109 protein-coding genes (2 of these 109 only partly in view) are annotated in these 115343 nt (G+C 63.8%); 60 read left to right on the top strand and 49 right to left on the bottom strand.

What is annotated here, in order from left to right; all coding sequences use genetic code 11:
- From AB0I57_RS06795 to AB0I57_RS06825, 7 genes are all read left to right on the top strand, one after another.
- Positions 1-966: the 3' portion of an LCP family protein gene (locus tag AB0I57_RS06795; protein WP_358333235.1), read on the top strand. It extends 477 nt beyond the left edge of the window; 966 of the gene's 1443 nt are visible here — the last part of the coding sequence; its start codon lies beyond the left edge, outside the window; its stop codon occupies positions 964-966.
- A gap of 150 nt (positions 967-1116) precedes the next feature.
- Positions 1117-2463 carry a pitrilysin family protein gene (locus tag AB0I57_RS06800; RefSeq protein WP_358331609.1) on the top strand — a complete coding sequence of 449 codons (1347 nt, stop codon included), beginning with the start codon at positions 1117-1119 and terminating at the stop codon, positions 2461-2463.
- A 34-nt stretch (positions 2464-2497) separates the two neighbouring features.
- Complete coding sequence (locus AB0I57_RS06805; RefSeq protein ID WP_358331612.1) at positions 2498-3604, top strand: alcohol dehydrogenase catalytic domain-containing protein; 1107 nt, start codon at positions 2498-2500, stop codon at positions 3602-3604.
- 112 nt (positions 3605-3716) lie between these two features.
- Positions 3717-4463 carry a 4-hydroxy-tetrahydrodipicolinate reductase gene (gene dapB / locus AB0I57_RS06810; RefSeq protein WP_358333237.1) on the top strand — a complete coding sequence of 249 codons (747 nt, stop codon included), beginning with the start codon at positions 3717-3719 and terminating at the stop codon, positions 4461-4463.
- On the top strand, positions 4460-4939 hold the full coding sequence (locus tag AB0I57_RS06815) for a hypothetical protein (RefSeq protein WP_358331615.1): 480 nt from the start codon (positions 4460-4462) through the stop codon (positions 4937-4939). Before dapB ends, AB0I57_RS06815 begins: the two co-directional genes overlap by 4 nt.
- A gap of 47 nt (positions 4940-4986) precedes the next feature.
- A complete protein-coding gene (locus tag AB0I57_RS06820) occupies positions 4987-5445 on the top strand; it encodes a flavodoxin (RefSeq protein WP_358331618.1) in 459 nt (152 codons plus the stop codon).
- A gap of 67 nt (positions 5446-5512) precedes the next feature.
- Positions 5513-6736 (top strand): crosslink repair DNA glycosylase YcaQ family protein, encoded by a 1224-nt coding sequence (locus tag AB0I57_RS06825; protein WP_358331621.1) that lies wholly within the window; start codon positions 5513-5515, stop codon positions 6734-6736.
- A 36-nt stretch (positions 6737-6772) separates the two neighbouring features.
- Here AB0I57_RS06825 and AB0I57_RS06830 read toward each other — a convergent pair whose 3' ends face one another.
- Positions 6773-7207: an SRPBCC family protein gene (locus AB0I57_RS06830; protein WP_358331624.1), complete on the bottom strand. Its 435-nt coding sequence runs from the start codon at positions 7205-7207 to the stop codon at positions 6773-6775.
- Positions 7208-7309: 102 nt separating this feature from the next.
- Positions 7310-7786, bottom strand: a complete 477-nt coding sequence (locus AB0I57_RS06835; protein ID WP_358331627.1) for a toxin-antitoxin system HicB family antitoxin — start codon at positions 7784-7786, stop codon at positions 7310-7312.
- A 189-nt stretch (positions 7787-7975) separates the two neighbouring features.
- Here AB0I57_RS06835 and thyX point away from each other — a divergent pair, with 189 nt between their 5' ends.
- From thyX to AB0I57_RS06865, 6 genes are all read left to right on the top strand, one after another.
- A complete protein-coding gene (thyX, locus tag AB0I57_RS06840) occupies positions 7976-8728 on the top strand; it encodes an FAD-dependent thymidylate synthase (RefSeq protein ID WP_358331630.1) in 753 nt (250 codons plus the stop codon).
- A 43-nt stretch (positions 8729-8771) separates the two neighbouring features.
- Positions 8772-9680 (top strand): 4-hydroxy-tetrahydrodipicolinate synthase, encoded by a 909-nt coding sequence (dapA, locus tag AB0I57_RS06845; protein ID WP_358331633.1) that lies wholly within the window; start codon positions 8772-8774, stop codon positions 9678-9680.
- Entirely contained in the window at positions 9677-11698 is a 2022-nt protein-coding gene (locus tag AB0I57_RS06850; protein WP_358331636.1) for a ribonuclease J, read from the top strand. The genes dapA and AB0I57_RS06850 overlap by 4 nt, the downstream gene beginning before the upstream one ends.
- Before the next feature lie 30 nt (positions 11699-11728).
- Entirely contained in the window at positions 11729-12352 is a 624-nt protein-coding gene (locus AB0I57_RS06855) for a TIGR03085 family metal-binding protein (protein ID WP_358331639.1), read from the top strand.
- 80 nt (positions 12353-12432) lie between these two features.
- The gene (locus AB0I57_RS06860; protein ID WP_358331642.1) at positions 12433-15042 is read left to right on the top strand and encodes a DNA translocase FtsK; all 2610 of its coding nucleotides are present in this window, start codon (positions 12433-12435) and stop codon (positions 15040-15042) included.
- A gap of 211 nt (positions 15043-15253) precedes the next feature.
- A complete protein-coding gene (locus AB0I57_RS06865; RefSeq protein WP_358331645.1) occupies positions 15254-16237 on the top strand; it encodes a TerC family protein in 984 nt (327 codons plus the stop codon).
- 45 nt (positions 16238-16282) lie between these two features.
- Here the strand turns inward: AB0I57_RS06865 and AB0I57_RS06870 are convergent, their stop codons facing one another.
- Together AB0I57_RS06870 and AB0I57_RS06875 are read right to left on the bottom strand one after the other, a co-directional pair.
- Positions 16283-16567, bottom strand: coding sequence for a YciI family protein (locus AB0I57_RS06870; protein WP_358331648.1), 285 nt, complete (start codon positions 16565-16567; stop codon positions 16283-16285).
- 43 nt (positions 16568-16610) lie between these two features.
- Positions 16611-17135: an amino-acid N-acetyltransferase gene (locus AB0I57_RS06875; RefSeq protein WP_358331651.1), complete on the bottom strand. Its 525-nt coding sequence runs from the start codon at positions 17133-17135 to the stop codon at positions 16611-16613.
- 117 nt (positions 17136-17252) lie between these two features.
- Between AB0I57_RS06875 and pgsA the strand changes: the two genes are divergently transcribed.
- From pgsA to AB0I57_RS06900, 5 genes are all read left to right on the top strand, one after another.
- Positions 17253-17915 (top strand): CDP-diacylglycerol--glycerol-3-phosphate 3-phosphatidyltransferase, encoded by a 663-nt coding sequence (pgsA, locus tag AB0I57_RS06880; protein WP_358331654.1) that lies wholly within the window; start codon positions 17253-17255, stop codon positions 17913-17915.
- Positions 17912-18412 carry a nicotinamide-nucleotide amidohydrolase family protein gene (locus tag AB0I57_RS06885; protein WP_358331657.1) on the top strand — a complete coding sequence of 167 codons (501 nt, stop codon included), beginning with the start codon at positions 17912-17914 and terminating at the stop codon, positions 18410-18412. The genes pgsA and AB0I57_RS06885 overlap by 4 nt, the downstream gene beginning before the upstream one ends.
- A 72-nt stretch (positions 18413-18484) precedes the next feature.
- Positions 18485-18859, top strand: a complete 375-nt coding sequence (locus AB0I57_RS06890) for a helix-turn-helix transcriptional regulator (RefSeq protein ID WP_358331660.1) — start codon at positions 18485-18487, stop codon at positions 18857-18859.
- 155 nt (positions 18860-19014) lie between these two features.
- Entirely contained in the window at positions 19015-19845 is an 831-nt protein-coding gene (locus AB0I57_RS06895) for a PspA/IM30 family protein (protein ID WP_358331663.1), read from the top strand.
- Between the two features lie 213 nt (positions 19846-20058).
- Positions 20059-20691 carry a hypothetical protein gene (locus AB0I57_RS06900; RefSeq protein ID WP_358331666.1) on the top strand — a complete coding sequence of 211 codons (633 nt, stop codon included), beginning with the start codon at positions 20059-20061 and terminating at the stop codon, positions 20689-20691.
- Between the two features lie 2 nt (positions 20692-20693).
- On the opposite strand, the gene AB0I57_RS06905 is transcribed toward AB0I57_RS06900, so the two are convergent.
- The 3 genes from AB0I57_RS06905 to AB0I57_RS06915 are packed head-to-tail and all read right to left on the bottom strand — an operon-like array spanning position 20694 to position 22589.
- Entirely contained in the window at positions 20694-21299 is a 606-nt protein-coding gene (locus tag AB0I57_RS06905) for an energy-coupling factor transporter transmembrane protein EcfT (RefSeq protein ID WP_358331669.1), read from the bottom strand.
- A complete protein-coding gene (locus tag AB0I57_RS06910; protein ID WP_358331672.1) occupies positions 21296-21976 on the bottom strand; it encodes an ABC transporter ATP-binding protein in 681 nt (226 codons plus the stop codon). Before AB0I57_RS06910 ends, AB0I57_RS06905 begins: the two co-directional genes overlap by 4 nt.
- Before the next feature lie 13 nt (positions 21977-21989).
- The gene (locus tag AB0I57_RS06915) at positions 21990-22589 is read right to left on the bottom strand and encodes a biotin transporter BioY (protein ID WP_358331675.1); all 600 of its coding nucleotides are present in this window, start codon (positions 22587-22589) and stop codon (positions 21990-21992) included.
- 243 nt (positions 22590-22832) lie between these two features.
- Here AB0I57_RS06915 and AB0I57_RS06920 point away from each other — a divergent pair, with 243 nt between their 5' ends.
- The 8 genes from AB0I57_RS06920 to AB0I57_RS06955 all read left to right on the top strand — a co-directional run bounded on the left by AB0I57_RS06920 (position 22833) and on the right by AB0I57_RS06955 (position 29521).
- On the top strand, positions 22833-23009 hold the full coding sequence (locus tag AB0I57_RS06920; protein ID WP_358331678.1) for a hypothetical protein: 177 nt from the start codon (positions 22833-22835) through the stop codon (positions 23007-23009).
- 352 nt (positions 23010-23361) lie between these two features.
- Positions 23362-23985 carry a helix-turn-helix domain-containing protein gene (locus AB0I57_RS06925; protein WP_358331681.1) on the top strand — a complete coding sequence of 208 codons (624 nt, stop codon included), beginning with the start codon at positions 23362-23364 and terminating at the stop codon, positions 23983-23985.
- On the top strand, positions 23982-25526 hold the full coding sequence (locus tag AB0I57_RS06930; protein ID WP_358331684.1) for a glycerol-3-phosphate dehydrogenase/oxidase: 1545 nt from the start codon (positions 23982-23984) through the stop codon (positions 25524-25526). Before AB0I57_RS06925 ends, AB0I57_RS06930 begins: the two co-directional genes overlap by 4 nt.
- Before the next feature lie 26 nt (positions 25527-25552).
- Positions 25553-26701, top strand: coding sequence for a nucleotide disphospho-sugar-binding domain-containing protein (locus tag AB0I57_RS06935; protein ID WP_358331687.1), 1149 nt, complete (start codon positions 25553-25555; stop codon positions 26699-26701).
- A 33-nt stretch (positions 26702-26734) separates the two neighbouring features.
- Positions 26735-26929 (top strand): DUF3046 domain-containing protein, encoded by a 195-nt coding sequence (locus AB0I57_RS06940; protein WP_358331690.1) that lies wholly within the window; start codon positions 26735-26737, stop codon positions 26927-26929.
- Positions 26930-27089: 160 nt separating this feature from the next.
- Complete coding sequence (recA, locus tag AB0I57_RS06945; RefSeq protein ID WP_358331693.1) at positions 27090-28133, top strand: recombinase RecA; 1044 nt, start codon at positions 27090-27092, stop codon at positions 28131-28133.
- A 9-nt stretch (positions 28134-28142) separates the two neighbouring features.
- Positions 28143-28676 (top strand): recombination regulator RecX, encoded by a 534-nt coding sequence (gene recX / locus AB0I57_RS06950; protein WP_358331696.1) that lies wholly within the window; start codon positions 28143-28145, stop codon positions 28674-28676.
- Positions 28677-28696: 20 nt separating this feature from the next.
- Positions 28697-29521, top strand: a complete 825-nt coding sequence (locus tag AB0I57_RS06955; RefSeq protein ID WP_358331699.1) for a hypothetical protein — start codon at positions 28697-28699, stop codon at positions 29519-29521.
- A gap of 203 nt (positions 29522-29724) precedes the next feature.
- Here the strand turns inward: AB0I57_RS06955 and AB0I57_RS06960 are convergent, their stop codons facing one another.
- The 5 genes from AB0I57_RS06960 to AB0I57_RS06980 form a co-directional block, all read right to left on the bottom strand.
- Positions 29725-30621 (bottom strand): amino acid ABC transporter permease, encoded by an 897-nt coding sequence (locus AB0I57_RS06960; RefSeq protein ID WP_358331702.1) that lies wholly within the window; start codon positions 30619-30621, stop codon positions 29725-29727.
- Positions 30618-31298, bottom strand: coding sequence for an amino acid ABC transporter permease (locus AB0I57_RS06965; protein WP_358331705.1), 681 nt, complete (start codon positions 31296-31298; stop codon positions 30618-30620). Before AB0I57_RS06965 ends, AB0I57_RS06960 begins: the two co-directional genes overlap by 4 nt.
- Before the next feature lie 90 nt (positions 31299-31388).
- Positions 31389-32222: a glutamate ABC transporter substrate-binding protein gene (locus AB0I57_RS06970; RefSeq protein WP_358331708.1), complete on the bottom strand. Its 834-nt coding sequence runs from the start codon at positions 32220-32222 to the stop codon at positions 31389-31391.
- A 103-nt stretch (positions 32223-32325) separates the two neighbouring features.
- Complete coding sequence (locus tag AB0I57_RS06975) at positions 32326-33054, bottom strand: amino acid ABC transporter ATP-binding protein (protein ID WP_358333240.1); 729 nt, start codon at positions 33052-33054, stop codon at positions 32326-32328.
- A 670-nt stretch (positions 33055-33724) separates the two neighbouring features.
- On the bottom strand, positions 33725-34561 hold the full coding sequence (locus AB0I57_RS06980; protein WP_358331710.1) for a glutamate ABC transporter substrate-binding protein: 837 nt from the start codon (positions 34559-34561) through the stop codon (positions 33725-33727).
- Between the two features lie 390 nt (positions 34562-34951).
- Here AB0I57_RS06980 and miaB point away from each other — a divergent pair, with 390 nt between their 5' ends.
- Positions 34952-36487, top strand: coding sequence for a tRNA (N6-isopentenyl adenosine(37)-C2)-methylthiotransferase MiaB (miaB, locus tag AB0I57_RS06985; protein WP_358333243.1), 1536 nt, complete (start codon positions 34952-34954; stop codon positions 36485-36487).
- Complete coding sequence (locus AB0I57_RS06990; protein ID WP_358331713.1) at positions 36484-37089, top strand: hypothetical protein; 606 nt, start codon at positions 36484-36486, stop codon at positions 37087-37089. Before miaB ends, AB0I57_RS06990 begins: the two co-directional genes overlap by 4 nt.
- Positions 37090-37117: 28 nt before the next feature.
- Here the strand turns inward: AB0I57_RS06990 and AB0I57_RS06995 are convergent, their stop codons facing one another.
- Positions 37118-38497, bottom strand: coding sequence for a DUF349 domain-containing protein (locus AB0I57_RS06995; protein ID WP_358331716.1), 1380 nt, complete (start codon positions 38495-38497; stop codon positions 37118-37120).
- A gap of 207 nt (positions 38498-38704) precedes the next feature.
- Between AB0I57_RS06995 and AB0I57_RS07000 the strand changes: the two genes are divergently transcribed.
- The 5 genes from AB0I57_RS07000 (at position 38705) to AB0I57_RS07020 (ending at position 43915) form a co-directional block, all read left to right on the top strand.
- A complete protein-coding gene (locus AB0I57_RS07000; protein ID WP_358331719.1) occupies positions 38705-39421 on the top strand; it encodes a class III extradiol dioxygenase subunit B-like domain-containing protein in 717 nt (238 codons plus the stop codon).
- Positions 39418-40347, top strand: coding sequence for a tRNA (adenosine(37)-N6)-dimethylallyltransferase MiaA (gene miaA / locus AB0I57_RS07005; protein ID WP_358331722.1), 930 nt, complete (start codon positions 39418-39420; stop codon positions 40345-40347). Before AB0I57_RS07000 ends, miaA begins: the two co-directional genes overlap by 4 nt.
- Before the next feature lie 69 nt (positions 40348-40416).
- Positions 40417-41286 (top strand): diaminopimelate epimerase, encoded by an 870-nt coding sequence (gene dapF / locus AB0I57_RS07010; protein WP_358331725.1) that lies wholly within the window; start codon positions 40417-40419, stop codon positions 41284-41286.
- A gap of 57 nt (positions 41287-41343) precedes the next feature.
- On the top strand, positions 41344-42798 hold the full coding sequence (hflX, locus tag AB0I57_RS07015; RefSeq protein WP_358331728.1) for a GTPase HflX: 1455 nt from the start codon (positions 41344-41346) through the stop codon (positions 42796-42798).
- Entirely contained in the window at positions 42791-43915 is a 1125-nt protein-coding gene (locus AB0I57_RS07020; protein ID WP_358331730.1) for a hypothetical protein, read from the top strand. The genes hflX and AB0I57_RS07020 overlap by 8 nt, the downstream gene beginning before the upstream one ends.
- Here the strand turns inward: AB0I57_RS07020 and AB0I57_RS07025 are convergent.
- From AB0I57_RS07025 to AB0I57_RS07035, 3 genes are all read right to left on the bottom strand, one after another.
- Complete coding sequence (locus tag AB0I57_RS07025; RefSeq protein ID WP_358331733.1) at positions 43901-44566, bottom strand: cyclase family protein; 666 nt, start codon at positions 44564-44566, stop codon at positions 43901-43903. The two genes, AB0I57_RS07020 and AB0I57_RS07025, sit on opposite strands and share 15 nt — an antisense overlap.
- Positions 44567-44798: 232 nt before the next feature.
- Positions 44799-45056, bottom strand: coding sequence for an HPr family phosphocarrier protein (locus AB0I57_RS07030; RefSeq protein WP_358331736.1), 258 nt, complete (start codon positions 45054-45056; stop codon positions 44799-44801).
- A 211-nt stretch (positions 45057-45267) separates the two neighbouring features.
- Positions 45268-46035, bottom strand: coding sequence for a DeoR/GlpR family DNA-binding transcription regulator (locus AB0I57_RS07035; RefSeq protein ID WP_358333246.1), 768 nt, complete (start codon positions 46033-46035; stop codon positions 45268-45270).
- Between the two features lie 195 nt (positions 46036-46230).
- Between AB0I57_RS07035 and ptsP the strand changes: the two genes are divergently transcribed.
- Positions 46231-47898, top strand: a complete 1668-nt coding sequence (gene ptsP, locus AB0I57_RS07040; protein ID WP_358331739.1) for a phosphoenolpyruvate--protein phosphotransferase — start codon at positions 46231-46233, stop codon at positions 47896-47898.
- Positions 47899-47943: 45 nt separating this feature from the next.
- Here ptsP and AB0I57_RS07045 read toward each other — a convergent pair whose 3' ends face one another.
- Entirely contained in the window at positions 47944-49230 is a 1287-nt protein-coding gene (locus AB0I57_RS07045; protein WP_358333249.1) for a solute carrier family 23 protein, read from the bottom strand.
- Positions 49231-49492: 262 nt separating this feature from the next.
- Here AB0I57_RS07045 and AB0I57_RS07050 point away from each other — a divergent pair, with 262 nt between their 5' ends.
- Positions 49493-50635 (top strand): acyl-CoA dehydrogenase family protein, encoded by a 1143-nt coding sequence (locus AB0I57_RS07050; protein ID WP_358331742.1) that lies wholly within the window; start codon positions 49493-49495, stop codon positions 50633-50635.
- An 87-nt stretch (positions 50636-50722) separates the two neighbouring features.
- Here AB0I57_RS07050 and lexA read toward each other — a convergent pair whose 3' ends face one another.
- Positions 50723-51454 carry a transcriptional repressor LexA gene (gene lexA, locus AB0I57_RS07055; RefSeq protein WP_358331745.1) on the bottom strand — a complete coding sequence of 244 codons (732 nt, stop codon included), beginning with the start codon at positions 51452-51454 and terminating at the stop codon, positions 50723-50725.
- Between the two features lie 246 nt (positions 51455-51700).
- Here lexA and AB0I57_RS07060 point away from each other — a divergent pair, with 246 nt between their 5' ends.
- On the top strand, positions 51701-52210 hold the full coding sequence (locus AB0I57_RS07060) for a LysM peptidoglycan-binding domain-containing protein (RefSeq protein ID WP_358331748.1): 510 nt from the start codon (positions 51701-51703) through the stop codon (positions 52208-52210).
- Between the two features lie 175 nt (positions 52211-52385).
- On the top strand, positions 52386-52850 hold the full coding sequence (nrdR, locus tag AB0I57_RS07065; RefSeq protein ID WP_358333252.1) for a transcriptional regulator NrdR: 465 nt from the start codon (positions 52386-52388) through the stop codon (positions 52848-52850).
- Between the two features lie 45 nt (positions 52851-52895).
- On the opposite strand, the gene hrpA is transcribed toward nrdR, so the two are convergent.
- Positions 52896-56783: an ATP-dependent RNA helicase HrpA gene (gene hrpA, locus AB0I57_RS07070; RefSeq protein ID WP_358331751.1), complete on the bottom strand. Its 3888-nt coding sequence runs from the start codon at positions 56781-56783 to the stop codon at positions 52896-52898.
- A gap of 145 nt (positions 56784-56928) precedes the next feature.
- Here hrpA and AB0I57_RS07075 point away from each other — a divergent pair, with 145 nt between their 5' ends.
- Together AB0I57_RS07075 and AB0I57_RS07080 are read left to right on the top strand one after the other, a co-directional pair.
- Entirely contained in the window at positions 56929-58290 is a 1362-nt protein-coding gene (locus tag AB0I57_RS07075; protein WP_358331754.1) for an MFS transporter, read from the top strand.
- An 84-nt stretch (positions 58291-58374) separates the two neighbouring features.
- On the top strand, positions 58375-59601 hold the full coding sequence (locus AB0I57_RS07080; protein WP_358331757.1) for an aminotransferase class III-fold pyridoxal phosphate-dependent enzyme: 1227 nt from the start codon (positions 58375-58377) through the stop codon (positions 59599-59601).
- On the opposite strand, the gene AB0I57_RS07085 is transcribed toward AB0I57_RS07080, so the two are convergent.
- Entirely contained in the window at positions 59565-59867 is a 303-nt protein-coding gene (locus tag AB0I57_RS07085; protein ID WP_358331760.1) for a hypothetical protein, read from the bottom strand. The genes AB0I57_RS07080 and AB0I57_RS07085 overlap by 37 nt on opposite strands.
- A 17-nt stretch (positions 59868-59884) precedes the next feature.
- Between AB0I57_RS07085 and AB0I57_RS07090 the strand changes: the two genes are divergently transcribed.
- A complete protein-coding gene (locus AB0I57_RS07090) occupies positions 59885-60616 on the top strand; it encodes a hypothetical protein (protein ID WP_358331762.1) in 732 nt (243 codons plus the stop codon).
- Here AB0I57_RS07090 and AB0I57_RS07095 read toward each other — a convergent pair.
- The 3 genes from AB0I57_RS07095 to AB0I57_RS07105 all read right to left on the bottom strand — a co-directional run bounded on the left by AB0I57_RS07095 (position 60602) and on the right by AB0I57_RS07105 (position 62502).
- Positions 60602-61282 carry a PhzF family phenazine biosynthesis protein gene (locus tag AB0I57_RS07095; RefSeq protein WP_358331765.1) on the bottom strand — a complete coding sequence of 227 codons (681 nt, stop codon included), beginning with the start codon at positions 61280-61282 and terminating at the stop codon, positions 60602-60604. The genes AB0I57_RS07090 and AB0I57_RS07095 overlap by 15 nt on opposite strands.
- Before the next feature lie 89 nt (positions 61283-61371).
- The gene (locus AB0I57_RS07100; protein ID WP_358331768.1) at positions 61372-61911 is read right to left on the bottom strand and encodes a carboxymuconolactone decarboxylase family protein; all 540 of its coding nucleotides are present in this window, start codon (positions 61909-61911) and stop codon (positions 61372-61374) included.
- Between the two features lie 3 nt (positions 61912-61914).
- Positions 61915-62502 (bottom strand): peroxiredoxin, encoded by a 588-nt coding sequence (locus tag AB0I57_RS07105; protein WP_358331771.1) that lies wholly within the window; start codon positions 62500-62502, stop codon positions 61915-61917.
- 201 nt (positions 62503-62703) lie between these two features.
- On the opposite strand from AB0I57_RS07105, the gene AB0I57_RS07110 reads away from it, so the two are divergent.
- Positions 62704-63636 (top strand): LysR substrate-binding domain-containing protein, encoded by a 933-nt coding sequence (locus tag AB0I57_RS07110; RefSeq protein WP_358331774.1) that lies wholly within the window; start codon positions 62704-62706, stop codon positions 63634-63636.
- A 20-nt stretch (positions 63637-63656) separates the two neighbouring features.
- Here AB0I57_RS07110 and AB0I57_RS07115 read toward each other — a convergent pair whose 3' ends face one another.
- Positions 63657-64412 (bottom strand): LysR substrate-binding domain-containing protein, encoded by a 756-nt coding sequence (locus AB0I57_RS07115; protein ID WP_358331777.1) that lies wholly within the window; start codon positions 64410-64412, stop codon positions 63657-63659.
- A 65-nt stretch (positions 64413-64477) separates the two neighbouring features.
- On the opposite strand from AB0I57_RS07115, the gene AB0I57_RS07120 reads away from it, so the two are divergent.
- Entirely contained in the window at positions 64478-64909 is a 432-nt protein-coding gene (locus AB0I57_RS07120; protein WP_358331780.1) for a DUF5997 family protein, read from the top strand.
- A 30-nt stretch (positions 64910-64939) separates the two neighbouring features.
- Here AB0I57_RS07120 and AB0I57_RS07125 read toward each other — a convergent pair whose 3' ends face one another.
- From AB0I57_RS07125 to AB0I57_RS07145, 5 genes are all read right to left on the bottom strand, one after another.
- Positions 64940-65854, bottom strand: a complete 915-nt coding sequence (locus tag AB0I57_RS07125) for a diacylglycerol kinase (protein ID WP_358331783.1) — start codon at positions 65852-65854, stop codon at positions 64940-64942.
- Complete coding sequence (locus AB0I57_RS07130; RefSeq protein ID WP_358333255.1) at positions 65851-67431, bottom strand: FAD-binding oxidoreductase; 1581 nt, start codon at positions 67429-67431, stop codon at positions 65851-65853. Before AB0I57_RS07130 ends, AB0I57_RS07125 begins: the two co-directional genes overlap by 4 nt.
- Positions 67432-67701: 270 nt before the next feature.
- A complete protein-coding gene (locus tag AB0I57_RS07135; protein ID WP_358331786.1) occupies positions 67702-70221 on the bottom strand; it encodes a DUF3516 domain-containing protein in 2520 nt (839 codons plus the stop codon).
- 60 nt (positions 70222-70281) lie between these two features.
- Positions 70282-71319 carry an alpha/beta hydrolase gene (locus tag AB0I57_RS07140; RefSeq protein ID WP_358331789.1) on the bottom strand — a complete coding sequence of 346 codons (1038 nt, stop codon included), beginning with the start codon at positions 71317-71319 and terminating at the stop codon, positions 70282-70284.
- A 156-nt stretch (positions 71320-71475) separates the two neighbouring features.
- Positions 71476-72432, bottom strand: a complete 957-nt coding sequence (locus AB0I57_RS07145) for a PAC2 family protein (RefSeq protein ID WP_358331792.1) — start codon at positions 72430-72432, stop codon at positions 71476-71478.
- Between the two features lie 333 nt (positions 72433-72765).
- Here AB0I57_RS07145 and AB0I57_RS07150 point away from each other — a divergent pair, with 333 nt between their 5' ends.
- Both AB0I57_RS07150 and AB0I57_RS07155 read left to right on the top strand, forming a co-directional pair.
- Complete coding sequence (locus AB0I57_RS07150; protein ID WP_358333259.1) at positions 72766-73443, top strand: DUF5642 family protein; 678 nt, start codon at positions 72766-72768, stop codon at positions 73441-73443.
- 149 nt (positions 73444-73592) lie between these two features.
- Positions 73593-74747, top strand: a complete 1155-nt coding sequence (locus tag AB0I57_RS07155; protein ID WP_358331794.1) for a DUF4192 domain-containing protein — start codon at positions 73593-73595, stop codon at positions 74745-74747.
- A gap of 3 nt (positions 74748-74750) precedes the next feature.
- Here the strand turns inward: AB0I57_RS07155 and galE are convergent, their stop codons facing one another.
- Both galE and AB0I57_RS07165 read right to left on the bottom strand, forming a co-directional pair.
- On the bottom strand, positions 74751-75743 hold the full coding sequence (gene galE / locus AB0I57_RS07160) for a UDP-glucose 4-epimerase GalE (RefSeq protein ID WP_358331797.1): 993 nt from the start codon (positions 75741-75743) through the stop codon (positions 74751-74753).
- Between the two features lie 3 nt (positions 75744-75746).
- Entirely contained in the window at positions 75747-76439 is a 693-nt protein-coding gene (locus AB0I57_RS07165; protein ID WP_358331800.1) for an iron dependent repressor, metal binding and dimerization domain protein, read from the bottom strand.
- Positions 76440-76573: 134 nt separating this feature from the next.
- On the opposite strand from AB0I57_RS07165, the gene AB0I57_RS07170 reads away from it, so the two are divergent.
- Entirely contained in the window at positions 76574-77845 is a 1272-nt protein-coding gene (locus tag AB0I57_RS07170) for an acetoin utilization protein AcuC (RefSeq protein ID WP_358331803.1), read from the top strand.
- Positions 77846-77864: 19 nt separating this feature from the next.
- A complete protein-coding gene (locus tag AB0I57_RS07175) occupies positions 77865-80564 on the top strand; it encodes a GNAT family N-acetyltransferase (protein ID WP_358333262.1) in 2700 nt (899 codons plus the stop codon).
- Positions 80565-80705: 141 nt separating this feature from the next.
- Here the strand turns inward: AB0I57_RS07175 and AB0I57_RS07180 are convergent, their stop codons facing one another.
- From AB0I57_RS07180 to AB0I57_RS07190, 3 genes are all read right to left on the bottom strand, one after another.
- Entirely contained in the window at positions 80706-81677 is a 972-nt protein-coding gene (locus AB0I57_RS07180) for a sigma-70 family RNA polymerase sigma factor (protein ID WP_358331806.1), read from the bottom strand.
- Between the two features lie 265 nt (positions 81678-81942).
- Positions 81943-83430, bottom strand: coding sequence for a methyltransferase (locus tag AB0I57_RS07185; protein WP_358331809.1), 1488 nt, complete (start codon positions 83428-83430; stop codon positions 81943-81945).
- 31 nt (positions 83431-83461) lie between these two features.
- Positions 83462-83812 carry a DUF3099 domain-containing protein gene (locus AB0I57_RS07190; protein WP_358331812.1) on the bottom strand — a complete coding sequence of 117 codons (351 nt, stop codon included), beginning with the start codon at positions 83810-83812 and terminating at the stop codon, positions 83462-83464.
- Between the two features lie 59 nt (positions 83813-83871).
- On the opposite strand from AB0I57_RS07190, the gene AB0I57_RS07195 reads away from it, so the two are divergent.
- Entirely contained in the window at positions 83872-84108 is a 237-nt protein-coding gene (locus AB0I57_RS07195; RefSeq protein WP_358331815.1) for a DUF3039 domain-containing protein, read from the top strand.
- On the opposite strand, the gene AB0I57_RS07200 is transcribed toward AB0I57_RS07195, so the two are convergent.
- Positions 84081-85256 carry a YihY/virulence factor BrkB family protein gene (locus AB0I57_RS07200; RefSeq protein WP_358331818.1) on the bottom strand — a complete coding sequence of 392 codons (1176 nt, stop codon included), beginning with the start codon at positions 85254-85256 and terminating at the stop codon, positions 84081-84083. The genes AB0I57_RS07195 and AB0I57_RS07200 overlap by 28 nt on opposite strands.
- A gap of 231 nt (positions 85257-85487) precedes the next feature.
- On the opposite strand from AB0I57_RS07200, the gene AB0I57_RS07205 reads away from it, so the two are divergent.
- A complete protein-coding gene (locus AB0I57_RS07205; protein WP_358333265.1) occupies positions 85488-87266 on the top strand; it encodes a DEAD/DEAH box helicase in 1779 nt (592 codons plus the stop codon).
- 115 nt (positions 87267-87381) lie between these two features.
- On the opposite strand, the gene AB0I57_RS07210 is transcribed toward AB0I57_RS07205, so the two are convergent.
- Positions 87382-87576, bottom strand: coding sequence for a hypothetical protein (locus tag AB0I57_RS07210; protein ID WP_358331821.1), 195 nt, complete (start codon positions 87574-87576; stop codon positions 87382-87384).
- Positions 87577-87915: 339 nt separating this feature from the next.
- Between AB0I57_RS07210 and AB0I57_RS07215 the strand changes: the two genes are divergently transcribed.
- Both AB0I57_RS07215 and AB0I57_RS07220 read left to right on the top strand, forming a co-directional pair.
- A complete protein-coding gene (locus AB0I57_RS07215; protein WP_358331824.1) occupies positions 87916-88398 on the top strand; it encodes a cation:proton antiporter regulatory subunit in 483 nt (160 codons plus the stop codon).
- Positions 88399-88405: 7 nt separating this feature from the next.
- The gene (locus AB0I57_RS07220; RefSeq protein ID WP_358331827.1) at positions 88406-89578 is read left to right on the top strand and encodes a cation:proton antiporter; all 1173 of its coding nucleotides are present in this window, start codon (positions 88406-88408) and stop codon (positions 89576-89578) included.
- Positions 89579-89713: 135 nt separating this feature from the next.
- Here AB0I57_RS07220 and AB0I57_RS07225 read toward each other — a convergent pair whose 3' ends face one another.
- Positions 89714-91090 (bottom strand): RNA polymerase sigma factor, encoded by a 1377-nt coding sequence (locus AB0I57_RS07225; protein WP_358331830.1) that lies wholly within the window; start codon positions 91088-91090, stop codon positions 89714-89716.
- A 121-nt stretch (positions 91091-91211) separates the two neighbouring features.
- Positions 91212-91964, bottom strand: coding sequence for a polyphosphate--glucose phosphotransferase (gene ppgK, locus AB0I57_RS07230; RefSeq protein ID WP_358331833.1), 753 nt, complete (start codon positions 91962-91964; stop codon positions 91212-91214).
- A 211-nt stretch (positions 91965-92175) separates the two neighbouring features.
- On the opposite strand from ppgK, the gene AB0I57_RS07235 reads away from it, so the two are divergent.
- Entirely contained in the window at positions 92176-93018 is an 843-nt protein-coding gene (locus tag AB0I57_RS07235) for an inositol monophosphatase family protein (RefSeq protein ID WP_358333268.1), read from the top strand.
- A 7-nt stretch (positions 93019-93025) separates the two neighbouring features.
- Here AB0I57_RS07235 and cei read toward each other — a convergent pair whose 3' ends face one another.
- Positions 93026-93715 (bottom strand): envelope integrity protein Cei, encoded by a 690-nt coding sequence (gene cei, locus AB0I57_RS07240; RefSeq protein ID WP_358331836.1) that lies wholly within the window; start codon positions 93713-93715, stop codon positions 93026-93028.
- Between the two features lie 467 nt (positions 93716-94182).
- On the opposite strand from cei, the gene AB0I57_RS07245 reads away from it, so the two are divergent.
- Positions 94183-94485 carry a DUF4193 domain-containing protein gene (locus AB0I57_RS07245; RefSeq protein ID WP_358331839.1) on the top strand — a complete coding sequence of 101 codons (303 nt, stop codon included), beginning with the start codon at positions 94183-94185 and terminating at the stop codon, positions 94483-94485.
- Between the two features lie 68 nt (positions 94486-94553).
- Here AB0I57_RS07245 and AB0I57_RS07250 read toward each other — a convergent pair whose 3' ends face one another.
- Positions 94554-95060: a DUF3093 domain-containing protein gene (locus tag AB0I57_RS07250; protein ID WP_358331842.1), complete on the bottom strand. Its 507-nt coding sequence runs from the start codon at positions 95058-95060 to the stop codon at positions 94554-94556.
- A gap of 35 nt (positions 95061-95095) precedes the next feature.
- Between AB0I57_RS07250 and dut the strand changes: the two genes are divergently transcribed.
- Positions 95096-95617, top strand: a complete 522-nt coding sequence (gene dut / locus AB0I57_RS07255) for a dUTP diphosphatase (RefSeq protein WP_358331845.1) — start codon at positions 95096-95098, stop codon at positions 95615-95617.
- A 2-nt stretch (positions 95618-95619) separates the two neighbouring features.
- Entirely contained in the window at positions 95620-96489 is an 870-nt protein-coding gene (locus AB0I57_RS07260) for a DUF3710 domain-containing protein (protein WP_358331848.1), read from the top strand.
- Positions 96490-96513: 24 nt separating this feature from the next.
- Here the strand turns inward: AB0I57_RS07260 and AB0I57_RS07265 are convergent, their stop codons facing one another.
- Positions 96514-97218 (bottom strand): alpha/beta hydrolase, encoded by a 705-nt coding sequence (locus AB0I57_RS07265; RefSeq protein ID WP_358331851.1) that lies wholly within the window; start codon positions 97216-97218, stop codon positions 96514-96516.
- A gap of 135 nt (positions 97219-97353) precedes the next feature.
- On the opposite strand from AB0I57_RS07265, the gene AB0I57_RS07270 reads away from it, so the two are divergent.
- Positions 97354-97731, top strand: a complete 378-nt coding sequence (locus AB0I57_RS07270) for an OB-fold nucleic acid binding domain-containing protein (RefSeq protein ID WP_358331853.1) — start codon at positions 97354-97356, stop codon at positions 97729-97731.
- A 30-nt stretch (positions 97732-97761) separates the two neighbouring features.
- Positions 97762-98442 carry a DUF3159 domain-containing protein gene (locus AB0I57_RS07275; RefSeq protein ID WP_358331856.1) on the top strand — a complete coding sequence of 227 codons (681 nt, stop codon included), beginning with the start codon at positions 97762-97764 and terminating at the stop codon, positions 98440-98442.
- A 99-nt stretch (positions 98443-98541) separates the two neighbouring features.
- On the opposite strand, the gene AB0I57_RS07280 is transcribed toward AB0I57_RS07275, so the two are convergent.
- Both AB0I57_RS07280 and AB0I57_RS07285 read right to left on the bottom strand, forming a co-directional pair.
- On the bottom strand, positions 98542-99201 hold the full coding sequence (locus tag AB0I57_RS07280) for a TrkA family potassium uptake protein (protein ID WP_358331859.1): 660 nt from the start codon (positions 99199-99201) through the stop codon (positions 98542-98544).
- Between the two features lie 46 nt (positions 99202-99247).
- The gene (locus AB0I57_RS07285) at positions 99248-99913 is read right to left on the bottom strand and encodes a TrkA family potassium uptake protein (RefSeq protein WP_358331861.1); all 666 of its coding nucleotides are present in this window, start codon (positions 99911-99913) and stop codon (positions 99248-99250) included.
- Positions 99914-100088: 175 nt separating this feature from the next.
- On the opposite strand from AB0I57_RS07285, the gene AB0I57_RS07290 reads away from it, so the two are divergent.
- The 3 genes from AB0I57_RS07290 to AB0I57_RS07300 are packed head-to-tail and all read left to right on the top strand — an operon-like array spanning position 100089 to position 103929.
- Entirely contained in the window at positions 100089-102098 is a 2010-nt protein-coding gene (locus AB0I57_RS07290; RefSeq protein WP_358331864.1) for an APC family permease, read from the top strand.
- Positions 102095-103390, top strand: coding sequence for a class I SAM-dependent RNA methyltransferase (locus tag AB0I57_RS07295; RefSeq protein WP_358331867.1), 1296 nt, complete (start codon positions 102095-102097; stop codon positions 103388-103390). The genes AB0I57_RS07290 and AB0I57_RS07295 overlap by 4 nt, the downstream gene beginning before the upstream one ends.
- A gap of 56 nt (positions 103391-103446) precedes the next feature.
- On the top strand, positions 103447-103929 hold the full coding sequence (locus AB0I57_RS07300) for a MarR family winged helix-turn-helix transcriptional regulator (RefSeq protein WP_358333271.1): 483 nt from the start codon (positions 103447-103449) through the stop codon (positions 103927-103929).
- A gap of 64 nt (positions 103930-103993) precedes the next feature.
- On the opposite strand, the gene AB0I57_RS07305 is transcribed toward AB0I57_RS07300, so the two are convergent.
- From AB0I57_RS07305 to glsA, 3 genes are all read right to left on the bottom strand, one after another.
- Positions 103994-104842 carry an ABC transporter permease gene (locus AB0I57_RS07305; protein ID WP_358331870.1) on the bottom strand — a complete coding sequence of 283 codons (849 nt, stop codon included), beginning with the start codon at positions 104840-104842 and terminating at the stop codon, positions 103994-103996.
- On the bottom strand, positions 104839-105801 hold the full coding sequence (locus tag AB0I57_RS07310; protein ID WP_358333273.1) for an ATP-binding cassette domain-containing protein: 963 nt from the start codon (positions 105799-105801) through the stop codon (positions 104839-104841). The genes AB0I57_RS07305 and AB0I57_RS07310 overlap by 4 nt, the downstream gene beginning before the upstream one ends.
- A gap of 90 nt (positions 105802-105891) precedes the next feature.
- A complete protein-coding gene (gene glsA / locus AB0I57_RS07315) occupies positions 105892-107712 on the bottom strand; it encodes a glutaminase A (protein ID WP_358331873.1) in 1821 nt (606 codons plus the stop codon).
- Between the two features lie 227 nt (positions 107713-107939).
- Between glsA and dxs the strand changes: the two genes are divergently transcribed.
- A complete protein-coding gene (gene dxs, locus AB0I57_RS07320) occupies positions 107940-109913 on the top strand; it encodes a 1-deoxy-D-xylulose-5-phosphate synthase (RefSeq protein ID WP_358333276.1) in 1974 nt (657 codons plus the stop codon).
- Positions 109914-109964: 51 nt separating this feature from the next.
- Here dxs and AB0I57_RS07325 read toward each other — a convergent pair whose 3' ends face one another.
- The 3 genes from AB0I57_RS07325 to AB0I57_RS07335 form a co-directional block, all read right to left on the bottom strand.
- Complete coding sequence (locus tag AB0I57_RS07325; RefSeq protein WP_358331876.1) at positions 109965-111368, bottom strand: sugar porter family MFS transporter; 1404 nt, start codon at positions 111366-111368, stop codon at positions 109965-109967.
- A 667-nt stretch (positions 111369-112035) separates the two neighbouring features.
- Positions 112036-114147 carry a 3-hydroxyacyl-CoA dehydrogenase NAD-binding domain-containing protein gene (locus AB0I57_RS07330; RefSeq protein WP_358331879.1) on the bottom strand — a complete coding sequence of 704 codons (2112 nt, stop codon included), beginning with the start codon at positions 114145-114147 and terminating at the stop codon, positions 112036-112038.
- Positions 114148-115343 carry the 3' portion of a thiolase family protein gene (locus tag AB0I57_RS07335; protein ID WP_358331882.1) on the bottom strand. The gene runs 13 nt beyond the window's last position, so only the last 1196 of its 1209 coding nucleotides appear in the window; the start codon falls outside the window, past its right edge; its stop codon occupies positions 114148-114150.

Consider the following 115343-nt stretch of genomic DNA (forward strand, 5'->3'; position numbering starts at 1 on the left):
GAAGCGGGCCGCGCGTCGACCATCGCAACCGTTCGGAACCTTGTCGGCGTTCCGATCGACCGGTTCGCCGAGATCAATATGGCCGGATTCTACGACCTCACCACGGTGCTCGGTGGAGTGGACGTGTGCCTCAACCACGCGGTCAGTGACAACTATTCGGGAGCGAACTTCCCTGCGGGGAACCAGAGGCTGGACGCGGCGCAAGCGTTGGCATTCGTTCGGCAACGTCACGGGCTCGAGAACGGCGACCTCGACCGCACACGCCGCCAGCAGGCATTTCTGGTATCGGTGGCGCACCAGTTGGAACAGTCGGGGACATTCACCAATATCGGCAAGCTCCGAGCCTTCGTCGAGGCGGCACAGAGCAACGTTGTGTTCTCCTCGGGGTGGAATCTCGTCGACTTCGCTCAGGAGGTGGGCAAGATCGCTGATGATGTCGAGTTCCAGACCCTGCCCGTAGTGCGATACGACGTGATCGACGGACAGGACGTGAACATCGTCGACCCCACCGAGATCAGGTCGATAGTGCGCGCCGCTTTCGGCGAAGAGCCGACAAGCCGGACAGCTGCCACGAACCCGTCGAGCACGGTAGACGTCTTCAATGCCGGTACCTCAGACGGTTCCGCCGGCAGGGTGTCGTCCGCTCTGGGAAGCCTCGGATACGCCCCCGGGGAAGTCGGAAATGACGAGGACGGACCTAGCGTGCTTTCCTCGATCTCCTATGGACCCGGCGCCGAAGCCGACGCTGATGCCATCGCAGAGCTGCTGGATCTGTCAGTGACTCCTGATGCAGACGTCTCGTCGGGCCACATTCGGATCGTTCTCGGTTCCGACTTCGTCATGCCAGAGTCCTTCCAGCCGTCCTGGACCGCCCAGAACCCCACATCGATATACCAAGCCGATGACTCCACTCCACCGGATCAGGGCAGCGTTTTCAGCGGAAACGGTGTGCCCTGCGTCGACTGACCGATGACGTTGCCGCTGATGGCGGTCGCAGCGGAGGCAAGGTCGACGCATGAGCGCACCGTAGAGGCTGACGAGTAGTGTTCGACTATCGCGTGTAGAGTTTCTGCGTTCGAAGACGACCAGCTTCCGAGGACTGCTGAACCACTACACATGGCCAAGACCGATCGCAATCGCGCTGCATTGCTCACCCATGCACCCAACGTGGCCGAACCGCACAGCGGTGTCCGGCGCACTGTCCTTCCCAGTGGGCTCCGGGTCGTCACCGAACACGTCCCCGGCGTTCGATCCGCGTCCGTGGGAGTCTGGGTAGGTGTCGGATCTCGCGACGAACAACCCACGGTGGCGGGCGCCGCGCACTTTCTCGAACACTTGCTGTTCAAGGCGACACCGTCGCGCACGGCCCTCGACATCGCGCAGGTTATGGACAGTGTCGGTGGTGAACTCAACGCATTCACATCCAAGGAGCACACCTGCTTCTACGCACATGTGCTCGACGAAGACTTGGCGCTTGCCGTGGACCTGGTCAGTGACGTGGTCCTGCGCGGACGTTGCCGGTCGTCCGACGTCGACGTAGAGCGTCAGGTAGTTCTGGAAGAGATCGCGATGCGCGACGACGATCCGGAAGACCTCCTCGGCGATGCCTTCCTGACTGCGCTCTACGGAGACCATCCGGTAGGCCGACCGGTGATCGGCAGCGCCGAGTCCATCGAATCCATGACGCGAACCCAGCTCCATTCCTTCCATATGCGCCGCTACACCCCGCCGCGCATGGTGGTGGCTGTTGCGGGCAACGTGGAGCACGAACCGACGGTCGAGTTGGTGAAACGGGCGTTCGCCGGGCACAGCGAGTCCGTATCCGAACCCGCGCGGCGCCGCGCCGGAGCCTTACGCCTTCGAACCGAGCCGACCCTCAACCTGACCAACAGGGACAGCGAGCAGGTCCACCTGTCACTCGGCGTGCGTGCGTTCGGCCGTCACGAAAAGCACCGCTGGGCCTTGTCGGTGCTCAACGCCGCGGTCGGGGGTGGACTCAGTTCCAGGCTCTTCCAGGAAGTTCGAGAGATCCGTGGTTTGGCGTACTCGGTGTACTCGAGCGTCGACACGTTCTCCGACACCGGTGCATTCTCCATCTACGCAGGGTGCCAGCCGGAGAACCTCGGCGAGGTAGCGACAGTGATCCGCGAGGTGCTGTCCAATATCGCCTCCGAGGGCATCTCCGAGGCGGAGTGCACCCGCGCCAAGGGGTCGCTGCGTGGCGGTCTGGTTCTGGGACTGGAGGATTCGGGCTCCCGGATGCATCGCATCGGTCGGAGTGAACTGAACTATGGAAATCATCGAAGCATCGGCGAAACCTTGGCCAAGATCGACGCGGTGACCACGGACGAGGTTCGCGACGTCGCAAGGGTGCTGCTGAAGCGGCCGTTCGGTGCCGCCGTGGTCGGGCCGTATCGCCGCAAGCGAGATCTGCCTGCCTCGGTGCGGGGCATCGTTCGCTGACAGGGTTCGCTCAACGTTGGGGGGAAAGTCCGAAATGAAGATTCGTGGGGCGGTACTCGAGGAGATCGGTAGATCGCGCCCCTTCGCCGAGTCGACACCCATTTCGATTTCAGAACTCGAGCTGGACGAACCTCGCTCGGGTGAAATCCTTGTTCGAATCGAGGCGGCGGGACTGTGCCACTCGGACCTGTCCGTTGTCGATGGCAACCGGGTCCGGCCTGTCCCGATGCTGCTCGGACACGAGGCGGCAGGGCGGATCGCGGCACTCGGCCCCGGTGTCGACGACGTCGTGGTCGGGCAGCGAGTGGTCATGACGTTTCTTCCACGCTGCGGAAGGTGTGAAGGTTGTGCCACCGGCGGCAGGATGCCGTGCGTGCCCGGCAGCAAAGCCAACAACGACGGCACCCTTCTCTACGGCGGATCGCGACTGCGGCGCGCCGGAGATGTCGTGCATCACCATCTAGGAGTGTCCGGATTCGCGACGCACGCCGTCGTCGACAGGCGATCCGTTGTCCCCGTCGGCGACGATGTTCCACCCGATGTGGCCGCGGTATTCGGATGCGCGGTTCTCACCGGCGGCGGCGCGGTGCTGAACGAGGGAGATCCCAGTCCGGGTCAGGCAGTCATGGTCATCGGTCTCGGTGGCGTGGGAATGGCGGCGATCCTTACCGCGGTCTCACACGGGGCAGGGGCGGTGATCGGCGTCGACGCAGTCCCGGAGAAACTCGAGATTGCACGAGAACTCGGGGCGACATCGGTCTTCACACCTGCCCAACTCGAACGGTCCGGACTGCGGGCGCCCATCGTGATCGAGGCCGCAGGAAACGCCCGAGCGTTCGAATCCGCGGTGCGTGCCACCGCTCCAGGGGGCAAGACGATCACCGTGGGATTGCCGTCGCCGGAAGTGCGTTCGTCGATCTCGCCGTTGGCGCTGGTGGCGGAGGCTCGGACAATCATCGGTAGCTACCTCGGGTCTGCGGTTCCGTCGCGGGACATCCCGATCTATGAAGGGCTTTGGCGCTCCGGAAGGCTTCCGGTGGAGAAACTGATCTCCTCTCGCATTGCTCTCGACGACGTGAACCGGGGAATGGACGAACTCGCCGATGGCAGGGCGATCCGTCAGATCATTTCCTTCGACTGATACGGGCGTGGCCGATGTCTCGCCGGGTGGCCCGTGAGGTGCACATGGCAATTGCGTAGGCTTTCGGACGAATGGTTGTGACTGGACGGAGCGTGGCGAAGTGAGCGCAGGTGTGCCCATCAGGGTCGGGGTCCTCGGGGCCAAGGGGAAGGTCGGCCGTGCGATCTGTGAGGCAGTGCAGCAGGCGCCCGATCTCGAACTCGTGGCCGAGGTCGATCACGGCGACCGTTTGGAAGCGTTTGTCGAGAGTGGCACGCAGGTAGTGGTCGACTTCACCCACCCCGACGTGGTGATGGACAACCTGAAGTTCCTCGTCTCCAACAACATTCACGCGGTGGTGGGAACGACGGGATTCGACGATGCTCGGCTCGACACCGTGCGGACCTGGCTGTCGGATCGACCTGGCGTCGGCGTGCTGATCGCCCCGAACTTCGCAATCGGTGCGGTTCTCTCGATGCGGTTCGCGGAGGCGGCCGCACGGTTCTTCGACTCCGTCGAGGTCATCGAACTGCATCACCCCAACAAGGCCGATGCACCGTCCGGCACGGCGTACCGGACCGCGGCGCTCATCTCGGAGGCTCGGCGCAAGGCAGGTGTCGGTGAAAGTCCCGATGCCACAACCACCGAACTGGACGGTGCGCGCGGCGCAGACGTGGACGGGGTGCGCGTGCACTCGGTGCGACTGGCCGGACTCGTCGCCCATCAGGAGATAATTCTGGGCACCCAGGGGGAGACGCTGACCATCCGCCACGATTCCATGGACCGCAACTCGTTCGCTCCCGGCGTCTTGCTCGGTGTGCGGGAGATCCGCTCCCGCCCGGGCCTCACCGTAGGTATCGACCCCCTCCTCGACCTGTGAAGGAAGGGGCGGCCAAGACCGTCGTCACGATCGGACTGCTGGTCGCGGCCCTGGCGTTCTACTTCGTCCTCCTCGGTCAGCGCGGGATAGAACTGATCCGGGACGGCGGCGGTGCCGCCATCGGTCTGGGTATCGGCGTCTTGATCCTTCCGGTCCTGGGTGTATGGATCGTCTACGCCACACTACGTGCCGGATTCCAGCATCAGTACCTTTCCCGCCGTATCGCGGAAGAGTCACTGGAATTGGACGTCACCGATCTGCCGAGGCGCCCGTCCGGCCGCCTGGACCGCGCCGCCGCCGATGCGCTGTTCCAACAGGTGAAGTCCGAATACGAGGCGGACCCGGACAACTGGCGACGCTGGTACCGGCTTGCGCGCGCCTACGACTACGCCGGCGACCGTGGGCGCGCACGGGAGACGATGCGCAGAGCCGTCGAACTCGAGCGCGCTGAACGCGAAGGTACCGCCGGGAGCTGAACACGAAGGCGGCGCCGGAAGTCGAATGCGGTCGTACGCTGACCACTGTGAAGTCACTACTTGTCGTCCACCACACTCCGTCGCCCACGACCCGTGAGTGCCTGGAGGCGGTGTGCAAGGGTGCGCGGGACCCCGACATCGAAGGCGTCGAGCTGCGGTCGATGCCCGCTCTCGGCGCCACAGTGCCCGATGTGTTGCAAGCCGATGGGTTCCTCTTCGGGACCTCAGCGAACTTCGGGTACATGTCTGGGGCGCTCAAGCACTTCTTCGACACTGTCTACTACCCGTGCCTCGATGCCGTAGTGGGACGGCCCTACGGATTGTGGGTGCATGGAAACAATGACACCGCGGGAGCTGTGAAATCGGTGCAGAGGATCGCCTCCGGGCTCGGCCTTGTGCAGGCGGCCGGAGCCGTGGAACTGATCGGATCGGTTGGCACGGACGCAAGGGAGCGGTGCTACGACCTCGGCGCCACGGTAGCGGTCACGCTCGCCGACGACTCGTGACGTCCGAGATTTCGTGCGTCGAGGACTGCTGCCGCACGGTGTCGGTGCCAGATGGCAGGCTGCGGGCATGCGTGAGATGACCGCCGCCGCGGCCAGGAGATCGGCGCTCTGGGCCCAGGGCTTCGCCGAAACGAAACCGGCCGTGGCACCGACCCGAAGACATATCCGGTCTGTTCTCAATCGGGTACGGCTGTTCCAGATCGACTCGGTCTCGGTGGCGGTGCGCGCCCACTACGTCCCACTGTTCAGCCGTCTGGGTGATTACGACCGTGGGTTGGTCGACTCGGCGGCGTGGTCGCACACCACCCGCTCGCCGCGCCTACTGACCGAGTACTGGGCGCACGAGGCCGCATTCATCCCGATCGAGGACTGGCCACTGATGCGTTGGCGCATGGAGCAATACCAGCGCGGGCGGCATGCGGGCGAGGCCCGAGCGCTCGACCGCAATCCGACTCTCGCCGCAGACGTGCTGGACGTGATCGGGGCGGTGGGCGCTTGCAGCGCCGGCGACGTGGAGAAGCATCTCGAGATCGACCGGCCATCACGCAAGGGCTCGTGGTGGGATCGCAGTGACACCAAGTTGGTGTGCGAGCAGTTGTTCGCTTCTGGCGCACTCGCAGTGGGCAGGAGGGTGGGGTTTACCCGCCACTATGACCTCACTGAGCGGGTCCTGCCGGAACCGGTTCGAGCCGAGAAGCTTCCGGAAGAGGACGCGATCCGGGGGCTCGTGCAGCGGTCCGCACAGGCTCTGGGCGTGGCCACCGAGTCGGACCTGCGCGACTATTACCGTCTGTCCAAGACACAGACGTGCACGGCAATAGAGGATCTCGTCGAGGACGGGGTACTCGAACGGGTGCGGGTCCGTGGCTGGGATTCACCGGCACTCGTTCACCGCGACGTTCGCGTTCCTCGGAAGGTTGACGGGGCCGCGTTGCTGTGCCCATTCGATCCGCTGGTTTTCTGCCGCCCCAGAACGGAGCGGATCTTCGGCTTCCGCTACCGCCTGGAGATCTACACACCTGCACACAAACGTGTTCACGGGTACTACGTCTTTCCGTTCCTGCTGAACGGCGAATTGGTGGCGAGGGTCGATCTCGCGGCGAACCGGTCGTCGGGAGTGCTCGAAGTGCGGTCTGCTTTCGTAGAACCTGATCAGCGTCCGGAGCGAGTGGTGGACGCTCTGATCCCCGAACTACGAAGGATGGCAACGTGGTTGGGGCTGGAGGAGGTCAAGGTGGACGACAGAGGTGACCTCAGTGCCCTCCTCGCGGCCGAAGCGACACGACCGTAAGGAGCATGGTCGGGCGGCCGCGGGGAGGGTGGAGGATCAGAGGCTTTCGACGAACTTCGTCAGGCCTTTGCTGGCGGTCTCGAGTGCGGTCTTCTGCGCCTTCTTCACGAGGAACCCGGGCAGCGGGATCTTCGGATCGATCGTCAACTCGAACGTCACCTTCGTGCCTGCGTCCGAACCAACGAGGACGTAAGAGCCGTCCTGCGCGTTCTGCTGACCGCTTTCGACGAGGTGCCATGACACGGTGTTGTCGCCCTCGAAGTCGTACTCGACCACCTGCTCGTCGTTGATGCCGAGAATCGACACCTTCATCCGGACGCGGTGGGGACGCCCGTCGTCGTGCGTGCTCTCGATCGTGACCGACTGGTGGGGCGAGGACCACTCGGGCAGGCGATCCACAGCAGCGATCGCGGCCATTACCGTGGCCGGGTCTGCCTTGATTTCGAATTCTTTGATGCCGGAAACGGCCATATTCCTCACTCCTTCAAGCCAGTGGCGACTCTCACCGTGTGGCTGATGCGACGCAATTACATCATCGTTGCGTTGTGCGTGCGGAGTGAGTTGGTTGTGTGGTCAGTAACTATCTCTGTCGGTGCGGCGAATCTGGTCTTCGAGAGCGCCCTTGACTGCCTGCGAGACCCAGGAATTGAGCGACACGCCGTTCTGGGACGCTGCTTCCTCTGCCCTCGACTTGATCCGATCCATCAACCGCAGCGTGACGCGGCTGATGTCACCGGTGGCGTCATCGATGGCGGCACCGAGGTCGTCGGCTGTCTCGCTCTGTTCGCCGTCGGGTTTGGGCTCGGCCGGGGCGCGACGCACCTCGACTGCGACTTCGGTGCCGTCCAATCGCACACTGACAGTGCGATTGCCGAGTTCGGCCGACACTTCACCCGCGAACTCAGTGAGTGCGGAGAGCACGAGCAGGCGAGTTGCGGGCTCGACGGCCTCTGCGAGAGCCGCGGCCGTGGCCCTGGTCTGTTCGTCGCCGAGCGCGGCTGCTGAGTTCAGAGAGTCTCGCAGCTGGGAAACGTAGTTGTCGAGATCCATGATGTCAGTGTGACGTCATTGGTGACGTCAGTCAAGGAAACCAGGCAATTGCCGTACGTGATATCGGGTCCAAGGGTCCCACCGGTCTCTTTGGGCGAGTCGTGGCGCGCCGTGGCTACGGTGAGTGCTCCGACTAGGGTCGATCAGCACGGAGCTTCAACAGGCGAGTCGGGCAGGAGGGGCAGAGCAGTGCCGCAGACCGTTGCGCTCAGGGTGCGACTCGTCGCAAAGACTGAGTTCTTGCCACCGGCCGACATCCCGTGGGAGACCGACGCCGATGGCGGTGAAGCGCTTGCGGAGTTCGCGGGCCGGGCGTGCTACCAGAGTTGGTCCAAGCCCAACCCGCGCACCGCCACCAACGCCGGCTATCTGCGACACCTGCTCGAGGTCGGTCATGAATCGGTCCTCGAACACGGCAGCGTCAGTTTCTACATCACCGGCATTTCGAGGTCGTGCACTCATGAATTGATCCGCCACCGGCACTTCTCCTACTCGCAACTTTCGCAGCGTTTCGTGCGGGAGAACGACTCGAATGTGGTAGTCCCGCCTGCAATCGCCGGCGACCCGGAACTAGAGCGACTCTTCGCCGAGGCGACCGACGCGAGCCGGACTGCCTACACCGAGCTGCTCGAGGCTCTCGAATCGAAACTGGCGGACGAATCCAGCGTGCCCTTGCGTAACAAGCAGGCCAGGCAGGCCGCGAGGTCGGTTCTGCCCAACGCAACCGAGACCCGAGTGGTGGTGACGGGTAACTACCGATCATGGCGGCACTTCATCTCGATGCGTGCCACCGAGCACGCCGACGTGGAGATCCGCCGGGTAGCGGTCGAGTGTCTGAGACAGTTGCAGGTGTGTGCCCCGAATATCTTCGGCGACTTCGAGATTGTGGTTTCGCGCGACGGAACGGAAGTGGCGCGGAGTACGTTTTCGGGGGACGCGTGACTGGCCTGCGAAAGTCCCTGACTCACCGGGTAGCCTTCTGACCATGACCTATGGTGATGCCGCTTCTCCCGTCGACCGCCCGTTCGGCACCGTGTCCACAGCGATGGTGACGCCGTTCACCGCGGACGGAAAGCTGGACGTCGACGCGGGTGTCCGCCTGGCGGCTCATCTCGTCGACAACGGGTGCGACGCCCTCGTCCTAGCCGGTACGACCGGTGAGTCGCCGACAACTACCGAAAACGAGAAGCTCGAGTTGCTCAGGGAGGTCATCGATGCGGTGGGTGCCCGGGCAAAGGTCATCGCCGGCGCGGGCAGCAACGACACCGCACACAGCGTTGCGCTCGCCCGTGACGCCGCCAGGGCGGGTGCGCACGGTCTCCTCGTTGTCACTCCCTACTATTCACGGCCGCCACAAGCGGGCTTGTACGCCCATTTCACCGCCGTCGCCGATGCCACCGATCTTCCGGTCATGCTCTACGACATCCCACCACGCTCCGTGGTTCCCATCGAGACGGAAACGATGCGGCTCCTCGCGGAGCATCCACGTATCGTCGCGGTCAAGGACGCCAAGGGCGACCTCAATGCCGGCGCCGAATTGATCGGCACCACCAACCTCGAGTTCTATTCGGGTGACGATCCGCTCAACCTTCCGTGGCTCTCGGTCGGCGCTGTCGGATTCGTCAGTGTCATAGGACATCTCGTGCCTTCGCGACTGCGTGAGTTGCACACCGCATTCGAAGCCGGTGACTTGGCACGCGCGCGGGCCATCAATCTCAGCCTGATTCCAGTGATCCGATCCGTGGCCCGCCTCGGTGGTGTCAGCGCGTCGAAAGCCGGTCTGCGGTTGATCGGCCTCGACGTGGGGGAGCCCAGGCTCCCACAGGTGGCGCCCACACGCGACCAGATCGATCTACTCGCCGCCGATCTCCATGCCGCAGGGGTGCTCGCATGACCCGTCCTCCTCGTCGCCGCAGCGCGCGCCGTCAAGCCGGTCCTCCCTCTCCCGTTACGCCCCCATCCTCCGCCGGCGATCAGACGCCCGAAACGGCACCAGAACCCGTTTCGGCGGCGACTGGGCAGCCCAAGTCTGTTCCGATCGTGGCAGACAAGCCGACGGCTCCGAGGTCGGCGGAGGCCAAGTCTGCGCCGGTCAAGGCCGCGTCTGCCAAGGCAGGCGCCACCAACAAGTCGCCTTCACGATCCGGTAGGCGAGGTGGTGGCAGCAAGCGTCAGGGTTCCCGGGTGGCCGCAGCCGATCCGACGGCACGCCTCGGTCTGCCACCGAAGGCGCCGTTCAAGGGCCTTCGGGTGGTGGCCCTCGGCGGGATCGGCGAGATCGGCCGAAACATGACCGTATTCGAGCACCAGGGAAAGCTACTCATCATCGATTGCGGTGTGCTGTTCCCGGAGGATCAGCAACCTGGTGTCGACCTGATCCTCCCTGACTTCCGGCACATCGAGGACCGGATGGCCGACGTCGAGGCCGTCATCCTCACACACGGTCACGAGGACCACATAGGCGCCGTTCCATTCCTGCTGCGCTTGCGACCGGATCTTCCCGTGGTGGGTTCGCGTTTCACGCTCGCGCTCGTTGCGGCCAAATGCCGTGAACACCGCCAGCGACCCAACCTCGTCGAGGTGGTCGAAGGGCACCGTACCGAGCACGGGCCGTTCGAGTGTGAGTACTTCGCCGTCAACCACTCGATCCCGGACGCAATCGCGGTCGCGATTCGCACCGATGCCGGAGTTGCATTGCACACCGGTGACATCAAACTCGACCAACTTCCGCTGGACGGAAGACTCACTGACCTGGGCGGGTTCTCGCGTCTCGGCGACGAGGGGGTCGATCTGTTTCTCGTGGACTCCACCAACGCCGAGGTGCCGGGATTCGTCACGCCCGAACGCGAGATCGGCGGCGTGCTCGACAATGTCATAGGCAAGGCCAGGCAACGCGTGATCGTGGCGTCCTTCGCCAGCCACGTGCACCGCATTCAACAGGTTGTCGATGTCGCGCACCGTTACAACCGCCGTGTCGCTTTCGTCGGACGCTCGATGGTCCGCAACATGCAGATCGCGCAGGACCTCGGATACCTGAGCGTGCCCGATGGCCTGGTCGTCGACATCGACACCGCGGCCAACCTGCCGGACGATCGACTGGTCCTGATCTCCACCGGCTCGCAGGGCGAGCCCCTCTCGGCCCTGTCGAGGATGGCGCGCGGCGAGCATCGGCAGATCAACATCCGCGCCGGCGATCTCGTCGTCCTGGCGTCTTCACTTATTCCGGGCAACGAGAACTCCGTGTTCGCCGTCGTCAACGGACTGGCCAAACGAGGCGCTACCGTCGTCACGCAGCAGAGCGCGAAGGTGCACGTATCCGGTCACGCTTCTGCGGGCGAACTGTTGTATCTGTACAACGCCGTTCGGCCCACGAATGCGATGCCAGTGCATGGCGAATGGCGCCACCTGCGGGCCAACGCCGCTCTCGCCCGGGCTACCGGAGTGCCCGAGGACCGGATCGTTCTCGCAGAGGACGGTGTCGTGGTCGACATGGTCGACGGTCTCGCCGAGATCGTCGGGCAGGTGTCCGTCGGGCACGTCTATGTCGACGGACTGTCCGTCGGTGACGTGGGCGACTCCACGCTGTCGGACCGGCTGGTCCTCGGCGAGGGTGGATTCATCGCCATCTACGTGGTCATCGACGATCACACGGGTCGCGCGGTCAGCACCCCCGAGGTGTCGGGACGAGGATTCTCGGATGATCCGACCGCACTGAAAGATGCGGCGCAGCTGGTCGAGGCGGAACTGTCGCAGCTGGCTGCCGAAGGCGTCAACGACACCCATCGGATAGCTCAGGCGATACGGCGCATCGTTGGCAGATGGGTGGCGGAGAAGTACCGGAGAAGGCCGATGATCGTGCCCAACGTCATCGCGGTGCCGACGTCCGAGAGCGAGTCGCTCTCGGGCCGATAGATTCGCTCTCGGGCAGGTAGATTCGTGCGAGTGACCTTCGCCAGAGATGAACGCTTCGCCCTTGTCGATTCCATGGCCGAATACGGTCCGGATGCCCCAACCCTGTGCGGGCAGTGGACTAATCGCGATCTCGCTGCCCACCTGATCGTGCGTGAGCGACGTCTCGATGCGTCCCCCGGTCTGTTCGTGGGCGCATTGGCCGGGTACCTGGAGCGCATCAGGAAAGAGACCGCGACGCGCCCGTGGAGTCGTCTACTGGACGAGGTCAGGTCCGGTCCACCAGCGTGGTCGCCGATGCACTGGGTGGACAACCAGGTGAACATGGGTGAGATGTTCGTCCACCACGAGGACGTACGGCGCGCCCATGAGGGGTGGAAGCCGCGAGTGCTCACAAGTGAGCGCCAGGATGCGCTGTGGGGTCTGGCACGCAAGGTCGGCAGGCTGAGCTACCGCCGCTCTCCGGTGTCCGTGGTGCTGGAGCGGCCGTCTGGTGAGCAGGTGACAGTCCGCAAGGTCGGCGACCGCCGGGTGATCTTGCGGGGCGAGCCCGCAGAGCTGGCACTGCACGCCTTCGGCCGGAACCAGGTGCTGGTCGAGACTGATGGTTCGGCCGCCGATGTCGAAGCCGTGATGTCTCTCGAACGTGGCTTTTGACGCCCGGCCGGACCAGGTCTCACCTTGTTAAAGGTGTTGCGGATGGTCCGGAAGATGCCGTAGCGACTAATCTGAGGGTCATGGCAGGAAAGGCGAGCGCCCGCGGTACGAGCACGACGAGGATGGGCGCGCGAGGGGGGTCGACGTCCTCCAAGCCGAAATCACGCACAACTCGCACGGTCAGCACCCCGCGAAAGTCCCCGTCACCCCGCCGCGGCCCTTCCAAGAGCGCCCGGAGGCAAGTGGCGAAGAAGCCCTCCAGGTCTGGTCCCCTCAAGTCATTGGGGCGGGGGATCGGTGCTGGTTGGTCGCTGATGGCCAGGGGTGTCGGTGCGACCACGCGGACGGTCGGCAAGGCTTCCGAGATCGAGCACGGACACAGGCGCGACGGTATTGCGCTCGGACTCATCGCGATCAGCGTCGTCATTGCGGGCAGGATCTGGTTCTCCGCGGGCGGACCTGTCGGCGCGTGGATCAAGACCGGAGTGACCACCGTTTTCGGTGGGGCGTCAGGTGTGCTTCCCCTCATCGGCGTTGGCGTCGCCGTGATTCTGATGCGAACCGAGCCGAAACCGGAGATCCGGCCGAGGATCGTCCTCGGCTCTCTACTCGTGGGGCTGCCTGCGCTCGGGCTCTGGCACATCGCTTCCGGCGCACCGACCGATGCGGAAGGCCGCGCAGGCGGCGCAGGGTTTGTAGGTTACGTGGCCGGCGGCCCGCTGACCGATGGTCTGACCGTATGGCTTGCCGTGCCGCTGTTGCTGATGGCCGGACTGTTCGGCGTCCTGCTGCTGACCGGTACGACGATCCGCGAGGTGCCGGGCAAGCTCCAGTCGTACTTCGGGACGTCGTTCGGCCGCGAGTACTACGCCGACTACGGCGGAGATCACGGCGCCGGCGAAGGCGACCCCACACTGTTCGATGCGGACGGCCACCCGGTCTCCGACTACTCGACCGCCGTACGGGGAGCGCCCGCCCACAATTACCCCACCGACGAATTCGAGGTCAGTGCCACTGCGAAGACCGAGGTGCTCGGGCTGTGGGATGTCGAGCCTCCCGCTGATCCCGCCACCGCGCCGGCACCGGCCAAGAAGCGGCGGCGCGCGAAGGCTGCACCCGATGCCGCACGCAAGAAGGAAGCGGACCCCGAAACGTCGTCCGACGTGGAGAAGTTCGTCACGGATCGGGTCGTCGAGGGTGACTACATCCTGCCGCCCGCCTCGCTGCTCATCGAGGGCGATCCCCCGAAGAAGCGCAGTTCCGCAAACGACGCGATGATCGAGGCGATCACCGAGGTTCTCGATCAGTTCAAGATCGACGCGGCGGTCACCGGATTTACCCGTGGGCCTACCGTCACCCGCTATGAGGTCGAGCTCGGCCCGGGCGTGAAGGTCGAGAAGATCACCGCACTCGCCCGCAACATCGCCTACGCCGTTGCGACCGACAACGTGCGCCTTCTCGCGCCGATCCCGGGCAAGTCGGCAGTCGGCATCGAGGTGCCGAACTCCGACCGTGAGATGGTCCGCCTCGCAGATGTGCTCACTGCGCCGTCCACACGCAAGGACCACCACCCGCTGGTCATCGGTCTCGGAAAGGGCATCGAGGGCGACTTCGTCAGCGCGAACCTGTCGAAGATGCCGCACCTTCTCGTAGCCGGTTCCACCGGTTCCGGTAAGTCGAGCTTCGTCAACTCCATGCTCGTGTCGCTGCTCTCCCGCGCGACTCCGGACGAGGTGCGGATGATTCTGATCGACCCGAAGATGGTGGAGTTGACTCCGTACGAGGGTATTCCGCACCTCATCACGCCCATCATCACGCAGCCGAAGAAGGCTGCTGCCGCCCTGGCCTGGCTGGTGGAGGAGATGGAGCAGCGTTACCAGGACATGCAGGTCAACCGGGTGCGCCACATCGACGACTTCAACGCGCGAGTGCGTTCCGGTGAGATCACGGCACCGCTCGGCAGTGAACGCGTGTACCGGCCCTACCCGTATATTCTCGCCATCGTCGACGAGCTAGCGGACCTCATGATGACCGCGCCTCGCGACGTCGAGGACGCGATCGTGCGGATCACCCAGAAGGCGCGTGCCGCCGGCATCCACCTGGTGCTCGCCACGCAGAGGCCGTCGGTGGACGTGGTGACCGGACTGATCAAGACCAACGTGCCGTCGAGGCTTGCGTTCGCCACGTCCTCGCTCACCGACTCGCGGGTCATTCTGGATCAGCCTGGCGCGGAGAAGCTGATCGGCAAGGGTGACGGACTGTTCCTTCCGATGGGTGCGGGTAAACCCACCCGCATGCAGGGCGCGTTCATCACCGATGAGGAAATCGCGGCGGTCGTCGATTTCACCAAGAATCAGGCCGAGCCGGAGTACACCGAAGGTGTGACCGCGGCCAAGGTCGGCGAGAAGAAGGATGTCGATCCCGACATCGGAGACGACATGGACGTGCTGCTGCAGGCGGTGGAACTCGTCGTCTCCAGTCAGTTCGGTTCGACATCGATGTTGCAACGCAAGCTGCGGGTGGGCTTCGCAAAGGCGGGCCGCCTGATGGACTTGATGGAAACCAGGGGAGTAGTGGGACCGAGCGAGGGATCGAAGGCGCGTGAGGTGCTCGTCAAGCCCGATGAACTCGACGGACTGCTGTGGTCGATTCGCGGCGGCGATCCGAACGAGGCGGAGTCCGAGTACTAGTTGGCCGCGGCGCGGGCACCCGGAATGTGTAAATGACGCTCGTTGTGGTTCAATGGTGAACAAATTGGAGGGGAGTATCCCCACCTCGTGACAGCATCGTCAACACGATCGGCACCGTTGCCGCTCCGGCGCTGTCAGTCGATCGGGTTGCGGTTCCGATGCGGCGGGAGAGACCTCCGGTACCGACAAGGTCCGCCGGAGGTTCCTTTTCATGCATGTGTCGCCACTCGTCTGGGTCATCACCTGCGGGGTGATTCTCGGACTGTTCGTGTTCGATTTCTTCGCGCACGTTCGCACGCCACACGCCCCCTCGTTCCGCGAATCGGCCTTTTGGTCGACGGTATACATCACGATCGCGATTCTGTTCGGCCTGATTGTGTTCTGGCTCTGGGGAAGTACGTACGGCGGGGAGTATTTCGCCGGCTACGTCACGGAGAAGGCCCTGTCGATCGACAACCTGTTCGTTTTCGTCATCATCATGGCGACGTTTTCCGTCCCCCGCGAATATCAGCAGAAGGTTCTACTGATCGGCATCGTCATGGCACTGGTGATGCGGGGAATCTTCATCGCTCTCGGTGCTGCCGCGATCAACGCCTACAGCTGGGTGTTCTACCTTTTCGGCGCCTTTCTCGTCTACACCGCATACACGCTGATACGGAATCACGGACATCAGAAGGAGGCGGAGGAGAAACGCGACACCAGGATCCTCACCATCGCGAAGAAGATCCTCCCGACCACCGACACCTACGACGGCGACAAGCTCGTCACGCGCATTGACGGCAAGCGTGTCGTGACACCGTTGTTCCTGGCGCTCATCGTCATCGGATTCACCGACCTTCTGTTCGCGCTCGACTCGATTCCAGCGATTTACGGGCTCACCCAGGAGCCGTACCTTGTCTTCACAGCCAACGCATTCGCATTGATGGGTTTGCGGCAGCTGTACTTCCTGATCGGAGGTTTGCTGGATCGCTTGGTCTACCTGTCGTACGGGCTGTCGGTCGTACTCGCGTTCATCGGCGTCAAGCTCGTCCTGCACGCCTTGCACGAGAACACGCTGGGCTTCGTGAACGGTGGCCAGCCCGTTGCCGTGCCGGAGATTTCGACGGCTGTATCCCTCACCGTCATCATCGGGGTACTTGCGGTCACGACCGTCGCCAGCGTCTTGAAAACGCGGAACAGTACGCTCGCGCGGTAGGTTTCGGCATGTCCGCTCGAGGATGGGGTGTGCTGACGGGGTGTATCAGGAGCTGAACTCGCCGATCACCGGAATCCACTCGACGATCCGCTTGGCTGCGATCAGATCGTTGCGGGCGAACGGGTCGTCGCTGAACAGCAGCTCCACGGTCTTCGCGTCGGCTGCGTCGACGATGAGGAACGCTCCGCTGCCGTCGGCGAACGGGCCGGACGACAAGACGGTCTTCCGTTCGGCCAACTCACCGAGCCACGCCCGATGGGCGGCGCGGTGCTCGTCGCGTCCGGCAGTCGTATCGGCCGAATACGAGTATTCCACTACGAAAAGGGGCATGATCTCGCTCTCTGATGAAGGTGTTCTTCGACACTAGAAGAGGTCAGAGGGTGAGAAGCATCCGGGTGTTGCCGAGCGTATTCGGTTTGACATAGCTCAGGTCGAGGAACTCGGCGACGCCGGTGTCGTACGAGCGACACATCTCGGCATACACTTCCGCCGTCACTGGGGTGCCGTCGATTTCGACGAATCCGTGCTTGCCGAAGAAGTCGACCTCGAAAGTCAGGACGAACAGGCGCTCCAGGTCGAGTTGCCTTGCGACCTCGATCAGCTTTTCGACCAGATGGTGGCCCACGCCCTGGCCCTTGACAGTGGGGTCGACCGCGATCGTGCGCACTTCGCCGAGATCCGCCCACAGCACATGCATTGCACCACAACCGATCAGGTTGCCGGCGCGCTCGGCCACCCAGAACTCCTGGATGGATTCGTAGAGGGTGACGAGGTTCTTCTCGAGCAGGATCTTTCCGGCGTAGATGTCTATCAAACGCTTGATCTCGGGGACGTCGGAGGTTCGTGCTCGGCGCACGCTCAACTGATCGTCGGCACGATTCGGCGTCCGAGAGGTCATGTCGTGCACATTAGCCAACGGCGTTACCGATATTCTTGGGCACGTGCCGGTACGAACAACGAATCCACAAAAATCCCCGTCGTTACAAGGGGTGCAGTTCGATGCCGGAGTGCGCCGATGAGTACGCAACGAGAGGATTCGAGCGCCGCTGACGTGGTAGCGACACCTGATCAGGTCGCTGAGCACGTAGGCGAGGCAACCGTACCGCTTCTGAACATCGCGAACATTCTCACGATCCTTCGGATCTTGCTGGTCCCGGTCTTCGTGGCGGTGCTGTTCGTCGGGGACGGTCATTCGACGACTTGGCGACTGGTAGCCGCCGGCGTGTTCGCGGTCGCGGCCATTACCGATCGGATCGACGGGCAACTTGCCCGCAAATACGGCCTGGTCACCAATTTCGGCAAGCTCGCCGATCCCATCGCGGACAAGGCATTGATCGGTGCGGCGCTGGTCGGTCTGTCGATCCTCGGGGATCTGCCGTGGTGGGTAACTGCGGTGATCGCCGCACGCGAGTTGGGCATCACACTGCTTCGGTTCGCAGTCTTACGACATGCGGTGATCCCCGCTGGTCGCGGCGGGAAGCTCAAGACGCTCGTGCAGTCGGCGGCTATCTTCTTCTTTTTGCTGCCGCTGCCGGCCGGGTTCGAGACCGTGGGCTGGATTCTGATGGGTGCCGCAGTACTGCTGACTGTGGGGACCGGGCTGGATTACGTGGTGCAGGCGGTACGCCTGTGGGCCGGGGTGCACAAGGTCGAGGCAAACGCGAGTAGGGCGGCGTGACCGACCCCCTGGTGGACGGCACGCGGGTCGGCGAACTGGTTTCCGTGCTCACAGAGCATGGGAAGACCGTTGCCACTGCGGAATCGCTGACTGCGGGAATGCTTGCCGCGACCATTGCCGGGGTCGCGGGCGCCAGCGCTGTGCTCCGCGGCGGTCTGGTGGTCTATGCCACCGATCTCAAGTCGACCCTCGGTGGTGTCGACCGCGCACGGTTGGCCGAGGACGGCCCTGTGGCCGCATCGACAGCGCGCGCACTCGCCGAGGGCGCCAGGGAACGGTGCGGTGCCGACTGGGGTGTCGGGCTGACCGGTGTCGCGGGTCCGGATGCACAGGGTGGGCAGCAGGTGGGAACGGTGTTCGTGGGCCTTGCCGGGGCTTCTGGAACCTCGGTTAAGGAGCTGAGACTCGACGGCGACAGGTGGACGATTCGCAAGTCCGCGGTTTCCGTTGCCGTGTCGGAACTCCTCGGACGTGTGAAGGAAACATCCGGGGGCTAAGGTCGGGAACCAATCGGTCCTGTTCGTGCGTTGAGATAGGGCGAGACAGGTGACGGATGAAGGAGGAGCGAGATGGCGCTTCTATTGCGTGAGGCAATAGGTGACAGTCTTCGGCGCACGCGCGTTTCACAGAGCCGGACCCTGCGTGAGGTCAGCAACAGTGCTCGTGTGAGCCTCGGGTATCTGTCCGAGGTCGAGCGAGGGCGCAAGGAGGCCTCGAGCGAACTCCTGGCGGCGATTTGCCAGGCATTGGAGGTTCCGCTTTCCGCTGTTCTGGTCGATGTCAGTGAGTCCTTGACCGACAAGACTTCAGCCAAGCGCAGCGACACCGAGCGGGCCGTGCCGACAGAGGCTCCAGCCTCGAGCACGCGGGGTTCGGCGAGCATTGCCCGAGACACGAGGGTGGTCATCCCCGCGCCGTCGGCTCAGGCGCTTGCCGCGGCGTAGCACCACACGCGCTGAACCGATAGATTTCTTGTTAACTGCCGATCGCTTCTCTCGGCGGCCAGACAGTCGGGGGCCATGGCCCCGTGCCGGTGCGTGACGGTCGCGCACCGAGCCGCGCACCGCGCGGCGCAACAGATGGAGGCAGGATCACACCAATGGCTAATCCTTTCGTCAAGGGATGGAAGTACCTGATGGCGCTTTTCAATTCCAAGATCGATGAGAAGGCTGACCCGAAGGTTCAGATTCAGCAGGCGATCGAGGATGCGCAGCGTCAGCACCAAGCCCTGTCTCAGCAGGCCGCGTCTGTCATCGGTAACCAGCGCCAGCTCGAGATGAAGCTCAGCCGCCAACTCGACGAGGTGGAGAAGCTCAACGCCAACGCACGACAGGCCGTCAACCTGGCTGATCAGGCGCAGGCTGCGGGCGACACGGACAAGGCCATCCAGTACACCAACGCTGCCGAGGCATTTGCGGCGCAGCTCGTCACGGCCGAGCAGGGCGTGGAGGACCTCAAGGTACTGCACGACCAGTCACTGCAGGCCGCCGCGCAGGCGAAGAAGGCGGTCGAGCAGAATGCAATGGCCCTGCAGTCGAAGGTTGCCGAGCGCACCAAGCTGCTCAGCCAACTCGAGCAGGCCAAGATGCAAGAACGCGTCAGCGAGTCCCTCCGCACGATGGACAGCACGCTGTCCGCGCCTGGCAACACACCTAGTCTCGACGCCGTACGCGACAAGATCGAGCGCCGTTACGCTGACGCCCTCGGCTCCGCCGAACTCGCGCAGAACTCGATGTCGGGTCGCATGATGGAGGTTCAGCAGGCAAGCATCCAGATGGCAGGCCACAGCCGGCTCGAACAGATCCGCGCTTCGATGAAGGGGGAGGCGTTGCCGTCCGGCGGCGCTACTGATTCACCGGCAACGCCGGCGAAGCCCTCCATCGACAAGCAGTCGCCCGCTGCGGACCAGACCGGCACTTCGGGTCAGTAGCAGAACAGCAGTCGCATGGGTTTCAGCCGAGGTGGCCGACCCGGACGTCCAGTCCGGTCGGCCACTTTCGTGTCTGGCCTGTCAGGAATTCAGCAAATGCTCCGCGAGGCGGGGAATTCTGTCGCGGAAGCAGCTTGGCGGTGGCGTGATCCTCGGGAACGTCTTCTGCGGAAGAAGAGACGGGCACGGCGCCGCGCCACGCAGTATGGCATCTTGTCGGGGTCCTCGGCCGTCGGTGCCACGGGCCTGGCCTTGATGTCCGCGCCGGAATGGTCGATTTTCGTGGCAGGAGGGGTTGCGGTGCTGTTCGCGGCTCCCGCCCTGACGGCCGTTCGCAGTTGGCGCAGACTCGGCGGCGTCACGTTGCCGCTCAGCCTTCCTGCCCGTCGTGTGCTGCCTGATCCGGACTCGGCCGCCAGGGAGCCGATGGAACGACTCATGCGTAGTGAGCGTGCTCTCTACGGCATTCTCGGCGTGCTTTCTCGCGCGGGGACGGTTGGTGCCGAGGACATCGAGAATACGGATTCGACAGCGCGCTCTGCGGCGCAGGCACTCGAGGCTGTGGCCATCGACATCGCATCCATGGAGGATGCCACTCGCGGTGCCAGGCAGGCTGCTCCGGCACTCCATCGCGCTATTGCGTCCGCAGCCGGACAACTCGACGACGGTGTCGCGCAGTTCGAGAAGTTCGTGGCCGCAGCAGCTGAAGTTGCTGGACCAGGAGCGACGAGCGGCGCCGGTGGGCTTTCCCACGTTCGTGACGAATTGCTGTCGGCCACGGAGAAACTTTCCGGTCTGGCCGCGGCACTGGAGGAGATCGACGACATCGTCCGGCGGTACCGCTGAGGTCAGTCGTCGACGCCGCGGGCGGCGAGTGCTTCACCCATTGAATCGGCTGTCATCAGCGTGCTGACGATCACCGGTACCGCGAGCGCGCGAAGTGAGAATCCCAATCCCCGCGATTTTCGGGCGTCCTCGACGCGTTGGACGATGCCGGACATCAGGGGAATGCATCGGATCGTCATGGCCAGCACCAGCGCGACTCGGTCGGGGTCCACGCCGATCCGGCGCAGTGGCCGCATGGCCGCGGTGATCGCGTCGAGCATGTCGGTCACCCGAGTCGTCAGACTCAGCAGGGCTGCAGCAGCTATCGACAACAAGAGCACCCCGCACACGACGGTGGCCTGCACCCACCCGCTGAACACGACTTGAAATGTTCCGATGACGATCAGCACCCAGACCACAGGGCGTAGTTGCGCCGCAGCCGCGCGTATCGGAATTCGCGCGATCGCGTAAGTGCCCGCCACCAACAGTGCGGCGGGCACGAGTTGCCAAGGCTCGCGGACCAGAACGGTCACACCGACGATGCCCGCGACGAGGGCTACAACCTTGGGACCGGCGGGAAGTCGGTGCACGACCGTGTCGCCGGGGTGGTACAGCCCGAGGGTGCTCATCGAACCAATTTCCGGTAGAAGTCGATCGACATACTCGGCACGCCGTCGGCCAGGACCCTGCCGTTGTCTACCACGAGAACCCGGTCGAACGAGTCGAGCAATTCGAGTTGGTGGGTCACCATGATCACTTGCTGTGGGAGTCGTTCGAACCTTTCCGCCACTGCACGGGTATTTCGCAGGTCGAGCAGTGTGGTCGGTTCGTCGGCCACCAAGACCTCGGGTTCGGTGACCATAACCGCGGCAAGGGCGAGTAGTTGCTTCTGCCCGCCCGATAGAAGGTGGGTTGGGTGGTCGGCATGGTCGGCGAGACCGAACTGTTCGAGAACCCGCGCTACACGGCTTGCACGGCCGGCTTTGTCCAGTGAGGTCCTGCGCAGCGAGAATCCGATGTCCTCGGCCACTGTGGGCATAACGATCTGATGGTTGGGGTCGGTGAAGACGAAGCCCACTTTCTTGCGAACTTGTCGGCCGCGCCGGGCCGTGTCGAGGTCGTCGACAGTGACGGTGCCTGTCGATGGCACGACGAGCCCGTTGATCATGCGGGCGAGCGTCGACTTGCCCCCGCCGTTCGGTCCTATGATGCCGATCCGATGCTCGCTGAGGGTCAATTCGACATCCTCGAGGACCGTTCGTTCGCCATAGGCGTGCCGGACGCCGCGGAACCGGATATCGCTCATTGCCACTGACCGCCTACCGGTGTCGGACGCCGGCCTTGCCGAAGTCCGGAGTGGGGTCACTCGGCAATCCCGGATAGGCCCGATGCACTCGAGCGGCAACGAGTGCCGTGAGGACCGCCTTGACGATATCGCCGGGAAGGAACGTCGCGTTGGCCGCGACAGCCTGCCACAGAGTCAGGTTTGCGCGCATCGTCATGCCCGCCAACCCGAACGCGTACAAGACGATGATTCCACCGAGGATGTTGATCATGATCCCCTGAGCGATTCGGTATCGGGGAAGGAGCCGGATCGTCAGCCAGCCGATGATGGCGGCTGCGGGTATCCACCCGATGAGAAATCCTGCGGTGGGCCCGGCCAGTGACGTGAACGTGGTACGCCCGCCTGCGAGCACTGGAAGTACGAGCCCCAGTGCTATCACGGTCAGTACCGCGAGCACTCCCTTTCGCGGGCCGAGTAGTGCACCGGCGAGCATCACGCCCAACGTCTGCAGGGTGATCGGGACGCCGGAGCTACCGATGTTGATTGTGCCGGGCAAGCCCAGAGCCACGATCAACGCCGCGAATACCGCGACGTGGGCAAGGCCGCGCGCGGAAAGTGGGGATGTCGGCGACACTGTCGGCGCGCTCCTCTTCCTGCTGGACTCAACCCGCCGAGTTTACGTCAGGGCGCCGGCGCCAACTTCGCGCGCTCGCCAACGTGAATCCGATGGCGTGGGGGAGAACCCTGATCTTTTCCTGATTTTTGCCATGGCTTCGTGCTTTGTGCGAGCTGGCGTGCAAGGCTGGTGTTACCCGACAGCTGGAGCCGACGACGTGTCAGGCGAGGATCTGATCGGGGAGATGCTGAGGAGGCAGTCGTGCTTTGGAAGATTCTGCTGGCGGTCGCGGTCATCTGGTTCGCGATTGCCGTGGTTGGTGCACTGACCAAGGCGCTGTTCTCGATTCTCCTGGTCGGCGCCGTGGTGTTCGGTCTGTACCTACTGTTCAAGGCGATGACCGGATCCGGCGACAAGTCGAGCATCATGCGCCGCTGACGGCCATCCGAGACCCGAGCCCTACGCTCGGGATCCAGTAGCCCCGGTTCACCACTATTTTGCCGCTGGCGAACATCGCGCTGCTGTCCAAACTCGGACCGAGACGGAACGACAGAATTTAGCGAATTTTCCCCCTCGGAATCCGCGACCGCAAGTGGGGGATGGTCGGACGACATCTGTAGTTGCGCCACCTTGCGGAGGCCTCACCTGTGTATGTCCCGTGTGTATGTCCCGAGAACCCGGCTCGGCTCACCCATCGAGAATGACCGAAAGGTGGGTTGAAGGGGTCAGGTGTGATTCCGAGATCCGTACGGTGTCGCGGGGGACGGCATGCGTTACGGTATTACACACAATGTCTATTCGTAATCCTGTGTCACGCGAAGGTGGTCCGAAGAGCGTCGAAGACGCCATTCTCGATGCGGCACGTTCGTGCGTCCTCGATTTCGGGCTTCGTAGAACGACACTGGCCGAGGTTGCTCGTCGCGCGGGCGTCAGCCGACCGACCGTGTACCGGCGCTGGGCAGACACGAGGGCGGTGGTCACCGACCTCATGACGCGCGAAATCGCCGCCGCGATCCCTGCATTCTCTTCGGATGAATCGCTTCACCGTCAGTTGGTGGATGCCGTGGTCCAGGTGTCCGCCAAGATGCGCGAGCACTCGCTCTTCCTGAAGATCCTGCATTCGGATCAGGAGCTGTTCACCCCGTACATCCTCGAGCGACTCGGCACCAGCCAGAAGGCGATCATCGACCACCTCGCTCTGGCTGTGTCGGCAGGTCAGGAGCAGGGATCGATACGGTCCGGCGACAGTCGACACATCGCCGTCATGGTAATGCTCATCGCACAGTCTGCGGTCCAATCTGCGGCGATGGTGGCGGAGGAACTTCCGAGCCGGTCGCTTTCGCAGCAAGTACGCAATGCCATCGGGGCCTACCTGGCACCCGAAAAACACACATCAATTCGAGGAGACCGGTGAACAGCTCGAACAATCCATCCGTCAAGAGTTCGTCGGCGCTCAACGCCGCCCGCAGGGCGCGCGAACTCGACGAGTTGTCCAACGGTGAGACAGTCGATCTGCTTGTGATCGGTGGGGGAATCACCGGCGTCGGTGTCGCACTGGATGCGGCGTCACGCGGGTTGACCGTCGTACTCGCCGAGAAGAGGGACCTTGCCTTCGGAACCAGCCGGTGGAGTTCCAAACTGGCTCACGGCGGCTTGCGCTACCTGGCATCGGGCAACGTCGGCATCGCCCGGGAGAGCGCAGTTGAACGCGGAATCCTGATGACCCGGACGGCCCCGCATCTCGTCCGTGCGCTGCCACAGCTCGTGCCGGTCCTCGAGTCCACCAGTCTTTTCAGCAAATCCCTCGTCCGTGCGGGTTTCCTAGCCGGTGATTTCCTGCGTGCGAGCGCGCGCACGCCGTCTTCGGTCTTGCCGAGGTCTCGAACCGTCCGGGCCGACCGGGTGGTCGAACTTGCGCCTGCAGTCCGGCGGGACGGTCTGCGTGGTGGATTGGTGGCATTCGACGGTCAACTGATCGATGATTCGCGGCTGGTGGTCGCCATCGCTCGTACCGCCGCACTGCACGGTGCGAAGATTCTCACCCGCACCGGTGCCTACGACGTCACTGGGACGTCGGCGACGCTGCGCGACGAATTGACAGGCTCGGAGATGCAGATCAAAGCGCGGGCGGTGGTCAACGCAGCGGGCGTGTGGTCGGGTGAGGTCGATCCCGAGATCGCGCTCCGGCCGAGTCGTGGCACTCACCTGGTACTTCCTGCCGAGAGACTCGGTAACCCCACGGCAGCTCTTACGGTCCCCATCCCGGGTGAGACCAATCGTTTCGTTTTTGCGTTGCCCGCGCAGTTGGGCCGTGTGTATTTGGGTCTCACCGACGAGGCGGCACCAGGCCCGGTGCCGGACGTTCCGGTCGCCTCGGACGAGGAGATCGACTTTCTTCTCGCCACGGTCAACACCGCACTCGAGGTTCCGCTCGAGCGCTCGGACATCCTGGGAACGTTCGCCGGGTTGCGCCCGTTGCTCGATACCGGCGACGGTTCCACCGCGGACCTGTCGCGTAACCACGCGATTCTGCGTTCCGGAACCGGCCTCGTCAGCGTGGTCGGTGGCAAGTTGACCACCTACCGCAAAATGGCCGAGGACGCCGTCGACGCCGCGATCGAGGGGTCAGGCATGATCGCAGGACCGTGCCGGACGCGGACACTCCCGCTGGTTGGCGCCGGGACTCCCGAGGCGCTGCGGAAGGTCTCTGCACCACCGACGCTGGTGGCGCGCTACGGCACGGAGGCGGCGCTGGTCGCGGCCGCTGCCCCGGATCTTCTGTCGCCGATCGTCGAGGGACTGGATGTGAGCCGCGCCGAGCTCGAATTCGCAGTGACACACGAAGGTGCGCTCGACGTCGACGACGTGCTCGACCGGCGCACGAGGATCGGACTCGTCCCCACCGATCGCGAGCGCGTCTCGAGCATTGCCGCGTCAGCGTTCGAGATGGGGTGACACCGACTGTGTGACACCCTTTGGTCGTGCGAGTCGCCGTTGTCGCCGGGCCCGATCCCGGACATGCCTTTCCCGCCCTTGCGCTGTGTCTCGCGTTCAACGAGGCCGGAGATGATCCGGTCCTGTTCACAGGGACGCGGTGGGTTCAGGCTGCCCGGGCGGCCGGGATTCCCGCCGAGTTGTTGAGGGGTCTCGCACCCCGTCCGACGGACGACGATCTCGATGCAGGTGCGCGTATTCACGCGCGGGCTGCGCACATTTCCACCGAGTTGTTGCCGGACCTCCGTGCAATCGGACCTGACCTCGTAGTCTCCGACATTCTCACCGCTGGTGGAGGGATGGCTGCTGAACGGCTCGGGATTCCGTGGGTCGAGCTGTCGCCCCACCCGCTGTACGCCGCGTCGAAGGGGTTGCCGCCCATTGGAAGTGGATTGGCTCCCGGGAAAGGTGTGCGTGGCCGACTCCGGGACACTCTGATGCGAGCTGCGACGGCACGGTCGATCCGGAGGGGTGAGCGGCAACGCTCGGATGCGCGCGTCGGTGTCGGATTGCCGGCGAAGGACCCCGGACCGATGCGCCGGTTGATCGCGACTCTTCCGGCGCTCGAGGTGCCGAGGCCTGACTGGCCTGCGGAGGCGTACGTGGTCGGGCCCTTGCTGTGGGAGCCGACGAATGAGGTCCTGTCGCCCCCGGACGGTATCGATCCGTTGGTCATGGTTGCACCCTCGACGGCGTTTACAGGTGCAGAGGGGATGCTGGAGACTGCATTGTCTGGACTGGATGGGGCGGGCGTTCGGGTGATCGCCTCAGTCCTCGATGGCGCGCCGACAGCTGTTCCGCCATGGGCGCGAGCAGGTCTCGGCCGCCAGGACGTGATGCTGCGCGAAGCCTCCGTAGTCGTGTGCGGGGGTGGCCACGGGATGCTGGCCAAGGCGTTGCTGGCGGGCGTTCCCGCCGTGGTGATTCCAGGTGGCGGCGACCAGTGGGAACTTGCGAATCGGGCAGCACGTCAGGGGAGCGCCGTGGTGGTGCGTCCCCCGAGCGCTCAGGCGCTCCGAACGGCGGTCGAACAGGTTCTTGCCAGTGGTGCCTACGCCGAGTCCGCGCAGCGTGCTGCGCGGAGCATGGAGAACGTTGCGGATCCGGTGGAGGTGTGCCGAGGCGTGCTGCGGTGAGAGCACCGCATGCGGTTCGGCTAGCGTGGGTGTGTGCGATTGACCGAATTTCATCAACTCGTCCGCCAAGAGTTCGGGCAGATGCGCGGTGATGCGCTCCTCGTCGACCACGTGCTGATCAGCCTTGGCGGAAAGACCGCGGCCGAAGCGATCGAGGAAGGCCAGGAGCCCCGTCAGGTCTGGCGAGAACTCTGCGTCGAGTTCGACGTGCCGGTTCAGCGAAGGTGATACGCAGCGCAGGGAGAAATCCGGCGTGTCGAACGGTCCGATCCGACTATCGAACACATGTTCCCCTATGCTGGGGGTATTCGGTGGTCACGGTTCTTGTCGGTACTCGGATCTAACCTGACTGCAGGATCGCTGATGAGACTCGAGAATGGGGACGACGATGGCACCACAGGCACATGATCGTGACAAGGCGCTCGACCTTGCGCTGGCGCAGATCGACAAGAGCTTCGGCAAGGGCTCGGTGATGCGCTTGGGCGAAGGTGTGCGCCAGCCCATCGCCATTATCCCGACCGGCTCCATCGCACTGGACGTAGCACTCGGCATAGGAGGGCTGCCCCGCGGACGTATCGTCGAGATCTACGGCCCGGAATCGTCGGGTAAGACCACAGTGGCATTGCACGCGGTCGCCAACGCTCAGGCGAATGGCGGTATCGCGGCCTTCATCGATGCCGAACACGCTCTCGATCCCGACTACGCTCAGAAACTCGGTGTCGATACCGATGCCCTGCTGGTGTCGCAGCCTGACACAGGTGAGCAGGCACTCGAAATCGCCGACATGCTGATCCGCTCTGGTGCTCTCGACATCCTCGTGGTGGACTCGGTTGCCGCTCTCGTCCCGCGCGCCGAGATCGAAGGTGAGATGGGCGACAGCCACGTAGGGCTGCAGGCGCGGCTGATGAGTCAGGCGCTGCGCAAGATGACCAGTGCTCTCAGCAACTCCGGCACCACTGCGATCTTCATCAACCAGCTGCGCGAGAAGATCGGCGTCATGTTCGGTTCTCCCGAAACCACCACGGGTGGTAAAGCGCTGAAGTTCTACTCATCTGTGCGCCTTGATGTTCGGCGCATCGAGACCTTGAAGGACGGCACTGACGCGGTGGGTAACCGTACGCGTGTCAAGGTGGTCAAGAACAAGGTTGCCCCGCCGTTCAAGCAGGCGGAGTTCGACATCCTTTACGGGCAGGGAATCAGCAAGGAAGCCTCGCTCATCGACATGGGGGTCGAGCACGGGTTCATTCGTAAGTCCGGTTCCTGGTACACCTACGAAGGCGACCAGTTGGGGCAGGGCAAGGAGAACGCCCGCAAGTTCCTGTTGGACAACACCGACATCCGGAACGAGATCGAGAAGAAGATCAAGGAAAAGCTTGGAATCGGTGCAGACGTGACCGTTGGCACCGATGACGCAGCATCGGCCGAATTCTAAGGTGCAGCCGTGCATCCCGTGGGGGGCGGTGGAACGGAGACGCAAGCCAAGGACGTGTGTCTGCGCTTGCTGACCGATCGCGCCAGAACCAGAGCGGAACTGGCCGCGTGTTTGATCCGGAAGGGTTTCTCGGTAGACGTCACCGAGCGTGTTCTCGATCGTCTGACCGACGTCGGGCTGGTCAACGATGCGGACTTCGCCCTGCAGTGGGTACATTCGCGGCACACGCACTCCGGCAAGGGGAAACGTGCGCTTGCAATGGAATTGCGCCGCAAGGGTATCGGTGAAGAAGATGCCACAGTCGCGCTCGCCCAGATCGACGTCGACGATGAGCGGCAACGTGCCTCGGAATTGGTTGCGAAGAAGCTGCGCACAATGTCGGTGGACGACCGCGATCGGGCAGTGCGCAGACTGGTTTCGATGTTGGCGCGCCGCGGGTTTTCTCAGGGCCTGTCCTTCGAGGTCGTAAAGGAACAACTCGACCGCATCGGTGCGGGGATCGACGAACTGGCGGAGGCCGACAACATGTTCGACGAAATGTGACAGCAGTTTGGGGAACGTGAATGTACGAGGTCAAGGCCACCGACAGCGCCGCGGGCGGCAAGTTGGCGTGCGAGATCTATCCGGATGTGTTCGTCATCCAGGGCGGCGGCGTGATTTCGACGTATGCGGGTCAAGCCAATGGTGTGTGTCCCTGTGACCCCCTGCCGCCGGACGTCGATGCCTCCTTCGAGATCAGCGACTCGCAACTCGACGATGCTGTCGAATGGGCCACCTCGATCCATGAGCCCGAGTCAAGCAGATACGCGCCACGCCCTGATCCCTCTGCTACCAAACGAAATTACTCGAGACTGAAGGCCTCCTACGATCTGGGGCTGATCGTGGAGGCGGCACGCTGCTACCTCGACGCGGCGATCGCGCATCCTCGGGACACTGTTGGCAAGAATTGGGGCATTGCCTGCCTGCCCTCCTGGGAAGGTACTCGGGTGCTCCCCAGCCACGGGTATCTGGTGTTCATCGATCTCGGTTCCGGTTGGGGTATGGACATGTCGGCGATCATGGAAGGCGATGTCGTCCGCGGGTACACCATGACCGTAGAAGTCGATCGCCGCACGCTGGAGGAGGAATCGGGGCAGTCATTGCCCGAACTGGAGCGTCGATTCGCAGACGATGTGACCTTCACACATCCCACCCATTCCGTTTTCGAGGGCCGCGCAGTCAGTCTGTCCACCGAGGCGTCCGCGTCGAACGTGGCGTTCCCGGCCGGCCTTCGCTGGCAGCGAGCAGCAGCCGTTCTCGCCGATCGCCTACTGCTGGACGAAGGAAATCGCTCGCAAAGGGAATTGCACAATCAGTGGCTGGCCGAGGACGTCCTTCGCGCGAACTGATCGCCAATTCCACGCTGAGCAGTCCCGAAAGCGTTCACGCGGCGATGCCGGAATAGTACGCGAGCAGTGTCACTCGAAGGGCTAGGGAATCGATCGGTACCCTGGCCCGATACTTGATCGCGCCGAGCTGCCAGCCCGGGCGGTACGCGTGGCGCACCGCCCGGACTCCGAGTCGCGGGCACGTCGATTGCCCGTTCAGGGCACTACGGCTTGTCGGTGATGTCCATGCCCGGCACCGACACTTCGGAAAGATCAGGAACGTTCTTTGCCGCTGCTCCGGTCCGTTTGCCTGCCCTCAGCCGCTTCTCGACCCGAGTCGCCACCACGGTCAGTGTCGAGTTGATGATGATCATGATGATCGCCACGACGATGAGGGACGGAAGGTAGTTGCCGTAGTAGGCGCCGATCTGCTGTCCGGAGCGCACCACCTCTACGTACCCGATGAGGTAGCCGAGAGCGGAGTCCTTCAGCGCGACCACCATCTGCGAGATGATCGCGGGAAGCATGGCCGTGACTGCCTGTGGCAACAAGATGGTTGCCATGATCTGGCCCTTGCGCATGCCCAGCGCCATCGCGGCCTCGCTCTGCCCCTTGGGGAGCGAGTTGATGCCCGACCGTACGATCTCCGCGATCACCGCGCCGTTGTACAGCGTGAGACTGACGATGACCGCTGCGAGCGCGAGGTACGCCGATTGGAAGACGTTGTAGGCCGCGAACAGCTGGTAGGAGAAGATCATGAGGATCAGCACCGGGATGGCGCGGAACAGTTCGACGATAAATCCGGCGATCCACCGTATCGGCCGGTGATCCGACAATCGTCCGATGCCGAGGATCGCGCCGAGGATCAGTGCAAGCAGAATCGACACGGCGGCGGCGATGAGGGTGCCGCGGATACCGGGAAGGAGATAGGTGGTCCACGACGTCGATTCGACGAACGGACTCCATTTCTCCGACGTCAACTGACCCTTGTCGTCGAGTGCCGTGTACACGAGGTAGCCGGCGCCCACCATCAGAGCGGCGACGGCGACGGAGACCACGTTGTAGATGCGCTTGGCTCTGGGTCCAGGCGCGTCGTAGAGGACGGTGGCTGGTTTGCTCATCGTGCAACCTCGAATCGCTTGCTCAGGTACCCGAACAGAAGCCCCAGTGGCAGGGTCAGGATTACGAACCCGAGCGCGAAGATTCCACCGATGACGAAGATGGCGGCCTCGTTCTCGATCATTTCCTTCATCAGCAGGGAGGCCTCCGCGACTCCGATCACGGAGGCGATCGTCGTGTTCTTGGTCAGGGCGATCAGAACACTACCGAGTGGTGCGGTGACGGCGCGGAAGGCCTGCGGGAGCACGATCAGGCGCAGATTCTGGGAGAAAGTCAGTCCCAGTGACCGGCCCGCCTCTGCCTGACCGAAATGCACGGTGTTGATCCCGGAACGGAGCGACTCGCACACGAACGCAGCCGTATAGACGCTCAGGCCGAGTACTGCGAGCCGAAAATTGTTCTGCGCGAAGAAGGTCGGTGACTCCTCTGGGGCGAGCTTGACGCCCATCGTCTGGAAGAGGCCGAACGAGGCGAAGATGATGATCAGCGTCAGCGGTGTGTTGCGGAAGATGGTCACATACGCTGCTCCGACGCCACGTGCAATAGGGATCGGCGACACTCTCATGGCGGCCAGAACGGTACCCAGAATCAGGGCGCCGATGGCCGAGAACACGGTGAGCTGCACCGTCGTCCAGAACGCGGCGATCAACTGATCGCCGTACTTGCTCAGTAGGTGCACTTACCATCTCCCAGGTCGCTGGTTGTTCGTCTCGAACCAGGCCGGGCGGCACCCTTGTGGGGAACCGTCCGGCCCGGATACGTGAGTTTCTCAGTACCGATCAACGGTCGGCGGCGGTGGGACCGGGTATCCCGACGCGCCGACGGTGTCGTTGAACGCGCGCTCCCATGAGCCGTCCGCGATCATCTCGTCGATGGCGTCGTTGATCTTCGCACGCGACTCGTCGTCGCCCTTGGCTAGGCCGATTCCGTAAGGCTCCTCAGTGAAGGGTTCGCCGACAATCTTCAGTTCGCCCGGGTAACGCGCGGCGTATCCGGCGAGGATGATGTCGTCGGTTGTCACGGCGTCGACGGCGCCGTTGCGCAGCGCCTCGACACATGCCGAGTACGTGTCGAATTCCTGCAGTTGGACGTCCCGGGCGTACCGATCCTTGACAGTCTGCGCAGGCGTGGAGCCGGAAACCGAGCACAGCTTCTTGGCGTCGCTGAGTGACTCGGGGCCCGTGATGTCCGTGTTGTTGGCCTGCACCAGGAGTGACTGCCCGGCCAGGAAGTACGGCCCGGCGAAGTCGACCCTCTGCTTTCGCGCATCGGTGATCGAGTAGGTCGCGACGATGTAGTCGACCTCACCGTTTGTGATCAGCGTCTCGCGCTGAGGCGACGGGGCCTCCTTGAACGAAATGTTCTGAGGTTCGACGCCGAGCTTGTCGGCCACATACTTGGCGACCTCGACGTCGAAGCCGGTGAAGGACCCACCGGGGTTGCGCAACCCGAGGCCGGGCTGGTCGTACTTGATGCCAACGGTGAGTTTGCCGTCGGATGCGCTCTCCACAGCACTCTTGGGGCCACTTCCGCCGCAAGCAGATGCGACGACAGCGAGCGCCACGACACCGATTCCCACACGAATCGAGCGATGGATCTGCATTCTGCTCCCTTCGGTTGAAATGCCGGTCTGCAGTGTCTGGTACGGGGAAACGAAGAGCACTCCGTATGTCGACTTGCCCAGGCTGTGGATGATGCTCAGACGATCAATGACTGAGAATCTTGCCGAGGAAGTCCTTGGCCCGGTCGGATGTCGGGGCAGTGAAGAAGGTGTTGGGATCGGTATCCTCGACGACCTGGCCATCGGCCATGAAAAGTACCCGGTGGCCCGCCTTACGGGCGAAGCCCATCTCATGAGTGACCACGAGCATGGTCATGCCCTCCTTGGCGAGCGAGGTCATGACATCGAGGACCTCGTTGACCATCTCCGGATCGAGTGCGGAGGTGGGCTCGTCGAACAACATGACCTTGGGGTTCATCGCGAGGGCACGTGCGATCGCGACTCGCTGCTGCTGCCCACCCGACAACTGCGCTGGGTACTTGTCCGCCTGGTTCCCGATACCGACGCGTTCGAGCAGTTCGAGAGCCCTCGTCTTCGCGTCCGCGCTGCTCTGCTTCCGTACCTTGACGGGTGCGAGCATCACGTTCTCGAGGATCGTCTTGTGTGCGAAAAGGTTGAACGACTGAAAAACCATCCCCACATCGGCTCGCAGGGCGGCAAGGGCCCTGCCCTCCGAAGGCAACACCTTTCCGTCGACCGCGATCGTCCCGGAATCGATGGGCTCGAGGCGGTTGATCGTTCGGCACAGTGTCGACTTGCCCGACCCGGACGGTCCGAGCACGATCACAACCTGTCCGCGAGGAACCTCGAGGTCGACGTCTTGGAGCACGTGAAGGGCACCGAAGTGCTTGTTCACCGACTTCATCGAAATCATCGAGGGCGCTTCGCCGGCGGGTGGAGTCGGCGTCGCATAAGCGGCTTGCGTCATAGCTAATGATCCTATGTCTTGAGGGCGCGGACATACTACGTGGTCTGCGAAACGTTTCCGATACGTGAGAAGCTGGTATTCGGCTTCGGTCATGTCGCCCGCGGCGAGGTGACTTCGTGCGGATCGCACAAATGCACGCTCGGATCTCGGAGAGCGATTCCAAGAGAGCGTGCGCATTTTCCATCACCTCGAGGTCGGCTGTGGTGTTTTCCTCACAAGTTGCTGGTGGTTCGTTCGAGCGGTGCCGTCGGTGCCGGTGTCGCGCGGCCGTGCCGGCCTCCGGAGTGCTGTTGCTACCCGTGCTACTCGACGGTCCTCACGCCAAACCCGCACAGCGCCCAGGGGCGGTGCTACACCGAGCCCCGTGTGAGCGTGTCTGACCACCATTTGGCCTCCGGCCATCGTTCGTGCGTGAACATACAGTCTGGAGTCGTGGTGTGACCTCGGACATACTCACGATTCACAGACATTCAGGTCGTCGGCTGTACATCTGTATGACGAGGTGAGATCCGGTGATCTCGGTCGATCAACACGCCGCGACCCCGTCACAGTCCCAAGGACCCGAGCCGGACGGCACCCCGTGAAGGGAACCGTCCGGCCCGGACGGGTGAGATGCTCAGTACCGATCGACGGTCGGCGGCGTCGGGATCTGGTATCCCGATGCGCCGACGGTGTCGTTGAACGCGCGCTCCCATGAGCCGTCCGCGATCATCTCGTCGATGGCGTCGTTGATCTTGGCCCGAGCCTCCGCGTCGCCCTTGGCCACGCCGATTCCGTACCGCTCCTCAGTGAAGGGCTCGCCGACAACCTTCAGTTCGCCCGGGTACTGCGCGGCGTATCCGGCGAGGATGATGTCGTCGGTTGTCACGGCGTCGACGGCGCCGTTCCGCAGCGCCTCGACACACGCCGAGTACGTGTCGAATTCCTGGAGTTGGACGTCCTGGGCGTACTTCTCCTTGACTGTCTGCGCGGGCGTGGAGCCGGAAACCGAGCACAGCTTCTTACCGCCGCTGAGCGACTCGGGGCCCGTGATGTCCGTGTTGCCGGCCTCCACCAGGAGCGACTGCCCGGCGATGAAGTACGGCCCGGCGAAGTCGACCGACTCCTTGCGTGTATCCGTGATCGAGTAGGTCGCGGCGACGAAGTCGACCTCGCCGTTCTCGATCAGAGTCTCGCGCTGAGCTGACGGGGACTCCTTGAACGTGATGTTCTGAGGTTCGACGCCCAGTTTGTCAGCCACATACTTGGCGACCTCGACGTCGAAGCCGGTGAAGGATCCATCGGGGTTGCGCAACCCGAGTCCGGGCTGGTCGTACTTGATGCCGACGGTAAGCGTGCCCTCCGACGCGCTCTGCAAAGCGCTCGTCTGCTCACCACCACCGCCGCATGCGGATGCGACGACGGCGATCGCCGCGACGCCGATCCCCAAACGAATCGAGCGATTGATCTTCATGCAGATCCTCCAATTGAAATAACAGGTGTGGAGTGTCTAACACAGTTGCCGCTCGATTACATGGTGATGCCTTCAATTTCACATGGCGATGCCCTGACGATCGGCGGCTGAAAATCTATCGTAGGTAATGCCTTTGTCTCCCGGACACGTGGACCTATGTCCTCTCGGAGGTGTGGACATACCCGATCAGGACAGCGCCAGGATGATGACGGCTTGCCCGCCGGGGACTTCGAGATCCGTTTCATGAGCAGCTAGTGCACCGAAGTGTTGTTCGCCGGGTTCATCGATATCATCGAGGGTGCACCGCCCCTGGAGGATCGGTGTCCGGTTCCTGTCAGGTCGCCCGCAAAGAGGCGATTTGGTACGAGCCGTACCCTGGCACAGGTGGACATGATCGACCAGAAACCCATTCCGCACAGCGGCCGGGACGCCCAGCGAAGCTACGAAGTGCGCACGTTCGGCTGCCAAATGAACGTGCACGACTCCGAGCGGCTGTCGGGGCTGCTCGAAGATGCCGGCTACACGAAAGCCGCGTCGGGACAGGTGCCCGACCTTGTGGTCTTCAACACGTGCGCGGTGCGGGAGAATGCCGACAACAGGCTCTACGGAAACCTGAGTCACCTCGCGCCGGCCAAGGAGCGTAATCCCGACATGCAGATCGCGGTCGGGGGTTGTCTGGCACAGAAGGATCGCGACGTCGTAGTAGAGAAGGCGCCGTGGGTCGACGTGGTGTTCGGTACCCACAACATCGGTTCACTGCCCGCGCTGCTCGATCGAGCACGTCACAACCAGCGGGCCGAGGTCGAAATCCTCGACGCGCTCGAGGCGTTTCCGTCGACCTTGCCCGCCAAGCGTGAGTCCGCGTACGCCGGCTGGGTGTCCATTTCCGTGGGATGCAACAACACGTGCACGTTCTGCATCGTGCCCTCGCTGCGAGGCAAGGAAATCGACCGGCGCCCCGGTGACGTCCTGGCGGAGGTGCAGGCACTGGTGAACGAAGGTGTTCTCGAAGTCACGCTCCTCGGGCAGAACGTGAATTCCTACGGAGTGTCCTTTGCCGACCCAGAGCAACCCCGCGACCGGGGTGCGTTCGCTGCACTCCTTCGCGCATGCGGGGACATCGAAGGGCTCGAGCGCGTTCGGTTCACGTCACCGCACCCGGCCGAGTTCACCGACGACGTCATCGAGGCAATGGCCGATACGCCCAACGTGTGTCCACAGCTGCATATGCCCCTTCAGTCCGGTTCCGACCGTGTGCTGAAAGCGATGCGCCGCTCGTACCGGAAGTCGCGGTTTCTCGGAATCATCGACAAGGTGCGCAACGCGATGCCGCATGCGGCGATCACCACAGACATCATCGTTGGTTTTCCAGGTGAGACCGAGGAAGACTTCCAGGACACGCTCGATGTCGTGCGCCAGGCACGCTTCACCAGTGCATTCACCTTCCAGTACTCGAAACGCCCCGGCACCCCGGCTGCGGAGATGGAAGACCAGGTCCCGAAGGCCGTCGTCCAAGAACGGTACGACCGTCTCGTTGCGCTGCAGGAGGAGATCACGCTCGAGGAAAACCAGAAGTTCGTCGGTGCGGAGGTGGAACTACTCGTTACCGCGGGGGAGGGTCGCAAGAACGCCGAGACCGCTCGCATGAGCGGCCGCGCGCGTGACGGCAGGCTCGTCCACTTCAGGCCTGAAGGCAACCTCGACGGAAACGTCCGGCCGGGCGATGTCGTCACCGTCGTCGTCAGCGGAGCCGCCCCACACCACCTGGTCGCCGATACTCCCGTCTCGAGACATCGACGCACCCGCGCGGGTGACTCTTTCGAGAAGGGCATCACCCCGAAGACCCCTCCGATCGGCGTGGGTCTCGGACTGCCGCAGATCGGCGTTCCGGCTCAACTACCCGCTCAGATGGGATGCAACGCATGACCTCCTCGCACAACCCCGGTGGTACCGACGACAAGAAGCCGCGTGATGAGAGCGACCCGATCGATAGCTACCGCAAGGACTTCGACGCCGCAGAGAAGAAGGTGGCCGGCGAGATCGACCCTGGTGCGCGGGCATTGGTTGTCGCGGTCGCGGTCGTGATTCTGCTGGGCTCGATGACGCTGCCGCACTCCGGTATTGCCAACGGGTGGGAGGTGCTGGTGAACAGCTCCGAGGCTCGCACCGAGGCGATCGCGCTTCCGTCACGGTTGTTCGTGGGATTCGCAGTGGTGTTCGGTGTCGTCGCATCGATGCTGGCCCTGATCACCCGCCGCTGGGTATTGGCCTGGACTGCTCTCGCGGGCACGGGTGTGTCCATCGTGCTCGGGATGCTCGCCATCTGGTCGCGGCAGACGCCGCCGCCGGGTGTTGTGGCCTCCGGGCCCGGAATCGGACTGATAATCGGTTGGCTCACCGTCATCGTGCTCACGTTCCACTGGCTGAAGGTGGTCTGGAGCCGAACGGCGCTGCAGTTGGCCGCAGAGGAAGAACGCCGCGCCGCTGCCGCTGAAGCGGAGCGGCGCGGCGACTGGAACGTCGGCTGACGCCGGGCCTCGTCGAGGCCGCGAGCCTCTAAGGGCCGCTGACGGCGCCCTCCGCGGCCTCGGCCCATTCGCGCCACTGCTTGGCCTGCGCGAGGGCGCTCTCGGCATCCTTCGTCTTGCCTGCCGCGGTGGCTTTGGCGGCCTGCTCTTCGAACTGCGTGACGCGCTCCCGGAACTGCGCGGCGCGGGCCAAAGCCTCCGGGTCGGTGCGACGCCATTGCTCGTCGGCCGCGTCGTGAACCTGCTTCTCGATGGCCCTGAGCCTGCCTTCGAGGTCGTGTACCCGATCGCGGGGAACCTTGCCGATGGCGTCCCACTTGTCCTGGAGATCGCGCAGGGCAGCTCTCGCGGTGCCGATGTCCTTGGACGGATCGATGCTCTCGGCACTCTTCAGCAGCGCCTCCTTGGCGACGGCGTTCTCCTCGAACTCGGCGTCGCGCTCGGATGACGCCGCGTTGCGGGCTGTGAAGAACAAGTCCTGGGCGGCCTTGAACCGCTTCCACAGGGCGTCGTCGGCTTCACGCGGAGCACGCCCGGCGGCCTTCCACTCGGCGAGGAGGTCGCGAAATGCTCCGGAGGTAGGACCCCAGTCGGTGGAGTCGGACAGCGCCTCGGCCCTTTCGACGAGATCCTCCTTTCTGAGCTTGGCAGCCGCACGCTCGCGATCGAGTTCGGCGAAATGCGCCCCACGGCGGCGATTGAACGCCTCCCGAGCCTTGGAATAGCGCTTCCACAGAGCGTCGTCGACCTTGCGGTCGATTCCGCGAATCGTCTTCCACTCCTCCAGGATCTCCCGCAGCCGGTCGCCGGCGGCTTTCCACTGCGTCGACTCGGCGCCGATCTGTTCAGCCTCGGCGGCCAGTTCCTCTTTGCGTTCGGTCTGCGCCTTTCGCGACAGTTCTCTTTCGCGCCTGGCATGAGCGGCCGCCTCGTCCGATTCGGCGATGATGACGTCGAGGCGCGCTGCAAGTGAGTCGATATCGCCGATCACCGCCGCAGTCGGAAGGGATTCGGCGATCGCGATCGCCGCTGCCTTCGTCTTCTTCGCGTCTCCGGCGCCCGAAGTCAGCCGCGCCTCGAGAAGAGCTACCTCGGTGGCGAGGTCATCGAAGCGCCGGCCGAAGTGCGCCAGCCCCTCCGCCGCGTCGCCGGCCTGCCAGGAGCCGATCTGCCGTTCTCCGTCCGCAGTCTTGACCCAGGCCGTGCCGTCGTCGTCGACGCGACCGAACTTGCTGGGGTCGCTCTCGGCGGGGGTAGGAGGAGCGGAGAGTGCGTGCGTCGGGGTCGGGTGGGGCTTGGGAACACTGGGCTTTGCGGGTCCACCCGGTTTCGGGGCGCTCGGCTTTGGCGTGTCGTGCTGCTGAGCTGCAGGCTCCACGTTGGGCTGCGCATCGCTGCTGTCGGTCATCGGTACCTCATCTCTGCCGCGCGTCACGGCTGCCTGAACGCAATAACTGGCTCCATACGACCCGGGGGCCGGGTGCTGGTTTCCATTCAACCCAATACGGGCTCTATGAGCTATTGAATCAGGTAGGACCGTCGACGCCGCTGCCCATCAGCCGCGACACTCGGTTCGGATGCCGATCGCATGAGCATGGTCGACTAGCGTGGATATGTGCTAAATGCCGCAATCCTCGTGCCGTCGCCACCCCTTCTGGTTCCTGAACTGGCCGGATTGCAGACTGCGGCCACGGCGCCACTGAGGGATGCGATCGAGTCGGCTGCGAAGGCGCTGTACGCGCTCACGACCGACTGGGTGGCGATAGGTGCGGCATCTTCCTCGATCGGCGTCGAGCCCGGCGCGCAGGGCACCTACATCGGGTACGGCGCCAATGTGCGGGTTGCGCTGTGCCCCGAACCGGTCGGCGAGCCCGACCCGGAACTGCCACTCGCCGCGCTCACGGCTGGATGGATCCGGGAGACGTGCGCGCCCGCCGCCGTTGTCGACGCGCGGATACTGGCATCCGATCTGTCCGTCGAGCAGTGCGTGCTGTATGGGGCGGAGCTACGCTCCTTCCTCGACCGTGACAGAGAACCCCGGGGCCTGATCATCGTCGGGGACGGGGCCAACACGCTCGATGCGAAGGCACCCGGAGCATTCGATCCGCGTGCGAAAGGTGCGCAGGCGAGGATCGACTCAGCTCTCGACACAGGCGACCGCGACGCTCTACTGGCTTTGGAACCCGCCGAGTGCGCGTCACTCGGTATCGGAGGACGCGTTCCATGGCAGGTGCTGGCCGGAGTGTTCGCCAGGCCTCCGAGTTCCTGCCGGACGCTCTACAGCGCGGCGCCGTTCGGTGTGGGCTACCACGTGGGAGAGTGGCGACCGTGACGGAGCATGTGCCGATCGCGGTAGTCGGTCCGACCGGTACCGGAAAATCAGATCTCGCACTGGATCTGGCCGAGCGGCTCGGTGGTGAGATCGTCAACATCGACGCGATGCAGTTGTACCGGGGAATGGACATCGGTACCGCCAAACTCGCACCCGACGAATGGCGAGGAATACCGCATCATCAACTCGACGTGCTCGACGTAACCGAGACGGCCACCGTCGCGAACTACCAGAAGGCGGCGGCTCGCGACGTCGAGGCGATCTTGGGTCGCGGTGCTGCGCCGATCATCGTCGGAGGATCCATGATGTATGTCCAGGCGCTGCTCGACGAGTGGAGTTTTCCCGCCACCGACGCGGCGATACGGGCGCGATGGGAGGAGGTTCTGGCGGAACGGGGAGTCGCGGCAGTGCACGAAGAACTGAGCCGTGTGGACCCCGAGGCCGCAGCATCGATCCTGCCGACCGACGGCAGGCGCTTGGTCCGAGCGCTGGAGGTCGTGGAGATCACCGGTAGGCCGTTTGCGGCGTCTGCGCCGCGTATCGGCAAGCCGCGATGGGGCACACGCATCGTCGGCGTCGACCGCGATACCGCCGAACTCGACGAGAGGATCAATCGCCGCACTCGACTGATGTTCGAGCGAGGTCTCGTCGACGAGGTGCGGGGGTTGATCGAGGTGGGTTTGCGCGAAGGTGTGACGGCTCCTCGCGCGATCGGTTACGCCCAGGTCCTCGCTTGGGTCGATGGCGAATACGATCTCGGCGAAGCGCAGGAGCGTACCTTCATCGGCACCCGCCGGTACGTGCGCAGGCAGCGATCGTGGTTCCGGCGGGATGCGCGCATCCGTTGGGTGGACGGTGGCGCCGCGGACCTCGTTGACATCGTGGATCGTGCCCTCGCCGACGTCGGGGTGTCGGGACACTCGTGAACCGTGGCGCGCCTCCGCCGTTCAGCGCGGTTGGCAATGCGTCCGTAACCGTTGGATAGAGTGGTGCGCATGGACTTCAGCAAGGGACACGGAACCGAGAACGACTTCGTGGTCCTCCCTGATCTCGATGTCCGTATCGAACTGTCTGCTCCACGGGTCAGCGCGTTGTGTGATCGCCGACGAGGCATCGGAGCCGACGGAATCCTGCGCGTGGCCAAGGCCGGCGCGTTGGCGACCGCAGGTGTCCTGGCTGCGCTGCCAGAAGGTGTGTCCGACGACGACTGGTTCATGGACTACCGCAACGCCGACGGTTCGGTTGCCGAGATGTGCGGCAACGGTGTCCGCGTCTTCGCGCACTACCTTCGGTCAGCAGGACTCGAAGCGCGTGAGGAGTTCGTGGTCGGCTCGCGCGCGGGCGGCAAACCCGTGACCGTGCATTCCGCCGACGGTGCCAGCGGCGACGTCACAGTGGACATGGGCGCTGTCCGGGAGTTGGGTACCAGTACCGCGACCATAGACGGCAAGGTGTTCAGCGGCATCGGAATCGATGTCGGCAACCCGCATCTGGCCTGCGTGGATCCGCATCTCACAGCAGCTTCACTTGCGGCCCTCGATCTGACGGCCTCCCCGGGGTTCGATCCGGGCTTCTTCCCTCACGGCGTCAACGTGGAGATCCTCACCCGGATGGATTCCGGCGCCGTGCACATGCGTGTGCACGAGCGTGGGGTCGGTGAGACGCGATCGTGTGGCACCGGCACGGTTGCCGCGGCAACCGCCGCCCTGCGTTTCGACGGGTCCGATTCCGGCCAGGTCGATGTTCATGTTCCAGGTGGTCAGGTCACTGTGACGCTATCCGGTGGACGGGCGGCTCTACGCGGTCCGTCCACTCTTGTGGCGTCGGGGGACCTCGACGACGGCTGGTGGAACAGCCTGGGTTGATCGCTCGCGCGAAATGCGTGTGCATACCGCGGGCAATCCGTGGAATCATGAAGGTGTATGACGAAAACACATGGCAAAGAAGAATCGCCGATCTTCGACTCCGCTGAGTTGATCTACGACGACGATCGTCCTTCGGTCGGCGACATGCAACTCGAGGACCGCAGTGCACTGCGCCGCGTCGCCGGGCTGTCCACCGAACTCACCGACATCACCGAGGTCGAGTACAGGCAGTTGCGCCTCGAACGCGTGGTGTTGGTAGGTGTATGGACGCAGGGGACTGTGGCGCAAGCCGAATCCAGCATGATCGAGCTCGCCGCGCTTGCCGAGACTGCCGGGTCCGAAGTTCTCGAGGGCCTGGTGCAGCGGCGTGACAAGCCGGACGCGGCCACCTACATCGGTTCGGGTAAGGCCGAGGAACTCCGCGAGGTAGTCCTCTCCACCGGCGCTGACACCGTGATCTGCGATGGTGAACTGACACCCGCTCAGTTGACTGCCCTGGAGAAGGTCGTCCGGGTCAAGGTCATCGATCGGACTGCGCTGATTCTCGACATCTTCGCCCAGCACGCCACGTCCAGGGAGGGCAAGGCGCAGGTTGCGCTGGCGCAGATGGAGTACATGCTGCCGCGACTGCGTGGCTGGGGTGAGTCGATGTCCAGGCAGGCGGGCGGTCGTGCAGGAAGCAATGGAGGCGTGGGTCTGCGCGGTCCCGGTGAGACCAAGATCGAGACGGATCGGCGCCGCATTCGGGAGCGGATGGCGAAACTACGCCGCGAAATCAAGGGGATGAAGGTCGCCCGCCTTACCAAGCGTTCCCGTCGACTCCGCAGCAAAGCACCGTCCATCGCGATTGTCGGATACACGAACGCCGGCAAATCGAGCCTGCTCAACGCATTGACCGGATCCGGCGTCCTGGTGCAGAACGCTCTTTTCGCCACCCTCGATCCGACTACCCGCCGGGCGGCTTTGGACGACGGCCGCGAGTACACCCTCACCGACACCGTCGGCTTCGTGCGGCATCTGCCCACGCAACTCGTCGAGGCCTTCCGGTCGACGCTCGAAGAGGTCACGGACGCGGACCTGCTCCTGCACGTCGTCGATGGTTCCGATCCGTTGCCCACAGATCAGATCAAAGCCGTACACGAGGTGATCACCGACGTGATCAGGGAGAACGACGCCTCTGCGCCGCCAGAGCTCATCGTGGTGAACAAGATCGATGCGGCCGACGCGGTCACATTGACTCAGTTGCGCGGACTGCTGCCCGGCGCGTCGTTTGTGTCCGCTCGGACAGGGCAAGGTATCGCGCAGTTGCGACAAGACATCTCCGAAGTCCTGGTCCGGCCGGAGATCGAGATCAGTGTCCTGCTCCCGTATACGCGGGGGGACCTGATGGCCAGGATTCACTCGGACGGGCAGATCCTCGACTCCTCCCACGAGGAGGACGGCACACGCGTTCACGCGCGGGTACCCGAGGCGTTGGCGTCGGCGCTCGTTGAGTACGGCAGCAGTGCCTGACTGTTCGCGGTGGTCCACCGCAGTCGCAGTTGCCGTGCTCGCGGGCTCGGCACTACTCGCGCCTGCCACCGTCGGGTCTGCGCAGACGGTCCTGCCGGACCGGAACCTCGTCGACGCGTCGGAATTCGTTCCGGTTTGCACCCCCGATGACTCCGTTGTCGGACCACCGGAAGAGGCATCCTTGGACGAATTGTCCGGTTTCGTCTCGACCGGAGGTCTGCTCTATGCGATCGGGGACAGCGGTTCCGATCGCGCTGTTGCGGTCATGGATGCGAACTGCACAGTACAGCGCTGGCTTCCCATACCCGTCGATCCGTACGACGTCGAGGATATGGCGGTCGGTCCGGATGGTCGCCTGTGGTTGGCGGATGTCGGGGACAACGGGCGTAGACGCGACACTGTGGCTCTGATCTCGATGGATCGGGACACCGGCGTCGGCGAGTTGCATCGACTTTCATACCCGGACGGTCCACACGACGCTGAAACGATTTTGATCCAGCGTGACGGCACCCCATTGGTCGTCACGAAGGAATTGTTCGGGGCAGGCGGTGTGTACCGGCCTGTCGGTGACGCGGGAGTGGGCGGACTCGCCACGCCGGGTCCTACCCCGCTCGAGAAGGCCGGGGAGCTGGGCGCCCCGAAATCGGCCGGTGTCGACGCCGACGGGAGAGGGGTCACCGCTCCAGCGCTGAACTCGACGATGTTCACCGGTGGCGCGGTGTCCGCCGATGGCACCGTGGCAGCCGTGCGCAACTACTCCGACGTGTTCCTTTTCTCCGCCCCGGATGGTGATCTGCTCGCAGCCCTCACATCCGGTCCTGCGGTGCGGGCGCGGGTGCCTTACCAGCCTCAGGGGGAGGCGGTCGCGTTCAACGAGAATGGCGATCTGCTGATCGGATCCGAGGCTCGCGGAGGGCCCCTCCCGCCGGTCCAGATGCTGCCCGGTGCGGTGTCGCTGGTACACGATCAGGTTCGCGCCAAGACCGTTGCGGATGAAAGGCAGACGACGTCTCCCGGGGTGCTGTGGGGAATCGGGGTCGGCGCCGTTGCCGTGATCGCATTGGCGACAGCCCTCGGCTATCTCGTCCGCCGCCGTGCCCGTTCAACAATCCTCTAGGGCGACGGCACGAACGGGGGCACCGTCGAGTCCTGCCAATCGAATCGGGAATGCCGAGAACAGAGGGTTCGGTGTCGACAATGCACCGAGGTTCGTCAGGTTCTCGAAGATCACACCGCCGGCACCGAGGAAGACTTCGTGGAAGGGGAGGTCTGCGACCTTTGTCTCGGCGCCGAAGCTCGAGGAGTCCGGACTCGGTAGATCGACACCGACCGACCGAATCTGTTGGGAGACAAGGTAGGCGGCAATCCTGGCCTCCAGGAAGGGGTGATCGAAATACATGGGTGTGTTGAAGTGCTCGGACCACCCGGTCGCAAAGATCACGATCTCTCCCGGTTCGAGGTGTTCGAGTTGCGGGCTGACTTGATCGAACTCGATGCACTGCTGCCTTCTCGCGTCCCTCACCCGGATGATGCGCGATCTACCGTGGAAGTAGGTCAATTCGACGTCGTCGATCGTGGCAGAACTCTCGATTCTGTGCGACGGCGCGTCCACGTGAGTACCGCTGTGAGTTCCCATGTGCAAAGCGGATACCCGGAACCCATCGACCGGCACCGTCGCGACGGTCTCGAAGGAAACGGTTGGATCTCCTGGAAAGACAGACATTCCGGGCGCCAGAGGTTGACTCAGGTCGATGATGCGAACAGGCATGGTAGTTGTTCCTGTCAGTGCGGACGATACGCCGAGCTCCGTGGAACTTCGGTGGCATCCCGGTGGTAACCAGAGACACTCACCCGATCATTGTGCACAGAAATCCGAGTGCTTCGTGTTGCGATCCGAGCCGTGGTATTCGATACCAAGCCGGTTGGACCGCTTGTGCCGCACAGTATTCGGCATTGCGTCGATTCGCCGGCCTGCGTGATGAGTTGACGACCGGTGCGGGTCAGGCGTCGAGATCGGTCGAAACCAGTTGTGCCACCTTTTCGACGGTTTCCGCGTCTTCGCTGGTGACCGTGACATCGGTTCCCTTGGTGGCGCCCAGCGTCATGATGAGCAGGGCGGATCCGGCGTCCACCGGTTCGCCGTCGGGCACGGCGAGCGTGACGGGCACTCCGGCGGTGGTGACTGCTTCGGCGATGACTGCGGCGGGGCGGGCGTGGAGGCCGATGGCCGAACCGACTGCAACTGTGATGCTAGGCATGTACTCCTCCTTACCAGGGTTGGGGTAATCGGTCGAGCGGGTGGGACGGTTTGTCATGAAGGCCGGGACCGGAATTCCGCCAGAGTGGTTCTGGCTGTGGCAGAACGGGGCCACTCCAGCGTTGACGACGTAGGACAGCCGCAGCTCTCCTCCGGGTCGGTTCTGCTTGCGGTCTGAACTGAATTCCCCCGGATTCAGCCATTGGGAACCGTTAAGCGATTACCACTTCGACACCTTGATCGTGGAGACTCGTCCGATCTGTCGAATTGATCTCTTCGTCGGTCACAAGGATGTCGACGCTGTGGATAGGCGCAAAGCTCAGCAAGTGCTCCCGACCCACCTTCGACGAGTCGGCTACGACGACCACGAAGTTGGCGCAGCGAACCATTGCGCGCTTGACAGCCGCCTCGTCCGTGTCCGGCGTGGACAATCCGTGTTCGACGCTGAGCGCATTGGTGCCGATGAAGGCCACGTCGACGCGGAGGACATTGAGAACCCGTAGGGCCTCTTCTCCCACCGTGGCCTGAGTAACTCGGCGGACACGGCCACCGAGCATGTGGAGGGTAACCGAGTTGATCGCCGTGAGGCACGCTGCGATAGGGACGGAGTTGGTGATCACCGTGAGGTCGAGATCGCAAGGAAGTTCGGGAATGATGCGCCCTGTGGTAGTCCCCGAGTCGAACAGGACACTGCCTCCGGCGGGTGGGAGGTAGGAGGCCGCTCGCTTGGCGATCCGGTCTTTGTGCTCGGCCCGGGTGTGGTCACGCTCTGCCCACCCCGGTTCTGTGACGGTCAGTAAGTTTGCAGGCACGGCGCCGCCGTGTACCCGGCGGATGTGACCGAGACGCTCGAGCAGAGCGAGATCGCGACGCACGGTCTCGGTGGTAACGCCGAAAGTGACAGACAGGTCCGCTACCGACATGCGTCCGCGTTGGGAGATCAGTGTGGCGACTGCTTGCCGGCGTTCTTCCGGATACACCCTGTTCCCGTCCCGCCTCATCACAGTGGCCTTACTGGTATGACCACTATACGAGCATTTGGGTGATGTCACCGCTGAGGCTCGCCCACCACTAAATGTTTGTGGCATGTTGTTTTACGTCTGGCTGTGTTGATATGTCAAGAGCGCAGAGTAATCTCCGTCACGTGGGCGAAAGTGCGCCTTTCAGGAGGTCCGATGACCGAAGATCGTGAAGTCGTGCGTGGTACGCCGGTAGTTCCGGGTATCGCGTACGCGCCGGTGATCTGGCCTGCACCGAGACCCGAGGTAGCGTCCGGAATGCCCCGGATCGACGGGTCGTTGCGGGACGGTGAGAAGGTTCGCTTCGAAGAGGCCGCCAATGTGGTTTCGCAGCGACTGCATGACCGTGCGTCGGCGGTCTCCGATGACGCAGCTGGTGTGTTGCGCGCCAATGCCGCGATGGCGGTGGACCGTGGCTGGATGGGCGCGGTGCATGAACTGATTACCGGTGGTGCACCGGCGGAAGAAGGGGTGGTCGAGGCCACCGAGCAGTTCGTGACTCTGTTCACCAAGATGGGTGGGCTGATGGCCGAGCGCGTGACCGACCTTCGCGATGTTCGGGATCGAATCGTCTCCGAACTCTTGGGCCTTCCGGAACCTGGAATCCCGACGCCCGTGACTCCATCGATCCTCTGCGCCCGGGACCTGGCGCCTGCTGACACCGCGGGTCTCGATCCCGAAATGATCGTCGGTCTCGTCACGGCTCTCGGTGGGCCGACCAGTCATACCGCCATCATTGCGCGACAGTTGGGGATCCCTTGCGTCGTCGCGGTGCCCGGCCTCGAGACCGTGGCTTCAGGTGCGACCGTACTGCTCAACGGTGAGGCGGGCGAACTGATTGTGGAACCAGACCCCGACGAGGCTCGGTCGGCGGTGGAGCGAGGCCGTACCGAGCGGATGCGAATCCAGGCGTGGAAGGGTCCAGGTCGCACGAGCGACGGGGCGGCGGTACCCATCTTGGCCAACGTCCAGGACGGCGTCGGTGCGCGCTCGGCTGGAGCGACAGCTGCTGAAGGTGTCGGATTGTTCCGTACCGAATTATGCTTCCTGGACCGTGATTCCGAGCCCGGTGTCGACGAGCAGGCCGACATCTACAGTGAGGTGCTCGAGGCCTTTGCTGGGCGAAAGGTCGTGATCCGGACACTCGATGCGGGTTCGGACAAGCCTCTGCCCTTCGCTTACCACGCCGACGAGGCAAACCCAGCACTCGGTGTTCGTGGCATCCGTATTGCGGCAGACAACCCCGGCATCCTCAGCAGGCAGCTCGATGCGATTGCTGTCGCGGGTAATCGGGCGCAGGCACGTCCGTGGGTGATGGCCCCGATGATCGCGACCCCCGCTGAGGCGGAGTCATTCGGAAGACAGGTGCGTGCCCGTGGGCTTGTGCCCGGAGTGATGGTTGAGGTTCCTTCTGCCGCACTGCTCGCGGACCGCATTCTCGAGCACGTGGACTTTCTGTCCATCGGTACCAACGACCTCGCGCAATACACGATGGCCGCTGACAGGATGTCGTCCGATTTGGCGTCACTGACCGACCCCTGGCAGCCAGCCGTTCTGACGCTCGTCGCCCGGACGGCAGAGGCGGGAATCGCCGCAGAAAAACCTGTCGGTGTGTGCGGTGAGGCGGCAGCCGACCCACTGCTTGCCTGCGTACTGATCGGACTCGGTGTCACGTCGTTGTCCTGTGCAGCTGCCTCGGTTTCCGCGGTCGGAGCGAAGATCGGAACAGTCTCGCTCGACGAATGTCGCCGAGCCGCACGGGATGTGCTCGCAGCCAGTGATTCGGCGCAGGCGCGGGACGCGGCCTTGCGTTCGCTGGGATAATTTGCAGGCGTCGATCAGTCGGGACCAAGTGCCCGTTCAGTCCTGTTATCGGGCGTTGCCGAGCTTAGCGAGGGAGCGCATGACTGGGTAGCCGACAAGGATGCCCACAGACCCCCACGCAATACCACCGAGTTCCACCGAGCCGATCATCAGAGTCAGGTTCCCGATGCCCGCAACGAGCGCCACCGCGACGACCGTCAAGTTCACCGGATCGGTGAAGTCGACCTTCGCATCGATCCAGATTCGCACACCCAGGACACCGATCAGTCCATACAGCACAAGAGTTGCGCCGCCGATAACGCCACTCGGTACGGTGAACACGAGGGCACCGAATTTCGGCGAGAATGCCAGGACCACCGCAGTCGCAGCGGCAACCCAATAGGCGGCAGTGGAATAGACGCGCGTTGCAGCCATCACTCCGATGTTCTCGGCGTACGTGGTGGTGCCGGAACCGCCACCGAACCCTGCGAGTGTGGTCGCCAGCCCGTCTGCGGCCAGCGCGTCGCCAGTGACGTCGTCGAGCGAACGCCCCGTCATCGCCGCCACCGCCTTGACATGGCCGACGTTCTCTGCGATCAGGACGATGACGACGGGCAGGGTAAGGGCGATCACCGACCATTCGAACGTCGGCCCCCGCAGCTCGGGGATCCCGAACCAGGCTGCTTCCCGCAGCGCGTCCACTCGCTCCTCGGGTAGTCCGCCGATCAGGGCAGCGAACACCCAGCCGACGACCACCCCGACCAGGATGCCCAGACGTCCCAGCAGTCCCGGCCCGACGACCGTCGCGAGCAGTATGGACAGGAGTGTCACACCCGCTATCAGCGGCTGCGATTGAAACGAATCCACAGCCACGGGAGCGAGGTTGAGACCGATCAGCGCAACTACAGCACCTGTGACCACTGGCGGCATGCAGGCGTCTATGACCCGCGAGCCGGCAAGCTTCACCACCAAACCCACCAACAGCAACAGCACGCCGGCCGCGACCACGCCACCGAGTTGAGCTGCCGCACCCGATCCCTGCGAAGCCGTGAGCGGCGCGATGAACGCGAACGACGACCCGAGATAGCTGGGGATTCGGCCGCGGGTGATCAGCAAGAACAGCGCGGTGCCGATGCCAGAGAACAGCAGTGTGGTAGTGACCGGGAACCCGGTGATGGTCGGTACGAGCAGTGTCGCGCCGAACATCGCAACGACGTGCTGCATGCCGATTCCGATGGTGCGCGGCCAGCTCAGACGCTCTCCGGGAGAAACGACCTCGCCCTCGGTGATCGAGCGGCCGTCTCCGTGCAGCGCCCACCCGAAAGTTTTCGTGGGGGTGACCTGGTCACCCATTCCGTCCGTGCTCTGCAAATCAACTTCTGCGCGGGAACCGCCGGTTTCTCTCGTCACAGTTCGCCAATAGTAAGGGGAAAGTCAAGAAATCGATGCATCATCGCCGGGCACGTCACATTCGGACCGGACCGAGCACGTCATATTCGGACCGGGCACCTCATAGGTCATGAATCCCGATCGCCTTGGTCATTCACTGGGAAACTGCTCGACTCTACTGTCGTTAGCGACATACCCTGACAGTTGACTGACATGAGGAGTCGGTGTGGAGCGCACCCTGTTCGAACCGGAGCACCTGCTGTTCCGGGAGTCGTGCCGAAAATTTCTCGCAGAGCACGCCGAGCCGAACCACCAGAGGTGGGAAGAGCAGAACATCGTCGACCGTAGCTTCTGGGTCGAGGCGGGGAAGCAGGGCCTTCTCGGTATGGCGGTGCCGGAGGAATTCGGTGGCGGAGGAGTGCGTGACTTCCGGTACAACGCGATCGTCACCGAGGAGATCACCCGGGGCGGATACAGCGGTATCGGATTCACGGTTCACAACGATGTCGTGGCGCCCTACCTGCTCGACCTGTGCAACGACGAACAGAAGAAGCGCTGGCTCCCCGGTTTCGTCTCGGGTGAACTCATCACTGCGATCGCCATGACGGAACCCGGCACCGGAAGTGATTTGCAGAGCATCAGCACCCGTGCTGTGCGCGATGGCGACGACTGGGTCCTCAACGGTTCGAAGACCTTCATCACGAACGGAATCAACGCCGACTTGGTGATCGTGGTTGCCTGCACCGATCCGGACAAGGGCGCGCAGGGATTCAGCCTCCTCGTAGTCGAACGGGGCATGCCGGGCTTCGAGCGGGGCCGCAATCTCGACAAGATCGGCATGAAGGCGCAGGACACCGCAGAACTGAACTTCACCGATGTCCGGGTTCCCGCAGCCAACCTCCTCGGCGAGGAGGGAATGGGTTTCCTCTATCTGATGAAGAACCTTCCCCAGGAGAGGCTGTCGATCGCCGTTGTGGCAGCAGCCTCGATGGAATCGGTGCTGGACATGACCATCCAGTACTGCCGTGACCGGAAGGCTTTCGGCAGGTCGATCGGTAGTTTTCAGAACACCAGGTTCGTGCTTGCCGAACTGGCCACTGAGACGACGGCGGCTCGTGTCCTCGTCGACAAGTTCATCGAGATGCTCAACGACGAGAAATTGTCGGTGCAGGAAGCAGCGATGGCGAAGTGGTGGACCACCGAGGCGCAAGTCAAATTGATCGATCGTTGCCTGCAACTCCACGGGGGCTACGGCTACATGAAGGAATACCCAATCGCCAAGGCATACATGGACTCTCGGGTCCAGACCATCTACGGCGGTACGACGGAGATCATGAAGGAGATCATCGGGCGCGGCCTCAATCTCTGACGAGAGGCCGATCTGCGCGCTAGGTGCGCATGCCGAAGAGCCCCACGGCGCCGCCGCGGGGCTCTCCTGATTCGCCAGGGCGATCCGCTAGATCTTGCGCATGACCGTTACCACTTTGCCGAGAATCAAGGCATCTTCACCGGGTATCGGGTCGAACAGTGGATTGTGTGGAGTCAGCCAGACTTCGTTATCGGTGCGCTTGAAGGTCTTGACGGTCGCTTCACCGTCGATCATCGCGGCGACTATGTCGCCGTTCTCCGCCACGTTCTGCTGGCGGACCACTACCCAGTCACCGTCGCAGATAGCAGCGTCGACCATGGACTCGCCTACCACCTTCAGGAGGAACAGCGATCCGTGGCCCACGAGCTCACGAGGCAAGGGGAACACGTCCTCGATGGATTCTTCGGCCAGGATCGGGCCGCCCGCGGCGATGCGCCCGACGACGGGGACGAATGTAGGTTCGGGATGCGATTCGTCCCCGGTAGCGGATGTACCTGCGGCGGAACCGATCTCGGCGGGTGAGCCAGTCGCGACACCCACTGCCGTCTCGTCGAGGCCGCGGACATCGACTGCGCGGGGACGGTTCGGGTCCCGGCGGACGTAGCCCTTCCTCTCGAGGGTGCGGAGTTGGTGGGCGACAGAGGACGTGGACGTCAGACCGACGGCGTCTCCGATTTCTCGGATGCTCGGCGGGTAACCGCGCTCTCTGACGGATGTCTGGATCACCTCGAGGACGCGGCGCTGCCGCTCGGTCAACCCGGCGGCGGAACCGGCGCTCACGCGTGGAGCCGAACCGTCGGTCGAGCTGTCGTCCGTCATGGCGAGATGCCTCCGTTTGTATGTGGATGTGCTCGGTGCGGGTTGCGTGTGACTGCTGTGCCTGGTGACTCGAATCTAGCCCGCCTTCGCCAGAGTTTCAAACATCTGTTCGACACGAGTCGCGAGGAGAGGAGACATTGCCGGGGTGGCGTGGTAAGAATCGAACATGTGTTCTTTCGAACGCATGATCGAGTACCGGATGGAAGCTTGGCGAATCGGTGACGGAAACGAGTATCGGAGGTAGGGATGAGCAACGCAGTCCTCGGCCGGCGGTCGGTCCTCGACCGGCAGTCAGTTCCCCGGTCAGCGCACGTGCGAGGTGCGCGGTCTCGAGCTGTCCGGACTTACAGGACCGAGTCTCTTCGTCGCGTCGGTGGCGGTGATTTCCGACGTCCGCCTTCTGGCATCGTCGCGTATCGGTCCGCCCGGGTCGCCGTCTCCTGCTCCGATGGTGTACGAGAAGACTCCGAGGTCGGCTGGCGGATGGTACTGGCGAGCATCGCGATAACGGCGGCAGTATTTTGCGGACTCGTCGGAGTGGCTCAGCTTGCGATGGCGGATGGCATCGGTGACACAGTCGAAACGCAGATTGTTCGCGTCCGAGAGGGAGAGAGCCTGGCCAACGTAGCCGCGCGAGTTTCGCCCGGACTGCCTGCGGCTGAGGTCGTCGAGTACATCAAGGAACTCAACGCAATGTCGAATTCGGCTTTGCATCCAGGACAGAGACTGATCGTCCCTCTGTCGGCGGCTCCGTGACGGGCGCAGCGTGAAAGCCTCATCGAGCGGGCGGGTAGTCTCGGAAGCTGTCAGTTCCACCACATCGTGTGGTCGCTTCGGGATCGTGCATCCGCAGAGTGAACCGGTATTCGTCGGTTCGCCACCGGGGGAAGCGAACTGTTGCGACCGCGAAGGCTACGACGAAGGATTCGCCATGCACTGCCCGTTCTGCCGGCACCCGGATTCACGTGTGGTCGATTCACGAGAAGCAGACGAAGGGCAGGCTATTCGCCGTCGCCGCTCGTGCCCTGAGTGTGGACGACGCTTCACCACCGTCGAGACCGCGGTCCTGTCGGTCGTGAAACGCAGTGGTGTCACCGAACCGTTCAGTCGGGAGAAGGTCGTGCGGGGTGTGCGTCGCGCCTGCCAGGGGCGTCAGGTCGACGATGATGCCCTGAATCTTCTTGCCCAACAGGTGGAGGACACCGTCCGCGCATCAGGATCGGCCGAGGTCCCAAGTAATGAGGTTGGCCTGGCGATTCTGGGTCCGCTCAGGGATCTGGACGAAGTGGCGTACCTACGTTTCGCATCGGTGTACCGGTCGTTCACGTCCGCGGAGGACTTCGCCCGAGAGATCAAAGAGCTACGCGCACAGCGGGAATCAAGCGAAGACGCCTGAACCCCCTGCCATGCGTCGGCGCACTCTCGAAATGGAATCTGCGGGTCAGCGGACTTTCTCCATGGCACTGAGAACTCGCTTTTCCGAGACAGCGAACGGGGTTCCGAAGGTCTGAGCGAATAGGCTGACCCGCAGTTCCTCGATCATCCAGCCGATCGCGTCGACCTCGTCCGAATGGTGTCGCTCTTGCGGCAACGTCGACAGTAGACGTTCGTAGCGTGCATACACGCGGTCGAGGATGTCCATCCCCTTCCGGTCACGTTGCGCGCTTGCCGGCAGGGCTTCGAGGCGTGCAGTCGCGGCAGCGAGGTAACGGGGTAGTTCCCGGAGTCGGGACCCGCCCAGCTCGGCCACGAAGCCGGGGAAGATCAGGGACTGTCGTTGTTCGCGGACGTCGTCGGCGGCCTCGCCGCTGGTGCGCTCCAAGACTCCTGCGAGGCGGTGATCCGCCTCCAGCACCGGCAATATCACTCGGAGCAGCACCGCCACTCCCCGGGCCAACTCCGCTCGTGCAGTAGTCACCAACGTTTCGAACTCTTGCGGTGTGCGCACCGGTTCGCCGCGTGCGGAGATCAATCGGTCTGCTACGGCGTTACGACAGTCGTCGACGAGTGCGTCCAGGTTGCCGTCAGGGTTTTGCCCGAGCGCGAGTCGCTGTGCGTTGCTCAGACCGGACGTCACGGTCTTGGTCTGTGTGGGGACCGCGGTGAGCAGCAGTTGGCGCGTGCCTGCACGCATGGCGGCACGTTGATCGGCAGGCGTGCTGAGGACGCGCACGGCGACACCGTCGCCCTCCGGGACCAGGGAAGGGTAGCCGGTGACTTTCTGACCGCCGAGTTCTCGGGTAACGGTGGCTTCGAGTGAGCCGAGGGTGGCCGGGGTCCAGGTGAGTGCGGGTGGCCGCTCCGAACTCGATGCCGCCCTGGCGACTTCCTTCTCCACTCGGGGAGCGAGCGACTTCCGCAGTGATGCGAGGTCCTTGCCCCGACCCAGCACGGTGTTCTTTTCGTCCACGACGACGAACGTCATACGGAGGTGGTTGGGCAGCCCGGTGGCGTCGAAGTCCTCAGGGCCTATGCGGCAGGCGCCGAGCCGCGACAACTCACGTGCTATCGCGGTGACGAGTGGTTCGGATCGCGGTGTGACCGCAGCCAACGCGGCATTCGCGAAGTCAGGAGCTGGAACCACATGGCGTCTGAGGGCTTTGGGGAGCGTCTTGATGAGTGCGGTGACCAACTCGGTCCTCATGCCGGGAACGAGCCAGTCGAAGCCCACCGGGCGCAGACCCGACAGCAGAGCGATTGGGATGCGGGCGGTGACGCCGTCGTCCTCGTGACCGGGCTCGAACTGATAGGTGAGCGGGAACTGCATGTCCCCTTGGCGCCAGGCATCGGGGTATTCACCACTGAGGACAGCTGCGGACTCGCTGTTGACGACGGTCGACTGTTCGAACGTGAGAAGGTCGGGTGCGGTGCGCCTGGCGACCTTCCACCAGGAGTCGAAATGGCGGGCGGACACCGCTTCCGGGCCGACACGTTGATCGTAGAAGTCGTAGAGCGTGTCGTCGTCGACGAGTATGTCGCGCCGGCGGGCGCGGTGCTCAAGTTCTTCCACATCCTCGAGAAGTGCCCTGTTGGCGTGGAAGAACTTGTGTTGAGTCCGCCATTCGCCCTGAACCAAAGCATGGCGGATGAACAGCTCCCGGGACACCACGGGGTCGATGGAGCTGTAGTTGACCGCACGCCGGGCTACGAGCGGGATCCCGTAGAGGGTCACCCGCTCCCAAGCGGCAGCGGTGCCTCTCTTGGATGACCAGTGCGGTTCCGAGTACGTGCGCTTCACCAGATGCGGGGCAAGCTTCTCGGCCCACTCGGGTTCGATCCGGGCAGACATCCGCGCCCACAGTCGTGACGTCTCGACCAGTTCCGCGGCCATCACCCATCGTGGTGGCTTCTTGAACAGACTCGACCCGGGAAAGATGGCGAACCGACTTCCGCGTGCACCGAGGAAGTCGCGCTTGTCACCCTCGCGAAGCCCGATGTGCGACAGCAGTCCGGCCAGTACGGACTGATGGACAGCAGCAGAAGTCGCTGGGGCGTCGTTGGTCTCCCAACCGAGTCTACGGGTGATCTGGCGGAGTTGACCGTGCAGGTCCTGCCATTCGCGTATGCGTAGCCAGTGCAAGAACTCGTTTCGACACATCTTGCGGAACTGGTTGGACGACAACGTGTTCCGCTGCTCTCGCAGATACTTCCACAGTTCGAGGAAGGCGAGGAAGTCGGAGTTCTCCACGTTGAACCGGGCGTGCTTCTCGTCAGCGGCCTGCGCGAACTCGGCAGGACGTTCTCGCACGTCCTGGATCGAGAGAGCAGACACGATGACGAGCACCTCGGACAGGCACCCGTTCCTATTGGCGTCGACGAGCATCCGGGCCATTCGTGGATCTACCGGTATCCGAGCAAGTTCGCGACCGACCGAGGTGAGGACGGGGTGTTCGCTCTTGGTCTTGCGCTCGATCGCTCCTAGTTCCTCGAGAAGGCCGATACCGTCGCGGACGGCTCTCGGGTCTGGTGGTGCGACGAAAGGGAAGGCAGAAACGTCACCGAGGCCGAGTGCCGTCATCTGAAGAATGACGGATGCGAGGTTGGTTCGCAGGATCTCCGGTTCTGTGAATGCGGGCCGGGCCTCGAAGTCTTCTTCCGAGTAGAGCCGAATGCATATGCCGTCGGCGACGCGGCCGCAGCGTCCGGAACGCTGGCGGGCGGAAGCCTGGGAGATGGGTTCGATCGGCAGGCGCTGCACCTTCGTACGTACGGAGTACCGGGAGATGCGGGCATTGCCCGGGTCGACGACGTATCTGATGCCAGGCACCGTGAGCGACGTCTCCGCGACGTTCGTAGACAGCACTACCCTTCGCCCGGTGTGGGGCATGAACACCTTGTGCTGTTCCGCGGCGGAGAGGCGTGCGTACAGGGGGACGATCTCGGTTCCCCGCAGCCTCCGGTCGCGCAGGGCGTCGGCGGTGTCGCGGATCTCTCGTTCGCCGGACAGGAAGACGAGGATGTCTCCGTCACCCTCGGCGGACAGCTCTTCGACTGCCTCGCACACGGCATCTACCGGGTCACGATCGAATGTCTGCTCACCCACATTCACCGTGAGCGGCCGATAGCGAATCTCGACGGGGAACGTCCTGCCCGAGACCTCGACTATCGGGGCAGGTATCCCGTCGCGGGCGAAGTGTTGCGCGAATCGCTCAGGATCGATGGTGGCCGACGTGATGATCACCTTGAGATCAGGTCTGCGGGGAAGCAGTTGTCCCAGGTATCCGATGATGAAATCGATGTTGAGGCTGCGTTCGTGCGCCTCGTCGATGATGAGCGTGTCGTACTGGCGCAACATCTTGTCGCGCTGGATCTCGGCGAGCAGAATGCCGTCGGTCATCAGTTTGACCATGGTCGTGTCCGAGACCTGGTCGGTGAATCGCACCGTGTATCCGACCGTCTCGCCCAGCTCGCTGTGCAGTTCCTCGGCAATCCGTTCGGCAACGGTTCTGGCGGCGAGGCGCCGGGGCTGGGTATGGCCGATCAGACCGCGGACCCCACGGCCGAGCTCGAGGCAGATCTTCGGGATCTGTGTCGTCTTGCCCGACCCCGTCTCACCTGCGACGATGACAACCTGATGCTCGGAGATCGCGGTCGCGATATCGTCACGCCGCCGGCTCACAGGCAAAACGTCCGGGTATTCGATGACTGGAACGTTGGCAAGCCGTTGGGTCAGGCGTGCGCGTGCCGCCGCGATCTCGCCGGAGAGTGAGGCAAGCGCCTCAGGTGTGCGCGCACGATCCAGCCGCCGGCGAAACCGGTGCTCGTCTCTCAGGGATAGGTCGCCGAGGCTCTTCTTCAGTTCCGATCGGCTCGGTGATGTGGTGGACATGCTGGCGACAGCCTAGCCAACGCCTACCTCGATCCGAGTCGGCAGGGACACCTCGAGAGAGGTTCATCGCAGTTGAAGCGTGCGAACTGCGTGAACTGCGGCAAGTATGGGGGAGTCCTCGTGTCAACCCAAAAGGAGCGCGAACATGGTGTCGTCGATTCCAGACCCGAGGGAGACGGTTCCACCTGGCGTTTTACGGAGGGCAATCGCGGCATCTGCGATGGGCAACGCCACCGAGTGGTTCGACTACGGCGTGTACGCGTTCACCGTCTCCTATATTTCCGCAGCATTCTTTCCCGGGGATACCACAACGGGCACGCTGTACGCGCTGCTCGTGTTCGCGGTGTCCTTCGTGGTCCGCCCGATCGGCGGGCTCGTGTGGGGTCCACTAGGGGACCGACTGGGGCGTCGCCAGGTGCTCGCCCTCACGATCATCCTGATGGCAGCCGCCACATTCTGCGTCGGTCTACTGCCGGGATATGACGCCATCGGAATCTGGGCGCCCCTGCTGCTGGTGCTGTTGCGCATGATCCAGGGCTTCTCGACCGGCGGGGAATACGGCGGAGCCGCCACCTTCATGGCTGAGTACTCCCCGGACCGCAAACGCGGCTTCTGTGGAAGTTTCCTCGAGTTCGGCACCCTGGGTGGGTACGCGCTCGGCGCGATCGTGGTGCTGGGAATCGAGCTGGCATCGACCGACGCATTCATGCAGGAATGGGGTTGGCGGCTGCCCTTCCTGATCGCGGGACCGCTGGGCATCATCGGCCTGTACCTGCGGACCAAGCTCGAGGACACGCCAGTGTTCAAGGAACTCGAAGAAGAGGGTGCCACCGAGCATGCGGTCACAACCGAGTTCAAGGACTTGGTCATCAACTACTGGAAGCCATTGCTGCTGCTGGCTGGGCTCGTGATCGCGCTCAATGTCGCCAACTACACGTTGCTCGGCTACATGCCGACATATCTCGAGACGCAGATCGGGCTCACATCGAAAGCCTCGTTGACGCTGTTCATCGTCGGTCAACTCATCATGATGACCGCAATTCCGTTCGCCGGGGCACTGTCGGACCGAGTGGGTCGCAAACCCCTGTGGTACGTCTCGCTCGTTGGCCTCTTCGTGCTCGCGACTCCGATGTATCTCCTGATGCGCCAGGGCTTCGGCTGGGCGGTTCTGGCGTTCGCGGTTCTCGGATCCCTCTATGTGCTGCAACTGTCAACGATCTCGGCCACCTTCCCGGCGATGTTCCCGACTCATGTCCGATTCGCGGGGTTCGCCATCGCTTACAACGTCTCGACATCGCTGTTCGGCGGCACCGCCCCCGCCGTCAACGAACTCCTCATCGACTGGACCCACAACACGCTGATGCCCGCGTTCTACATGATGGGTGCCTGTGTCATCGGACTCGTCGCTCTCAAGTTCGTCGCCGAGACGGCGGGAGCGTCGATCCGCGGGAAGGGTATTCCCGGAGTGGACACCGAGGCTCACCCGACGGCACTAGCCCGCGAGTAGAGGCGGTCGGAGAACCCGGAAGCCAGTGATCTCGCTCCCAGTGGCATAGTCGATACGGGTTGGTTTCACGAAGGGAAAACAAGAATGTCGTCGGCACTGTGGCACGGATTTGCGGACATGGGCGCGATCGAGCAGAAGGGCCCGTTCCTGGTGTCTCGCGGTGAGGGCGCGTACATCTGGGACGACCATGGCAACCGCTATCTCGACGCAACTGCGGGTCTGTGGTTCACCAATGTGGGTCACGGGCGTTCGGAGATCGCGGACGCTGTCGCAGAACAACTTCGGACAGTGGCGCACTTCTCGAACTTCGGTGATTTCGCGCCCGAAATCACGGTGAGGCTCGCCGAGCGCCTCGCGACTCTCGCGCCGGTGCCGGGCAGCAAGATCTTCTTCACCTCCGGTGGATCCGACTCGGTGGACACGGCAGCCAAGCTTGCGCGCCGCTACTGGCACGAAATGGGCAAGCCCTCGAAGACGATCGTTGTCGGTCGGCAGAAGGCCTACCACGGTATGCACGTGGCGGGCACCGCTCTGGCAGGAATCCCGGTCAATCGGGAGGGCTACGGCGAGTTGATGGCCGATGCCGCAACCGTGGCTTGGAACGATGCCAAGAGCCTGCTCGAACTGATCGAACGGATCGGTGCCGACAAGATCGCCGCGTTCTTCTGCGAACCGGTCATCGGTGCGGGTGGCGTTTACCTGCCCCCGGACGGATATCTTGCGGAGGTGCGCGACATCTGCCGCGAGCACGACATCCTGTTCGTCGTCGACGAGGTGGTGACTGGATTCGGGCGCATAGGCGGTCAGTGGTTCGCGTCAACTCGATTCGACCTCCAGCCCGATCTGATGACGACCGCGAAGGGACTGACTTCGGGTTACGTCCCGATGGGTGCGGTGTTCATCGCCCCTCGTGTCGCGGAACCCTTTTTCGCCGGCGGGGTCTGGTGGCGGCACGGGTACACGTACGGTGGGCACGCCGGTGCCGCTGCGGCCGCCATGGCCAACCTCGACATCATCGAACGCGAGAACCTGCTGGCCGAGTCGAAGCGCCTCGAGTCCTCACTGCACGAACACCTCGCACCCCTCGCCGATCATCCGCGGGTGGAAGAAGTGCGCAGTGGTCTCGGCGCTGTCGCAGCGGTGCAATTGGCGGATCCGGCCGAAGCCCTCCCGTTCGTGACTACTCTGCGGGCCCATGGCATCTCGGGCCGTGCTGCCGGCCAGGGTGCTATGCAGATCTCACCGTCGTTCGTGATGACCGATGACCAGGTGGCTCAACTCGCTGACGGATTCCGCCGAGCGCTGGGATGATTCGTCCCGGCCTCGCGTCCGCAGCGACGGCGTAGAGCGTCGTTGAGCCTGGCTCGCAATGTCGGTGGGGCAGGCTCGACCTCACGTCCGTCGTCCGTCGACGCATACGCACGGGTGTAGCGCTCATGGAGTCGAGCCCGGATCTCGTCAGGTGTGTACGCCTTTCGCTGCCGGTTCGCTCGAATGACGACGACGCCGGTCGCGGCCACCCCCGCCATTCCGGCGAGCCCGACGAGTTTCCACCACTGCCTACCTCGGAGTCGCATCCTTCTAGGCTAGGGGTATGGACGCCTCACGGGAATCGGACGCACGACAAAGCGGTTCGAGCATTGACCTCGATACCGCAGTCGAGGTCACCAGAACCGGTGACATCTGGATCTTCCGCGGACAATCTCCGGCCGACAGAGCGATTCAGGCGCTGACCAACAGTCCGGTCAATCACGTGGGAATGTCCGTGGTACTCGAGGATCTACCGCCGCTGATGTGGCATGCAGAACTCGGACATTCATTGCAAGACATGTGGACTGGCCGATTTCAGCGCGGTGTGCAACTGCACGACTTGCGTGCCGCGGTCCAGGTGTGGGGTGCGCGCTACGGACAACGGGGATGGCTTCGGCAGCTCGGTGACCCACCCACCTCGCAGCAGGAGGATGCGTTGCTACGCACAATTGCGCGACTGGACGGTATGCCCTTCCCGTCTACCGCGAAGCTTGCGTCACGATGGCTCGGAGGACGCCTGCCCCGTATCGGTCGACGACGGGAGCGCGCTGAAGGTGTCGAGGCCGGGGGCCTCGAGACCGCCTATTGCGCTGAGGTGGTCGCGCAGACGTACGAGGCGATGGGGTTGACCACCGGAAGACGCCGTTCCAGCTGGTTCGACCCCGGAAGGTTCTGGAGCGGGGACAAGCTCCCATTGGCTCCCGGCGTGAGACTCGGCCGTGAGGTCGAAGTGATCCTGGGCGAAGACGATCTCGTGGCCGGTCGGAACCGGCGGCCAACTTCAGACGGTGTGTGATTTCTCGGGGCGGACGAGGCCCCCGACCTCCACCCAACCAGCCGGGTCGTAGGTGGTGTGCAGCTGCGATCCACGACCCTGCGTGATGAGTAGAGCGTGGCGTAGGTGATCGGTGATGCGGACGGCGGCTGCCCCGGTTGCTTCGTCCTCCGTGATGCCGATGTCCGGAGCAAACATTCGCGATCGAATGGAATGTTCGACCCTGTCGGTCCATGCCCACAGGTAGTGATGGCCCGGACCGAACTTCTTCGGATCGGCGGCCTCCACCTCGCGTACGCTGCCCATCGGGTACAGCGAGAACTCGGGCGCCCATTCGGGCTTTGCGCGCACCCAAGTGAGAGCTCCCGATCGTCGGGTAGCGACGGAACCTGCCGGAACCTCGAGCGACCGGACCGGGGTGCCGCGCTCGTACAACCACCACGACAGCCCGACGGTGGGATGGCCGGCGAAGGGCAGTTCGGTGGTGGGAGTGAAGATCTGGGCGTGTGCGTACTCGGCGCCCGGGGCGGGAAGCTCTACGAATATCGTCTCGCTGTACTTCAGTTTCGCGGCGACGGACTGCCGGTTCTCCACGGGAACGGTCGAGGAGTCGACGATCCCGAGTGGATTCCCGTGGTGTCCCCTTTCGTCGGTGAACACTCGGACGACGTCTACGTGGATGGGCATTGTCGAACCCTATCGTCTCCGTTGCCCCGCAGCGGCCCGTCGGCGGCAATCGCCGCGCGAGGGGCCGCTGCGGTCAAACGACTGTTGCGTCAGACGCCGACAACGGAGAGAGTCTCGCTGGCCTCTACGGCCTGCGCGACACCCGCGATGATGGAGCCGGCACGGATTGCTTCGAAGATCACGTCACGGTCGACCCCTTCTTGGCGGAGGGTGTTCTCGTGAGCCTCCAGGCAGTGGTTGCAGCCGTTGATCGCGGACACTGCAAGCGACCACAACTCGAAGTCGGCCTTGTCGACGCCGGGGTTGCCGATGATGTTCATCCGCAGGCCCGCACGCAGGTCGTCGTACTTGCCGTCCAGGTAGCCCTTGGTGCGGTAGAACACGTTGTTCATACCCATGATGGACGCGGCGCCCAGGGCGGCGTTGTAAGCCTCGGCCGACAGGGTGTCGGCGGCCTCTTCGGCGATCTGCTTCAGCGTGGTCGCCGACTTGGTGGCGGCGGCCGTCGCGAGCAGCGTGCCCCAGAGCTGCTGTTCGTTCAGGACGGTGCTGCGCGAGATGGAACTCAGGTTGAGCTTGAGGTCCTTGGCGTACTCGGGCAGGGAGTTCTTGAGATTCTCGACGGTCACAGCTCAGACGCTCGCATTCAGGAGTTCGCCTGCGTTGATCGTCGGGTCACCCTTCTTCCAGTTGCAGGCGCACAGCTCGTCGGACTGCAGGGCGTCGAGGACGCGCAGTACCTCGTCGACGTTGCGGCCCACGGAACCGGCGGTGACGGAGACGAACTGGATCTCGTTGTTCGGGTCGATGATGAAGGTGGCGCGATCGGCGACACCGTCTGCGTTGAGGACACCGGTGGCCTCGGCGAGCTCACGCTTGAGGTCGGAGAGCATCGGGAAGGGGAGGGTCTTGAGGTCCTCATGCTGTGCGCGCCACTGGAAGTGGACGAACTCGTTGTCGACCGAGGCTCCGAGCACCTGGGCGTCGCGGTCGGCGAACTCGTCGTTCAGCTTGCCGAACGCCGCGATCTCGGTGGGGCACACGAAGGTGAAGTCCTTGGGCCAGAAGAAGACGATCCGCCACTTGCCGGCGTAGTCGTCGCTGGTGATCGTGGTGAAGTAGTCGTCGGGCTGCTGGGCGTCGACCTTGGAGAGGTCGCCACCGATGACGGCCGTCAAGTTGTAAGTGGGGAACTGGTCGCCGATGGTGAGCAGAGCCATATCTCGTTCTCCTACATCTCTTGTGAACATAGCGAGCGCTGTACAACCACACCCGAGGTGTCGGTTGACGTTTGGGCACCGAAAAGGGGGCCGAATCGCGTTACAGACCCGCGGCGCGGCCCAAGCCCCTTCTGGTGTGGCCTCATTCTGCACAACCCCAGCCAAAAGGCAAAGTCGATAGAAATACATATACTGATAGGCATGGCTGATCGGAGTTATCAACCCACGCTGTCACAGCTGCGTGCGTTTGTCGCGGTGGCGGAGTATCGCCATTTCGGCACGGCAGCAGCCCAATTGGGTGTGAGTCAACCCACACTGTCGCAGTCGCTCGCCACGCTGGAGAACGGGCTCGGTGTGCAACTCATCGAGCGCAGCACCCGACGCGTCCTCGTCACGGCGGCTGGGGAACGGCTCCTCGCCCAAGCCAAGGCGATTCTCGATGCCGCGGTCTGCTTCGTCGCATCAGCCGCGGGTGCAGGAGACCAGCCGGCCGGTCCCTGGCGGATTGGTCTGATCCCCACCGTGGCTCCGTACGTCCTGCCAACCCTGCTGCCGGCGCTACGAGAAGAAATGCCTGCCCTGGACCCTCAGATCATCGAGGACCAAACTGTCCGTCTGCTGGATTCCCTGCGCACCGGTGCGATCGATGTCGCGGTGATCGCTTTGCCGTCGGAGACTTCAGGACTGATCGAAATCCCTTTGTACGAGGAGGATTTTGTGCTCGTCCTACCCAGAAATCATGCGCTGGCCGACGAGGGCGACCTGCCGCTGGATGTACTCGGTGAACTGCCTCTACTCCTCCTCGACGAAGGCCACTGCCTGCGTGATCAAACGCTGGATCTGTGCCGGTCGGTCGAGGCGCACCCACTGTCCGGGGACACCCGCGCTACTTCGCTCGCAACCGTGGTGCAGTGTGTGGCTGGGGGGCTGGGTGTGACGCTGGTCCCGAACTCGGCTGTCGGAGTCGAAACCCGACGCGCCGATCTGGCCACCGCGCGGTTCGCCCGGCCCGTTCCGGGTCGGAAGATCGGCCTGGTCTTTCGGGCGTCGAGTGGCCGTGCCGAAGGGTATCGGCAACTGGCCTCTTTGATTCGGAGGGCGGCACCGGAGGGCGTCGTGGCCGTCGACATGTAGCTGTGGGAGCGCCGCTTCGATCAGCGGCGTTTGCGCCGACCCGATTTGCCCATGGGCCCAGACTTGCCGCCGCTGCGTCGTGCATCCGGCTTCCGCGGCTTCACGGACCTGGTCTCGGTATGCTTGCGAGGCTTGGACGTCTTGGTTTTCGGTGTCTCGTGCGGATTGCGGCCGCGTGAGCTGTTCACCGTCCGCCCGCGCACGATCCCGATGAACTCCTCGACCAGATCGGTCGTCTCATCCTCGAGCCACGACAGCGCGATCCGGGATTCGGGTGCGCCGTCGACCGGGCGGTAGGTGAGGTCCTTGCGGTGGTGCAGGCGAGCCAGCGACATCGGCACGACCACGACGCCGACCCCGGCGGCAACGAGATCGATCGCGTCACCCGTCGAGGCCGGGCGGTCCAGGGCTGGACGGCCCGGGAGCCGATCCCACACGAGAGGGGTGTCCAGAGGGTCGAGGACGAGTTCGTCGGTGAGATCGGCGAGAGCGACTTCATCGGCCGCAGTGAAGACATGGTCCTTGGGGACGATCACGACCGGAACTTCTTCGTAGAGAGGGATCACGCTCAGACCGTCGCGGTCGACCGGCATGCGGATGAGCGCGGCCTCGGCGCGGCGCTCACGTAGTGTCGCGGTAGCGTCGGACGCGTCGACCGGCACCAGTTCGAGTGGGGTATCGGTGAGGCGTTCGCCCCAGATGCGGACCCACTTCGCAGGTGTGACACCGGGGACGTACGCGAGCCGGAATGGTCGGGATTCAGTCTCCTCGGTCACCCGGTAAGGCTACCTGCCGGTTCCCGGACGCCGCCGGTGTGCGGCCTGCTCGTTACTCTTGACGCATGACGTCGCAGAAGACTCCCCAGACGATGAAGCCGGCCACTGCCGCAAAGAAGCTGGGTGTATACCTCCAGGCCACCCCTGCCGAGTTCCAGGCAGGCGTGGTCTCGCGCGACGACCTGAACGAATGGCAGACCAACCCGCCGGAATGGCTCGCCACGCTACGCCGCGAGGGTCCGCACCCGAAGGACGTCGTGGCCGCCAAACTCGGGGTGTCGATTTCCGGTCTCTCTCGTGGCGGCGTCACCGAAGCGCTCAGCACCGCACAGATCGAGGCGCTGCTGGCCGACAAGCCCGACTGGCTCGTCGCCGAGCGTGCCAACCTGGTCGAGGTTCGCAAGGAGGAGAAGCGGATTCGAGAGCAGCAGGCTACCAAGCGTGAACAGTCCAACCGCAATCCGCGTAGCGCCGGGCCGTTCAAGTCGTCGACCTAGGGTGCCGGGCTCGCGCGCCCCGGTCGCTACTCAGGCCGGCGCGTGACTCAGGATGTGCAACGCTGACGGAACCGCTTCGATCGTCACCGGAAGAGGCCCGACCCTGTCGCCGTCCGCGTAGGCGGGGATGCCGTCGCACTGCAGCCGCACGCTGCGTGAACGATAGGTCTGCACATCGGGTAGTTCCACGTGCGTGCCCTTGTAGACCCGCGGGAACAGCCGGATCAACCTCGATCGACGGCCGTGCTCGACAACCGTCACATCGAGCAGACCGTCGGTCCTGTCCGCCTTCGGGCAGATCAGCATCCCGCCACCGTACGAACGGCCGTTGCCGACCGCGACGAGCGTAGCGTCGACCTTCACCGTCTCGTCGTCCAGTTCGATGCGGTGGCGCAGGGGCTTGACCTGCGAGAGCTCGATGAGCATCGCCAGGTTGTACCGCATCGGGCCCTTCGGCCACGACATCCGGTTGGCACGATCCGCGACCAGCGAATCGAAACCGCTGGCAACGATGGTGCCCGCCCACACGATCGACCCGTCCGTGAGCGTGATCCGAGCGAGGTCGGACTCCTGCACCTCGCCGTCGACGATCACATCCGCCGCCGCGACAGGGTCACCAAGGGGGATACCGAACTCGCGGGCATGGTCGTTGCCGGTACCCGCCGGGATCAGCCCGATCGGCACCCCGACCTGCGCAGCCGTTTGCAACCCGATACTGATCGCACCGTCGCCGCCCACCACTACCAGCGCGTCGGTGCCCTCTTCGATGGCCCGCCGGGCCTGCTTGCGGGCGTGATCGGCGTCCGTCCCGATGATCTCGGTGACGGCAACTCCCCGCTCACGCAGGCGTGCGACCGCTTTGCGACCGGCGGTCAGTCCGTTGCCGTGCCCGGAAAGCGGGTTGATCAGGATTCTGACCTTCTCGATCGCCTTCTGTGTGCTCACGGAATCAACTTGCCGGGGTTGAGGATTCCCGCGGGATCGACGGCGTTCTTGACCGCACGCAGGACCGTGACACCCAGGTCGCCGACCTCGTCCCGCATCCACGGAAGATGATCGAGTCCGACGGCATGGTGGTGCGTGATGGTTCCACCGGCGGCCGTGATCGCATCACCCGCGGCGGCTTTGGCCCTGCTCCACTGGTCGATCGGGTCGTCGTTCTGTGCGCACACGATGGTGAAGTACAGCGACGCACCCGTTGCATAGGTGTGCGAGATGTGGCACAGCACCAGCGGCGGGGTTCCCTGCGCGGACAACGACTCGGTCAGCGCCTTCGTGATCGCGGCACGTAGGGTCGCGATATTGCTCCAGGTGGTGGCCGTCTCGAGGGTCTCGACCAACGCGCCCGCATCGAGCAGGGCGTCGCGCAGGTAGGGCGCGTCGAAACGGCCATGTTCCCAACCCTGCCCGGGCTCCTCGCCGAGTGAGGTCGCGCCGTTGGCCTCCAGGACGGCGCGGGCCTCGGCCACCCGCTGTGCGGTGTGCTCGGTGGTGCCCTCGAACGTGGTGATTGCCAGGCAACCACCGGTTACGGCTTCCTCGCCGATCTTGTCGTGGGTCGCGAGATTGACTCCCGTTTCGGCCTCGTCGGACAGCCGCAGTACGGTCGGGACCGCGCCTGCGCGCCGCAGTGCACGCAGTGCCGCCGCGCCGGTCTCGAAATCAGGGAAGCGCCACCCCTCCCGGACGACGGCCTCCGGAAGCGGATGCACCTGCACACGGACCTGGGTGATGACGCCGAAAGTTCCCTCCGAACCGACGAACAACTCGCCGAGATCCGGACCTGCCGCGGACGCAGGCGCGCGCCCGGTGTCCAGGGTGCCCGCCGGGGTGATCACCCGCAGGCCCTGCACCATGTCTTCGAACCGGCCGTAGCCAGCGGACGCCTGCCCCGAGGAGCGAGTCGCCGCGAAGCCGCCGATGGTGGCGAACATGAAGCTCTGCGGGAAGTGTCCTAGCGAGAAGCCAGCTGTGCCAAGCAGTTCCTCGACCCTGGGACCGGGCAGGCCCGCTCCCAGGGTCGCGATACCCGAGTCGGCGTCGAGGTCGATCAGCGAATCGAACCGGCGCATGTCGAGCGAGAGAACCGCGTCGAATCGGTCGCGCACCGGGTCCAGCCCACCCACGGCGCTGGTGCCGCCACTGAACGGCACCACGGCGATCGAGTTGTCTGCGCAATACATGAGGATCTCGGTGATTTCGTCCTCGGTGCCCGGGACGACGACGACATCGGGTGCATTCTGCTGCTCGGTGCTGCGGCGCCGCAGCATGTCGAGAGTGCTCTTACCGCCGGCCCGCAGCAGACGGTCGTTGTGGGCGGTGCTGCAGAACTGCTCACCGACGATCGCGGCGAGACCTGCGAGCTGCCCCTCGGACACCGCACTCGGGGCCAGGACCACTTCCTCCGCCAGGCGTTCGGGCATCTGTCGAATCTTGACGCCGAGGGCCTGCTGCAGCAGGCCCTCGATGCCGTCCGAGAGGGTCTTGCTCTTCTCCGGCGCGCCCCAGGCATCCCACTTCATCGGTGGTGTGGTCGGGGGTGCCGTCAGGACGGCTTGATCTTCCGGTCGCTCATTGCTCATGCGTGGCAGTGTCACACATCACACGGGAGCGCAACGGTGTTTCCCGCGTCCATGGTGCCCTCGTCACACCTGACGGATGGGCAGCAGCACTTCCATCTGTTTGCGTGTCTTCTTTCGCTCGTCCGAAAGCTGTAAGGAAAGACCACTTCCCTCGTGTCCGGAGGAGAGTTCGCCAGGCGTCGCTGACGCCGGGTGCGACGTGAGCGGTGCTCAGCCCTCGGCGACTTCGAACTCGTCGAAGACCACTTCACCGGCTGCGTCCGACTCGGCGAGGTTGACCTCACCGAGCAGTGCCCAGCCGTGGTCGCCCTCGGGGTCGTCCAGTATCTGTCGCACGCGCCACAACTTGGGCTCGACGGTCACCTGGAAGAGCAGGGGCCCGCGGGCTGACGGACCGGTGCCGATGTCGTCGTATTCGTCGAAGTACAACTCCATCAGGTCGGCCCAGTCGTCGGCATCGAGGCCGTCTCCGAGTTCTGCCAGCTCCTCCCAGCGCTCCCGCGCCGCCAGCTCGATGCGACGGAACATCGCGTTGCGGACCATCACCTTGAAGGCGCGGGTGTTCGCGGTGATCGGACGCGGCGCGTCGGCTCCGAACGCCACCTGCTGATCGTCGGACTCGGCGCCCGGGTTCGTCAGCTGCTCCCATTCGTCGAGCAGGCTCGAATCCACCTGGCGGATCAACTCGCCCAGCCACTCGGTGAGATCCTCGAGCTCCTCGGTACGGGCCTCTGACGGAACCGTCTGCCGTAGTGCGCGGTACGCGTCCGCGAGGTAGCGCAGCACCAGACCCTCCGACCGAGCCAGACCGTAGTGACTGATCAGTTCGGCGAATGTCATCGACTTCTCCACCATGTCGCGCACCACGGACTTAGGGGAGAGGGTGAACTCGCTCATCCACGGATGACCCGCTCGATAGGTTTCGAATGCGGGGAAGAGCAAGTCCGCCAATGGCTGTGGCCACGTGATCTCCTCTAGGAGTTCCATGCGCTCCTCGTACTCGATACCGTCGGCCTTCATCTCGGCGATCGCCTCACCCCGCGCGGCGTGCTGCTGGGCCATGAGGATCTGCCGTGGGTCGTCCAGCGTCGACTCGATCACCGACACGACATCGAGTGCGTAGCTGGAGGATTCGACGTCGAGCAGTTCGAGTGAGGCGAGCGCGAAAGGCGACAACGGCTGGTTGAGCGCGAAGTCGCGTTGCAGGTCCACCGTCAGGCGCGCCAGACGGCCGTGCTCGTCGGGCTCGTCGAGTTGCTCGACGACGCCCGCTTGCAGCAGCCCCCGGTACAGCCGGATCGCCTTGAGGATGTGCCGACGCTGCGCCGGGCGCGGCTCGTGGTTGTCCTCGAGCAGATGTCGCATCGCCCGGAAACCGTTGCCGGGCCTCGCGATCACGTTGAGCAGCATCGAATTGCTTACCGAGAACCGCGAGACGAGCGACTCGGGGGACGCGGCGGTCAGCTTCTCGAACGTCCCCTCACCCCACGACACAAACCCTTCCGGAGGCTTCTTTCGCTGCACTTTCCGCCGTTTCTTCGGGTCGTCTCCGGCTTTCGCCAGTGCCCGCACGTTTTCGATCTCGTGCTCGGGTGCCTGGACCACGACATTGCCGAAGGTGTCGTAGCCTGCGCGGCCCGCACGGCCGGCGATCTGGTGGAACTCGCGCGCCCGCAGCTGGCGGGTGCGGGTGCCGTCGAACTTCGTCAGGCCCGTCAGCAGCACCGTCCTGATCGGCACGTTGATGCCGACGCCGAGCGTGTCGGTGCCGCAGATGACCTTGAGCAGGCCGTCCTGTGCGAGCCGCTCGACGAGCCTCCGATACTTGGGCAGCATTCCTGCATGGTGGACGCCGATACCGTGACGGACCAAGCGTGACAGCGTCTTCCCGAACCCGGTGGTGAACCGGAAGCTGCCGATGGCCTCCGCGATAGCGTCCTTCTCCGAACGGCTGCACAGGTTCACGCTCGTCAGTGCCTGCGCCCGCTCGAGCGCTGCGGCCTGCGTGAAATGGACGACGTACACGGGAGCCTGGTGGGTGGTGACGAGTTCCGCGATCTCCTCGCCGATCGGAGTCTGCGAGTAGGAGAAGTGCAGTGGAACAGGCCGTTCGGACCCCGACACCTCCGCTGTCTCCCGCCCAGTCCGCTGGGTGAGGTCCTTGCGCAGGTAGGTGACGTCACCGAGAGTCGCCGACATCAACAAGAACTGGGCCTGTGGCAGTTCGATCAGAGGAACCTGCCATGCCCAGCCGCGGTCCGGCTCGGAATAGAAGTGAAACTCGTCCATGACGATCTGTCCGATGTCGGAGCCCGGACCTTCGCGCAATGCCAGGTTCGCGACGATCTCGGCGGTGGCGCAGATGATCGGGGCCGACGAGTTCACCGACGCATCGCCGGTCATCATGCCAACGTTGTCCGCACCGAACACATCGCACAGCGCGAAGAACTTCTCACTCACGAGCGCCTTTATCGGCGCGGTGTAAAACGTACGCCGACCTTCCGCGAGCGCGAAGAAGTGCGCACCGAGCGCGACCATCGATTTGCCCGAGCCGGTGGGGGTGGCGAGGATGACGTTGGCTCCGGAGACAAGCTCCATGAGCGCCTCCTCCTGCGCAGGGTACAACTGCAGGCCGCGGTCACTCGTCCATGAGGTGAACGCATCGAACAGTGCGTCGGTATCGACGCGCGTGGGGTGGCCAGTTCGGGGGAGCAGATCGGGCAGCAGCACCGTTACAGGCTAGAGCCTGGCGGGGCCGTACCCGCATTCCGGACCTAGGTGCGGCGGTCCTCAGGTGGCGCTGCGTTCGTCGGACTCTATGGCGTCGAGGACGGCCATGCGGGTGGAAACACTGCCGGAGATGGTGCTCTTGCGGTAACCGTCGACGATTACTTGACGCCACCAGTCCTCATCGAACACGTGCGGGCGCGTAGTGGCCAGGAAGTTCTCGATCGTACGCAGGAACCGTATCGGATCGTCCCGGAAGGGAAAGTGTCCGGAACCTTCGAAGATCTCGAGGTGCGAGCCAGGCATCGCTGCATGCGCTAGATGGGCGTGACTTGCCGGAATCACGGTGTCCTGGTCGCCCCAGATGAGCTGAACGGGCACGTCCGCGGTCAGGTAACTCCGATCCAGCATCGTCACCACCTGGCCGCGCCAGTCGACCACCGCACGCAATGTGCGCAGAAACGCCGACGAGGCGGTCGGGTCGGGGAGTCCGGACAGCACCCGCACCAGGTCCGGGGTGTCATGCAGGAGCGCGCCCGGGCGGAGGCGGGTTTGGTGCAGTTGGCTCAGGGCGTTGCCGACCAGTCGGACCGTCGACATGGCGCCGGGAACGCGTAGCAGTTTCATCGCTTCGTTGACGACCGGGACCGCCGCGAGACGGAGTAGTGGGTGGACGTCCTTCGTGACCCCGCCCGCCGATACCAGTACGAGTCGCTCCACCATGTGTGGGAATTGGTAAGCAAACTGCATGGCGACCCCACCGCCGAGCGAGTGGCCGATAACGGTGACGTGGTCGATGCTCAACGTGGACAGCAGGTCCCGCACGCCGTTTGCATACGCCGCCACCGAGTAGTCGGCACGTGGCTTGTCGGATCGACCGTGACCGAGCAGGTCGGGTGCGATGACCGTGTGGTTCTTCGCAAGGTGGGGGATGATCTCGGTCCAAGTCGACGAGTTGTCACCGATTCCGTGCAGCAGGAGGATCGCAGGCCCCTCGCCGGCCATGCGGAACGCGCGCCGATACCCATGGATGGTGCGGAACACCATCCGCGTTTCAGCATTGGGGACAGGCCTGAGCTTCCGATTGCGGTTTCCGCTCATGTCGCCTCCTGGCTGTCGTGCAATTCTGAAAGTTGACGTCATAGTCAACTTCGGAGGCCTAGACGCTAGGGCACGACGCGTCACTTGACAAGTGTCAAGATTTCCGCGCGGAAGCGACGTGGTAGTCGCACAGCCGGATAAGGGGTCGCGTAGCGCCTAGGCGCCTGTGCCGCGACCGGTGCCTGAATCGTCTTCTTCCCCGCGGGACTGCTCCGCCAGGAACCGCTCGAACTCCGCACCGAGTTCGTCACCGCTCGGAAGGTTGTCCTCGCTGGCCAGGAGGGTCGACTGCCGTTCCTGGGCGGTGACGAAGGCGTCGTACTGGCGTTCGAGAGCGTGGACGACGGTTTGCACTTCATCGTTGCCGGCGATGTGCTCGTCCACCTGCTCCCGTACCCGCGCTGCCGCCTCGCCCAGAGCCGCCAGGGGCAGATCGAGTTCAGTGACTTCACTCACATTTTCGAGCAGTGTTTCTGCGGCTCCCGGGTAGTCCGTCTGGGCGAGGTAGTGGGGAACATGGACCGAGAATCCGATCGATTCGTGCCCGTGCTGCGCCATCCGCAACTCGATCAGCGAGGAGGCGCTGCCAGGTACCTGCAACTCGCCCGACCAGCGCTGGTGATCCTTGATCAGTTTCTTTTCGGTGGAGTGCGCGGTTACGCCCAGCGGACGGGTATGAGGGATGGCCATGGGAATGGCGTTGATTCCGACCGTTCGGCGCACGCCGAGTTGTTCTGCCAGCAGGCGCACAGCGGTGGTGAATCGCTCCCACCGGAAGTCGGGTTCCATACCGGCGAGCAGTAGGAAAGGGGTGCCGTCGATATCTTTCAATGCATACAGATTCAGTTTGGGTTGGTCGTAGTCCGAGAAGTGATCGACCTTGAACGTCATGGTGGGCCGCCGTGAGCGGTAGTCGACGAGTTCGTCCACTTCGAACGAAGCGACCAACTCGTTCTCGAGGCTCTCGAGGAGGTGCTTGGTAGCAAGTTTCACGGCGTGGCCTGCGTCGGAGAAGCCCTCGAGCCCGTGGATCAGCACGGGACCCTGCCCGTCCGCGGAGGACAACTGCGGTGCCGGGAATTCCAGTTCGTACATCTTCGACTGTTCGTCCATTACAGACCTCTTCTCCTTCGTGCCTAACCTCCAGTGTCCCCTATCGCCCTTGGCGCCGATACGCCGGACGTTCCCAAGGAGGTTCTGCACGCAGCCAACACAATGCGGCGAACGATAATTCCTGGAAAACAGTCTTATCGGGGCGGCGATGGGGGCGATTTCCGTGTCTCGGGGAGTGGTTCGCGCAAAGTCCCGACCGCAGCCTGCTCACTGACGGTGTGTCGGCATGGCAAAGTGACCGACAGGGTCCCGGCGGGAGCATGGCGATTACGACAGGGGAGGTCGACGGTGAGGCCACGGCGGACTTCGGTACGGACTGCGATCGGCGTTCCAGTGGCCGCCGTTGCCGCGGGAACATCAATTCTCGCCGGGTGTTCCTCGACAGTCGCGGGTACCGCGATCCCCGACCCGGCGTCCCCCGGTTCGGTGGCAGGGTCGCCGTCCGGCAAGGGGCTTTCGAAACTCTTGCTCGATCCGGAGGACTTTCCGACCCGGTACGAGGCGATCGTGCTGCCACCGCAAGCCGTGGCGATGGCGGCACCCGATCTGACTGGGGTGCCGCCGAATGCGGTGGTCGACCCGGCCGATTGTGCGCCGCCGGAACAAGACTACGGACCCACGGGCACGGTTATGGCTGTGGGAACGAACCACGCGAGTCGGTCGACGATCTCGGTCGAACTGACGAGGACCGACGCGCCCCTCGCCGAGCTCGGGAAGCAGTTGGAGGAGTGTCGCGAGGTCGCCGTGACCGACAACGGAGCGGAGTCGGTGGTCACCACTGAGATCACCCCCGCCCCTCCCATACGGGCCGACGACACCCTTGCGCTTCGTCGAACCGTCAAGTCCGGCAACGAGACCGAGGCGGTCGTCCAGTCTATGGTCACATTGATTGCTCGAGTGGGCGATGTGCGTGTCTCGACCACCTTCATGTCTTTCGGCGGAGCGAAGGCCGATACCGCGGCGCTCGACCAGGTGTTCACCGCAGCAGTTCAGAAGGTGCAAAACGGCTGAAATGGGTGCTAGCGCACGGACCTGACGAATTCCTGGATCCGTTATCGCGTCTCAGGGGTTTGTGCACAACGGGTTCCGGGTCCACAGTCCCGCGCATCGTCCCTGTTCGCAGTTCATGATGATCGGCGATGACAGTCACAGTGTGATGCATGACGACGCACGCATCTGCCTCCAGTTCCAATTTCTCCGACAACCCGGCCGACGGGTTGTCATCGAACCAGTTCGCTGTGCGGTTGTCCGACCGCGGCGAACTCTTTGCGGCGCTTCCTGCTCTGCTGGGCTTCCGGCCTGAACGCTCGATCGTCGCAGTGACCCTGTCCGGGAAGCCGACCTCGGCGCTGGGTGCCGTGATGAGGCATGATCTGTTCCTCGGCGGTGGAACCGCGGCGACCGAGTCCATGTGTGCGGTACTGAAACAATTCGGTGCGGTGTGCGAGCGGGAGAATGCCACCGGTGTGCTCCTGCTGCTGGTCGACGACCGCATTGCTGATAGTCGCGCGACTTCGCATGGTGAACTTGCCTCTATGGTTGCGATGTTCGAAGACCTCCTCGATTCGACGCCGACCGAACTGCTCGATGTGCTCGTGACCGGTGAAATTGCGAACGGTCGCGAATGGTTCAGCCTCCTCGCGGGTGGGGCTCGCGGCGTGCAGAGCGACCCCTCCTCATCCCACGTTGCGGTCGCGCAGGTTCTGGGAGGTCGAGCGATCCGCTCCTCACGTAGCGACCTCGAAGCGACGATCGAAGTTGGGCCGGCACTCGAGCGGATGAAGATCGCGGCACTCATCGACAACGCCCGCGAAAAAGCCTTTCTGAAAGGCGAACTGGCAGAGTGGACCGCCGATCCGGAGCGCGGTCGACGCCGCGCTCTCGAATCGGTTCTGTCGGCCATCGCACGAGTGTCCTCCGGAGAGCGGGTCTCTGCCCAGGATTGCGCACAGTTGGCGGTTACGTTGGACGACGTCAAGGTTCGGGACAGCGCTCTTGCGCTTGCGGTGGGCGCCTGCGCCGACGACGCCGAACAACTGTGGATTCTTCTAGCCCGCAATCTCCCAGACCCGGAACGTGCGAATGCTGCGGTGCTGCTGGGATACAGTGCCTACGTTCGTGGCGACGGGCCGCTGGCAGGTATCGCGTTTGGCGCCGCGCTGGATTCGGATCCCGGCCATGTTCTGGCCGGGTTGCTCGACCGCGCCCTCCAATCCGGACTCCGGCCGGCTGCTGTGCGCGAACTGGCCTCGACCGGGTACGAGTGTGCGAAGAAGATCGGTGTCACGCTACCCCCGCCGATCGAGCTCGCGTGAGGGCTACCACTTGGCCGCGTGCGACCTGTCTCCAAGTTCCTTCAGGTACGACCATGCGTCCGCGACGATCTCGTCCAGATCGGTGTGCTCGGGGCGCCACCCGAGTTCCTTGATTGCGCGAGCGCTGGACGCGACGAGTACCGCAGGATCGCCCGCCCTTCGCGGAGCGTCCTCGACCGCAATGGGCAGCCCCGTTACCCGTGCACAGGCCGAGATGACCTCGCGCACACTGAATCCCGCACCGCTGCCGAGATTGTAGATGCGGTGGTGGCCCTCGACGGAGGACTCCAGAGCCAAGATGTGGGCCTCCGCGAGGTCCAGCACATGAATGTAGTCACGGATCGCCGTTCCGTCCGGAGTGGGCCAGTCGGTTCCGAAGACCGAGATCTTCTCCCGCTGTCCGAGAGCAACCTGGAGCACCAGGGGAATGAGGTGTGTTTCGACGATTCGGTTCTCGCCGGCCGACTTGTACGCTCCAGCGACGTTGAAATAGCGGAGGCTGGTCGCCCCGAGCGAATGCGCCACCGAGTACGACGTGATTGCATGGTCGATCGCGAGTTTGGTCGCGCCGTACGGGTTGGTGGGACGGGTTGGGTCCGACTCGGTAATCGGCGAATGCTCGGGCTCCCCGTAGGTGGCGGCCGTGGACGAGAACACCAACCTCCGAGTCCCCGAATGCCGCAGCGCTTCCAAGAGCTCGAGGGTGGTGACGACGTTGCCGCGCCAATACTTCTCTGGTTGCTCGACGGACTCGCCCACGAGCGACCTCGCCGCAAAGTGCAGGACGCCGTCGAAGCGCGGTGTATCACCGGTGCCGAGGACGTTCGCCGCCAGCTCCGCTACGTCGCCCTCTATGAACTCAGCGCCCTGTGGCACCGCGTCGGCGTTACCCGTGGACAGATCGTCGATGACTACGACCTCATGTCCCCGTTCGAGCAGGACAGTGCTGCAGACGCTGCCGACATAGCCGGCACCGCCCGTGACCAGAAGTTTCATGAACTATCCCTGAACCTGCCTCACCTGGACGGCGTGCGCCATCTCCTCGGGCAGATCGAACCCGGTGTGGCCGGGCACCGTGATCGTGACCGAGCCAGGCTTGGTTTCGACGGTTACGCGAGCGTCAGGGACGACACCGGCTTCGCGCAGCTGTCCGATGACGTCCGGGTCGGACTGCACGTACTCGGCCAGACGGCGCACAACGACTGCGATCGGTTTACCGGGCGGGATGTCGGTGAGGCGGATGAGGTTCTCACGTGCGTCCACCGGCCGGTCCAAACCAAGTTGGGCAAGTCCTGGAATCGGGTTGCCGTACGGAGAGGTCGTGGGGTTGTTGAGCACTTCCACCAGCCGACGCTCGACTTCCTCGCTCATCACGTGTTCCCAGCGGCACGCTTCAGCGTGAACATCTTCCCACCTGAGGCCGATGATGTCGACGAGAAGCCGCTCGGCCAGGCGGTGCTTGCGCATGACCGAGACCGCGAGTTCGCGGCCCTTCTCCGTCAGTTCCAGATGGCGGTCACCAGCGACCAGGAGGAGGCCGTCGCGCTCCATCCGCGCGACGGTCTGGCTGACCGTAGGGCCACTCTGCTCGAGCCGTTCGGCAATGCGTGCCCGAAGAGGAATGACGCCCTCTTCCTCCAAGTCGTAGATCGTGCGGAGATACATCTCCGTGGTGTCGACCAGATCCTTCACACTCACACCCCTTCGTCTGGGTCGATTCTACCGTTCGACCCCCGTCAAACATGCGTTCGGCGTCTCGCAGCGCGTCGGCTCAGTTGTACACTGCACCTCTGGCACCGTCTGAAGCGGACCAGTAGCGTGAGTTCATGGACGCGTCGGTCAATGCTGGGAAGGATTCGGCTGCAGCGGTATCGAACCGAGCAGTTGTGTGGAGCCCGGATTACCTCAGCTATCGGTGGAGCGCGGACCACCCGATGAACCCGGCCCGGTTGGAGTTGACCATGTCACTCGCCCGCGGTTTGGGGATCCTCGAGGGCGCCGAATTGGTGCGGCCCGAAGCAGCTTCGGACGAGGATCTGTTGCGGATACATACACGCGGGTACATCGAGGCCGTGAAGCGTGCCGGACATTCGACCACGCCGGGGGTGCTCGGACCAGACTCCCCGCACGGTCTCGGCACGGAGGACAACCCCGTCTTTCCTCAGATGCATGAAGCGAGCGCAATCCTCGCCGGTGGTTCCTTGGCTGCCGCGCGGGAGATCGCATCGGGTCGCACGCTCAGAGCAGTGAGTGTCGGTGGCGGCATGCATCATGCGATGCCCGACTGGGCCTCCGGGTTCTGCGTGTACAACGATGTTGCTATCGCGATCTCATGGTTGCTGGACAACGGTTTCGACCGAATCGCCTACATCGATGTCGATGCGCACCACGGAGACGGGGTCCAGCACGCCTTCGCCGACGACCCGCGGGTATTGACGATTTCGTTGCACCAGCATCCGGCAACGCTCTGGCCCAACACTGGATGGTCGAGCGAAGTCGGCGGGGGTTCCGGCGAAGGTACGTCAATCAACCTCCCCGTCCTGCCAGGGACCGTTGATGGGCCGTGGCTCAGGGGGTTTCACGCTGTCGTCCCAGGTGCGATAGCTGCCTTCCGTCCCCAGATCGTGGTCAGCCAGTGTGGTGTCGACAGTCACCGCGAGGATCCTCTCGCAGACCTCGCGCTGACGGTCGACGGCCAGAGGGCGGCATTCCTGGCCATGCGGGATCTGGCTGACCGACACGCCGAGGGGCGCTGGCTCGCTGTAGGCGGCGGCGGGTACGGACTCGTTCGAGTCGTGCCCCGGGCCTGGACGCATCTCATTGCGGCGGCACTCGATGTCGACCTGCGACCAGACCGGGCCATCCCCGAGGCCTGGGGTGAACTGGCACACTCGATGGTTCCCGGTGCGGATCTTCCGGACACCATGAGTGATGGCGGTGACGTCGACTATCTGCCCTGGGACGGCCCAGGCGGCGCCCCGGAAACGGGGACCTCGACCGTCGACCGAGCTCTTGCGCGCATCGACTCTGCGGTCATCGCCACTCGCCGGGCGTGCTTCCCGCTGCTCGGTCTGGACCCGGAGGATCCCCGTGACTGAGTCGAAGGACGGCGAGGACCTGCCCGGGGACACGGGCTCGGAGGAGGCCGTCGGCACTGTAGGCGCAACCGACGCCGCGCACACCTATCCGCGGCACTGGGAGGCCGACGTGCTGGCATCGGACGGCGGCGCGGTGGCGCTGCGGCCGATTGTTCCCGAGGATGCTGACAAGCTCGTCGCTTTCCACTCGAAGCTCTCCGAACGTACGCGATACCTAAGGTATTTCGGACCGTATCCGACCATGCCGGAACGAGACGTCGTTCACTTCACGACTGTCGATCATCACAATCGGGTGGCGTTCGTGGTGGTGCTCGGGGAAGAGATCATCGCCGTCGGCCGCTACGAACGGCTCGTCGGAGAAGGAGACGGCAAACGCGCGGAGGTGGCGTTCGTCGTCGCCGACGCCCATCAGGGCCGCGGGCTCGGGCCCGTCCTGCTCGAGCATTTGGCAGGTGCGGCCGCAGAGAACGGAATCACGATGTTCGTGGCCGAGGTTCTCGCGGAGAACAGACGCATGATGACAGTTTTCCGCGAAGCGGGTTACCAGGTGAGCCGCACCTTCGATGGCGGACTGGTCAGCCTCGAGTTCGCGATCGACCCCACCGAGGCGCTGGTGTCTGTGCGCAATTCCCGCGAGCGCGCGGCCGAGGCGCGCAGCGTGCGCAATGTGCTCAGCCCGCGGTCCGTCGCTGTGATCGGTGCCTCCAGGGACAAAGCAAAGGTCGGTGGTGCGGTGCTGGCCAACCTGTTGCGGGCAGGGTTCTGTGGCCCGGTGTTCCCCGTCAATGCAGAGCATCGTTCGGTACACGGCGTGCGTGCATACCCCACCGTCCGTGACATTCCCGACGAGGTTGATCTCGCGGTGGTCGCGGTTCCTGCCGAATCGATCAACGCCGTGCTCGACGACTGTCTGGTCAAAGGCGTCAAAGCGCTCGTGGTCGTCTCCTCCGGTTTCAGTGAGACCGGCATGGACGGAGCGCAGTCCGAGCGCCGACTGGTGCACGCTGCCCGGGGCCACGGGATGCGGGTGATCGGACCCAACGCCCTCGGGGTGGCGAACAACGACCGGGACGTGTCCTTGAATGCGACCCTCGCCCCGGTGCTGCCGAGCCCTGGAAACGTCGGATTCTTTTGCCAGTCAGGCGCTCTCGGTATCGCAATTCTCGACGAGGCTGCACGCAGCCGCATCGGATTGTCCGCCTTCGTCTCCGCCGGAAATCGGGCCGACGTATCGGGCAACGATCTCCTGCAGTACTGGGATTCGGATCCCGCCACCGAAGTGGTGTTGCTGTATCTGGAGAGTTTCGGCAATCCGCGCAAGTTCTCGCGGATAGCCCGCCGAGTGGCGCGGAACAAGCCCATCGTCGCGGTCAAGAGTGGCCGGCACGCTGTTCCGCCCGCGTTGGCGGCGGCGAGTGTCGAGATGGACGATTCGATCGTCCGGACGTTGTTCGAGCAGGCCGGCGTGGTGCAGGTGGGGTCGATCTCGCAACTCTTCGACTGTGCGCTGCTGTTCGGTTACCAACCCTTACCTGCGGGTCCCCGCCTCGCTGTGGTGGGGAATTCCACCGCGTTGGGTGTTCTGGCCGTGGATGCAGCCCGCAGCGAGGGCCTGCAGGTCGGGGACCCGGTCGACCTGGGGCCGCGGGCCGGACCCGAGGAGTTCGCGCAGGCGGTGGGTGCAGCGCTGGCGTCCACTGGCGTCGATTCGGTGATTGCCGTGTTCGTTCCTCCTGTCGCGGTTCCTGCCGAACCGTTTGCACAGGCCCTGCGGGAGGTGGTGCGCGATACGGAGAAGCCGGTGCTGACGACGTTTCTGGCCGCAGAAGGGGTGCCTGACGTGCTGGCGCTGCGGGACGGGGACGGGCATCCAACCCGCGGCTCGGTGCCGTCCTACCCCGGTCCGGAACGCGCGGCGTTGGCATTGGCGAGGGCTTGGCGCTACTCGGCTTGGAAGAGCAAGCCGTCTTCGAAGGTGCTGCGCCCCAATGCAATCGATCCGGATCGTGCGAGGGATCTGGTCCACGGGTGGCTGTCGACCTCTGCGGGGCGGTGGCTCTCGGACTCCGAGGCCGCGCAACTTCTCGAGTGCTACGGGGTGGACGTTGTTCAGTTCCGCGCGGTTGCGACCGAAGACGAGGCCGTGAGCGCTGCCGAGGAGTTGGGCTATCCGGTCGCAGTCAAGGCGACGGGGGAGCAGTGGCGGCACCGACCGGATCTAGGTGGGGTGCGGCTCGATCTGGTAGGGGCCGAGTCGGTCCGTTGGGCGTACCGCGACCTCGCATCCGTCTCCGGTGAACCGCTTCTCCACGTACAGCGGATGGCCACGAAAGGAATCGGCTGCGTTGTGGGGGTGCAGGAGGATCCGTCGTTCGGTTCCCTCATCTCGTTCGGTCTCGCAGGAGTGATCTCCGACCTCCTCGGAGACCGCGCCTACCGGCTGTTGCCGTTGACCGAAGATGCTGCGGTGGAACTCATCGATGCACCGAAGGCGGCGCCGCTCCTGTCCGGGTATCGCAGCGCGGTACCGGTGAACAAGCGAGCGCTGGTCGACCTGGTGCAGCGGATATCTGCGCTCGCCGACGACCTGCCGGAGGTCCGGTCACTGGCCTGCGAACCTGTGCTAGCTTCAGCCGAAGGTGTCCAGATCACCGACTCTCGGGTGCGGATCGGACCTGAACCGAGTTCGGAGGACCTGGGGCCGCGCAGACTACGTTGAGGGGACCACGGACTCCGTCGGCCTGCGCTGAAGGAAGCAGTCTCGAGGTAGCGGAACTGAACGTGGAATCGGACACGATGTGGATGCTGGACCGACACAGCGCCGGTGCCGGCCATTCGACCGGCACCGGCGCAGAAAGTGTCAGCCGGCGTACGAACGTAGCCGCTCGGCGCGGTCACCCTGACGCAGCTTGCCCATTACCTCGCGCTCGATCTGGCGCACACGTTCCCGGGAAAGCCCGAAGAGTTTGCCGATCTGGTCCAGAGTTCGAGGCTGACCGTCGTCGAGGCCGTAGCGCAGGCGGATGACCTGCTGCTCGCGTTCGTCCAGTGTGGCGAGCACCGTGCGTACATCGGTGTGCAGGAGTCCGGCGATGACGGCGTTCTCCGCGGATGTGGCCTCCGAGTCCTCGATGAAGTCGCCAAGGGGAGCCTCTTCGTCGTTTCCGACCGGCATGTCCAGGCTTACCGGGTCGCGGCTGTGGTCGAGGAGGTCGGCGATCTTGTGAGCCGGGATGCCCGACTCTTCAGCCAACTCGTCGTCGGAGGCTTCGCGGCCCAGTTGCTGGTGCAGTTCCCGCTTGATGCGAGCAAGCTTGTTCACCTGCTCGACGAGGTGCACAGGCAGCCGGATCGTGCGGCTCTGGTCAGCCATGCCGCGAGTTATCGCCTGGCGAATCCACCAAGTGGCGTATGTCGAGAACTTGAAGCCCTTGGCGTAGTCGAACTTCTCCATTGCACGGATGAGCCCTAGGTTGCCCTCCTGGATCAGGTCGAGCAGAGGCATGCCACGGCCGGTGTACCGCTTTGCGAGCGACACGACGAGCCGCAGGTTGGCCTCGAGGAGGTGCGCACGCGCGGACTGACCTTCACGGACGATCGTCGCGAGGTCTCGCTTCTTGGCGGGAGAGAGACGCTTCCCGGTCTCGAGAATGTGCGCGGCGTAGAGCCCAGCCTCGATTCGCTTGGACAGTTCCACCTCGTCTTCGGCTGTCAGCAGAGCAGTGCGGCCGATTCCGTTCAAGTAGACGCGGACCAAATCCGCAGCCGGGCTTTGCGCGTCCAGGTCGGTGGCGCTGGGGCGAATACGAGTAGTGGTGCTGGGGCTTGTCATGACTTGCCTCCTCATCGGTGGTGTCTCATATGGAACAACGCACCGACGGTCCACGAAAGTTCCCGGTCGACAATTGGCAAAGTCGCTCTGACCTGCGAAGTTCCCGTTTCGGTCCTGAGAAGTTGCTGAGAACGCGGATAAGAGTGGCCGCTCAGGAACCGAGTCCGGTGCTGGCCTGATTCGTCAGATCATGTCGAGGTGAGGTGGGCGCACGGCCGGTCGCGTCAGCGATCGTCGTCGAGGCGGTCCACGGACTTCACGTCGATCAGGCCAGTTCGGTCGGAAGTACTAGTCCGTGCCGGACCAGGGACTGCACAACCGGCACCGCCGACAATGCGAGCACCTCGGCGTCGACGTCGTGGGCGATTGCAAGGAGTTCGATCAATTCGCCCAGTTCGAGGCTGCCGCCGCTCATGCCCGCGACGAGCGCGGCCAGCAGGTCGTCCACCTCGTGCTGCCATGCTGGACCGCCTCCGCGGTGCAACCGAGCGACTACCTGGTTCCATCCGTCTTCACTCGGCAGGAATACTCTTTCGAGCGCGGTGCTCTCGTCGACGCGAAACCTCGCGGTGAGCACGTCGTGCTCGCGCAACCACGCCACCCGATCGAAATACGCGAGCGCCTCCCCGCCGAGGGGATCGCTGAATCCGTGCGTGAGGTCCTCCGCCATCAGGTCGGTTGGGGCGTCGGTCCGCCGCAGATATACGAACCCGAAGCCGACACCTTCCACGTTCGCGCTCGCAAGGTGATCGAGCCAGTCCTCGGCGATCACCGCCGATGCCGGATCGCGGGTGTCGAGGCCGCCGTCGCGCATCCAGGTGCCCACATACAGTGCCGGGTCGGCACGGTCGCGCTGCACCACCCAGGCGTCGATACCGTGCGCCGGAAGCCAGGATGCCACTCGGGAACGCCAGTCCTCGCCGGCTACGTGAATCCAGGACGCCAGCATCGCCGCGGTGCCTCCAGGTGCGAGATGGTCCACGACGCGGGAGATCATCAGTTGGCTTGCGCCGTCGAGGTCGAGACCGGAGTCACGGTAGGTGTGCCCGACCCGGGGGCGGCCGACGACGAAGGGTGGATTGGCGACGATCTGATCGAACGTTCGGCCTTCGACCGGGTCGAACCAGGACCCGACGAGCAGTTCCACCTCTTCCTCGTTGAGTGCCGCAGTTACGGCTGCCATGTCGACGGCACGGACATTGATGTCTGTGGCGGTGATCGAATCGGCGTAGGAAGCACCGTGCAGGGCCTGGATTCCGCATCCGGTCCCAACGTCGAGCAGTGTTCCGACTGGTGCGGTGGGCGTGGCCTGCAGCAGAGAAAGCGACGCGTGGCCGACACCGATCACGTGATCGACGAATGCCTCCTGGTGACGCAGCGAGCCGTCGAGATCCGACACGACCCAGCGGTTGCCGCCGCCGATGTCCATGGGACGGAGATCGAGCGCCGCACGGACTGTGTCGCCAGCCTTTTCGAGCAGTCCGGCGTCGACCGCGTCCTCGATTGTGGCCGGAGCAAGGGCGGTTGCCACATCCTCAGTCGGACAGTCGTCAGTGAGGAGGAACAGACGGATCAAGGTGCCGAGTTCGCCGCATCGTGCGCTGGCCCGGCGTACCGGGACCGGTTCGTTGCGGCTCAGGGCAGCCTGAACCTCAGGGCCCAGCGAATCGAGCAGGGTGTCCGTGTCGTACCGGTTACGAATGAAAGCCTCGCGCAGCAGGGGGCAGAGCGACAGCAGTTTGTCACGGTTCACCCCTGCATTGTTGCAGTACGCCGTACCGGTTCTAACCGTCGATCGCGTGGTGCGAAGGTGCGGGCAGACTCGGCGGGGACTTGTGGTGGTATCGGCTGGGCTCGTCCTTGGTGCGAGGCGGACGGTCGTTGGCAATGAGAACGGCGATCCAGGGCAATGGGATCGACACGCCGATGATGGCCATCGAGATCCACGCATTCGACCAGATGCCGTACGCCACGGCGGCGAAGATCAGCGCTGGGAAGCGGAAGGACATGATGATCAGATACTTGCGGACTCGCGCGCGATGCTGTTCCTCGAGGGACGGCGCCGCCTCGGTGATGAGAACCGGATTGCTCGGAGACCCCTCGTCCGACCGGCCCAACCCTGCACTTCGTGCCATGGTTCCACTGTTGCACGGTCGGACATCAAATGCACACGCGGGTGCGGCATTATTGAGGGGTGAGCACTGATACCAAGGAACGGCCCGATGTCACCACCGACAGGTCTACCGATGACGACACTCCCAAGTTCTTCCACTACGTCAAGAAAGACAAGATCGCCGAGAGCGCAGTAATGGGTACTCACGTCGTCGCGTTGTGCGGCGAGGTGTTCCCGGTGACCAGATCCGCGAAGCCCGGATCGCCTGTCTGCCCTGACTGCAAGAAGATCTATGACGGATTGCCCAAGGGCGACTGAGGATTAGCCCGCGGGCGCGCCGCGTCCGGTGGTTCGGGGCGTTCTCGCGCAGGGTCGTCCGGCACCTGATCATCGCCGTATTGGGAATCGGCGCGGGCCGAGGTTGTGCGGTTGCCGGTGATCCTGATCGGACCGGTGGCGATGCGCCGGGTGAGGTTGGTCACCGGACTCGAGGACGGAGAGTCGTCGGCGGCCTGCGCGGCAAACCACTCCCGTATCTGCGTCATGCGCGTGGCACGGGCGGGCCAGAACTCCTGGATCGTGGCGTTGAACTCTGCCCCGAGTACCACCGCGAAGCCCAGGAAGAAGGTGAACAGCAGAAACGCGATCGGCGCAGCCAGAGCGCCGTACGTGTACCCGGTTCCGGTCAACCATGTGAGGTACCAACGGAGGCCGATGCTGGCGCCGAGGAAGAACGCTCCGGCGACGAGTGCGCCGCCGAGTAGTCGATGCCAGGGCAGCGACTTGGGAAGCGCGACCTTGTAGAGCGTGGTCAGACCGATGATCAACAGCAGCGCTACAGCGGGGTAGTAGAACGTGGCCACTATCTCGGACCCGATTGTGCGCCAAGCCTCGGGGAGCACCCTGATCACCAGGGTTGGTCCGAGTGCGACGAGCGGCAAGGTGAAGACCGCGAGGATCAGGAACATGACGTACAGCAGGAGCGCAAACAACCGCTGCCAAACCGGATGCCGCGCCTCCTGCTGGCCGTGGGCTGCGACGATGGAGTCCACGAAGGTGGAGATGGCGGATGAGCCGGCCCACAGTGACAGCAGAAAGCTCAGTGACACGATCTGAAGCCGTCCCCGTTCGAGTACGTCGGTGACTGTCGGACGGATGATCTGCTCGACGACGCTGTCGCTGAAGATCGTTCCGCTGAAGGTGATGATCTTGGACTGGATGATCTCGAGGGTGTCGGGCCCGAACCATCCGCCGACATAACCCAGCATTCCCAGCAGACCCAGCAGAAGGGGAGGCAGGGACAGCGTCTGCCAGAACGCCGCGGTGGCCGACTTCCCGAAGATGGAGTCGTCCCAAGACTTCCTCAGGGTGTGACCGATCACGCTCAGCGTGCGACGTAGCGGGTGCCACTCGGACGGGTGGATTCCACCGCCGAGCTTCGGCAATCTCGCTGGGGATTTGCTCATGATGTTTCCAGCATCCACGACGACACGCCCGGTTGCCCACCGCTGCGCCCGTGTCGCGAAGAATCTGTCACGCTCGGGTGCATTGTGAAATGGGTTCTCGTCGGGTGTGAACGCTACGCTCTGTCGACGGACAGTGCCTTCGGGTCTGGCCCGTCCGTGTCGATCGAATACCGAGGAGTGCGAAGAAGCTGTGCCATGCCATCGGAGGGCAAACCCTTGAGTGCTGAGACAATGGGCTCCCAGGCGGTGCCGAGCGTAGAGACCGAGGCTGCGCAGATAGTCGGAACCGAGGCATATCTGGCTCAGACGGAACCGGCCAGACCATCGGGCCCACTTCGCGTGTGGCAGCGCCGTTCGCTGACGAAGTATTTGTCCACCAGGCCTCGAGACTTCCTTGCGGTCGCCACACCGGGTGCGGGGAAGACCACGTTTGCCTTGCGGGTCGCGTCGGAGTTGCTACGAGACCGCACCGTCGATCAGGTGACCGTGGTTGCTCCGACGGAGCACCTGAAATATCAGTGGGCCGAGTCGGCGGCTCGCAGTGGGATCGCGCTGGATTCGTACTTCTCGAACTCGACCGGGCAGACGTCGAGTGACTATCAGGGTGTGGTGGTGACATATGCGCAGGTCGCGTCCCATCCGTTCAAACACCGGGTCCGCACCGAGAGCAGGCGCACACTCGTCATCCTCGACGAGATCCACCACGCCGGTGATGCGAAGACATGGGGTGATGCCATCGCCGAGGCGTTCGGTGACGCCACCCGCCGCCTGGCGCTGACGGGGACGCCGTTTCGCAGCGACGACAGCGCAATCCCATTCGTGACCTACGAACCCGACCGCGAAGGTCTGATGCGATCGAAGGCCGACTATTCATACGGCTACTCGGATGCTCTCGCGGACGGGGTCGTTCGACCGGTTGTGTTCCTGGCATATTCGGGCGAGGCCCGTTGGCGAAACAATGCCGGCGAGGAGTTCTCGGCGCGCCTCGGCGAACCGCTCAGCGCCGAGCAGACTGCTCGGGCTTGGCGAACGGCGCTCGATCCCGCAGGGGAGTGGATTCCGGCGGTTCTACACGCAGCGGATACGAGGCTCGGTCAGTTGCGGGCAGGAGGCATGCCCGACGCGGGCGGTCTCGTGATCGCGACAGATCAGACTGTTGCACGCGCATACGCAAGGTCGCTCACCGAAATCGCGGGGGAAGAGCCGGCGGTGGTGCTCTCGGACGATCCGACGGCATCGAAACGGATCGCGGAGTTCGGCGCGAGCACACAGAAGTGGATGGTCGCTGTCCGTATGGTGTCGGAAGGTGTCGACGTTCCCCGGCTGGCCGTCGGTGTGTACGCCACGAGCGCGTCGACTCCGCTCTATTTCGCGCAAGCGATCGGGCGGTTCGTGCGGTCGCGCCGTAAGGGCGAGACCGCGAGCGTGTTCCTTCCGTCGGTGCCGGTGCTGCTAGACCTTGCCAGCCAGCTCGAGGCTCAGCGCGATCACGTGCTGGGCAAACCTCATCGCGAGAAGGACGGATTCGACGACGACCTCCTCGCTGACGCGAACAAGCAAAAAGACGAACTCGGCGAGGAAGAAAAGGCGTTTACCTCACTCGGTGCAGACGCCGAGCTGGACCAGGTGATCTACGACGGTTCGTCCTTCGGGACAGCCACGTTCTCGGGTTCCGACGAGGAAGCCGACTACCTGGGTCTGCCCGGTTTGCTCGATGCCGATCAGATGCGTGCTTTGCTTCGCCAACGACAGTCCGAACAGCTTGCCAAGCAGGAGGCCGCCCCGACCGCACCGCCCGTCATCCCGCAGGCGGCCGAGCGAGTCGCGCCCGGGCAACTCGCACAGCTGCGTCGAGAACTGAACACTCTCGTCGCGATGCAACATCACAAGACAGGTAAGTCGCACAGCGCTATTCACGGTGAGCTGCGGCGCGTGTGTGGGGGGCCGCCCACCGCGATCGCCACGGCCGAGCAACTCACAGAAAGAATCTCCACCCTGCGTCGGTGGTGACTTATTGCTCGTCGATCCAACAGGTCGATCAACAAACGAGAGACCGACGAGTGCTCCGCACTCGTCGGTCTCTTGTTTCTAAAAGGTGAGCCAGGGACGGGTCACCCGGTCACGGTCAGATTGCAGCCTCGGCTTCGGATTCGATCGTAGCGTTCATCTCGCGTAGCCGATCTGCGTGCTCGTTGGCGTGGTGGCCGCAGAAGAGCAACTCTCCTCCGGTCGGAAGTACCGCGCGAACGCGGGCTGCTGCACCACACCGGTCGCACCGGTCAGCTGCGGTCAACGGGGGGCTGGTCAGTGTTCCGGGCATGACTCCTCCGTACTGGCTTGGCTCGCGCCGAATGCCTGGGGCCTGGTCCGCCGCGTCGGGGATGGCGCGGTGGATCCACTCTGTCAGACGTTTGCGGTTTGTGGGTTGTTCCCGTCGGCGTTTCTCAGTGGCACATCACACATGAATTTTGGTGAGAACTTGAATATGGGCCTCGACGAGGTGGTATTCCACACAACCGCAAGTTCCGTGTGCGCCTTCCGAACACCTGGTCGCCGATGTCCTCTCGTCCGCCCCTGTTCCCGCGTTGCCAGGAGGTTCGCCGGTCGCGGTTCCGCGAGTCTCCGCAAGCGCGTTTACGGGCAGGACTACGGTGGAAGGATGAACGTTGAAGTAACGGCATTGCCGGGCATCGGTGTGCGAAAAGACTTCGTGCTCGCTTCCGGTCGCCGTGTAGGCGTGATCAGTCATCGCGATGGTCGCACAGACCTGATCGTGTCCAAGCCGGATGACCCTGACGCCTGCGTTGCCTCCTTGCCACTGACTACCGAGGAAGCAGCGGTGCTCAGCAACTTGCTGGGTGCTCCGCAGTTGGTGGCCCAACTGGAGGAGGAACACCGCGACCTGCCGGGTATCCGGACCCGGCAGCTGTACATCAAAGAGGACTCGCGATTCGACGGCAGGACGCTGGGCGATACCGCCATGCGCACGCGAACCGGGGTCTCGATCGTTGCGGTGATGCGAGCGGGTCAAGTGAATCCCTCACCGAACCCCGCTTTCATGCTGACGTCCGGCGACCTGCTGGTTGCTGTAGGAACTGCTGAAGGACTCGACGCGGCTGCCAAGCTCCTGACCAACGGCTGACAATCCTGTGAATACCACTACGCTCGCGCTCATCGAATTGGGCGCGGTATTTTTTGCGCTTGGGTTACTGGGCCGTCTGGCGGCCCGGATCGGCATGTCCCCGATACCGTTCTATCTGGTCGGTGGGCTGTGCTTCGGAAACGGTGGGTTCATCCAGCTCGCCGATATCAATGAGTTCAGCCATCTGGCAAGTGAAATCGGCGTGGTCTTGCTCCTGCTCCTACTGGGGTTGGAGTACACGGCGTCGGAACTGGTTACCGGATTGCGGCGGTCGTGGATGGCCGGTGTTGTGGATATCGTCCTCAACGCCGCACCCGGCGCGATTGTCGCGCTGATGCTGGGGTGGGGTGCTACCGGCGCCTTTGTCCTGGGCGGTGTCACCTACATATCTTCCTCCGGCATCATCGCAAAGGTACTGAGTGACCTGGGCCGACTCGGTAACCGGGAAACCCCGGTCGTGCTCTCGATTCTCGTCTTCGAGGATCTCGCGATGGCTGTGTACCTACCGATCCTGACCACTTTGCTCGCCGGCGTGAGTTTCTTGGGCGGCCTTACGGCCTTGGGCATATCTCTGATCGCTGTTTCGGTGGTTCTCGTCGTGGCGCTGCGCTACGGGCGGTACGTCTCTGCACTGCTGGACAGCCCTGACAGCGAGACTTTGCTGTTGAAGCTTCTGGGTGCCGCGCTGCTCGTGGCGGGGATCGCCTCGGCGTTGCAGGTTTCGGCGGCGGTCGGGGCATTCCTTCTGGGTATCGCGATCTCCGGATCGACTGCCCACAATGCCAGCCGTGTCCTCGAGCCTCTACGTGATCTGTTCGCGGCGATGTTCTTCGTCGTGTTCGGACTCAATACCGACCCGGGCGAAATTCCACCAGTGCTCGGTTGGGCGATATTGCTCGCAGTGGTGACGACACTCACCAAAATGGCCACCGGTATGTGGGCGGCGAAACAGCAGGGTGTCGCCCGGCTGGGTCGAGCCAGAGCGGGCGCCGCACTGATCGCCCGCGGCGAGTTTTCCATCGTGATCGCCGGCCTGGCTGTATCGGCAGGCGCGGTCGAGGGACGGCTCGCGGCTCTCGCTACCGCATATGTCCTTCTCATGGCAGTCATCGGTCCGGTGGCAGCCCGGGTAGTCGAACCGATGGCTAACGCATGGACACGGGTTCGTGCCAATGCGTAGCGCCGACAGTCCGTTCCTGCTTCGGGTGTCAGCTTCCCGTGTTGCCCGGACTTCGATTCGAATTGCTGCCGGACTCGGACAGACTGATGCCCCCGGAGGGTCCGGGGGCATCAGTCGAGTGTCAGCGTGCGAACGTCAGTCCAGGTAGTCGCGCAGCACCTGTGACCGTGACGGGTGGCGCAGCTTCGACATGGTCTTGGACTCGATCTGACGAATACGCTCACGCGTGACCCCGTAGACCTGGCCGATCTCGTCCAGAGTACGAGGCTGTCCGTCGGTCAAGCCGAAGCGTAGGCGCACCACACCGGCTTCACGCTCGGACAGCGTGTCGAGCACCGACTGCAGCTGATCCTGTAGCAATGTGAACGACACGGCGTCGACCGCCACGACGGCCTCGGAGTCTTCGATGAAGTCACCGAGTTGGCTGTCGCCCTCGTCACCGATGGTTTGGTCCAGGGAGATCGGCTCGCGCGCGTACTGCTGGATCTCCAACACCTTCTCGGGTGTGATGTCCATTTCCTTGGCGAGCTCTTCGGGTGTGGGCTCACGGCCCAGGTCCTGCAACAGCTCGCGTTGGATGCGCCCGAGCTTGTTGATGACCTCCACCATGTGCACCGGAATGCGAATGGTGCGGGCCTGGTCGGCCATTGCACGCGTGATCGCCTGTCGGATCCACCAGGTGGCGTAAGTGGAGAACTTGTAACCCTTGGTGTAGTCGAACTTCTCGACCGCACGGATGAGGCCCAGGTTTCCTTCCTGGATCAGGTCGAGAAATGCCATGCCGCGGCCTGTGTAACGCTTGGCCAGCGAGACGACGAGACGAAGGTTCGCCTCGAGAAGGTGATTCTTGGCGCGGTTGCCGTCACGGCAAATCCAGCTCATGTCGCGGCGCTGGGTAGGGGGGAGCTTCTCGCCGGCGTCGGCGAGTTCCTGCATCAGCTGCGTCGCGTAGAGGCCGGCCTCGATCCGCTTGGCGAGTTCCACCTCCTCTTCGGCGTTGAGGAGTGCAACCTTGCCGATCTGCTTGAGGTATGCGCGAACCGAGTCGGCGGATGCGGTGAGCTCGGCATCTTTGCGGGCCTGACGGAGGGCCTCGGATTCTTCCTCGTCCCAGACGAAGTCACCGGAAGCCTTGTCCTTTTCGGACAACTCCTCTGTCTCGTCGTCGGTACCGACCGCAACCACCTCGACGACATCCGACTCGACCTCGGCCAAGTCGCCGTCCGTGAGCTCGATGTCTTCTAGCTCAACGGAGTCTTCATCGGGGCCGTTCTCGCCATCCGCAGCCTTACTGGGCGCAGCTTTCTTCGTGGAGGTCTTCTTTGCCACAGCTTTCTTTGCGGGAGCCTTTTTCGCCGCAGCTTTCTTTGCAGGGGCCTTCTTTGCGGCAGCCTTTTTGGCGGGAACATCCTTGGTTGCCGGAGCGGTGCCGGAGGCTGGCGCCGCGACTGGCGCTCCCGGTCCTGACTCCGAAGTCGAATCAGTAGTCTGACGTGTATCGGTGGCTGCCACGTACGCCCTTTCGTGACGGTGTCGTGCGGCGTCACGCCAGAGTGATCATCCGGCGGAGAGGTCTACTGGTTTCGCCGGCGCGCAGCCGGGCTCTTTCATTGTAACGACCTATTCGCAATAGTTATGGAGCGATGCCCGTGTCGACCGCAATAGCTGCACCCACGATCCCGGCCGTATTGAAAAGCGCAGCAGGTACAACGGGTGTTTTGTTGGTCAGGTGGGGAATCCACTTTTCGTGTTTGCGGCTGATGCCGCCACCGGCGATGAAAAGATCCGGCCAAAGTAGGTCTTCGTACCTGGTCAGTACCCGGGATACCTCTGCTGCCCATTCCTTGTAGGACTGACCCTTGGTGTCCTTTACCGAGGACGCCGCACGATGCTCGGCTTCCTTCCCGTCAACTTCCATGTGCCCTATTTCGGTGTTGGGCAGCAATACGCCGTCGTGCAGAATCGCCGAACCGATTCCGGTACCGAAGGTGAGCAAGATGACAACTCCCTTCGCCTCCCTGCCCGCTCCGAACTTGACTTCTGCAATCCCTGCGGCATCGGCGTCGTTGAGTACCGTGGCCTCGCGTCCGCCGAGAGCGTCGCGGAACAGGGTCCTCGCGTCCATTCCGATCCACTTCTTGTCGACGTTCGCTGCGGAGCGTGCTATTCCGCTGGTCACGACACTCGGCAGGGTGACGCCGACCGGCCCCTCCCACTTCGCCATCTTGACGATCTCGGCGACGGTCTCGGCGACGGCGCGTGGAACGGACGGCTGTGGAGTGGGAAGCTTGATTCGATCTCCGATCAGCTGGCCGGTCGTGAGATCGACAGTGCCGCCCTTGACTCCGCTGCCCCCTACGTCGACACCGAACCCGGTTTTGGTCATCGCGTTTGCTCCTCCGTGCCGATGGACGTGTCGCACCGGAACGTTCCCGTTAGTGGTTGTTCGTCACACGTGTTGTCCGTCACAATAGTGCGTCGAGGCCGCCTAGGTGGTGTGAGGGAGTTGAGTGTGCTCCGATGGGGGTGTGGACGAATCCCGGGGCCGAGACACTGCGCAGGAACGACATGAGCAAGTAGGCGCAGATCTCCAACTTCTGCTGAATGTCGCTGTGGCAGTGGCCGAGGAGGCTGCCGACCATGTCCGGTCACGACGCCCCGAGGTGTTCGGAATCGTCGGAAACGGAACATCCTCGGGCGACTCCGTCGCGTCGAAGAGCACTCCCACGGACCCGGTAACGGTTATCGACACCGAGAGCGAGCAGGTCATCCGCAACCGCCTTGCGATCCTGCGTCCCGACGATGCGATCCTCGGTGAGGAGGGCGGTGGTGATCGGGGTTCGATTGCTGGGGTCCGGTGGGTCGTGGACCCGATCGACGGCACCGTGAATTTTCTGTACGGAGTGCCTGTCTATGCGGTCTCGGTAGCCGCGCAGATCGACGGAGTCTCAGTTGCAGGGGCAGTGGTCGACGTCGCGGCTCGGTCGACCTATGCGGCGGCAAGAGGCTGCGGGGCAACTCTCACCGATTCGGAGGGACGCGTCAGCCGACTTCGGTGTAACCCCATCACGGACGTATCAATGGCCTTGCTCGCAACCGGATTCGGGTACAGCGTGACGAGGCGAAGAGCGCAGGGGGCCCTCATCAGTGAGATCCTCACTCGGGTACGCGACATTCGCCGGATCGGCTCGGCGGCCCTCGATCTCTGCATGGTTGCATCCGGGCGGGTCGACGCACAGTTCGAGCACGGGCTTGCCCCGTGGGACTGGGCCGCCGGATCACTCATCGCGACCGAAGCGGGGGCGCGCGTGCGGATCCCCGCTCCACACTCATCGAGTGCGGATGGGGAAGTGGTCGTGGCAGCGGCCCCCGGCATCGCCGACGAGCTAGACGAATTGTTTGCCGAAATCGGGGCGAACGACCCGATTCACGAGACGTGACCGGCGGTCAGCAACGGGCTGCGCGAGCCGCGCTGAGCAGGTCGATGTCGAGAGGTGCGGAGTGAGTTCCCGGCGTCGGATCCTTGAGTGACCGCAGCACCTCCTCAGCGTCGGGGTTCGGTGAGATCGTGCGGAAGTAGGTTCCGAGCGCGAGATCGACGGTGTCGTCTGTGCGTGAATCCTCGATGAGTTCGGCGCACGGGGCGACAAGCCACAGGGCGCTTGCCGCGGCGGTGCCGTTCGGCCCGAACCGCAGCTGGCCCTGGCACTGCAGGTTCTGGTCGACGTAGATCGGGTCGTTGCCGACCTGGACGTCGGGGGCGCTCGCGAATCCGTAGTCGCTCAACAGTGCGGCCACCTGTGCCGCTTGGCCTGCCTCGCCGTTGGCATTGAACACGCGCACCTTTGTTGCGGACAATGCGGCGGGTTCCACATCGAGCAATGTGGAGGCATCGACTTTCTCACCCAGTGTGGGCCGTGGCGAAGCCACCGAATCGTCAGATTGCGTGGCCTGCGGCGGCGGATTGCACGCGACAGTCGTGGTTGGATCCTCGTCGTCAGTGAGAATATTTGTCCATAGCGCTGCACCTAGCAGGGCGAGTGCCGCGAACACCGCGAGTATCGGCATCGCTCGCCGCCGCCGGAACGGACGGCCATTTTCGTCGAATGGGCTGCCCTCGGTGATCAGTGAAACCACAGTGTTCCTCGATCTCTCCTACGAAACTGCACGTCGAATGTATCGCCCGCGCAGCTCACCGATACAGTGCTCGGCCACAGGCTGTGGACGGGTTCGGCACCCACTGTAGATCCATGGCGTCCAGCCGCTTCGAAGCCCGTACCGACCGTGGAATGTCACAGGTTGCTGTGGCGTTGGTGACGATTAGCAGACAATTTGCGCGTTCGGTCGAGTCGGTTACGCCTTTCGAGCCACGTTCGGCTAATGTCTGGCAGCCCGAGTCGTTCGGAGAGCATGGAACGAGTGTGGGCAGATGAGGCGAAGAACACGATTTGGGACCTGTTTCCGGCACTGATGCAGCCGCGGGGCATCCAACGCTCGCGGGGTGTGATCTGCGGCGGAGCGGGTGGCTTGTGGAAGGTCGATCACAGTGTGGTCGGACCCTCCACGCGGGCCGGGACACACGGGACAGAACGAGGGGAGACGAAATGGCAACTGACTACGACGCACCGCGGCGAACAGAGTCCGACGAGGTTTCGGAGGATTCGCTGGAGGAACTCAAGGCGCGTCGCCACGAGGCACAATCGGCGGCCGTGGACATCGATGAGTCCGACACCGCGGAATCCTTCGAATTGCCTGGCGCTGATCTGTCGGGGGAGGAACTCTCGGTGCGAGTCGTGCCCAAGCGGGCCGACGAGTTCACGTGCTCCAGCTGCTTCCTGGTGCACCACCGAAGTCGACTCGCCAGTGACACTGACGGCGTTTTGGTCTGCAGAGACTGCGCGGCCTGACGGCGACGATTGAATCCATTGGCAGACGGTCGCGACTGAAAACCACCGTCTGACCAGCGCTGTTCCGACTACGAGCGGGCGCGGTCGATCGCGGCGAGCAAAGCCGCCGGCCGCCGAGTGCTGACCAGCCAGTAGGGCGTCGGGTCTTCGGGATCGTCGAGAACGATGAGGACCATCGACTTGACCCACACACGGTGCTGAACAAAGGCCGAGGGGTCGAGTTGGCGCCCGAGGGCTGCGCTCTTGGCCGACCCGGGGACCTCGGCAACTCGGGCGATCACGTTCACCGGCAGGTGGGCTCGTCCGACCCGGAGATGGACGCCATTCGGCTCGTCTACGACCTCGACCCGGAGTCGGCTGAGCCAGATCAGTCCCCACACCGGGATCGGAAGCAGCAGTACGTAGGGTAACCACGCGCGCAGACCCGGCGCCCCCATGTGCACCTCTGCCGCCAGCAGTCCCGCGACGAACAGGCCTACGGCCCACCACCAAACCGGGACCCAGAGACGTTCCGAGTACAGCGTGGGCTGGGTACTGTCGGTGGGCGCGACTTCGGCGCTGGACGTTTCTGACACCCGTCCAGGATAGTCATAGTGCGCGGGTAGGCTCTGTGCATGTGAGCGACCTATCTCCCGGCTTCCCTGCCGGCGCGGCCCCCGCCCTTCCACCTGTCGCCCTTCGGCGACTGGATCCGGATATTCCGATACCACAGCGGTCTCACGAGGGCGATGCAGGCGTCGACCTCTGCAGCACCACCGATATCACCATCGAGCCTGGGCGCCGTGTTCTGGTCGGGACAGGAGTGGCGATCGCACTGCCTCTGGGCACCGTCGGACTAGTCCATCCGCGGTCCGGGCTGGCTGCCAAGTCGGGTCTTTCGGTAGTCAACACCCCGGGCACCATCGACGCCGGGTACCGCGGTGAGATCAAGGTCTGCTTGATCAATCACGATCTTGACACTCCGATCGAAATTCGTCGGGGTGATCGGATTGCCCAGCTGGTCGTACAGCGTGTGGAGTTGGTTTCGTTCGTAGAGGTGGATTTCTTGGACGACACCACTCGCGGCAGTGACGGACACGGGTCGAGTGGAGGCCACGCGAGCCTCTTCGGCAATGCCAGAGAAGGAGCCTGAACATGATCGGACGCCGGAAGAAGAAGCGCGGGGGCAATTCCCGCGGTTTCGTCGAGGCCTCCGAGCCCGAAGTTGCGATTGGTGATGCAACGGAATACGAGCCGGAACTCGGCGAAGGTTATGACGGGATGAGTGAGGACTATGACGAGGTAGGTGAGGTCGAGGGAGGCCCCTACGACGCCGAGGACCTGGACTCGGACGGCGATCTCACCGTCGGAGAGACGGGTACCCGCCTCGATCTCGGGTCGGTCCTCGTCCCGATGCCACTGGGCGCGCAGTTACAGGTCGAGATGGCGCCCAACGGTTCGCCACAGGCCGTGCACATCGTCACCCAGCGTGGGCGAATCACTGTCGCGGCCTACGCCGCACCGAAATCCCCGGGGCAGTGGCGCGAGGTCGCTGGCGACCTCGCCGAGTCCCTGCGGAGCGACAATGCACGGGTGAGTATCGAGAACGGCCCCTGGGGGCGCGAGATCATCGCGGTCACTCCCAACGCCGACCTTCGCTTCATCGGCGTCGACGGCTACCGGTGGATGGTCCGTTGTGTGGTAGCGGGGCCGAGTGGTGGCAACACCGCTGATTCGGAACTCGTCGGGACCGCGAGAGCGATTCTGCGTGACACCGTCGTCAAGCGCGGAGCCGAACCGCATCCGGTGCGGACGCCGCTTCCGGTGGTTCTGCCCGAGGCACTCGTCAAGCAACTGGCGGCGGCACAGCAGCAGCAGTTGGCGCAGCAACAGGGTGCCGCACCGCAGCAGTCCGCCGAGCAGCAGACTGCAGCGGGGGGCACATCCGCTGGGCCTTCGGCGCCGACTGGGCCACAGCAGCGCCGCGGCGAATCTGGTTCGGCGATGCAGCAACTGGGCCGCTGAGGGCACTCACTGGAGAGCGACGACTCAAGGCAGTAGTGATTCGAGCGCCCTGAAGCTCTCACGCCCCAAGATCGCGGGGTCGGCACCGATTTGGTCGAGCGACACCGTGGCCAGGCCCGCGAGCGGGATTCGGTCGGCCCAGGTGAGCGCGACATCGAGAGGGTGGACCGCGTCGTCGTGAGCTGCAACGATCCCGACCGGTACAGCAAGGCGTTCGAGTTCCTCCACTTCCGGTGCTCGGAACTCGGCAGCTTCGTCGAGCGCACTGGGAAGGTGTGGCCACTGTGATCGCCAGGATTTGGCCAGTTCCAGACCGAGCCAGGCAGGACTCGAGGCGATCATCTCGGCGGTCACCTTCTCGATTCCGTCCGCTCTCAGCCGGGCCGCCGTGAAACGCGCGCCGGCAGCGGCGGGCGCGTCCGCCGCTGCGCCTGTCCATGCGGGCAGCGCCGCGAGAACGCCCGCGACACGGTCGGGATGAGTGCTCGCCCAATGCAGCGCCGCTGCGGCCCCTATGGATACGCCACCGATGATTATCGGCTCGTGCCGGGAAGAGGCGTCGAGTGCGTCGAAGTAGCCGGCGATGAACCGTCTGGGGTCGGGTTCGACGGCCACAGCGGTTATCCCGCGGGCGGTCAGGGGTTCGGAGAATGCCCGGGTGACGAAGTCGGCGTCGGATCCTGTACCTGGAAGTAGCACTGCCACAGTGGGCCGAAAATCGGAGGTCATGCGTCGATTTTGCCTGCCACATCACATTGGTCTCGGATAGTGCAGTAATAGGCAACCAATGGGTCTACAGTGGCGGGTACACAGCCCTACAAGCGGCACGAAAACCTCGTGTCGCACATGCTCCAGGAGCGCGCAATGGCACCCGCCACGGCAGGATATTTTCGTCGGATGACCCGTCGGTTAACCGAGGATCTCGAGCAGTTGGACGCCGAGGAAATGGCTCAGACGTCACAGGCGTCTGGTGCACAACGTGCCTGCGATTGCAGTCGCGGTGAGGAAGTCACCATGCTGGGACGGCTCCGCAGCGTCGAGGTGTGTCCGAAGTCCGCGAACGCCTGCGTCGAGGCCGAGTTCTTCGACGGCACAGAACAGGTCACGTTGGTGTGGATAGGAAGGCGGAGAATTCCGGGTATAGAACCCGGCAAGACGTTACTGGTACGGGGGCGCGTCGGCGAACGCGACGGCCAGAAAGTGATCTACAACCCATACTACGAGTTACGTAGCGAGTCGTAGGGGCCCATCTTCATGTGGCACTCTCATTGAGTGATCGAAACGAAGCAGCAGTCCATTATCGAGCAACTCGGCGGGATCGGCGGGTTGGTCTATTCGACATTGCCAATTCTGGTCTTCGTTCCCGTCAACGCGGTATGGGGTTTGTTCCCGGCAATCTGGGCAGCCCTCGGGGTCGCGACCGCCATTCTCGTCTGGAGACTGATCCAACGCACCCCTATCCAGCCCGCAGTGTCCGGGTTCTTCGGGGTCGGTATCTCCGCGTTCATCGCCTACCGAACGGGCGACGCGAAGGGTTACTTCCTGTTCGGGATCGTCACCAGCCTTGCTTACGGGGCGGTGTTTCTCGGTTCGATTCTGGTGCGCTGGCCAATCGTCGGCATCGTGTGGGGATTTCTCAACGGCCACGGTAATCTCTGGCGCCGTCATCCGGGCGCGGTCCGCGCCTACGACGTTGCGACGGCAGCTTGGGCGCTCGTGTTCGGTGCGCGGTATCTCGTGCAGTCGCAACTCTACGATGCGGACCAGACCGGCTGGCTTGCCGTCGCCCGAATCGCGATGGGATGGCCGCTTGCCGGCGCGGCGCTACTTGTAACGATCTGGGCCGTGCGGCGGGCAGATCGGCTCGTCGAACCGGGACCTCGAGAAGAGGCGCTCGTTTCGGCAGACGATTCGGAGGAAGTCGATTCTCGGGACGAGCCGCCTCGGAGCTAGCTCCGAGGCGGCAGCCGGTTGCGCCGAATGCAGAGTCGACGAGTTCCGCCGGGCGGTGGTGCCCGAAACATCCGTCGGCTCGGACGTGGTCGGCCGAGGTCACTGGAGTCCCACGGCCGCCCGCAGGTCGTTCTCGACGTCCACCGATGCAACGAACAGCAGTTCGTCCCCACCCTCTAGAGGGTCGTCTTGCTGGGGCACGATCACACGTCCGCCACGAAGGATCGTGACCAGCGCGGCGTCTCGAGGCAATTGGAGTTTGCGGACGGGCTTGCCTGCGAATGCGGTGTTGTCGGGCAGGGTGACCTCGACGAGGTTGGCCTGGCCCTGACGAAGCGTCATGAGTCGCACCAGGTCGCCGACCGAGACCGCCTCCTCCACCAGGGAGGCAAGCATCCGGGGGGTGGATACCGCGACATCGACTCCCCAGGACTCGTCGAACAACCATTCGTTGCGTGGGTCGTTCACACGTGCCACGACGCGACTTACCCCGAACTCCGTCTTCGCGAGGAGGCTCAGAACCAGGTTGGCCTTGTCGTCACCGGTGGCTGCGATCACGATCTCGTACGTCTCCAGTGAGGCCGATTCGAGGCTGCTCAATTCGCAGGCATCGGCATGCACCCAGGTCGCGTCCGGTACGGAGGCCTGTTCGACGTGTTCGAGTTTGCGCTCGATCAGCAGCACCTCATGGTGACTGCGAACCAGTTCGCGTGCGATAGAACGTCCTACTGCACCGGCTCCTGCGATTGCGACTCTCATCGATTACTTCCGTTCGGATGGTCGATCGTGGATATTCCTTCCCCTGTCAATCATCTATGGGCGGGGGATTGCTTGCGAGTGCGACCGCCTCGGCCACTGTTCCCGACACGGCCGCGACATAGACCTGATCGTCGGCCTGAAAGATAGTCTTACGATCAGGCAGGATGCCGCTTCCGAAGCGGATGATGAACGCCACACGTGAGCTCGTGGCTGCTTCGAGTTCGTTGATCGGCCGACCGATCCAGCCTTCGTGCAGTGACAACTCGGTAACGGCCACCGTTCCCGACGGATCGCGCCATTTGGCTGTTTGGCTGTCGCGGGTGAGGGTGTGAAGGAAGCGGTCCGTCGACCAGGGGACGGTGGCGACGGTAGGGATACCGAGGCGCTCGTACACCGCGGCTCGTTTGGCGTCATAGATCCGGGCGACGACGCGTTCTACGCCGAACGTCTCACGTGCGACACGCGCGGCGATGATGTTGGAATTGTCGCCGGATGACACAGCGGCGAACGCCTCGGCGCGGTCGGTACCGGCCTCGACCAGCACGTCACGGTCGAAACCCATCCCGACGAAGGTGTGACCGGGAAAGTCGCGCTCGAGTCGCAAAAATGCGGCGGGGTCACGATCGATCACCGCGACCTCGTGCCCTATCCGGGTCAGCGAGCTGGCGAGGGATGCCCCGACCCGGCCACATCCCATGATGACCACATACACGTTTTGCTCCGTTCAGGGGTTCTGGAGACACGTCTCGAGTACGTGCTTACCGAATCGAACCGTACAGTGCTCGCGCGTGAGGGCAAGCAATACGCACATCGCAATCTGGACACACAATCTGAATACATTGGTGGGTGCAGGCTCAGGTCTCTCTCGTTCGGCATAGGCTTTTCCGGTGTCAAAGCTCTCGACAGCCACCAAGCGGCTACTGCTAGGCAGACCCTTCCGGAGCGACAAGCTCGGGCACACGCTGCTACCCAAGAGGATTGCCCTCCCGGTTTTCGCCTCGGACGCGATGTCTTCGGTCGCGTACGCGCCCGAGGAGATTTTCCTCATGCTGTCCATTGCCGGTATAGCCGCGTATGCGTACGCGCCCTGGATCGGGCTTGCTGTCGCCGCGGTGATGGTGATCGTTGTGGCCAGCTACCGCCAGAATGTGCATGCGTACCCCTCGGGCGGCGGTGACTACGAAGTCGCAACTGTCAATCTCGGTCGAAACGCGGGGCTGACCGTCGGCAGCGCCCTGCTGGTCGACTACGTGTTGACTGTGGCGGTCTCGATCTCTGCGGCCGCATCGAACATCGGGTCGGCGATCCCGTTCGTCGCCGAACACAAAGTGCTGTTCGCGGTGGCGGCCATCGGGCTGCTGACCGCCATCAATCTCCGTGGTGTCCGCGAGTCCGGCGTCACCTTCGCCATCCCGACTTACGCATTCGTAATCGGGATGGTGGTGATGCTCAGCTGGGGACTGATCCGAATCTATGTGTTCGGTGAGGATCTGAGGGCCGCGTCGTCCGTGTTCGAGCTCGAGGCCGAGGATTCCCACCTTTACGGGATTGCATTCGCGTTCCTGGTCGCTCGGGCGTTCTCGTCCGGATGTGCCGCGCTGACCGGTGTCGAGGCGATCAGCAACGGCGTGCCGGCCTTTCGCAAACCGAAGTCGCGCAACGCGGCGACGACACTGCTGATGCTCGGAGCCATCGCCATCGTGTTGCTGATGGGGATCATCATCCTCGCCCAGAAGATCGGCGTCGTCTACGCCGACGACCCGGCGACGCAGCTGGTCGGGGCGCCTGAGGGTTACAACCAGAAAACACTCATCACGCAGATCGCCGAGACGGTGTTCAGTGGATTCCCGATCGGCTTCTACGTCATAGCCACCGTGACCGCTCTGATCCTCGTGCTCGCTGCAAACACCGCGTTCAATGGATTTCCCGTCCTCGGATCGGTACTCGCGCAGGATCGCTATCTGCCGCGTCAACTGCACACCCGCGGCGACCGCCTGGCATTCAGTAATGGCATCCTGTTCCTGTCCGGGGCTGCCATCGCCTTCGTCGTCCTGTTCGACGCCGAGGTCACCAGACTGATCCAGCTCTACATCGTCGGGGTTTTCGTCTCGTTCGTAATGAGCCAGGCCGGGATGATCCGGCACTGGACCCGGCACCTGAGGTCTGAGACGGACCCCGCCCAGCGTCGCCGGATGTACAGGTCACGGGTGATCAACTCGATTGGCCTCGGCATGACCGGCGCGGTGCTGATCATCGTGGTGATCACCAAGTTCGCGATCGGTGCGTGGATCGCCATCGTGGCGATGGTCGCGATCTTCGTCGTGATGAAACTGATCCGCAAACACTACGACACTGTGACCGCCGAGCTCGAGGAACAGGAGTGGGACGGCGTCCTGCCCAGCCGAACCCACTCGATCGTCCTCGTCTCGAAACTGCACATGCCGACGATGCGTGCGCTTGCCTACGCCCGCGCAACCCGCCCCGACACGCTGGAAGCGATCACCGTGAACGTCGACGAACCCGACACCCGCGCACTCGTGCGGCAGTGGGAGAAGAGCGACATCACGGTGCCGCTGAAGGTGATCGAGTCGCCCTACCGGGAAATTACGAAGCCCGTACTCGACTACGTGCGCCGCGTCCGCAAGGACTCTCCGCGCGACGTCGTCACCGTGTTCATTCCCGAATACGTCGTGGGGCACTGGTGGGAGCAGATCTTGCACAACCAGAGCGCTCTACGGCTCAAGAGCCGACTGCTGTTCCAGCCGGGTGTGATGGTCACCAGTGTTCCGTGGCAGTTGAATTCGTCGGAGAAGGCCAAACCGCTGAACATCCAGAACACGCCAGGGGCGACACGCCGCGGTTACGAACCCGAGGGAAACGACGGTGAGAGGCGTTGAGCGAAAACTGGATGGGCAGGCATCTCGAACTGCAACTGGGGAACCCCGGGCACGGCGGATTCGTCATCGCCCGGCACGAGGGTCGCGTGGTCTTCGTCCGGCACGGTCTGCCGGGTGAGCGCGTGACGGCCGTCGTCACAGAGGATCGAGGCGGTTCTTTCTGCCGGGCCGACGCAATCGAGATTCGCGACGAATCGCCTGAGCGGGTAACGCCCGTGTGCCCCATATCGGGGCCGGGAGGTGCGGGGTGCTGCGACTTCTCACACGCAAGCCTGCGGGCGCAGCGGGAGATGAAGTCCCAGGTGGTATCCGAGCAATTGGCGCGTCTTGCGCGGGTGCGTAAGACCGTCGACGTCGAGGAACTGCCAGGCACTGGTGACGGCACCGGCTGGCGCAACCGGGTGAGGCTCGTCGTCGACGAGGAGGGCCATCCCGGTTACCACGTGTATCGGAGTTCGGGGATAGTGACCGATCTTGCGTGCCCTCAGATCAAGTCGGGCGCCTACGATGGTGTGGCCGAACAGGATTGGAATCCTGGCAGTGAGGTGCAAATCGCCGTCGACGGAGCAGGCGAGCGGCACATCGTCGAGATAGCTCCACCCAAGGTGTCGAAGACAGGGCGTACCAATCCTGGGCGGCGGGGAACTATGGCGCGCCGGACTGCACGCGGTGCGCCCCGGACGGAGCGGGTGGTTCGCGGATCAGGGCGTCCGGTGGAGCGCGTGGGCGACCGTGAATGGTCGCTCGCCGCGACGGGCTTCTGGCAGGCACATCGTGGCGCCGCGGAAACCTATTCGGAAGTGGTTGCCGAGTGGGCGGAGATTTCCCAGGGCGACGTCGCGTGGGATCTCTACGGCGGAGTTGGCGTATTTGCCGCCGCACTGGCCGATGCCTGCGGCGCGTCCGGTCACCTGGACTGTGTCGAGTCCTCGCGACAGGCCGTCGCCGACGGCAAGGCAGCACTGGCTGATCTGCCGCAGGTCCACTTTCACGGCGTCCGCGTGGAACGAGCGATATCTACGCTGCGAACCCCACCGAGGGTCGTGGTGCTCGATCCACCCAGATCCGGAGCGGGTCCCGGCGTGATCGACGCGGTCACTACCGCCGGGGCCGAACGCATCGTGCACGTCGGCTGCGACCCGGCATCATTTGCCCGTGACATCGGTCTCTACCTCGGGCAGGGCTACCGGGTGCACGAGATACGTGCTTTCGACGCGTTTCCCCTTACACATCACGTGGAGTGTCTGGCATTGCTCGTACGTGCCGATCAGGGCGCTCACAGTGGTTACTGAAAGCAACGAAATGTTATAGTTGTTGCGCAATGAGTGAGCGGTTGGATCGGAACGCGATGCCGGTACAGGCAGATACTGCGCAGGCACTTGTCGACGGGGTGTTCGCGCTCGGGCGGTCGCTGCGTTCGGTCCTGGCCGCGAGCGGCGAGACGAAAATCGCTCCTGCACTTACGAGTGTGCTCTTCGCGTTGGCTGCGCGCGGGGAGTGCCGACAGAACGAGTTGGCTGCCGATCTGTGCGTGAGTCAGTCTTCGCTGAGTCGGCAGATCTCCGAGCTTGTCGATGACGGTTACGTCTCACGCGCCACTGATCCTCAGGACAAGCGAGCGTCGCGTATCAGGGTGTCGCCGGCCGGACTGGAGATCCTGCGCGAGACCACCGAGAGGCGTGCCGAACGACTTCGCAGCATGCTCGAAAGTTGGTCTCAGGAACAGGCATTGGCCGCGGTGGCGGCGTTGGCTCAGCTCAACGATACGTTCAGCGCCGCTCAACGCCGCAACCCGCGCTCCGTGCAACTCCCGTCACAGCCCGGGGGCTGACGGGGATTCGGGCAACCGAGTTCACCGCGGTTAACCCTTCGGCGATGCGGAGTGGACACCGAGACTACGACTTGCGGTTGTACAGGCGCATCGTCAAGGGCCCGAAGATCAGAACGAACCCGGCGCACCAACCGAAGACGACGGCGAGTTCGGCCGCCTGGACCGTCCCGGCCATGAGCCCGCGAATAGCCGTTACCAACTTGCTGATGGGATTGACCCCTACGAATGCCTGGAGCCAGCCCGGCATTGTGGCGGGGTCGACGAAGATGTTGCTGGCAAATGTCAGCGGGAACAGGATGACCATCGCCACTGCGAGGACCGACTGCTCCGTGCGCATCACGATGGCGATCATCGTCCAGATCCAAGACAGGCTGAACGAGAACAGCAGGAGAAGGGCGATCGAGGCCACGACGCCGACAGGGCCCCCGACTGGACGGAAACCCAGAATCAGCCCGAGGATCAGGACGATGATCGAAGCGATCGTGTAGCGAGCGACGTCGCCGAGTAGCGCCCCGACGAGAGGTGAGGGACGCCAGATCGGAAGCGAACGGAACCGGTCGAAGACGCCTTTCTCGATGTCCTTGTTGAGGGTCAACCCCGTGTACATCGTGATCATGACAACCGTCTGCACGAGGATCCCCGGCAGCAGGAACTGGACATACGCGCTGGTAGATCCAGCTAGTGCGCCACCGAACAGGAATGTGAACATCAGTGTGAACATGATGGGGAACATGGTCACGTCGAAGAGTTGCTCGGGGACGTGCTTGATCTTGAGCAGAGCGCGCCAGCCGAACGACAGGGATGTCGACACCGCCGTCGGCTTCGTCGGCCTCGGCCCCGGCACCTTCAGGACGTCTGCGACGGCGCCGGCGCTTGTGCCGGCAACGTCCCGGCTGGTGGTGCTAGCGGTCATTGTGAATTCTCCTCGGTGGGTCGACCGGTCAGAGATAGGAAGACTTCGTCAAGGCTCGGTTGGCCTAATGCGAATGTGCTGATGGCGATTCCAGCTTCGTCGAGCGCGGGCAGTGCCCGCGAAACGCGGGTCGGGTCATCGATGCGGGCAGTGAGAGCTAGAGGATCAGACTCCTCGGTGACAGGTACCTCGAGCACCTGACGCAGTAGAACTGCCGCAGCCGAACGCGTGTCGATATCGGCGACACGGACGTGCAGGGCACCCGAACCGACAGAGGATTTCAGTTCACCGGTGGTGCCCTCCGCGATCACCTTGCCGTGATCGATGACGGCCACCCGGTCGGCGAGTTGGTCGGCCTCGTCGAGATACTGCGTCGTCAGCAACACGGTCGTGCCTCCGGCTACCAGTGCGCGGATGATCTCCCACACCTGATTACGGCTGCGCGGGTCCAATCCGGTGGTGGGCTCGTCGAGGAAGATCATTTCCGGTGTGACGATGATGCTGGCCGCGATATCGAGTCGCCGACGCATACCACCGGAGTATTTCTTCACCTGCCGGTTTGCCGCCTCCTCGAGTCCGAACGCGGAGAGTAGCTGTTCGGATCGGGAACGGGCGGCCGCACGGGTATACCCGAACAGGCGCCCGAGTAGGAGCAGGTTCTCGGTGCCGGTCAAATCCTCGTCGAGCGAGGCGAACTGGCCTGTGAGCGAAACCTTGCTTCGAACCGCGTCTGCTTCGGTCGCAATGTCGTGCCCCAATACGGTGGCCGATCCGCCGTCGGGCGGAAGGAGTGTGGCCAACATGCGAATCGAAGTGGTTTTGCCTGCGCCGTTGGGTCCGAGTACGCCGTAGACACCTCCGAGTGGCACAGTGAGGTCGAGGCCGTCCACCGCACGAGTGGATCCGAACATCTTGACGAGCCCGGCCGTCTCGATGGCCAGCTTGGTTGCCATGAGTATTTGCCCCCTGCTATCGATGCGAACGTTGCCGACTCCGAACAACAGTGTCCGCTATGTGTAGCTCCGGCAACTGATTTTCGGGCGAACCGCTCAGCGGCCGCTGCCCTGCCCCAGTAGGGACCTCAACATCAGGTCGAGTTGTTCGTAGGCGCCCGATGCGAGTCGCTCGAGCAGCGCCAGCTTGAGTTCCGGTTGTACTGAAGCCATTTCGTCGTACAGATCGGCCGTCAGGAGCGCGACCGTCACCGGCGTGTCCGTACGGACGTCGTTGAGGAAGCGGGAACCGAGAATCGTCGTCATCTCCCCGAAGCTCATTCCGGCAGACAGTGTCACGATCCGGTGTGTCGCCCCCGATTGGTCGGTGATCGTGGTGCTCACCTGACCGGACAGCAGCAAGAACAAACCACGCGTGGCGTCACCACGTCGGACGATGTATTCACCGCGAGGGTATGTGCGTATCTCGAGAGTGTCGGTGAACCGCTCCAGTTGCTCGGGACTCAGCGAGGACAACATCGGATGCTCGGCGACAGCAACCGAGGGGGACTGGCGGTCGGTGCTGCAGTGTCGATCAAGCAGGATGTCTTCGCACCACTGCACGGCGGAATCGAGATCGGCGTATACCCTGCCTGCGCTTCCGGACAAGTCGGACTGCGTGTTGCCGAGCAGGCCGACCGGATCGACGAAGGCGATCGCGAGACCCTGTTTCGCGAAGTCGACGCGAAGGGCTTCGATCATGCGACACGCGATTGCGCCGACTTCGTCGACACGGCGGATGTCGACGACCACTGCTTCGAGATCCTCCTCGGATCCGCCGATCTCCCGAACCGCTGTCTCAGCACCCGCGAACAAGAGATCACCATGGAGTTCGTAGATTCGGCCCCGTTTGCCGACATCGTCGAGTGCGGCCCGTTCAGCGGATGTCCGTCGCATCCGGGAAGGCGCGTCGGAGACGGAGTAGCTGGCGCGGATCGCGGACCGGGCTGCGCGGGTGACATGAAGGAAGTGCAGTTCGAGTTCCGACGAGAGGGCTCGGCATGCCATCACGCCGCGGACGCTGTTGCCGTGGGAATCGAGACGCGGTGAGTAGATCGCGATGCCGACTTGACCGGGAAGCACGGCAATGACCCCGCCGCCGACGCCGCTCTTGGCAGGCAACCCCACCTCGCACAACCACTTACCGGCCGCGTCGTACATCCCGCATGTCGACATCACACTGAGCACTCGCTCGGTGAGCACCGGATCCAGGACGGTGTCACCGGTGACGGGGTTGACTCCGTTGTTCGCCATCGTCGCGGCCATCAAGCTCAGATCCCGGCAGGTCACGTTTATCGAGCATTGGCGAAAGTACAGGTCGACCGCTTCGTCGGGGTCGCAGGCGATGATGCCGAACGAGCGCAGCATGTGCCCTATGGCGCGATTGCGGTGCCCGGTCCGCGACTCGGATGTGTGCACGGAGTCGTTGAAGGTCAGTTCCCGGCCCGCGTACCGCGAATACGTCCTCAGAAGCCGCTCGAATCGCGAGTCCGCGTCCTGTCCGGCCACCATCGCCGCCGCGGTGATGGCGCCGGCGTTGATCATGGGATTGCGTGGACGCCCGGTGTCGGGGTCGAGACTGATCTCGTTGAACGCTTCCCCGGACGGTTCGACATCGATCTTGGCGGCGATGGCGTCGGACCCGTGGTCGGCGAGCGCCAGAGCGTAGGTGAACGGTTTCGAGATGGACTGGATCGTGAAGGGCACTCGGGTGTCGCCGACTTCGTAGACATGGCCGTCGACGGTCGCGACGCAGATGCCGAACGAGTCCGGTTCCACGGCCGCGAGCTCGGGAATGTAGTCGGCAAGTGCACCGTCACGGTTGTCCACCGTTCGGTCGAAGATGTTCGCGACAAGTGCCTCCACAACTGTGCCCATGAGACGACCCTAGGAGCCCGATCATCGGGATGCCGGGGTTCGGGTGAAGCCGGCTGTCGCGGTAATCTTGTGAAGCCAGTCACGACGGTGGCGGCAATACCCTAGGAGAATCGTCGCGGCAGGGTCCTACCGGGCCACACCGTGTATCGGGTAGGTCTGCGCCTCCGTACACTGGGTTCACTGTCACGTGAAGGAACCGCGTGGCAGTGGCACGTAAGGCAGCGTGCATGACGGAGGGAGCGATCTCGTTGGGTGTTCTTGCCCGTATCCAGACGCCTGACGATCTTCGTCAGCTGAATCCAGCGGAGATGAGGCAGCTTGCCGAGGAGATCCGTGAGTTCCTCGTGCAGAAGGTCTCGGCGACCGGCGGGCATTTGGGACCGAATCTCGGTGTGGTCGAGTTGACACTCGCGGTACACCGTGTATTCGAGTCGCCAACAGACCCGATCATCTTCGACACTGGTCACCAGGCGTACGTCCACAAGATCCTTACCGGGCGCAAGGACGACTTCGATTCGCTCCGCAAGCGGGGCGGGCTCTCCGGCTACCCGTGTCGGGCCGAGAGCGATCACGACTGGGTCGAGTCTTCGCACGCCTCGGCATCACTGTCCTACGCGGACGGCCTGGCGAAGGCGTTCGAGCTCACCGGCCAGTCGCGGCACGTGGTTGCCATCGTGGGCGACGGCGCCCTGACCGGTGGAATGTGCTGGGAGGCCCTGAACAACATTGCGGCTGGCAGGGACCGTTCGGTGGTTATCGTCGTCAACGACAACGGCCGCTCGTACGCCCCGACGATCGGTGGCCTCGCGGACCACCTCGCCACGCTGCGTCTCAAACCCTCTTACGAGCGGATCCTCGACGGCGGTCGCAGGATGCTCGAGAAGCTCCCTTGGGTCGGACGGCCCGCCTATTCGGTGCTGCACGCAGTAAAGGCCGGACTCAAGGATGCCGTCGCTCCGCAGGTGATGTTCACCGATCTCGGGATCAAGTACTTCGGACCGGTCGACGGCCACGACGAGGTTGCGCTCGAGTCCGCGCTGCGGCGTGCGAAGGCGTTCGGCGGACCTGTCGTCGTTCATGCCGTCACCCGCAAGGGTATGGGCTATGCGCCTGCCGAGAACCACGTGGCCGATCAGATGCACTCGACCGGCGTGATCGATCCTGCGACTGGAAAGTCGACCGGAACTGCGTCGACCGATTGGACGTCGGTATTCTCCGGCGAATTGATCGAGCAGGCCGGTCAGCGGCAGGACATCGTGGCAATCACCGCGGCCATGGCGGGGCCGACCGGGCTTGCCGCTTTCGGCGAAAAATACCCAGACCGGATGTTCGATGTCGGGATCGCCGAGCAGCATGCCGTCACCTCTGCGGCGGGACTCGCGCTTGCCGGAATGCATCCGGTGGTCGCGATCTACTCGACCTTCCTCAACCGCGCGTTCGACCAGGTGCTGATGGACGTGGCCTTGCTGAAGTTGCCCGTCACCTTCGTTCTCGACCGGGCAGGTATCACCGGCAGCGATGGGGCCAGCCACAACGGCATGTGGGACATGTCCATGCTGGGCATAATCCCCGGTATGCAGGTCGCGGCTCCTCGCGACGCAGCCACCCTCCGCGAGGAGTTGATCGAGGCACTGAGCGTTCAAGGACCGACCGCACTGCGCTTCCCGAAGGGTGCAGTCGGCGATGTCGTGCCCGCGGTGAGCCGAATGGACGGCGTCGTCGACGTTCTCCGCGCACCGTCCGGGCCGAAAGACGTCCTGATTGTGTCGGTTGGTGTGTTCGCCGGTCTCGCACTCGCCGCTGCTGACCGTCTGGAGGACCAGGGTATCTGCGCGACCGTTGTCGACCCGCGCTGGGTCCTCCCGGTACCGGAGTCGCTTGTGAAACTAGCCTCGGACTACAGCATGGTCGTCACTGTCGAGGACAGTGGCCTGCACGGCGGCATCGGTTCCACCGTCTCATCTGCGTTGCGATCGGCCGGGGTGGATGTTCCCTGCCGTGATCTCGGTGTCCCACAACAGTTCCTGGACCACGCATCCCGCTCAGAGATCCACGCCGAATTGGGCCTCACCGCCCAGGACGTCGCCCGGCAGATCACGGGATGGGTTGTCGGCCTGGGGAACTTACACCCAACGCTGCCTTCCGGCGTCGACGCGGATGAGCGTCCCGCGCGCGTCGAGAAGAGCGGCCGTCAAAGCTGAATCCTCGCCGACTGGCTCCGGCCGAACCACATGTGATTCGGCCGGATCGGATCACGCTTCCATTTCCTCGAGTTCCTTGCCCGTTGTCTCCGGAAGCTTGGACCGAATGAAGAAGAACGACATGAGGGCGAAGAAGGCGAACAGACCGTAGAGGATCCACAGACCGACCGACTGGGTCATTACCGGAACGAACAGAGTCACTACGAAATTCGTGAGCCAGTTGGCCATTGCGGCGGTCCCCATGGCCACCGTGCGCATGTCGTTCGGGAACATCTCGGCCAACAGCACCCACATGACAGGCCCCCAAGTGGCGGCAAAGAAGACGACGAAGAGGTTGGCGCCGGCGAGCGCAATCGCGCCCCACGGATTGGCGAGCTGGACGTTGTCGCCGCTTCCCGTCGCCTGCGAGAATGCGATCGCGGTAAACAGCAGGCTCACAAACATTCCGAGAGAGCCGATCATCATCAGATTCCGACGGCCGAACCGGTCGACGAACAAGATGGCGACGAATGTCATGGTTACGTTGATCACCGAGGTGATCACCGATGTTATGAAGGACTGGCTCTCGGTGAACCCCACGGACCTCCACAGCGTGGTGGAGTAGTAGAAGATCGCGTTGATGCCCACCAATTGCTGGAACGCCGCCAAACCGATTCCGATCCAGACCAGGCGGTTCAGCCCGAACGTCGAGCCACGAATGTCCGCGAACGAGGTAGGCCTCTCGTGGTGCAGGGTATGCCGGATCTCCCGGACCCGTTCCTGGGGATCGTGGTCGCCGGTGTAGGTCAGGAGGACTTCGACAGCCTCCTGGTCGCGGAACCTTTCGACCAGGTAGCGGGGAGATTCGGGAATGAGAACGGCCAGAATGCCGTAGGCGGCCGCAGGTATGAATTCGACGAGGAACATCCATCGCCAGGCCTGCAGGCCGAACCACAATTCGTTTGCCGCGCCAGACGCGAAGTTCGCCAGTACTGCATTCGACAGCAGGGCAGCGAAGATGCCGATCGTGAGGGCCAGTTGTTGGAGCGAGGCAAGTGCACCACGGTAGCGAGCGGGTGCGATCTCGGCGATATACGTAGGTGCGATAACGGATGCGATACCGATGCCGACTCCGCCGATGACGCGCCACGCCATCAAGTCGAACACGGTTACGGCGAGTCCCGACCCGAGCGCGGAAACGGTGAAGAGCGCTGAACCGAGCAGCATCACTCTCTTGCGACCCAAACGGTCGGCGATGCGGCCTGCGAACCACGCGCCGGCGGCACATCCGAGGAGAGTGATCGCTACGGAGATGCCTAGGCCAAACGATCCGAGATCGAAATGCCCCTGAATGGCATCGACGGCACCGTTGATGACCGCACTGTCGAAACCGAAGAGAAAGCCGCCCACGGCAGCCGCGACGCTGACACCAATGACTTTGGCAGTGTGTGCAGTTGATACTTCAGATTGTGTCATCGCAGACCTGATTTCGATAAGCGTTCCTACTTAGGGGAGCGAAAGAGGTTGGTCCGGAGATCACCCTACGCCCGAAGCGCCGATTCACCGATAGGTTAACTAAACTTTTTTTGTTTGTTATTGTGAGTTTTTTTGTCCGGTTATGTCTTTTTGCCTTTTTTTGGCTTTGTTGGAGAGTGTTGAAATCGAAAACTTGAAATCGAAAATACTGTGAGGATCAATCGACTCGTCGAACGCTGCTCCACATGCGCTTGGCTACCGGCGGTGTCGTGAGATCGCGACGCGCGGTCGTGACGATGACGGGCGAAGTTGTTACTCAGATCAAGGATATCGCTCGAGGAGCGGATGGCGGCTAGGGAGCCAGTTGTTGCGCTCGCCGGATGGTGCCTGTTCTCCGGCCCGCTCGTTCAGGGGTCGAGTGAGATCCGGTTGTCGTGCTCGGCGTCCCCGAGAGGGCGGTGCGATGGTGCCGGGTAGGAGATCGAGTCACTCGAGTCCCTGGGGCACAAGGGATCCAGGGTGAAGACGGAGCCCGAGTAGGGCGCGGTGCTGCAGTGTGATGCCCACCGATGGGCATTCTTTTCGTTTCAAGACCCAGCGATGGTCGTTGAAACGTGAACGGGCGCGGCACGAGATCCCGTGCCGCGCCCGTTATTTGGCCCAGTCGCTACTTCACACTCGCGACACCGGGAGCAAGGAACCGCTTTCCGTTGACGGCCTCAGACGTGCCGGTGCGGTCCAGGTACGGCGTGATGCCGCCGTTCCAGAATCCGAACCCGCCACCGAGGATGAGGCAGAGGTCGATGTCCTCGGCCGCGGCGACAACACCCTCGTCGAGCATGATCTGGATCTCCTCGGCGAACGCGCGACGAGTGCGTTCGAGGACCTCCTCCGCCGTGGACGGCTTGTCGCCCTGCTTCCACAGTGCCGCGACCTCGGGGTCGACGACCTGCTTGCCGTTGGCGTCGTAGCTCCACACGGCTGACTTCTTGGCCTCGACCAGGGCCTCGAGTCCAGGTGAACTCGTGAACCGCTTCGGGTAGGCCTCCTGGAGAGTCTCACCGGTGTGCAGCGCCACGGCCGGGCCGACGAGGGCCAGCAGGGTGAACGGCGTCATCGGCATGCCGAGTTCGGTGATTGCGGTGTCGGCCACGTCGAACGGCGTGCCCTCGTCCACCGCGGACATGACCTCGCCCAGGGTGCGGGTTACGAGCCGGTTGAAGACGAAGCCTGCCTTGTCACCACACAGCACGGCGGACTTCTTGATCGACTTCGCGGTCGCGAAAGCCGTTGCCAGCGCAGCGTCGTCGGTCTTCTCGCCCTTGATGATCTCGAGCAGTGGGAGCACGGCGACCGGGTTGAAGAAGTGGAAGCCGACAACACGCTCGGGGTGCTTCAGATCTGCGGCCATCTTGGTGATCGACAGCGAGGACGTGTTGGTCGCCAGGATGGTCTCGGGGGAGATGTACTCCTCGAGTTCCGCGAAAATCTTCTTCTTCAGGTCCAGGTTCTCGAACACTGCCTCGATCACGAAGTCGGTGTTCGCGAACGCAGCCTTGTCCAGTGAACCGGACACGAGGCTCTTGAGGCGGTTCGCGGCGTCGGGGGAGAGCCTGCCCTTGCCCTGCAGTTTGTCGATCTCACTGTGAACGTACGCGACACCCTTGTCGATCCGCTCTTGATCGATGTCGGTGAGGATGACCGGCACCTTCAACTGGCGGACGAACAGCATCGCGAGCTGGCTCGCCATCAGGCCGGCTCCGATGATGCCGACGCCGGTGACCTTGCGTGCCAACGACTTGTCCGGTGCGCCTGCGGGGCGCTTGGCGCGCTTGTTCACGAGGTCGAACGCGTACAGGCCTGCGCGCAACTCGTCGGCGAGCAGCAAGTCGGCGAGAGCCTCGTCCTCGGCGGCGAAGCCCTTGTCGAGGGATGCGGGGTCGGTGAGGTCGATTGTCCGCGCAAGTTCGAGGAGTTCGACGGCTCGTACCGGTCCAGGGGCGTTGTTATTGGTCTTGCCCGCGACAATTGCCTTCGCGCGTGCGACGGCTTCGTCCCAGCCCTGCCCCCGGTCGATCTCGGGGCGATCCGGGGTGATCTCTCCCGCGAGAACTTTTGCGGCCCAGGCGAAGGACTGCTCGAGGAAGTCGGCCGAGCTGAACACCGCGTCGACGACGCCGAGTTCGAGGGCCTTCTTCGGGCTGAGCGTCTTGTTCTGGTTCAGCGCGTTCTCGATGACGATGGTGACAGCATTCGAGGGACCGACGAGGTTGGGGAGCAACTGTGTTCCACCCCAGCCGGGAACCAGTCCGAGGAACGTCTCGGGGAGGCCGAGCGCGCCCGCACTTTCGGAAGCTGTCCGGTATTGGCTGTGCAGCGCGACTTCGAGCCCGCCGCCGAGTGCGACCCCGTTGACGAACGCGAACGTCGGCACCGAGGACTCGCGCAGGCGGCGGAACACCTTGTGGCCGAGGCGACCGAGTTCGAGCGCCTGGTCGCGGTCGGTGATGCTGGGGACACCTTTGAGGTCCGCTCCGGCCGCGAAGATGAACGGCTTGCCGGTGATCGCGATCGCTACCGGGTTGGCGGCGAACGCCTCGTCCAGTGCGGCGTCGAGAGCGACCAGACCGCCGGGGCCGAATGACGACGGCTTGGTGTGATCGAAACCGTTGTCGAGGGTGATCAGCGCGACCGGTCCTTCGATGTTCGGAACCGCGACGATCTTGGTGTATGCGTTCGTCACGACCTCGTCGGCGAACGCTGTTGCGATAGAAGTCATTTACTTCGCTCCGTCAAAAATCGGGTTTTCCCAGATGACCGTTCCACCCATACCCAGACCGATGCACATCGTGGTCAGGCCGTAGCGGACGTCAGGACGCTGGGCGAACTGGCGGGAAAGCTGGGTCATCAGGCGTACGCCCGAGGACGCCAGGGGGTGGCCGCATGCGATGGCCCCGCCCCACTGGTTGACCCGCGGATCGTCATCGGCGATGCCGTAGTGCTCCAGGAAGGCGAGAACCTGAACCGCGAATGCCTCGTTGATCTCGAACAGTCCGATGTCCTCGATCTTCAGACCGGTACGGGCAAGCACCTTCTCGGTGGCAGGCACCGGGCCGATCCCCATCACGGCGGGGTCGACGCCCTGGAATGCGAATCCGACCATGCGCATACCGATCGGTAGCCCGAGTTCGGTGGCCGTGTCCTCGCCGGCGAGGAGTGCGGCGGTGGCGCCGTCGTTGAGGCCTGCGGCATTACCGGCGGTGATCCGGCCAGCAGGGCGGAAGGGAGTCTTGAGCTTGGCAAGGTCCTCGATGGTCGTTCCAGGGCGCGGCGGCTCGTCCTCGGTGGCCAGACCCCAGCCGGTGGCGGATCGGGTGGCGACGGGGACGATGGTGTCGGCGATGAAGCCGGCCTTGCGTGCTTCCTCGTACTTGTTTTGGCTCGCTACCGCGTACGCGTCGGTACGGTCCTTGGTGATGCTCGGGAACCGGTCGTGGAGGTTCTCGGCTGTATTGCCCATGACGAGCGCGCTGGGGTCGACGAGACGATCGGCGAGGAACCGGGGGTTCGGGTCTGCGCCTTCGCCCATCGGGTGGCGGCCCATGTGTTCGACGCCGCCTGCGATCGCCACATCGTACTGGCCGAATCCGATTCCGGACGCGGTGGTGGTTACGGATGTCATAGCGCCGGCGCACATGCGGTCGACAGCGTAACCCGGCACTGTTTCGGGGAGTCCGGCGAGGATCCCGGCCGTGCGGCCGATGGTCAGACCCTGGTCGCCTGTCTGCGTGGTCGCGGCAACGGCGACCTCGTCGATACGAGCAGGATCTAGTTGCTGATTGCGGCGAAGCAGTTCGCGGATGGTCTTCACGACGAGGTCGTCTGCACGTGTCTCCGCGTAGATGCCCTTGGGCCCGGCCTTGCCGAATGGCGTGCGGATGCCGTCGACGAAGACGACGTTGCGTTGATTGGTGG

It is taken from the genome of Rhodococcus sp. NPDC049939, assembly GCF_040656415.1.
GTDB lineage: Bacteria > Actinomycetota > Actinomycetes > Mycobacteriales > Mycobacteriaceae > Rhodococcus_F.

Excerpts from the sequence above, each read along its gene's own strand:
- AB0I57_RS07280 (WP_358331859.1), bottom strand. The coding sequence starts at position 99,201 with ATGAGAGTCGCAATCGCAGGAGCCGGTGCAGTAGGACGTTCTATCGCA.
- AB0I57_RS06860 (WP_358331642.1), top strand. The coding sequence starts at position 12,433 with ATGGCAGGAAAGGCGAGCGCCCGCGGTACGAGCACGACGAGGATGGGC.
- glsA (WP_358331873.1), bottom strand. The coding sequence starts at position 107,712 with ATGGGCACAGTTGTGGAGGCACTTGTCGCGAACATCTTCGACCGAACG.
- AB0I57_RS07110 (WP_358331774.1), top strand. The coding sequence starts at position 62,704 with ATGGCTGATCGGAGTTATCAACCCACGCTGTCACAGCTGCGTGCGTTT.
- AB0I57_RS07215 (WP_358331824.1), top strand. The coding sequence starts at position 87,916 with ATGAACGTTGAAGTAACGGCATTGCCGGGCATCGGTGTGCGAAAAGAC.
- AB0I57_RS07180 (WP_358331806.1), bottom strand. The coding sequence starts at position 81,677 with ATGACAAGCCCCAGCACCACTACTCGTATTCGCCCCAGCGCCACCGAC.
- AB0I57_RS07060 (WP_358331748.1), top strand. The coding sequence starts at position 51,701 with ATGAGCAACGCAGTCCTCGGCCGGCGGTCGGTCCTCGACCGGCAGTCA.
- AB0I57_RS06850 (WP_358331636.1), top strand. The coding sequence starts at position 9,677 with ATGACCCGTCCTCCTCGTCGCCGCAGCGCGCGCCGTCAAGCCGGTCCT.
- AB0I57_RS07105 (WP_358331771.1), bottom strand. The coding sequence starts at position 62,502 with ATGGCTCTGCTCACCATCGGCGACCAGTTCCCCACTTACAACTTGACG.
- hflX (WP_358331728.1), top strand. The coding sequence starts at position 41,344 with ATGACGAAAACACATGGCAAAGAAGAATCGCCGATCTTCGACTCCGCT.
- dapA (WP_358331633.1), top strand. The coding sequence starts at position 8,772 with ATGACCTATGGTGATGCCGCTTCTCCCGTCGACCGCCCGTTCGGCACC.
- AB0I57_RS07245 (WP_358331839.1), top strand. The coding sequence starts at position 94,183 with ATGGCAACTGACTACGACGCACCGCGGCGAACAGAGTCCGACGAGGTT.
- AB0I57_RS06865 (WP_358331645.1), top strand. The coding sequence starts at position 15,254 with ATGCATGTGTCGCCACTCGTCTGGGTCATCACCTGCGGGGTGATTCTC.
- dapF (WP_358331725.1), top strand. The coding sequence starts at position 40,417 with ATGGACTTCAGCAAGGGACACGGAACCGAGAACGACTTCGTGGTCCTC.
- AB0I57_RS07330 (WP_358331879.1), bottom strand. The coding sequence starts at position 114,147 with ATGACTTCTATCGCAACAGCGTTCGCCGACGAGGTCGTGACGAACGCA.
- AB0I57_RS06895 (WP_358331663.1), top strand. The coding sequence starts at position 19,015 with ATGGCTAATCCTTTCGTCAAGGGATGGAAGTACCTGATGGCGCTTTTC.
- nrdR (WP_358333252.1), top strand. The coding sequence starts at position 52,386 with ATGCACTGCCCGTTCTGCCGGCACCCGGATTCACGTGTGGTCGATTCA.
- AB0I57_RS06975 (WP_358333240.1), bottom strand. The coding sequence starts at position 33,054 with ATGATTTCGATGAAGTCGGTGAACAAGCACTTCGGTGCCCTTCACGTG.
- AB0I57_RS07140 (WP_358331789.1), bottom strand. The coding sequence starts at position 71,319 with ATGAGCGGAAACCGCAATCGGAAGCTCAGGCCTGTCCCCAATGCTGAA.
- AB0I57_RS06870 (WP_358331648.1), bottom strand. The coding sequence starts at position 16,567 with ATGCCCCTTTTCGTAGTGGAATACTCGTATTCGGCCGATACGACTGCC.
- AB0I57_RS06805 (WP_358331612.1), top strand. The coding sequence starts at position 2,498 with ATGAAGATTCGTGGGGCGGTACTCGAGGAGATCGGTAGATCGCGCCCC.
- galE (WP_358331797.1), bottom strand. The coding sequence starts at position 75,743 with ATGAAACTTCTGGTCACGGGCGGTGCCGGCTATGTCGGCAGCGTCTGC.
- AB0I57_RS07075 (WP_358331754.1), top strand. The coding sequence starts at position 56,929 with ATGGTGTCGTCGATTCCAGACCCGAGGGAGACGGTTCCACCTGGCGTT.
- ppgK (WP_358331833.1), bottom strand. The coding sequence starts at position 91,964 with ATGACCAAAACCGGGTTCGGTGTCGACGTAGGGGGCAGCGGAGTCAAG.
- AB0I57_RS07080 (WP_358331757.1), top strand. The coding sequence starts at position 58,375 with ATGTCGTCGGCACTGTGGCACGGATTTGCGGACATGGGCGCGATCGAG.
- AB0I57_RS06800 (WP_358331609.1), top strand. The coding sequence starts at position 1,117 with ATGGCCAAGACCGATCGCAATCGCGCTGCATTGCTCACCCATGCACCC.
- AB0I57_RS06905 (WP_358331669.1), bottom strand. The coding sequence starts at position 21,299 with ATGAGCACCCTCGGGCTGTACCACCCCGGCGACACGGTCGTGCACCGA.
- AB0I57_RS07300 (WP_358333271.1), top strand. The coding sequence starts at position 103,447 with ATGCCGGTACAGGCAGATACTGCGCAGGCACTTGTCGACGGGGTGTTC.
- miaB (WP_358333243.1), top strand. The coding sequence starts at position 34,952 with ATGATCGACCAGAAACCCATTCCGCACAGCGGCCGGGACGCCCAGCGA.
- dxs (WP_358333276.1), top strand. The coding sequence starts at position 107,940 with ATGACGGAGGGAGCGATCTCGTTGGGTGTTCTTGCCCGTATCCAGACG.
- AB0I57_RS07025 (WP_358331733.1), bottom strand. The coding sequence starts at position 44,566 with ATGCCTGTTCGCATCATCGACCTGAGTCAACCTCTGGCGCCCGGAATG.
- AB0I57_RS07145 (WP_358331792.1), bottom strand. The coding sequence starts at position 72,432 with ATGGACGAACAGTCGAAGATGTACGAACTGGAATTCCCGGCACCGCAG.
- AB0I57_RS06960 (WP_358331702.1), bottom strand. The coding sequence starts at position 30,621 with ATGAGCAAACCAGCCACCGTCCTCTACGACGCGCCTGGACCCAGAGCC.
- recA (WP_358331693.1), top strand. The coding sequence starts at position 27,090 with ATGGCACCACAGGCACATGATCGTGACAAGGCGCTCGACCTTGCGCTG.
- AB0I57_RS07155 (WP_358331794.1), top strand. The coding sequence starts at position 73,593 with ATGACGACGCACGCATCTGCCTCCAGTTCCAATTTCTCCGACAACCCG.
- AB0I57_RS07210 (WP_358331821.1), bottom strand. The coding sequence starts at position 87,576 with ATGCCCGGAACACTGACCAGCCCCCCGTTGACCGCAGCTGACCGGTGC.
- AB0I57_RS06835 (WP_358331627.1), bottom strand. The coding sequence starts at position 7,786 with ATGGATCTCGACAACTACGTTTCCCAGCTGCGAGACTCTCTGAACTCA.
- AB0I57_RS07120 (WP_358331780.1), top strand. The coding sequence starts at position 64,478 with ATGACGTCGCAGAAGACTCCCCAGACGATGAAGCCGGCCACTGCCGCA.
- ptsP (WP_358331739.1), top strand. The coding sequence starts at position 46,231 with ATGACCGAAGATCGTGAAGTCGTGCGTGGTACGCCGGTAGTTCCGGGT.
- AB0I57_RS07325 (WP_358331876.1), bottom strand. The coding sequence starts at position 111,368 with ATGACACAATCTGAAGTATCAACTGCACACACTGCCAAAGTCATTGGT.
- AB0I57_RS06990 (WP_358331713.1), top strand. The coding sequence starts at position 36,484 with ATGACCTCCTCGCACAACCCCGGTGGTACCGACGACAAGAAGCCGCGT.
- AB0I57_RS06955 (WP_358331699.1), top strand. The coding sequence starts at position 28,697 with ATGTACGAGGTCAAGGCCACCGACAGCGCCGCGGGCGGCAAGTTGGCG.
- AB0I57_RS06825 (WP_358331621.1), top strand. The coding sequence starts at position 5,513 with ATGCGTGAGATGACCGCCGCCGCGGCCAGGAGATCGGCGCTCTGGGCC.
- AB0I57_RS06995 (WP_358331716.1), bottom strand. The coding sequence starts at position 38,497 with ATGACCGACAGCAGCGATGCGCAGCCCAACGTGGAGCCTGCAGCTCAG.
- hrpA (WP_358331751.1), bottom strand. The coding sequence starts at position 56,783 with ATGTCCACCACATCACCGAGCCGATCGGAACTGAAGAAGAGCCTCGGC.
- AB0I57_RS07260 (WP_358331848.1), top strand. The coding sequence starts at position 95,620 with ATGATCGGACGCCGGAAGAAGAAGCGCGGGGGCAATTCCCGCGGTTTC.
- AB0I57_RS07270 (WP_358331853.1), top strand. The coding sequence starts at position 97,354 with ATGGCACCCGCCACGGCAGGATATTTTCGTCGGATGACCCGTCGGTTA.
- AB0I57_RS07305 (WP_358331870.1), bottom strand. The coding sequence starts at position 104,842 with ATGACCGCTAGCACCACCAGCCGGGACGTTGCCGGCACAAGCGCCGGC.
- AB0I57_RS06910 (WP_358331672.1), bottom strand. The coding sequence starts at position 21,976 with ATGAGCGATATCCGGTTCCGCGGCGTCCGGCACGCCTATGGCGAACGA.
- AB0I57_RS06970 (WP_358331708.1), bottom strand. The coding sequence starts at position 32,222 with ATGCAGATCCATCGCTCGATTCGTGTGGGAATCGGTGTCGTGGCGCTC.
- AB0I57_RS07045 (WP_358333249.1), bottom strand. The coding sequence starts at position 49,230 with ATGGGTGACCAGGTCACCCCCACGAAAACTTTCGGGTGGGCGCTGCAC.
- lexA (WP_358331745.1), bottom strand. The coding sequence starts at position 51,454 with ATGACGGACGACAGCTCGACCGACGGTTCGGCTCCACGCGTGAGCGCC.
- AB0I57_RS07090 (WP_358331762.1), top strand. The coding sequence starts at position 59,885 with ATGGACGCCTCACGGGAATCGGACGCACGACAAAGCGGTTCGAGCATT.
- AB0I57_RS06890 (WP_358331660.1), top strand. The coding sequence starts at position 18,485 with ATGGCGCTTCTATTGCGTGAGGCAATAGGTGACAGTCTTCGGCGCACG.
- AB0I57_RS07030 (WP_358331736.1), bottom strand. The coding sequence starts at position 45,056 with ATGCCTAGCATCACAGTTGCAGTCGGTTCGGCCATCGGCCTCCACGCC.
- AB0I57_RS06925 (WP_358331681.1), top strand. The coding sequence starts at position 23,362 with ATGTCTATTCGTAATCCTGTGTCACGCGAAGGTGGTCCGAAGAGCGTC.
- AB0I57_RS07265 (WP_358331851.1), bottom strand. The coding sequence starts at position 97,218 with ATGACCTCCGATTTTCGGCCCACTGTGGCAGTGCTACTTCCAGGTACA.
- AB0I57_RS07095 (WP_358331765.1), bottom strand. The coding sequence starts at position 61,282 with ATGCCCATCCACGTAGACGTCGTCCGAGTGTTCACCGACGAAAGGGGA.
- AB0I57_RS07200 (WP_358331818.1), bottom strand. The coding sequence starts at position 85,256 with ATGAGCAAATCCCCAGCGAGATTGCCGAAGCTCGGCGGTGGAATCCAC.
- AB0I57_RS07170 (WP_358331803.1), top strand. The coding sequence starts at position 76,574 with ATGGACGCGTCGGTCAATGCTGGGAAGGATTCGGCTGCAGCGGTATCG.
- AB0I57_RS06980 (WP_358331710.1), bottom strand. The coding sequence starts at position 34,561 with ATGAAGATCAATCGCTCGATTCGTTTGGGGATCGGCGTCGCGGCGATC.
- AB0I57_RS07205 (WP_358333265.1), top strand. The coding sequence starts at position 85,488 with ATGGGCTCCCAGGCGGTGCCGAGCGTAGAGACCGAGGCTGCGCAGATA.
- pgsA (WP_358331654.1), top strand. The coding sequence starts at position 17,253 with ATGAGTACGCAACGAGAGGATTCGAGCGCCGCTGACGTGGTAGCGACA.
- AB0I57_RS07085 (WP_358331760.1), bottom strand. The coding sequence starts at position 59,867 with ATGCGACTCCGAGGTAGGCAGTGGTGGAAACTCGTCGGGCTCGCCGGA.
- AB0I57_RS06875 (WP_358331651.1), bottom strand. The coding sequence starts at position 17,135 with ATGACCTCTCGGACGCCGAATCGTGCCGACGATCAGTTGAGCGTGCGC.
- AB0I57_RS06830 (WP_358331624.1), bottom strand. The coding sequence starts at position 7,207 with ATGGCCGTTTCCGGCATCAAAGAATTCGAAATCAAGGCAGACCCGGCC.
- AB0I57_RS07130 (WP_358333255.1), bottom strand. The coding sequence starts at position 67,431 with ATGAAGTGGGATGCCTGGGGCGCGCCGGAGAAGAGCAAGACCCTCTCG.
- AB0I57_RS07190 (WP_358331812.1), bottom strand. The coding sequence starts at position 83,812 with ATGGCACGAAGTGCAGGGTTGGGCCGGTCGGACGAGGGGTCTCCGAGC.